The organism is Streptomyces sp. NPDC001406, assembly GCF_042895285.1.
Taxonomy (GTDB): Bacteria; Actinomycetota; Actinomycetes; order Streptomycetales; family Streptomycetaceae; genus Streptomyces.
The window spans coordinates 339,986-451,454 of the sequence record NZ_JBIAWG010000001.1; the positions used below are offsets into that span (position 1 = coordinate 339,986).

The following is a 111,469-nucleotide window of genomic DNA, read 5'->3' on the forward strand; positions in this document are numbered from 1 at the left end:
GGCTCCCTCGACGACGACGGCTACCTCACCATCACCGGCCGCAAGAAGGACATCCTCGTCACCTCCGGCGGTAAGAACGTCTCCCCGGCCGTCCTGGAGGACCGGCTGCGCAGCCGCTCCCCGGTCGGCCAGTGCCTGGTCGTCGGCGACAACCGTCCCTTCGTCGCCGCCCTGATCACCCTCGACCCCGAGGCGGTCGCCCACTGGCTGTCCGTACGGAAGCTGCCCGCGGACACCCCGCTGTCCGAACTGGTCCGGGACCCACGGCTGCGCGCCGATGTGCAAAAGGCCGTCGACCACGCCAACGAGGCCGTCTCGCGCGCCGAGTCCATCCGCGCCTTCGCCCTGGTCGAGGGGGAGTTCAGCGAGGACAACGGGTTGCTGACACCGTCCCTCAAGGTCAAGCGGCACGCGGTGACGGCGGCGTACGCGGAGCAGATCGAGGCGATCTACCGCCCGTGACACGCGAACGGCGGGCCACCGGAAGGGACCGGTGACCCGCCGAGGCGGGGAGCAGGCTCAGCCGTTGCTGGTGCCGTTGCCGGACAGGGCCGAGATGTCGTCCAGGACGTGCGACAGCGGCTCGTCGCCCTTGGCCTGGGTCGAGTTCTCGACGCACTGCTGGTTCTGCGGGGAGGAAAGGACGTTGACGTCCTGAACGGCGACCGGGATGGCGCCGACCAGGGAACCCGCGTTCACCTTGGCGGGCAGACCGACGCAGGGCTTGTTCAGCGATCCCTGGACCAGCGACAGCTGCGGGCTCATGTCGCCGGCGGTGGCCGAGTTGCCGAACATCGACGTGGCGTCGGTGCCGCTGGCGGACGTGGTGCCGTTGTCGTTGCCGATGGCGAGCGCCTGCGGGGCGGCCGCGCCCGCGAGACCGGCGACGGAGGCGGCGACAGCCGCGGTTGCCCACAGCTTCTTCATGTTCGTTCCCTTCGAAAAAGCGGACTCCGGGGAGGAGCTGCATGATCGTCAACTGTTCGGAGCGGTTGAGGTTGCGGGGGCTGCTCCGATCGGCCCAGCTCAGTCCGATCATGGGAAAAGGCGCCCCCGTGTCCCCTGGGCGTAACGCAACGTAAGCCAGCGGGCCGCCGAAGACTCGGCGGCCCGCTGGTGACAACCCGGAAGGGGTCCGGGAAGCGTCCGATCAGCTGTTGCCCGTGCCGTTGGCGGACAGCGCCGAGATGTCGTCCAGGATGTGCGACAGCGGCTCGTCGCCCTTGGCCTGGGTCGAGTTCTCGACACACTGCTGGTTCTGCGGGGACGACAGGACGTTGACGTCCTGAACCGCGACCGGGACGAGGCCGACGAGCGAGCCGACGTTCGCCTTGGCGGGCAGACCGACACAGGGCTTGTTGAGGGAGCCCTGGATGAGCGCCATCTGGGGGCTCATGTTGCCGTACGTGGCCGAGTTGCCGAACGACTGGGCGGCCCCGACGCCGCTGGCGGAGGTGGTGCCCGTGTCGTTGCCGGTCGCGAGCGCGGGTGAGGCGGCGGCGGCCGAGGCACCCACGACGGAAGCGGCGACCGCTGCGGAGGCCAGAACCTTCTTGATCACTTGCAGTTCCCTTCTGGAGAAACCCCGTCCACCGGAGCGCCCTGCTTCAACTGGCACCGGGTCGCATGGTTGCTGCAATTCACTCGGTCGGCCCAAACGAATTCAATGCGCCAAACAGGTCCGTTCGGGTGACGGGCCGCAACCATTCACGGCGCTCCCGGTTGAAGTGGACGCAGGAACGTGCGTCTTGGCGAGGAGCCAGGACAGGAAAGGAAAGCGAAATGCTCAAGAAGGCAATGGCCGCGGCGGCTGTCGCCGCATCCGTCGTCGGTGCGTCGGCGGCAGCGGCTCCCGAGGCGCTTGCCACCGGCAACGACACGGGCACCACCTCCGCCAGCGGCGTCGGCGCCACGCAGTCGTTCGGCAACTCGGCCACCGGCGGCGCCATGAGCCCGCAGCTCTCGGCGGTCCAGGGATCGCTGAACAAGCTCTGTGTCGGCCTGCCGGCCAAGGCCAACGCGGGCTCGCTCGTCGGCCTCGTCCCGGTCGCCGTCCAGGACGTCAACGTCCTGGCGACGCCGCAGAACCAGCAGTGCGCCGAGAACTCGACGCAGGCCAAGGGCGACGAGGCGCTGTCGCACATCGCGGACGACGTCTCGGCCCTGTCCGCCAACGGCACCGGCAACAGCTGAGAATTTCCCGCCGCCCAGGAAGAGCGTTTCACTAACGCTTTGTCAATTCTGTAAGGGCGTTAGGGTGAATTCCTGGGTGCCGCGCGTTCCGCAGTTTCTTCGACCGTCTATCCCTCGTTCTACAGCCTGTCGGTCATGGTGCGAGCCGTACAAGTCGTGCTCGCTCGGTTTCGGCCGTCATAGGCATGACCGCAGAGAAGGGAAAGTTCATGAAGAAGACCACTGTCGTTGCCGCCGGCATCGTCCTGGCTCTCGGTGCGGCCGTCCCGGCGTTCGCCGACTCCGGCGCCTCCGGCTCGGCCACCGGGAGCCCGGGCGTCCTGTCCGGCAACGTCATCCAGGTCCCCGTGCACATCCCGGTCAACGTGTGCGGCAACTCGCTGAACGTCGTCGGTCTGCTGAACCCGGCGTCGGGCAACGCCTGCAGCAACCAGTGACGACGTAACGCAACGCGCCGGCCACCCGGCCGCGTTACGGCCGGCCTTGGACCGTTGATCCCTCGATCCTTGGGTTCACTCGCTCCGAGGCCGGTCTCCCAATTCTTCAAGCAGGAAGATCAACGAGATTGCGACAGACCCTGAGTAAGGGAATGGTCGCGGCTGCCGCCGCGACGAGCATCGTGTCCCTGTGCGGCGGCGTCGCGCTGGCCGACACGGGTGCGAACGGGTCCGCCAAGGACTCGCCCGGAGTCGCGTCCGGCAACACCGTCCAGGTACCGGTGCATGTGCCGGTGAACGCGTGCGGCAACTCCGTTGACGTGGTCGGCGCGTTGAACCCGGCGTTCGGCAACTCGTGCGCGAACACCTCGGGCTCCGGTACCGCCGGCACCACCGGTGCGTCGGCCACCGGCTCCACGGCGAACTCGCCCGGAGTCGCGTCCGGCAACACCGTCCAGGCGCCGGTGCATGTGCCGGTGAACGCGTGCGGCAACTCCGTTGATGTCGCCAGCCTGTTGAACCCGGCGTTCGGCAACTCGTGCGCGAACACCTCGGGCTCCGGCAGTGCCACCACCGGCGCGTCGGCGTCCGGCACCTCGACGGACTCGCCCGGCGTCGGCTCCGGCAACACCGCGCAGGTGCCGGTGGACGTACCGGTGAACGTGTGCGGTAACTCCGCGAACGTGATCGGCGTACTCAACCCCGTCTTCGGAAACGGCTGTGCCAACACCGCCACTCCGCCGGGCAGGACCAATACGCCGGTGACCCCGCCGGGTACGACGAGGCCGCCGGTCACCCCGCCGGGCACGACGACGCCGCCCGTGACCCCGCCGGGCACGACGACGCCGCCGGTCACCCCGCCGGGCACGACGACGCCGCCGGTCACCCCGCCGGGCACGACCACGCCGCCGGTGACTCCGCCCGTGACGCCACCGGTCACGCCTCCCGTGACCCCGCCGGTGACGCCCCCGGGCACGCCGCCCGTGACCCCGCCGCGCACGACGACGCCGGTGACCCCGCCGCGTACCGTCACGCCACCGCGTACCGTCACGCCACCGCGTACCGCCACCCCGGCGGCGACGCCTCTCAACACCCCCGGCAGTGACGACCAGGCAGCGCCGCCCCAGCTGGCGCGCACCGGTACGGAGGCCACGCTTGCGGCCTCCGCCGCCAGCCTGGCGTTGGTCATGGGCGGGACGATCCTGTACCGGCGCGGCCGAGCCACGTCCCGTCGGTAGTTCTCCGGGTGCCGGGCCGCCATAGCCCGGCACCCGTGTTTTTCGGCGCGTGCTTCGGCGCCGCCCCCCCGCGCACGTGCGTGCCGGCTGTGACGGCCGCCGCCGTGCGCGCGGCGTTTGTCCGGCACTTGTCCGGCGTTTGTGCATGCTTGTCATGCGCAGGTGGAGCACAGGTTCGTGTGGCGGGCGTTGCCCCACAACTCCGGCCGCTATCCGTACTAATCCCAAAGAAATCAGGCGTCTGTGTCTGATTCGTGAAGATGGTGACTCACTTCTCGGATCACCCCTTTGGGGGCACAACTCGCGGGAGAGCCACGCGTTGACACAACGCCGGGCATCCCCGTCCGGATGTTTGTCTCGACCCCAAGGAGCACCTCTCCATGTCGCGTATCGCGAAGGGCCTGGTTCTGACCACCGCCGCTGCCGCTGCCGTTGCCGGCGGTGCCGGCATCGCCGCTGCCGACAGTGGCGCGCAAGGCACCGCCAGCAACTCGCCGGGCGTGCTGTCGGGCAACGTCATCCAGGTTCCGGTCCACGTGCCGGTCAACGTCTGCGGCAACACCGTTGACGTGGTCGCCCTGCTGAACCCGTCGTTCGGCAACGCCTGCACCAACGGCTGACGTCGCAGCACACCCCTTCGGCCGGCCGTCCGTCCGCGGTTTCCCCGCGGGAGGGCGGCCGGCTTGCGTCTGCCTGCACGGGGGCGCTGACGGCCGTACTCCGGCGGAGATTTCGTATGTCTTGCGCGCACGGGGTTTCCGCCCCGGCCGGAACTCGTTGCACACGGCGTCGGACTCACCCGAGGTGACGTGAGTCGCCGAGAAAGGAACACGATGAAGTCCCTGAAGGCTGCCGCTGTCGTTGCCGGTTCCCTGGCCCTCGCGGGCGCCGCGGCGCCCGCGTTCGCCCACAGCACCGCCGACCTCACGCCCACCAGCCTCAACGGCGGCGTGAACACGCTCACCAAGGGTCCTCTGGAGCTGAACGACGTGATGCCGCTGCAGCATCAGTCGGACGCCCTCGACAGCGAGAACAAGGGCTCTGTGCTCAACGCGGTGAAGGGCGTGACCGGTGCCGTCAACCAGCACAGCCCGCTGCTGGGCGGTCTGCCGCTGCAGAGCTGACCCGCACGTCGGGCGTTCGAGGGGCGTCGGGGACGGCGGGGAACAGCGGGGGACGTTTTGAGAGACGACGAGGGACGCTTGAGAGACGGCGAGGGACGTCAAGAGGCGTCCCTCGTTCGTGTGGAGGCCCCCAGCGGTATCCGCCGGTCGGGTGATGACGCGTCCGGCCGCCCGCCGGCCCATGGATATGGTCGCGCGGTGACCTCAACCTCAAGCGCAACGCGCCCCTTCCACGTCGCCGACGTCGGCACCCTCGTCGTACTCCCCTGGAGCGGCCCGGGCGCCGACGGCAGCGACATGCCGTACCTGCTGGTCTACTCCCTCGGGGACGCGCAGGGCGGCCCGGCGGCGACCGCGGCGGCGATCGAGCGACTGCTGGCGCTCAACGGCCTGCGGGCCGGCGGGGACCTGGTCGACGCCGCCGACAAGCCAGGCCTGCCGGTGACCCTGCTCGTCGAGGCCGGTCAGGCCGTGCTCACCACGCCGCAGTTCAAGGCCCAGTGCGCCGCGCCGCCGGAGTGGCTCGCGGCGGTCGCCGGACGCGGCCACGCCCACCTGGTGTTCACCACCCGCCCGTGGCCCGGGGCCCGCCCCGGTGAGCCGGTCCCCCCGGAGGCGCTGATCGCGTTCGCCGGCGCCGAGGAGACCCTGAACGCCGCCGCGCACGTCCTCCTGCCGGCCCGCAGCCTGCGCGGCTGATGCGGCGGACGGCGGGCACCGGCCGCGCCTTCGCGCTGATGCTGGTGCTCACGGGGGCGGCCGGGCTGCTGGCCTCCTGGATCATCACCCTCGACAAGTTCAAACTGCTGGAGAACCCGGCCTTCGTCCCGGGGTGCAGCCTGAACCCGGTGGTGTCCTGCGGCAGCGTGATGAAGAGCGCTCAGGCCGCGGTCTTCGGCTTCCCCAACCCGATGCTGGGCCTGGTGGCCTACGGCATCGTGATCTGCGTCGGCATGAGCCTGCTGGCCGGGGCCGCGTTCCCCGGCTGGTACTGGCTGACCTTCGAGGCCGGCTGCCTGTTCGGCATCGGGTTCGTGTCGTGGCTGCAGTTCGAGTCGCTGTACCGGATCAACGCGCTGTGCCTGTGGTGCTGTCTGGCCTGGATCGCGACGATCATCATGTTCTGGTACGTGACGTCCTTCAACGTGCTCAACGGCTTCCTGCCCGCCCCCGATGCGTTGAAGGCCTTCCTCGCCGAGTTCACCTGGGTGCTGCCGGTGCTGCACATCGGCATCGTCGGCATGCTGATCCTCACCCGCTGGTGGGACTTCTGGACGAGCTGAGCCCGGCTCAGGGCAGTCGTCGTACCGGTGAACCCGCCAGGTACGCGCGGATGTTCTCGACCGCCTGGCCGTAGTAGGCGGCGTAGTTGTCCCGCGAGACATAGCCGAGGTGGGGAGTGGCCAGGAGGCGGGGCGCGGTGCGCATCGGGTGGTCGGCGGGCAGCGGCTCGATGTCGAAGACGTCGACGGCGGCGCCGGCGATACGGCCCCCGTGGAGCGCGGCCAGCAGCGCGTCCTGGTCGACGATCGCCGCGCGGGAGGTGTTGACCAGGTAGGCGGTCGGCTTCAGAAGGGCGAGTTCGGCTGGGCCCAGCAGTCCGCGGGTGCGGTCGCCGAGGGCCAGATGGACGGAGACGAAGTCGCTGGTGGCCAGGAGGTCCTCCAGCGAGGGGGCCAGGTCGACGCCCACCTCGTCGGCGCGCTCCTTGGTGAGGTTCCGGCTCCAGGCGCTGACCTGCATGCCGAAGGCGAGCCCGATCTGTGCCACCTTGCTGCCGATCTTGCCGAGCCCGAGCAGACCGAGCCGCCGGCCGTGCAGGTCGGCACCGACGGTGGACTGCCAAGGGCCGCCGGAGCGAAGCGAGTTGCTCTCCTCGACGATGCCGCGGGCGAGCCCGAGCAGCAGCGCCCAGGTCAGTTCGACCGGCGGGGTCGAGGAACTCGTGGTGCCGCACACGGTGATGCCGTGCGCCTCGGCGGCGGCGTAGTCGATGACGCTGTTGCGCATCCCGGAGGCGACGAGCAGCCGCAGCCGGGGCAGCCGGGCGATGAGCGAGCCCGGGAACGGCACGCGCTCGCGCAGGGTGACCACGATGTCGAAGTCGGCGAGCGCCGCCGCGAGGTCGTCCTCATCGGCGATGTGCTCGCGCAGCGCGACGACCTCCACCTCGCCCTCAAGTACCGACCAGTCGGCCGAGCGGGTGGCCACACCCTGGAAGTCGTCCAGCACCGCACAGCGAAGTCGCACGTCGTCTCGCCCTCCTCGTCGGCGACTGTACTCGGCGGGCCCTGGGGGCAGTCAGTGGAGCGAGCCGGGTACGGCGTTGGAGGTGCCGGCGATCGAAGGGACCCCGGCCGCGCTGCCCTCGCCGCGCAGCCGGGCCTCCAGGCCGTCGAGGATGGTGTCGAGGCCGAAGGCGAAGCTCTGGCTGAGCAGTTCGGCGGCGTCGGCCCCGCTCAGCACTGCCGTGCGCTCGCACAGCCGGGGGTACTGGGCGGCGATCTCGTCCGCCCGGTCCGCGGGGTCGGAGGCCTTGGCCTTGGCCGCGGCGGCGTGGGTGGCGTCGAGCAGGGCGGTGCCCGCCACGAAGGTGAAGGCGGTGTTCACGGCCCAGTCGAGGTCGTGTCCCTTGAACCCGGCCGCCTCGTAGACGGCGTACGAGTGGTTCTGGAAGCGGGCCATGCCGGGGCCGTGCACGAAGTACGTGCTGATCGCCGGGACCAGCCAGGGGTGACGCTGGACCATCGCGTACGTGTCCTGGACCAGCGCGCGTGCGGCGGTCCGCCAGCCGGTCCGGACGGGGTTGAGCAGCTCGATCTCGCCCCAGACCCGGTCGGCGGCGAGCACCACCAGGTTCTCCTTGCTGCCGACGTGCCAGTACATGGCCGTCGCGGCCGAATTCAGCCGCTTGCCGAGGCGCCGCATGCTCAGACCCTCGACCCCCTCGTCGTCGAGGAGCTCGATCGCGGCTTCGACGATTTGATCGCGATTCAACGTTTCCCGCGGCATGGAGTCAGCGTAGCCGACGGACTTAAACAGTGTTCGAGTCCGCACCGCACTCCGTGCAAGTCGGCTCGGGTGCTCGTGCGGCTTCGTCGTACCGTGCGAAAACCTGCTCTGAACAGCAAAAACGCCCTCCCGGGGGAGGGCGGAGACTCGGCGCCCCCGGCAGGACTCGAACCTGCGGCCAAGCGCTTAGAAGGCGCCTGCTCTATCCACTGAGCTACGGGGGCCGGTGTGGTGGCCTCGTACGTGCTGCCCGGGTGTGGGCTGATCCGTGACGTTGCCGGGGACAAGGATAGAGCTCCCGGATCCATGTCCCTGTTGCTTCGCCTCCGTGGCTCAATGTGGAGGTTCGGTGAAGCGGTCCTGATAATCGCAGGCAGGTACGAATCGTGCACCGCTTTTGGCGTCTCGCGCACCGGGTGTTGTGCACTCGTTATGCCTCGACTGTGCCCGCGTCCCAGTCATCCCTTCCGTCCGATGTGTCCCGTCGGCGCGCAGACATGTCTATATGCTTCAGAATTCCCCCAAAATTGGGCATTCTTCGCATGTGGTGACCTTGGACGTACGGCCTCAGCTGCTCGACACACTCTCCGCCCTGCGCGACCGTGTCGCCGCCGCACGCTTCCCGCTGCCTCTGGCGGGGGCCCCACGCGCGCGTGCCAACCGCGACGAACTGCTCGCACAGCTCGACGACTATTTGGTGCCCCGATTGAGAGAACCCGAAGCGCCATTGCTGGCCGTTGTCGGGGGATCCACGGGGGCCGGCAAGTCGACCCTCGTCAACTCCCTCGTGGGGCGGCGGGTCAGCGAAGCGGGCGTGCTGCGGCCGACGACCCGGACACCTGTACTGGTGTGCCATCCGGAGGACCATCACTGGTTCAGCGGCATGCGGGTGCTGCCCGACCTCACCCGCGTGTGGGTGCCCCAGCAGGAACCGGGGGACGAGCTGCTCCTCCCGGGTGAGGACCCCGCGCGCGTGCTGCGGATCGAGACCGCGGAGAGCCTCCCGCGCGGGCTCGCCCTGCTCGACGCGCCCGACGTCGACTCCCTCGTCGCCGAGAACCGCGTCCTCGCCGCCGAGCTGATCTGCGCCGCCGACATCTGGGTCATGGTGACCACGGCCGCCCGGTACGCCGACGCCGTGCCCTGGCATCTGCTGCGCACGGCCAAGGAGTACGACGTCACCTTGGTGACCGTCCTCGACCGGGTGCCGCACCAGGTCGTCGCCGAGGTCTCCCGCCAGTACGGCGCCCTGCTCACCAAGGCCGGCCTCGGCCACGTACCCCGGTTCACCGTGCCTGAGCTGCCCGAATCGGCCTGGGGCGGCGGACTGTTGCCGGCCAGCGCCGTGGCCCCGCTGCGGACCTGGCTCGTCCACATGGCACAGGATCCCGGCGCCAGGCAGCACGCCCTGGCGCGTACGGCGTACGGGGTCCTGGAGTCGCTGAAGGCCCGGCTGCCCGAGCTGGCCAGCGCCACCGCCGCCCAGTACGCGGCCGCGCTGCGCCTCACCTCCGCGGTCGAGGCGGCCTACGACAGCGAGCACACGCGCGTGCGGGGGCGGTTGCAGTCCGGCGCCGTACTCGCCGGGGGCGCCCTGAAGCGCTGGCGCGCCTTTCCCCTCGACTGCACCGCGCGCGAACTGCTCGACGCCCTGCTGGAGAGCCTGGCGGCGCTGATGCTGTGTGCCGTCACCGCCGCCGACGAGCGGGTCGACCAGTCCTGGCGGCGGGAGCCGGCCGCGAGTGCGCCCGGACTCGTGGAGCGGGACCCGTCCCTGGAGAGCGCCGAGCACCGCATCGGCCTGACCGTACGGCGCTGGCGGCGCGAACTCGAGGAGTACGCCGAGGACGAAGTACGCAAGATCGAAAGGAGTCTCGCGCCCGACGCCGAGATCGTCGCCGCCCTCGCCGCCACGGCGCTGCTGGGCGCACACCGGGCCCGGACCGCGGGTGAGGGACTCGCCGAGCGGATCGGTGTCCACGGTGCGATGCGGCTGCGCGAACGCGCCGGACGGCTGCTCAACGAACACCTGGACCGGGTCATGTACACCGAACGCGAGCGCCGCCTCGCCCCGCTGGACGCCCTTGACGTCCACGCCGAACACCAGGCCGAACTCATCGCCGCGCTGTCCGTACTGCAGAAGGAGAGGTGACCGGTGACCGCCATCACTGACCAGGACCACACGGACCACCCGGAACACCCTGAACGCAGGGGGCACACGGGGCACACAGAGCACACGGATCGCATCGAGCACGCCCGTCACACCGGTGGCGCGGCATCGAGCACCGAGGACGCCGAAGCCGCCATGGCCACCGACAAATCCACCAACAACACCAACGTCACCAGGAACGCCAAGAACACCACCAACAACAAGACCGAGGAACGCGACAACGCCCTCCGCAAAGTGGGCACCTCCGCGGCAGCGGGCGCCGACACCGCCCCCGACGCCGATCGCGCAACCACGCCGCGGCACGCACGCGTGGGCCACGGCGACAGCGACCCGCCCCCCTTTGACTCCTCCGCCGAGACCCCGGCCTGCACCCCGGAAGTCTGGGACGACGGCCTCATCGCACGGCGGGTCACCGAGGGCGCCACTGAACCGGAGTCCCTCGTCGAGACCCGCCACCCCGGCACACAGCCGGTGACCTCTCTGGCGTACGACGGCCCGCTCCGCTCCCGCCTCGACGCCCTGCGCGAACTGGTCGGCCTCTCCCGCACGCGCCTCGACAGCCGGACCCTCGCCGAGGCCGGCCGGGTCCTCGACGAGGCGACCGCGCGCCGCAAGCTCTCCGGAGAGCACACCGTCGTCGCGATCGCGGGCGCCACCGGAAGCGGCAAGTCGCAGCTGTTCAACGCGCTCGCGGGCGTGGCCATTTCGGAGACGGGAGTACGGCGGCCGACCACCGCCGCTCCCATCACCTGCAGCTGGAGCGACGGCGCGGCGAGCCTCATCGACCGCCTGGGCATCCCCGGACGACTGCGCCGGCGCCCGGTGCAGAGCCCGGAGGCGGAGGCACAGCTGCGCGGGCTCGTCTTGGTCGACCTGCCCGACCACGACTCGGCGGCCGTACAGCACCGCGAGCAGGTGGACCGCATCCTGAAGCTCGTCGACGCCGTCATCTGGGTCGTCGACCCGGAGAAGTACGCCGATGCCATGCTCCACGAGCGCTATCTGCGGCCCATGGCGGGCCACTCCGAGGTCATGATCATCGCCCTCAACCAGATCGACCGGCTGCCCGGCGAGGCCACCGATCAGGTCCTCTGCGACCTGCGGCGGCTGCTCGACGAGGACGGGATCGCCCTGGGGGAGCACGGCGAACCGGGCGCGACCGTGCTCGCGCTGTCCGCGCTCACCGGGGACGGCGTCGGCGAACTGCGAGAGGTGCTGGGCCAGTTCGTGTCGCAGCGTCGGGTCGCGGCCCGTCGCATCGCGGCCGATCTGGACTCGGCCGCGGACCGGCTGCTGCCCGTCTACGCCACCGGGCGTCGCACGGGGCTGAGCGAGGAGGCGCGGGACGAGTTCTCCGCCCGGCTCGCCGATGCGGTCGGCGCCACCGCCGCGGGCGAGGCCGCCGAGCGTGCCTGGCTGCGCAACGCCAACCGGGCCTGCGGCACGCCCTGGCTCCGGTTGTGGCGCTGGTACCAGGGCCGCGGCGAGCTTTCCACCGGGCAGCTGACCCTGCGTACGCAGGCGGACGAGGAGGCGACGGCACGTCAGCGCGTCGAGCAGGCGGTCCGTACGGTCTCCGAACGGGCCTCGGCCGGGCTGCCGGCGCCCTGGGCGCAGGCGGTGCGCGAAGCGGCGGTACGGGGGTCCCAGGGCCTGCCCGAGGCACTGGACGACCTGGCGGCGCGGGCCGGGCTGCCGCCGGGGCGACCGCCGCGACCGGGCTGGTGGCCGGCGGCCGTGCTGGCCCAGGCGTCCATGACGATCCTTCAGGTCGTCGGCGGGCTGTGGCTGGTGGGCCAGATCGCCGGGCTCTTGGCGCCGAACCTCGCGGTGCCGGTGCTGCTGATGCTGGCGGGCATCGTCGGTGGGCCGCTTGTGGAGTGGAGCTGCCGGATGGGGGCGCGAGGGCCGGCACGGCGGTACGGCCAGGAGGCGGAGCGGCGATTGCGGGAGGCGGCCGCGGGCTGCGGCCGGGCCAGGGTGCTCGATCCACTGGCCGCGGAGCTGCTGCGGTACCGGGAGGTACGGGAGCAGTACGTGCGGGTGACCAGGGCCGGAACCGCCGTGGGGTGAGTTCGCGGGATGTGGATCACCCGTCGGGGTGGCGAGGTTTTCCACAGGAGGCCGGTGGTCCACAGCGCTCAGCGGGCCCGGCCCGACGGAGGCAGTCTGGCTCTGCGGCGATCGCGACGGAGGACGAAGGCGGTCGCGGCAGCAGACGCAGCCGTACGGGACGGGCCCGTACGCATGCCGGCCCGGCGTCAAAGACCCGGGCGAGGGAGGGATTCACGATGAACGAGACGGTGCTCTGTGTGGTGGGCAACGTGGCGACGCAGCCGGTGTACCGGGAGTTGGCCTCGGGTCCGTCGGCGCGCTTCCGGATGGCGGTGACGTCGCGTTACTGGGACCGCGAGAAGAGCGTCTGGACGGACGGGCACACCAACTTCTTCACGGTGTGGGCCAACCGGCAGCTCGCGGTCAACGCGGCGGCTTCGCTGAACGTGGGCGAACCCGTCGTCGTCCAGGGCAGGCTGAAGGTGCGCACGGAGACACGCGAGGGGCAGCCGAACTGGGCGTCGGCGGACATCGACGCGGTGGCGATCGGCCATGACCTGGCGCGCGGCACCGCGCTCTTCCGCCGCGCGGCCAAACCCGAGGCAGCGTCGGCGCCGCCGCGACCCGAGCCCAACTGGGAGACGCCGACGGGGGAGTCGGGGGAGTCCCAGGCACAACAGCACGCCGAGACCGCAGCGGTGACGTGATGTCAGCCACATTGGCCGGTTGACCGAACTGCGGCTTATCGGCGAATGCGCTCCGAACGACCCGGTGGATTTATCGATAAGCCCTGCTCACGGACTGTCATCGCGATAACGATTCCGATTCGGATCGGTCATCCGACCATAGGACCGGCAAGGCTGGTGCGCCTGATCCTTAGGATGCCGGGCGTAGCTCTCGGGGCTGCTGATTCTGCTGGTAGGACCCGCACCCCCCACGTCAAAGGGTCCTGCTCGAAGGGGAATTCCGTGCATCTTGCGTTCTCTGGGCTCTCCGGTACGTCCACGCCGTCCGCGCGCGGACGAGGTGCGGCCCGCCTCGCCGCAGCGACGCTGGTGTCCGCGCTCGTGGCCGCCGGTGTGCTGGCAGGGGCCGGCGCGGCCGCCGCGCAGGGGACCCCGCAGAACCAGGGCGGGGCGACCGCCACCATCGAGGGACCGAAGACCTACGGCGAGGCCGTCGTCCACGAGGGCGGCAGCGACCTCAAGGTGGCCGCGGGCCTGTTCGAGATGTCGGTGGAGGGCGGCGGCACCCTGCAGACGTACTGCGTCGACATCCACAACCCCACGCAGAAGGACGCCAAGTACCAGGAGACGCCCTGGAGCAGCACCTCGCTGGGCACCAACAAGGCCGCCGGCAAGATCCGCTGGATCCTGCAGAACTCCTACCCGCAGGTCAACGACCTGGCGGCACTCGCCGGGCGGGCAGGCGTCACCGGCCTCACCGAACAGGACGCCGCGGCCGGCACCCAGGTGGCCATCTGGCGCTACTCGGACGGAGCGCACGTCGACGCCGTCGACCCGCAGGCCGAGAAGCTCGCCGACTACCTCGAGAAGAGCGCACGCGGCCTGGCCGAGCCGAAGGCCTCGCTGACCCTCGACCCGCCCGCCGTCTCCGGCCGCCCCGGTGGCCGGGTCGGACCGGTCACGGTCCACACCAACGCACGCGCGGTGACGGTGACGCCACCGGCGAACGCGGCCACCAGCGGTGTCCGGATCGTCGACGGCACCGGCAAGGTCATCACCTCGGCGCAGGACGGCAGCCGGCTGTTCTTCGACATCCCCGAGGACGCCGCCGACGGCACGGCCGAGCTGACCGTGCAGGCGTCGACCACCGTGCCGGTCGGCCGCGCCTTCGCCTCCGAGAGCCGCAGCCAGACCCAGATCCTGGCCGGCTCCAGCGAGTCGACGGTCTCCGCCACGGCCAGTGCGACCTGGGCGGAGAAGGGCGCGATACCCGCGCTGTCGGCCCGGAAGAACTGCGCCGTGGGCGGAGTGGACATCAGCGCGGCCAACAAGGGCGACAAGCCCTTCACCTTCGAGCTGATGGGCACCGAGTACTCCATCCCGGCGGGCACCTCACGCACCGTGACCATCCCGCTGCAGGAAGACCAGGCCTACGACTTCACGATCACCGGGCCGAACGGCTTCGCGCAGCGCTTCAGCGGCGTCCTCGACTGCAAGACCCAGGGCAGCGCGGGCGGCGAGTCCACCCAGACGCTCAGCGAGCCGAGCCCGGCCTCGGTGGGCGGCACCTCCGGCGGCACCAACCTCGCCGCCACCGGCGGCACCAGCGCCACCCCCGTGATAGCCGGCGTGGCCATCGCCCTCGTCGTGATCGGCGGCGCGGCCCTCGTCCTGCTCCGCAAGCGGGAGACACCGGCGGGGGACTGAGCCGTGCGACACGAGCGATACGGCACCAGCGGCACCGCACGAGCATGACTGCACCTTGAGAACTCAACAGCGAGTGACCGAGTGGTGACTCCCCGAACAAACGACCCCGGCCCGCCCCCACACGGCGCCGGGCCCGCCCCCACCCCGACGACCGACGGTCACCAGCCGGTTTTCACCGGTGCCCGGCCATGCGGCAAGATGGGGTGTATCTGCCCACTGCCAGATTTCAAGCTGCCGGACGGTTTCTCTTGGCTGAGTTCATTTACACCATGCGCAAGGCGCGCAAGGCGCACGGCGACAAGGTGATTCTCGACGATGTCACCCTGAGCTTCCTTCCGGGTGCCAAGATCGGCGTCGTCGGTCCGAACGGTGCCGGTAAGTCGACCGTGCTGAAGATCATGGCGGGGCTGGAGCACCCCTCCAACGGTGACGCGTTCCTCTCGCCTGGCTACAGCGTCGGCATCCTGCTGCAGGAGCCCCCGCTGAACGAGGAGAAGAACGTCCTGGAGAACGTCCAGGAGGGTGTCGCCGAGATCAAGGGCAAGCTCGACCGGTTCAACGAGATCGCCGAGCTCATGGCGACCGACTACTCGGACGCGCTGCTCGACGAGATGGGCAAGCTCCAGGAGGAGCTCGACCACGCCAACGCCTGGGACCTCGACGCCCAGCTGGAGCAGGCCATGGACGCCCTGGGCTGCCCGCCCGGCGACTGGGCCGTCACCAACCTCTCCGGTGGTGAGCGCCGCCGCGTCGCCCTGTGCAAGCTTCTGCTGGAGCAGCCCGACCTGCTGCTCCTCGACGAGCCCACCAACCACCTCGACGCCGAGTCGGTGAACTGGCTGGAGCAGCACCTCGCCAAGTACGCGGGCACCGTCGTGGCGATCACCCACGACCGGTACTTCCTGGACAACGTCGCCGAGTGGATCCTCGAGCTCGACCGCGGCCGCGCCTTCCCGTACGAGGGCAACTACTCCACGTACCTGGAGACCAAGGCGACCCGTCTCAAGGTCGAGGGCCAGAAGGACGCCAAGCGGCAGAAGCGCCTCAAGGAAGAGCTGGAGTGGGTGCGCTCCAACGCCAAGGGCCGCCAGGCCAAGTCCAAGGCCCGTCTCGCGCGGTACGAGGAGATGGCGGCCGAGGCGGACAAGATGCGGAAGCTGGACTTCGAGGAGATCCAGATCCCGCCGGGCCCGCGTCTGGGCAACGTCGTGGTCGAGGTGAACGACCTCCACAAGGGCTTCGGCGAGAAGATCCTCGTCGACGGCCTGTCCTTCACCCTGCCGCGCAACGGCATCGTCGGCGTGATCGGCCCGAACGGCGCCGGCAAGACCACGCTGTTCAAGATGATCCAGGGTCTGGAGACGCCGGACGCCGGCGACATCAAGGTCGGCGAGACCGTCAAGATCTCCTACGTCGACCAGGGCCGCTCCAACATCGACCCCAAGAAGACGCTGTGGGAGGTCGTGTCCGACGGACTCGACTACATCAACGTCGGCCAGGTCGAGATGCCCTCGCGCGCCTATGTCTCCGCCTTCGGCTTCAAGGGCCCGGACCAGCAGAAGCCGGCCGGCATCCTCTCCGGCGGTGAGCGCAACCGTCTCAACCTGGCGCTCACCCTGAAGCAGGGCGGCAACCTGCTGCTCCTCGACGAGCCGACCAATGACCTCGACGTCGAGACCCTGTCGAGCCTCGAGAACGCCCTGCTCGAATTCCCGGGCTGCGCCGTGGTCGTCTCCCACGACCGGTGGTTCCTGGACCGCGTCGCCACGCACATCCTCGCCTACGAGGGCGAGTCCCGGTGGTTCTGGTTCGAGGGCAACTTCGAGTCGTACGAGAAGAACAAGATCGAGCGGCTCGGACCGGACGCCGCACGTCCGCACCGCGCCACCTACAAGAAGCTGACCCGGGGCTGACCTTGCGGCACATCTACCACTGCCCGCTGCGCTGGGCGGACATGGACGCGTACGGCCACGTCAACAACGTGGTGTTCCTCCGCTACCTGGAGGAAGCCCGTATCGACTTCCTGTTCCGCCCGGAGAAGGACTTCAAGCAGGGGTCCGTGGTGGCGCGCCACGAGATCGACTACAAGCGGCAGCTCGTCCACCGGCACGCGCCGGTGGTCATCGAGCTGTGGGTCACGGAGATCAGGGCGGCGTCCTTCACCCTCACCTACGAGGTGAAGGACGACGACCTGGTCTATGTCCGGGCGTCCACGGTGATCGTGCCGTTCGACTTCCAGGCGCAGCGGCCGCGCCGGATCACCGCGGAGGAGCGGGAGTTCCTCCAGGAGTACACGGACGACAAGGCCGCCGACAGCGAGGAGGAGGCCGTCGCCGCATGACGGTGCTCCACCTCGCCGACGAGGGGGAAGCGGCGGACCTCGCGGCTTTCCTCTCCCGGCTGCTCCACTACGACCGTGGAGCGGCGGTACGCCTCCAGGCGGCGGGGAAGACGCTCGCCGTGTTCGGGCGGCCACCGTCCTTCGAGGTGCTGGCGATCCGCGCCGTGCGGCTGGCGAAGCCGTACGAGAACGGGCTCGACGCCACGCTCGACGTGACCGTGTCCGCCGGTGAGTTCCTGGAGTCCGTGGACGAGTCGGCGGCCACGGCCGTCGTCCCGGCCGCGGTGACCGGGCCGCCGTGGGCGGGAGTCCTTCCGCCGCGCGGCGGCTGGCGCGCCGAGCCCGGGCTGCCGGCACCGGATGCCCTGCGTGCCATGGTCGGCGCGGCGGTCGCCGAATTCCGGTCCCGTACGCAGGAGTTGGCGCCGGAGCGGCGTACGCGCGCCGAACTCGACCGGGTCGGGCGGGAGATCTGGTCCCGCACGGTCGGCGAGACCCCTCTGCCGGTACGGGCCGTGCACGCGGCCCAGTCGCTGGGATTCCTGCGGACGCCCACCCCGCCGGGCACCGCGCACCCGACCGGCGAGCCGTCACTGGCGCTCCTGTCCTCCAGCGCGTGGCTGAGGCTGCGCACGCCCTACGGTTCGATCGCCGTGCGCAGGGCGGGACTCGGCGCGCTGGACGTCAGCGTCCGCTGAGCGGCACTCACCGCCCTCGGCTCCGGCCGGTGATCATTCGCTGTCGTCAGGCCACACTCCGATGTGGTCCGGTTCCAGCTCCAGGGCGACGCGGTCGCGCATGCCGAGGGCCCGGGTGTACTCGGCGGGCAGCTGGAGGCGGCCGGCGCGGTCGAGCATGGCGTACTCGCGGGCGACCACCGTCTCGTGGCCGGTCGTCGCGTCGACCTCGCTGCGGTGCAGGACCTCCGTGGAGGTGCGGCCGTCGCGGATGGCGACCGTGCGGCGGACCTCTCCGGCCACCGCCCGGTCATGGGTGACGATCACGACCGTGGTGCCCAGTTGCTCGTTCGCCCTGCGGAAGGCGTCGAAGATCTGCGCGGCCGTGTGGGAGTCCAGCTCACCCGTCGGCTCGTCGGCCAGCAGCACCGCGGGGGAGCCGGAGAGGGCCACGGCGATGGCGACGCGCTGCTGCTGTCCGCCGGACATCTCGCGCGGGCGGCGGTCGCGGCAGTCGGCGACCCCCAGCAGCTCCAGGAGCGCCAGGGCGCGCTCGGACCGGGCACGGCGGGGTGTGCGGGTACCGGACAGCTGGAGCGGGAGGGCGACGTTCTGGGCCGCGGTCAGATAGGGGAGCAGATTGCGGGAGGTCTGCTGCCAGACGAAGCCGACGACCTCGCGGCGGTAGGCCAGCCGGTCCTTGGCGGTCATGGCGAGCAGATCCCTGCCCGCCACCTTGGCCGATCCGGCCGTGGGGGTGTCGAGTCCCGCGAGGATGTTCATGAGCGTGGACTTGCCGCTGCCGGAGGCACCGACCAGGGCCATCAACTCTCCTTCACGGACCAGGAGATCCAGGCCCTGGAGCGCCTGCACCTCCACGCCGGCGGTGGAGAAGATCTGGACGAGACGGTCGCAGGTGATCAGGGCGTCATGGCCGTAGGCCGGGCGGTTGCGGGCCTCGGCGGCCCGGTCGGCGAGATCGGCAAGGGTGGGGTTGGTCGTCATCGGCTCTCCTGGACGGTCGGACTGGCCCCTCGGTTCATCGCGCATCCCCTGCTCTCAGCTCTGTCACCGAGCCCCGCCGTCCGGTCCACCAGGCCTGTACTCCGGAGGCCCCCACCGCCACCACCACGACGGTGATCGCCGGCACCGTCGGCGACAGGGCGTCGGTGTGCAGTTCGGCCTGGCCGACCGGGGTGCGGGCCGAGGCCAGGGCGATGGTGGTCAGGTCGACACCGGGAGCGAGGAGACGGATGGCGGCCCAGCCGGTCAGGGCGCCGCCGGCCGCGGCAAGGAAGGCCTGAGGGAGGGACTCCAGGACGAGAAGGCGGCGGCCCTGGGACCGGGTGAGGCCCATCGTGCGCAGGCGGGCCAGGAGGGCGGCGCGTTCGGGGGCGGTGCGCAGCAGGGCGAGGAGCAGGGCCAGGACGGCGTACCCGGCGCCGGCCACCGCCGCCGTCGTGTACACCCGCTCGGCACCGGACTGGAGCGGCGAGTCGGTGAACCGTGCCCGCTCCTGCGCCCGCACATGGACCGAGCCCGAGGCGCCCGCCGCCCTGCGCAGCGCCCCGGCGACCAGGTGCTCGCCGGTCAGCAGCAGCGCCGTCGGCCGGGCGGCCGTGGAGCTCAGTCCGGCGCGGTCCACGATCAGGAAGTCCGTTCCGGTCAAGGCGGGGGTCCGGGACCGTACGCCCGTGATCCGGACGGCCACCGAGCTGCCGTCCTCCAGCCGCACCGGGAAGGGACGACGGGTGCCGTAGGCCTGTGCCATGGACGGCGAGGCAAGGGCGGGCAGAGGGCCCGCGCTCGGGTCCCCGTTCCCCGGGCGCCTCAACTGCCCTCCCGGAAGGCGCCAAGACCCGTCCGTGCGCGTAAAAGGACGAACCCCGTCACCTGCCCCCGTGTTGTCCGGACTTCCAGACCTTCCGGCGATGCTGACAGAGGGGGCCGCTCGGGGGTAAGCGCTTGAGAACCGGACTTGACCGGATCGTGACCGGATTCCGGCGTCCTACGACCGGAATCCGACGCTCATCCGGGCGGGGAGCACCGCCGTGCTCACTCCGGGGTGTTCACCATCGAGGCCGCCGCGTACGTCAGGTAGTTCCACAGCGTCCGCTCGTGCTCCTCGGACAGGCCGAGCTCCTCGACGGCCACCCTCATGTGCTTCAGCCAGGCGTCGTGCGCGGCCCGGTCGACCGTGAAGGGGGCGTGGCGCATGCGCAGGCGGGGGTGGCCGCGGTTGTCGCTGTAGGTCGTCGGGCCGCCCCAGTACTGCATCAGGAACAGGGTCAGTCGTTCCTCGGCCGGGCCCAGGTCCTCCTCCGGGTACATCGGCCGCAGGAACGGGTCCGCGGCCACCTCCTCGTAGAACCGGTGGACCAGCCGGCGGAAGGTCTCCTCGCCGCCGACCTGCTCGTAGAAGGTCTGCTCCTGAAGTGTGCCGCGCCGAATCTCGTTCACCCGTACATGGTCTCAGACCGGGTGACCCAGGACTCAAGGCGTAGGACCGGCGGACATCCGCCCGTGCTCGCCTCCCGTCGTCCGGCGCCGCACAGTGGACCCATGGGTGCGCACGCTCCCGGCAGGGACCTGGACGACATCGCCGCCTCGGCGCGGGCGGCGCTGGTGCGGGAGATCGACGCGAGCGGCGCCTGGGACGAGGACCCGGTGTGGCGGGAGGCCTTCGAGCAGGTGCCGCGGCACCTCTTCGTGCCGTACTACTACATCGGCGTCCTGGGCGGCTATGAGCGCTGCTGGAGCGAGAGCCCCGATCCGGGGGAGCGCGAGCGCTGGGTGCGCGGTGCCTACGCGGACAGCCCGCTGGCCACGCGGGTGCGCGACGGCGAGCTGGTCACGTCCAGCAGCCAGCCCTCGCTGATGGCGGACATGCTGGTCGCGCTGCGGGTGCGGGACGGCGACCGGGTCCTGGAGATCGGCACGGGCACCGGCTACAACGCGGCCCTGCTCGCCCACCGGCTTGGCGACGACGACCTCGTCACCACCGTCGACCTGGATCCGGAGATCACCGAGTCGGCCCGGCAGCACCTGGCGGCGGCCGGGTACCACCCGGTGGTGGTCACCGGCGACGGAGCGCGCGGAGTCCCCGGGCGCGCCCCCTTCGACCGGATCATCGCGACCTGCACCCTGCCGACGGTCCCGCGCGCCTGGCTCGCGCAGTGCGGCCCCGGCGCCCGGATCCTGGCACCGCTGTCCACCGGTCTGATCGCGCTGACCGTGCGGGACAGCGGACACGCCGAGGGCCGCTTCCTGCACACGCCCGCCTACTTCGTGCCGCTGCGCGGCGAGCACCGGTCCGAGGCGGAGCCGCCGCCCCTGGCCGGAGTGCCGCGCCGGGCCCGGGGACACGAGCTGTTCCGGTTCCTGCTGGACCTGACCCGGGGCGCCCTGGAGCCGCGGGAGGCGTACGTGCTCTGGGACCACGAGGGCATGCCGGAGCGCGAGCGCTACGGCATCACGGTCGGCGCCGAACGCGCGTGGGCATGGCTGGACGACCCGGAGGGGCCGTACGCCTGGCCCCTCCCGGACTGACCGGCGCTCAGCCGCGCCGGATCGTGATCGTCGTCCAGGCGCCCACGTGCACCCGGTCCCCGTCCTGCAGCGGCACCGGCACGAAGGGCTGGATCGGCTCCTCCGAGCCGTTGACCGTCGTACCGTTCGTCGAGTTCTGGTCGACGACCGCCCAGGTGCCGTCCGGCTGCTGGACCAGGACCGCGTGCTGGTGCGAGACGCCCGGGTCCTCCGGCGGCACCGCCAGGTCGATGTCGGGGGTGTCGCCGGTGGAGTGGCGGCGGCGGCCGATGGTGACCTGGTTGCCGGTGAGCGTGCGCTGCTGCTCTGGCGAGTACGCGGGCAGGTTGAGACCCGTGGCCTCCGGCCCCGAGCGCTGCATCATCGCCATGAAGTAGTCGCGGTCCGGGCCGATGGTCGCCGTCCAGGTGACCGGCCCCTGCGGCACCTGCCCGAAGGCGGGGCCGGACGGGGCCTGGGTGGCGCCGGGCTGCGGGTAGCCGTAGCCACCGCCCTGGCCGGACGGGCCGGTGGACGGCGGGGAGATGACCCAGTCGTCGTCACCGCCGCCGAAGGACGGACCGCCGGCCTGCGGACGGCCGGTCTCCTGCGGGAAGGCCGGGGGCGCGGGCGGGCCGGGCTGCTGGAAGGCCTGCGGAGGGCCACCCGCCGTGGCACCGGGACCCGGGGGCGGCGGAACCGGCCGCGAGGGGTCGCCGCCGAAGGCGCCGGGGGCACCGGGCGGCCCGGGAGGACCGGACGGACCGGAGGGCTCACGGCCGAAGGGCGGCGGACCGCCGGGAGCCTGGCCCCCGCCGAAGTCCGGGCGGCCGGAGGGACCCTGCCCGCCGCCGAACGCCGAGGGGCCGGGGCCGCCGGGGCCGCGCTCGCCGAAGGGCGGCGGACCGCCCTGGCCGCGCTCGCCGCCGAACGGCGTCGGCCCGGACGGCTCGCTGCCGAACTGCGGGATCGGCTCCGCGGGACGGTTCATCTGCGAGGGGCGGGAGCCCTGGTACTCGTACGAGTCACCAGCGCCGTAGGACTGGCCGGGCGGCGGCTGGAAACGCGGGGCCCCCTGGCCGGGCCCGGCAGGGCGCGGAGGGGCGGCCGGGGTGTACGAGGTGGCCGTGTTGGTGAGGAAGTTCCACCGGCACTCCTCGCAGAACGGCGCGCCGCCCTCGCGGGGCGTACGGCACTGCGGGCAGAGCTCCGGTTCCAGGTCCGGCACGGCGGACAGGTTCGGTCGGCCGGCGGGGCGTCCGCCGGGGCCGCCCGGAGGCGGTGGCGGGAAGCCGTATCCGCCGCCGGCCGGCGGCGGAGGAGGCGGAGGTACGGCACCGGCCATGCGGTGACCGCAGACCTCGCACCAGTCGTCGGAACCCGACTGGTGTCCGTTCGGGCAGGTCGGCATGTCGGCGCTTCCCCCTCTCTGTCAGGATCTTCCTGAGCTCGCTCTAGGTCACTTCTTTACACGAACAGTCTTTGTGGACCGGGTCTCGAGGGTCATCTCGTCGGCCTCCGCGACCTTCGCCTTCAGTCGCACAGTACCCGTCGCGGCATCCACCACGTCCACCACCTTCGCAAGCAGTTTCGCAGTATCGGCGTTCCCGGAGGCGCTCGCGAGCTGAACGGCCCGGCCCAGTTTGGCCGTTGCTCCGTCCATATCGCCCGCTTTGCGAAGATCCAGCCCCTGCTGGATGGCCTGTGCCAGTTCGGCCTGGCCGGTGTAGTGGGCGACCTGGGGGTTGATCGAGGTGGACGCGACCATGTCGTCGGTCCACACGGCCCTCACCAGGCCCTGGGCGCCGAGGTTCTGCACGGATCCGTCGGGCTGCGGTACGACCAGGGAGACCCGGGCGGCCAGCATCTCCTGGCCGAGACCGGCCGTGGGGACCTCGACGCAGATGTGGTAGTCACGGGACTCGTCTCCCCAGGAGCCGGTCGGGTAGTCCCCGGCGCGCGGGCCCGCCTCCGTGCGACGGTCCGTCAACTCCACCACCGTCGGCGCCACTTGCTTGACGAACTTGATGGCCGTGCCGACCGGCGTCCACACCCGCAGGGCGACGTCCGCGACCTCCTTGCCCATCGCCGTCTCCATCATCTGCGTGAAGTCGGCGGCGAGGCCCGACGGGTCGGCGACGATGTCGGCGGTGCCGAGCAGGGCGGAGGCGATTGCTGTGACTTCTTTCACTTCCCAGTCGGTGCCCACGCCCCGGGCGTCACAGGTGAAGCGTCCGGCGCAGGAGTCGAGCGCGGCGCGCAGGTCCTCGGGTGACTCGTGCTCGTTGCGGCCGTCGGTGAGCAGGATGCCGTGCCGGATGGCCACGTCCGCCGAGGACAGCAGACGGTCGGCGAGCCGCAGCCAGGTGCCGATGGCCGTACCGCCGCCGGCGCTGAGCTTGCGCAGCGCCTGCTTGGCCTGGTCGCGGGTGGTGGCGTCGGCGACGGCGAGCCGTCCGTTGCCGGGGTAGACCTCCTTGGCGACGTGCGTGCCGCCGATCACCGCGAAGTGCACGCCGTCGCGCAGGGTGTCGATCGCGGCGGCCGTGGCGTCGCGGGCGTTGCGCATCTTGGTCGGCGGGTAGTCCATCGAGCCCGAGCAGTCGACCATGATCGCCACGGCCGCGGAAGGGCCCTGCCCGGCCGAGTACAGATGCGGCGCGCCGACCGCGCTCCCGATGGTGCCGCCGCCCGTCGCCGTCACGGTGACGATCGCGTTGACCTCGCGGCCGCTCTCCGGCAGGTACTCGTTCTGGTACACGTCCATCGAGAACTGCGGCACGTTCGATTTCGAGAAATTGGCCATGACTGCTCTGAATCCCCCTCTGACCCCACCAGTTGCGTGGGTGACGACTGTATGCGGACCGGTCCCCTCCGGTCCGCTCAGGGTTCCCCGTATGTGACTGTTGGCTCCGTATGCGGCCTCAGGCCGATCCTGCCCCCTGCGGCGGCGCGGGGAACGGGACGACGGCCACTGTTACGTTGTCGTGGCCCCCACCGTCCAGCGCGTGCCCGACCAGGACCCGGGCGCTGTGCAACGGGCGGGAGGCGGCGTCCGACGGGATGGCCTCGGACATCTCCTCCGCCGCCTCCGCGTAGTTCCACAGGCCGTCGGTGCAGACCACCACCACGCCCGGCCGGTCCGGCTTGAATGCGGCGGTGTGCGGCTCCAGTTCATAGGCGTCCGCGCCGAGCCAGCCGGTGATCGCGTGGGCGCGCTCGTCGGCGTACGCCTCCGCCTCGCTCATCAGGCCCGCGGCGACCATCTGCGCGGCCCAGGAGTCGTCCTCGGTGAGCCGGGCCGGGGGCGAACTGCGGTCCACCGGCACCCAGTAGGCGCGGCTGTCGCCGACCCAGCCGACGATCAGCAGACCGGAGGTGACCACCGCGCCGACGATCGTGCAGGCCGGGGCGTTCTGGTGCGGGGCGTGCTCACGGGCCGTCGCGGGCTCGTCGGCCAGCGCGTTGACCGCGTGCGAGGCCGCGACGATCGCCTCGTGCATCGCCTGCTGCGGATGCGTACCGCGCGGCAGGGCGGCCAGCAGCGACTCGCCGGCCGCCTGCGACGCGGCGAGCGAGGCGTCGTCGGGACGGGTCGCCGAGGACACGCCGTCGCAGACGATCGCCACGGACGCGGGCGTGCCGTCGGGCAGCGCGGTGTGGCCGATGGCGAAGGCGTCCTCGTTGCGGTGGTGGCGCAGCCCGCGGTCGCTGACCGCGGCGACCGGGCCGGACTCCTGTTCCATGTGGTCGCGTTCGCGCGGCTGCGCGTGCCCGCAGTTCTCGCAGTAGCCGTCGCTGTCGACCCGGCCCGCCCGGCAGGCCACGCACACCTTGCTCTCCCCGCCGGCGGCGAGGTCGGCGGCCACCCGCGGGTCCGGTGCCTGCAGCGGGTACTCCTCGGGCTCCGGCAGCCGGTCGAACCGTACGCCCGAGGCCGCAGACACGGGAGAGCCCGACGCGGGCGACAGCGGCGAGCCCCCCGAGTCGGTCCCCGGGAGGTCCGTCGGCAGGTGCACCGCCGCCGGTGTGTCGGAGCCGGACGGCTCGGGCGCGACGGGCCAGGGCATACCGTCCGCGGACGCGCCGGCGCCGTTCATGGCGAGCGTCGGGTGGTCCTGCGGCGGCGTGGGCACCACCGACAGGTCGTACCCGCACGCACCGCAGAAACGGTCACCCGGCTCAAGCGGCTCCGCGCAGTTCGGGCACTTCGACGGTGCGGCCTGCTGGGGCATCTGCGACATCAACTACACCCACGTCCGGGGGCGGTAACGGTTGGCCCGTTCCACCAGGTCGATCCTCTCCTCGCCGCCGGGCGCGAGCCGGGCCAGCGTGCGGTACGAGCGCTCCAGACCGAAGCGGAGGCCCCGCTCGTCCAGGCCGCTGCCGAGCAGCACCCGTCCGCCCGCGGGAGGCTGTGCGCCCTGGCCACCGGAGAGTATCCAGTCGAGCGCGCTGCCGAGCACCTCCGCCGACAACTGCTCGCGCCGTGCCGGGTCCAGACCGTATGCGTCCAGGGCCTCGACCTGTCCGGCGGCGGCCGTCAGGTCCTCCAGGAACGGCGCGTCCCCGGCCGTCGCCGTGCGCTGCCGCAGCCGCGCCCGTACGGCGGCCACCCGCGCGGCCGTGTAGTGGATCGAGGACTCCGGGACCGACTCCAGCGTCCGTACGGCGCTGCGCCGGTCCCCCGCCGCGAGCTGCACGCGGGCCAGGCCGAACGCCGCGCTCACATAGCTCGGGTCGGTCGACCACACCAGCCGGTAGTACTCCGCGGCGTTGTCCAGCTGGCCGAGCACCTCCGCGCACAGGCCGAGCGCCAGCTTGGGCGCGGGCTCGCCGGGGAAGGCGTCGTAGACCGCGTCGAAGGCGAGCGCGGCTGCCTCGAAGTCACCGGTGACCAGCGAGGTCACGCCCCGGTACCACACCACCCGCCAGTCGTCGGGCTGTTCGTCCTCCAGCTTCGCCAGGGACATCAGCGCGGCCTCGGAGTCGTCGTTCTCCAGCCGGGCACGTATCTGCCGCAGCCGCGTCTCGACGGTCTGCTGCGGAGCCGCGGCCAGCGCGCCGAGCAGCTCACCCGACGCGGAGGCCATCAGACCCGCCAGGAAACCGGCGTTGGGGTCCGAGGGGTCCACCAGCGGAACGGGCAGCGCCAGGGCGGCGGCGGGCGTGGCGACCGGCTTGACGAGTCCGGTCGCGCCGTTCGGGGACGCCGGAGCGGGCGCGGCAAAGGCCCCCTGCCGTCCGGAGGCTCTCCGCTTCCCGGACGGCACCTCTCTCGCCCCCAGCCGCGACACGTCCCCGTCCGGCTTCGGGAACAACTCCGTGTCGGTGACCTTGAGCTCGGGCCCGAGCAGCGTCGACAGCGCGGGCCGCGCCCGCCCCGTCTGCAGCGACACGACCTCCCGCAGCACACCCGTCAGCTGCTCGGACATCTCCTGGGCGGAGGCGAACCGGCGCGCCGGGTCGGGGTCGGTGGCGCGGACCAGCAGCCGGTAGAAGGACTCGTACTGGCGGAAGACCTCGATGTTGTCCGGGTCCGGCAGGGAGTCCACGAAGACGTTCGTGTAGCCCTGGAAGTCGAAGGTCAGCACGGCGAGCGTGCGGCCGACGGTGTAGAGGTCGCTCGCCACCGACGGGCCGACCTCCGCTACCTCCGGCGCCTGGTAGCCGACCGTGCCGTAGATGGCCGACTCGTCGTCGTCCATCCTGCGCACCGCGCCCATGTCGATCAGCTTGAGCTGGTCCTCGGTCTGGATCGCGTTGTCGACCTTGAAGTCGCAATAGAGCAGATTGCGGCTGTGCAGATGGCCGAGCGCCTCCAGGGCCTCGATGCCGTACGCGCACGCCTGCTCCACCGGCAGCGGATCCCGTCTGCCGTCCGGCGTGCGGCGCGTGTTGGCGATCTCCTTCAGCGACTTGCCGCCGACGTACTCCATGACGATGTAGCCGTCGAGCGAGCCGGTGCGCTGGTCGAGGTGCTCCACGAAGTTGTAGATCCGCACGATGTTGGCGTGCTCGATCTCCGCGAGGAAGCGCCGCTCGGAGATCGCCGCCGCCATCGCGTCCTGGTCACCGGTGTCCAGCAGGCCCTTGAGCACCACCCAGCGGTCGGAGACCGCCCGGTCCACCGCGAGGTAGATCCAGCCCAGACCGCCGTGCGCCAGACAGCCCACGACCTCGTACTGGCCGTGCACGATGTCGCCGGACTTCAGCTTCGGCACGAACGAGTACGGGTTGCCGCACTTGGTGCAGAAGCCCTCCGTACGGCCCTCGCGCTCACCCCGCGCCCGCCCCACCGGCGCCCCGCAGTCCGAGCGCGAGCAGAACCGCTTGCGCTCGGGCACCTCCGGGTTCTCCAGCACCATCGCGCGCGGGTCGGGCCGCGGCACCTGGGGCACCGTCACCAGCCCGGCGCCCAGCCGGGCACGCCCGGACGAGCCGGAGGCGGAGCCGGAGCTGCGCACCGACACCGAGCGGCCGGTGGACTTGCCCGACACCGAGCGCGACAGCCGCCCCGACACCGAACGCCGCGACTTCGACGACTGCGACGACGTACGCGAACTGCGGGCGCTGGCACGCGAACCGGCGCTGCCCGCCGAGTCCTTGCCGCTGCCGCTGATCCCGGTGGGCGGCGAACCGACCATTCCGTTGGCGGAGACGACGGGAGCCAGACCGCACGTGTCGCAGTACAGCTCACCGCCGCCCACGTCCTCGTACGACCCCTCACAGCCGGGCCGCTGACATGTCTGCCCTGCCTGACTCATGGCTGGCTACTCCCCCCTCCGGTCCTGAGGCCCGCCCTGCCCCGGCACCCGCGGGGCGCCCAGCAGTTCGGCCGCCGCCTGCTGATAACGCAGTACGGCCTGTTCGGCCACGCGCAGGTCGCACGGCGCGCTCCACAGCATGCGGCGCGCCGCGTCGTACCGCTCGACGAGGAACGGATCCTCCGCGAGTCCGTGCCGGGCGATCTTCGCCTTGTACGCGTCGAGACGGCCGCGCAGCTCGGCGCGGACCGCCAGCGGCGCGGTCACCGCGGTCAACGACTCGCGGGCGCGCAGCAGTTCGTCCTCCGCCTTCTGCTCCAGGGACTCCAGGAGCGGGGACAGACGGTGCCACTGGGCCTGTCTGCGGTACTCGGCGGCGGTCGCCAACTGCTCCTGCAGCACGGTCGGCGGCCCGCTGACGACCGGCACCTCCGTGGCGGCGATCTTCGCGAGGACCTCGCCGCGCGCGGTGCGCGCCTCGGCGAGCGTGCGGTCCGCGCGGGAGAGCACGTCCCGCAGCTTGACCAGGCGCTGCTCGGCGTCCTGCCGGACCGTCAGCACGGCGTCGATCTCCCGCCGTACCTCCTCCAGGGCCCGCGCCTCACGGTCGTACACCGTCGTGTCCGGACGGCCGCCGCCCGGAGCCGAACTGCCCGGCGCCGGCACCCAGAAGGCGAGCGGATCGGAGACGACCTCCTCGCGCAGCTTCGTCAGCGTGCGCGTGATCCGCTCCAGGTCGTCGCCGGACGGGTGCTCGCCGGGGCGCACACCGACGGAGTGCGCGAGCTTGCGGGTGCGCTGGAGCTCCGCGGCGAGTAAATCGATGCGGGCGGGCAGCGCCGACCACACCGCGTCGGCGGCCACGACCATGTCCAGCGAGCTCGCGTACAGCTCGTTCATCCGCTCCACGAGCGCCGCCAGCGTGAACTGCTGGCTGAGCCGGCCTGCCGCGGACAGCAGCGTCGGCGCGTTCGCCGTCGCCGTGGCGCTGCCCGCGACCGTGACGGACTCGCCGCGCAGCAGCTCGGTCAGCTCCAGCAGGTCCTCGCGGCTGGACCAGCGGCGCCGGGCGCGGATCTCCCGGGCGCTGCGCAGCGCGGCCGTGTACGCGTCGAAGTACGCCCACAGCAGGGTGATCGACGCCTCCGCGGCCGTCCAGCGCTCCTTGGTCGTGCCGGTGAGCTCGGCGCCTTCGAGGAGTCTGCGGCCCGCGTGGTCCTGAAGGGCGAGCAGCGAGCTCTCGATCGCCTCGTGCTCCGCGCCGAGCCGCGCCAGCGCACGGTCCACCTCGTCCCGGTCCATCACCGGCCCGGCGGGGTCCGTGACGCCCATCGATCACCTCTCGCTGCTGTGTGGGGTCTGTGTCGGCTGTGTGTTCGCGATCCGTTCGACCGGAGGTCTTCCCGAAGGTCTGCCCGGAGATCGCCCGGGTGACGCCCGGTCAGCTCTTGCGCAGATATTCCGGCGCGGGCGGCTTCGACGGCGTCGCGTCCTCCCCCAGTGTCGCCGACAGCCACTTGTCGTACGACGCCTGCCAGCCGTTGGCGCGGTAGCCCACCAGGATCTGATTGACCCGGCGTACCAGATCGTCGGCATCCTTCTTCATCGCCACGCCGTAGTACTCGGTGGTGAAGGCGGGACCCTTCAGGGCGACCGTCGGGTCCTGGGCGGCCTGACTCGCGGCCAGCGCGCCGTCGGTGACCACGGCGTCGACCTCGCCCAGTTGCAGCCGCACCAGGCAGTCGAGCTGGTTGGGCACGCTGTGGTCGATGTCGGCCGAGGAGACCGGCTTGCCGGCCTTGCTGTCCGCGTCCAGCTTGGCGAACGCCGTGGACCCCGACGCCGTGCAGATCTTCTTGCCCGCCAGCGACTTGTCGTAGCCCGTGATGGACGAGGACTTGGGCGCGAGGACCGTCTGGCCCGTCTTGAAGTACGGGGCGGAGAACGCGACCTGGTCCAGCCGGTCGCAGTTGATGGTCATCGTGCGCACGACCATGTCGACCCGGCCGTCCTGGATCGCCGGGATGCGCTGGCTGGTCGGGATCGCCTTGAACTGGACCGCGTTCGGGTCGCCGAGGATGTCCTGGGCGATCCGGCGGACCAGGTCGATGTCGAAGCCCTCCAGCTCCGTGTCCTTGTTGTTCGGGTTGCGGTAGCCCCAGTGGTAGCTGTTCTGGTCGACGCCGACGATCAGCTTCCGCTTCGCGCCCGTGCGGGCCTTGATCGCGTCGATCGTCGTGCCGTCCGCGCCGGACGGGGACAGCGTCTGCTTCTGGGCCTCCGAGTCCTTGCAGCCGTCCGCCCGCGCCTGGCTGCCGTTGGCCACGCCCTGGCCGCCGAGGCCCGCGGCGCCGTCCCCGTCGCCGTGCGTCTGGGTCAGCGGCAGCAGCAGGGCGAACGCCAGCGCCACGGCGCAGACGACCGCCATCGCGCCCACTCCGCCCCAGCCGCGCAGGGAGGCCCGCACACGGCGAAAAAAGCCCTTGCGTGCGCTCATCGTCACGCCCCCTTTCACCGGTACTCCGAAAGCCTGCGCCCGATGCCGAGCAGTGCGCCCGCGGCGCCCAGGACGGCCAGCACGGCCGCACCGATGGGCAGTCCGGTCATCGCGTCCCGGCCGTCACCGGCCGCCTGCCCGAACTCGGCCTGCTCGTGCGCGATCGCGGTCTTCAGGTTGTCGTCGACACTGTCGAAGCATTCGCCGGTGGCGCCCTTGGCGCCGATCACCTTGTCCAGCGCCTGCTGGTAGTTGCCGTTCTCGTCCTCGGTACGGGCCGAGGCGTGGCGCTGCTTCCACACCGTCATATTGCCCTCGGCCGCCTTGACCGGCTTGCTGCCCACCTGATCGTCGGCCAGCCGCTCCGCCTCGGTCAGACCCTTGCCCAGGGCCTTCATGTCCTTGTCGAAGTCGTAGTAGAACGCGTCGTACGTCGTGTCGCCGACCGTGATCGTCTCGGCGCCGCGGGCCACCAGGCTCAGGTTCTCGTTGCCGCGGGCCTTGAGGGAGGCGATCCGGGCGTCGTGCAGCACGTTCAGCGAGCGCACGCCGTGGTCGTAGGAGTCGTTCAGGCCCGCGCGGGCGATGCTGTGGCCGACGACCAGCCACAGCAGGACCACCGTCGCGAAGGCCGTGGCGCCGACCAGGCCGTGGTTCAGCACCCGGTTGGTGCGCCGGTAGTTGCGGTGCTGGGCCCAGGCGAGCGCGGCCAGGACGAGAACGCCGAGGGCGATCGCCGCCCACGGGTAGGGGGTGGCGTTCCCGTAGTCGGACCTGAGCTTGTTGTTCTCCTTCTTGTAGAGGTCCTCCGCCGCCGGGAGCATCTCGCTTTGCATCTTGTCGTTGGCGTAGCGCAGATAGGCGCCGCCGACCGGATAGCCCTGCCGGTTGTAGGTGCGGGCCCGCTCGACCAGCCCCTTGTACTCCGGCAGGAGCTTGTTGAGCTTGGATATCGCGGCCTCGGAGGGCGAGCCCGGGTCGGAGGCCGCGGCCGCCGTGACCAGCTTGGCGGCGGCCGTGCTGATGTCCTTCTCGTACCGGTCGCGGGCGGCGGCCGTCTCCTGGCCGCCCGCCAGGAAGCCGCTGGAGGCGGCCGTGTTGGCGTCCGCCAGGGAGCGGTAGATGTCGGCCGCGTCCGAGCTGAGCGGCTGGCTGCTGTGCAGCACGTCGTCGGCGGCGGCCGCGCGGTCGGTCGTCTGCCAGGCGGTGACCGCGCCGAACGCGACGACCAGGAGGGCCAGTACGGCACCGATGATGCGCAGCCGGCCGGGTTCGGTGGTCGCCGCGGCGCGCAGCCGCTCGGCACCCTCGGCGAACGCCGTACGACGCGGCTGCCCCGGCCGGCCCGCGGGCGCGGGGGGTCGGGGCTGGGGCGGGACGGCCGGCACGGTGGGCATGCCGGACCCCGGTCCTGGTGGTGCCGTGCTGCTTGTCGGCGGGTGTGTCACTGCTGACCTCCCCCATGGTCATCGTTCGCCGCCAGTATCGCTGCCCGGACTGACATTCCGCACCGGCCTTCACTGGATCTTGATCGGATCGCAGTCCGGTCGACTTGCGGCGCGGTGCGCTGTCCGCACCACCCCCTGCCCATGAATACGCTGCGGGAATCTGTTCGGTTCCCTCGTGCGGGCCGCCCCGCTCAGGACTCCCAGTGGGCTCGCGCCCGCTCCTGCGCCTCCGCGTCCGCGCCCACCCGGTCGAGCCCCAGCAGCGCCGCCCCCAGCACCGGGCTCGCCGTCACCACGCGCGCCACCGCCTTCGGCGCCCGCACCGACAGCAGGTCCCGGATGCCGTCGTCGAGTTGGGGATGGCCGGCGGTGAGGACACCCCCGCCCAGCAGCACGGGCGTCTCCTCGTCCAGCAGCTGGAGCCGGGTGAGGGCGACGGTGGCCATGGTCACCACCTCCTCGGCCAGGCGGGCGACGACCGAGCGCGCCACGGCGTCACCGCGCGCGGCCGTCTCGAACAGCACCGGCGTCAACTCGTGGCGCCGGGCGTGCGCGACGTGCTCCAGGTGCAGGGCCTCGATGAGCGCGTACATCGAGTCGAGCCCGAAGTGGGCCGGAAGGGTCCGGGTCAGTTCCGTCGGGCCCCCGCGCCCGTCCTCCGCGCGGGCCGCGTGCCACAGCGCCTCCTCGGCCAGCCCCCAGCCGCCACCCCAGTCGCCGGAGATACGGCCGAGGGCCGGGAAGCGGGCGGTACGCCCGTCGGGGCGCATGCCGACGCAGTTGATGCCCGCGCCGCAGACCACCGCCACACCGCGCGGCTCGGCCACGCCCGCCCGCAGGATCGCGAACGTGTCGTTGCGGACCTCCACCGACGCGCCCCACCCGCGCGCGTGCAGCGCGGTCGCCAGCTGTTCCTCCTCCACGGGCAGATCGGCGTTCGCCAGACAGGCGGAGACATGGGAGACGGCGGTGACCTTGGCGTCGGCGTAGGCCCGCGCGATGGCCGCGGCCAGTTCGTCCACCGCCGTCTCCACCCCCACCGCGGGCGGCCGGAACCCGCCGCCGCGCGCCGTGGCCAGGACCTCCCCGTCCCTCGTCAGCACCGCGACGTCGGTCTTGCTGTTGCCCGCGTCGATGGCGAGGACACTTGCGGTCAGGCCCACGCGAGGTGCTCCCGGTTGTGCGCGACGAGTCGGTCGGTCAGGGCTTCGGCGTACTCGTACTGGCCGATCAGCGGATGGGACAGCAGCGCCTTGAAGACCCGGTCCCGGCCGCCGCGCAGCGCCGCCTCCAGGGCCAGCTCCTCGTACGCCGTCACGTTCGCCACCAGGCCGGCGAACAGCGGGTCCACCGCGGGCACCGGCAGCGGGACGGGCCCCTTCGGGCCGACCGCCGCCTGCACCTCGATCACCGCGTCGTCCGGCAGGAAGGGCAGCGTGCCCCCGTTGTACGCGTTCACCACCTGGTACGTGCTGCCGGCGCCGCCCAGCAGCGACGCGGCCAGGTCCACGGCGGCCTCCGAGTAGTAGGCGCCGCCCCGCTTGGCGAGCAGCTCCGGCTTCTCGTCCAGGGCCGGATCGCCGTACATCCGCAGCAGTTCGCGTTCCATGGCGGCCACTTCCGCCGCCCGGGAGGGCTTGGTGCGCAGCTCCCGCACCACCGCGTCGTGCGCGTAGTAGTAGCGCAGGTAGTACGAGGGGACCACGCCCAGTCGGTCCAGGAGCGGGCGGGGCAGCCGCAGGTCGTCGGCGACGGCGTCGCCGTGTTCGGCGAGCAGCTTCGGCAGGACGTTCTCGCCCTCGGGGCCGCCGAGCCGTACACCTGTCTCCCAGGTGAGGTGGTTGAGGCCGACGTGGTCCAGGTGGACGTCGGCCGCTGCCACACCGAGCAGCGCCGCGAACTTCCGCTGGAAGCCGATCGCCACGTTGCACAGCCCGACCGCCCGGTGCCCGGCCTGGAGCAGCGCACGGGTCACGATGCCCACCGGGTTGGTGAAGTCGATGATCCAGGCGCGCGGGTTGGCGCGCCGGACCCGCTCGGCGATGTCGAGGACGACGGGCACCGTCCGCAGCGCCTTGGCGAGGCCGCCCGCGCCGGTGGTCTCCTGGCCGATGCAGCCGCACTCCAGGGGCCAGGTCTCGTCCTGTTCCCGGGCCGCCTGCCCGCCGACGCGGAGCTGGAGCAGCACGGCGTCGGCGCCGTCGACGCCCGCGTCCAGGTCGGAGGTGGTGACGATACGTCCGCTGTGGCCCTGCTTGGCGAAGATGCGCCGGGCGAGCCCGCCGACCAGCTCCAGGCGCTCGGCGGCGGGGTCGACGAGGACCAGCTCCTCGATGGGCAGGGTGTCCCTGAGCCGGGCGAAGCCGTCGATGAGTTCGGGGGTGTAGGTCGAGCCTCCGCCGACCACGGTGAGTTTCACTGAGGGTTCCCTCGCTTCTTGAGGTGGGGGACGACGGTCATCGGCCGGGGGCCGGGGGGTTGCCCCCGGGCAGGCGCGGCATACGGGGTCAACCCTTCACTCCGGTGAGCGTGACGCCCTCGACGAACGCCTTCTGGGCGAAGAAGAACACGAGGATCACGGGGGCCATGACCAGCACGGTGGCGGCCATGGTGAGGTTCCAGTCGGTGTGGTGGGCGCCCTTGAAGGACTCCAGGCCGTAGCTCAGCGTCCAGGCGCCCGGGTTCTCGGACGCGTAGATCTGCGGGCCGAAGTAGTCGTTCCAGGCGTAGAAGAACTGGAACAGCGCGACGGCCGCGATGCCCGGCTTCGCCATGGGCAGGACAACCCGCAGCAGGGTGCGTAGTTCGCCGCAGCCGTCGACCTTTGCCGCGTCCAGATACTCGTTGGGGATGGTCATCAGGAACTGGCGCAGCAGGAAGATGGAGAACGCGTCACCGAACGCCATCGGGATCATCAGCGGCCACAGCGTGCCGGACAGATCGAGCTGCTTCGCCCAGAACAGATACATCGGGATGATGATCACCTGCGGTGGCAGCATCATCATCGAGATCACCAGCATGAGTGACAGGTTCCGGCCCCGGAAGCGGAACTTGGCGAGCGCGTACGCCACCGGGACCGACGACAGGACCGTCAGGACGGTGCCCAGGCCGGCGTAGATCAGGGTGTTCTTCCACCAGGTCAGAAAGCCCGGGGTGTCGAACACCTTTTTGTAGTTGCCCCACTCCCAGGTGTGCGGGATCAGATCCCGGCTCAGCGCCTGGCTGTCGCTCATCAGCGAGGTCAGGAACACGAAGACGAAGGGCAGGGTGAAGAAGAGGGCGGTGGCGAGCCCGAGGGAGTGCACCGCGATCCACTCCAGGAGCGCCTTGCGGCGGGCGGTGCGCTCGGCGGGCGTCACGGCCGGCCGCAGCTCCACCGGCTTGTCCAGTACCTGGGCCATGGTCAGTCACCTGCCTGGATGAGACCGCCCCGGCGCCGCATCAGGAACGCGGTGAACACCATCGACAGGGCGAAGAGGACGAGGGCGACGACACACGCGGAGCCGTAGTCGAAGCGCTGGAAGCCGAGGTTGTAGACGAGCTGGGGGAGGGTCAGCGTGGACTTCTCCGGATAGCCGGGCTCGAACTGCGTGCCCGCGCCCTGGATCACACCGGAGGCGACCTTCCCCGCGATCAGTGGCTGGGTGTAGTACTGCATCGTCTGGATCACTCCGGTGACGACCGCGAACATCACGATGGGGGAGATGTTCGGCAGCGTGACGTACCGGAAGCGCTGCCAGGCCGACGCGCCGTCCAGCTCGGCCGCCTCGTACTGCTCCGTCGGCACGTCGAGCAGCGCGGCCATGAAGATGACCATGAGGTCGCCGACGCCCCACAGGGCCAGCAGCGTGAGGGCCGGCTTGGACCAGGTCGGGTCGTTGAACCAGCCCGGCGCCGGGATGCCGATCTTCTCCAGGATGGAGTTGACCGGGCCCGTACCGGGGTTGAGCAGGAAGGCGAAGGCCATCGTGGCCGCGACCGGCGGGGCGAGGTAGGGCAGGTAGAAGAGGGTGCGGAAGACACCCGTACCCGTCTTGATCTTCGTGATGAGCATGCCGACGCCGAGTCCGAAGACGACCCGGAGGGTGACCATCACGAGGACCAGCCACAGTGTGTTGCGCAGGGCGGGCCAGAAGAGCGGGTAATGCTCGAAGACGTACGTCCAGTTCTTCGTTCCGCTCCACGTCGGCGGTTTGAAACCGTCGTAGTGCATGAACGAGAAATACACCGTCGAGATCAGCGGATACGCGAAGAACACCGCGAAGCCGATCAGCCAGGGCGACATGAAGGCGGCCGTGCGAAGCGCCGCCCGGCGGCGCTTCGACGCGAGAGTGATGGCGCTCATTACTTCGCCTGGGCGATGTCCGTGTCGATCTGCGCGGCCGTCTTCTTCAGCCCCGCCTTCAGATCGGTGACCTTTCCGTTCTCGTAGTCGTATCCGAACTGCTGGATCGTCACCAGGTACACACCGCCGTTGATCGAGGCGGGAGTCGTCGTCGAATTCGGGTTCGCGGCGATGTCCAGGAACGTCTTGAACCGCGGGTCGTACTTCAGCTTCGGCGACTTCAGCGCGGCCAGCGTGGACGGCACGTTGTGGATGGCGTTGGAGAAGCCCACCACCGCGTCCGTGTCGGTGGTCATGTACTTCACCAGCTCCCAGGCCGCGTTCTGCTTCTTGCTGGTGGCGGCGATGCCCGCGATGGTGCCGGTGATGTAGCCCTTGCCGTACTGGGACGCCTGGTCATCGGGGACGGGCAGCGGCGCGACGCCGATCTCGAACTTCGGCTTGGCCTCCTCGGCCATGCCCAGACGCCACTCGCCGTCGAGCTGCATGGCGACCTGGCCGGTGTGGAAGGGGTGCTTGGCGCCCCATTCGTCGCCGAGGGTGGAGCGGAACTTCTCCAGCTTCTGGAAGCCGCCGAGTTCGTCGACGAGCTTCTTCTGGAGCTTGAAACCGGCCTCGAACGCCGGGTCCTTGGCGAGGTCCGACTTTCCGCTGCTGTCGAAGTACGTCGGGGAGAACTGGGCGAAGTAGTGCTCCGTGGTGGATTCCCAGCCGTGGTAGTTCGGCATGAATCCGAGCTGCTTGTAGCTGTTTCCCTGGGGGATCGTCAGCTTCTTGGCGTCGGCCTCGAATTCGGACCAGGTCTTCGGCGGGGTGGTGATGCCCGCCTTCTCGAACGCCGTCTTGTTGTAGTAGAGCCCGTACGCGTCACCCAGCAGCGGCACCGAGCAGCGATTGCCGTCGAACTGGGTGTACTCGTTCATCGCCTTCGGGAAGGTCGTCTCCGGGTCGATGCCCGACTTCTTGAAGAAGGGGTTCAGATCGACCAGGGCGCCCGACGAGCAGAACTTGCCGACGTTGTTGGTGGTGAAGGAGGAGATGACGTCGGGCGCCCGGTCGCCGCCGGTGCGCAGCGCCTGGTTGATCTTGTCGTCGGTCATGTTGCCGACGACGTTCACATGGATGTTGGGGTGGGCCTTCTCGAAGCCGGTGATCAGCGCCTTGATCCCGGCGACCTCGTTCGGCGCGCTCCAGGCGTGCCAGAAGTTGATGGTGGTGTCCTTGGAGGCGTCGTCGTCGGCGCCCGAACTCGACTGGCCGGTACAGGCGGTGGTGAGCAGGACGGCGGAGGCGGTGAGGGCAAAAGCCGCCTTTCGGGCGACTTTGGGTATGGCTGTGGGCATGGCGAGGTCTCCCAGGGACGGGGCGTGGGCGAGAGAGAGGAGGTGGAAGGAGAGGGGAAGGAGAGGGGAAGGCGAGAGGTACGGGGGCTCAGCGCGAGGTGTCGAAGACCTCGTCGCGGGTGGTCGCCAGCGCGGTCTCCAGAGCGCCGCGCAGCACGGGGTGTTCACGGACGTCGCCGACGACGAGCCGCGGACGCGCTGCCGCCAGCTCCTCCAGTTCGGCCTGGACGAGAGCGCGCAGCACCTCGCCGCCGGCGGTGAGGGCGGCGCCGCTGAGGACGACGAGTTCGGGGTCGAGGACGGAGACGAGCGAGGCGAGACCGGTGGCGAGCCGGGTCGCGTACGTCCGCAGCAGCTCGCGGTGGGGTCCGGTGGTGTGATCGGCGGCCCGGGCCACGAGTTCGGCGGCGATCTCCGCGTACGGGCCCGTCGGCAGGTCCTCGATGCCGAGTTCCCGGGCCAGCCGGGGTACGGCCTGCGAACCGGCCAGCTCCTGGTAACCGCCGCTGTTGGCCTTGGTCACCTGGCGCACCAGGGGAGTGCCCGGCACCGGCAGGAAGCCGACCTCGCCCGCGCCGCCGGTCCAGCCGCGGTGCAGCCGGCCGCCGAGGACCAGGGCGGCGCCTAGGCCCTCCTGGTTCCACAGGAGCACGAAGTCCGCGTGGTCCCGGGCCGCGCCCAGCCGCTGCTCGGCTATCGCGACGAGGTTCACGTCGTTCTCGTACTCCACCGGCATCGGCAGCGCGGCGGCGAGCTCGTCGAGCAGCGTGGGGGAGTGCCAGCCGGGCAGATGGGAGGCGTAGCGCAGCCGGCCGGTGTTGGGGTCGAAGGCGCCGGGTGTGCCGATGACCAGCCGGTGGACGTCGCCCCGGGCCAGCCCCGCCGCCTTCACCGCGCCGTCCAGGGCGTCGGTGACCTGCTGGACGACCGGATGGGCGGGGCGCCGTCCCGGGGTCGGGAGTTCGTACTCGCCCACCGTGCGGCCGGTGATGTCGGCGACGGCGGCGCGGATGCGGCCGGGGGTGACGTCGAGCCCGGCGGCGTACGCGGCGGCCGGGTCGACCGAGTACAGCTGCGCGCTGGGCCCCGGCCGGCCCTCGCTGGTGCCGGTGGCCCGGACCAGTCCCGCCGACTCCAGACGGGCCAGCAGCTGGGAGGCGGTCGGCTTGGAGAGGCCGGTGAGCTTTCCGATCCGGGTGCGCGACAGCGGGCCGTGCTCCAGCAGCAGGTCCAGTGCGGCGCGGTCGTTCATGGCGCGCAGGACGCGCGGGGTGCCCGGCGTACCGGCGGTTCCTGCCATGGGGGTCGACACCTGCCTTTCCGACTGCTCAGCTTCCCAGTGACCTGGGCGGGAAGTCCACCCGGGTGATCGTCGGGCGGGGTACGCCGTCGATCACCGATGATCACTGTTAGGAAAGTTTCCTATTGGGTGGGAGGAACGTAAGCCCAGGACGAAGGGGGCGTCAATAGACACCGCCCCCGAGGCAACAGACTCGTTACCTCGGGGGCGGTGGGGTGACCGTTGGCGGTCGGCTTTGCCGCGCGCTGCACCCTGGCGGTGGTCGCGTCGGTCCCTCTACTTCGTCGGCGGTACCGCCCGCTGTGGAGCGATCGGTGTCGCCGCCATCGACTGCGGGGAGTCCGCGTTGGAGAACGCCGACGGGGCCGCGACCGCCGCCGTCAGGTCGAGGGCCTCGTCCGCCACCACGGCCGTCTCGCCGCCCACGATGCGGATCTGCGCCGCGTCGAAGGCACGCTTGATGCGCCAGCGGAGCTCACGCTCGACGGTCACCGACTTGCCGGGCATGGTCTTGGCCGAGACACGGACCACCATCGAGTCGATCAGCACGGAGTCCAGACCCAGGACCTCGATCGGGCCCCACAGGAGCTCGTTCCAGGGCTCCTCCTTGCTCATCTGCTCGGCGACCTCGTCGAGGGTGGCCTTCACCCGGTCCAGGTCCTCGGAGGACCTCACCGTCACATCCACGCCGGCCGTCGCCCAGCCCTGGGACAGGTTGCCGATGCGCTTGACCTCGCCGTTGCGGACGTACCAGATCTCGCCGTTGGCGCCGCGCAGCTTGGTCACCCGCAGGCCGACCTCGACGACCTCGCCCGAGGCGACGCCCGCGTCGATCTGGTCGCCGACGCCGTACTGGTCCTCAAGGATCATGAACACGCCGGAGAGGAAGTCGGTGACCAGATTGCGGGCACCGAAACCGATCGCCACACCCGCCACACCGGCGGACGCCAGCAGCGGGGCCAGGTTGATCTGGAACGTGGACAGGATCATCAGCGCGGCCGTGCCGAGGATCACGAACGAGGCCACCGACCTGAGCACCGAGCCGATCGCCTGCGAGCGCTGGCGACGCCGCTCCACATTGACCAGCAGACCGCCGAGGGCCGTGCCGTCCATGGTCTGGACGGTCCGGTTCATCCGGTCGATCAGCTTGGTGATGGCCCGCAGCACGACCTTTCTCAGGATCGCCGCGATCACCAGGATCAGCAGGACCCTGAGTCCGATGGCGAGCCACGTCGACCAGTTCTGCTCGACCCAGCCGGCGGCGTTGGTCGCGCTCTCCTGGGCGTCCTGGAGCGTGGGGACCGCCGGGGTCGTCGACTCTCCGGGAGTCGGCGACGGCGACGAACCGGCGGCCAGTAGGACGGCGGGCAAGGACACGGCAGGTACCTCCAGGTGCTGCACTGTCCCGGCCGGCGCGGCGGTCAAGGTCGTCAAGGTCACGGAAAGGTCACCGGACGGGCAGAGTCACCACACTAACGGGGCATTGTGTGTGCGAGTGCCGCTTACGAAAAGGAGAGACCGTGCTCACCTGCGCTTGAACAGGTCTTGATCCTGGGGATGAAGCAGGTGTGGTCGAAAACACTCCCAGCCCGTTACCGGGACATGGTGGCGCTTCCACCAGGCATGAGGGGAGACTGGCTGCAGATCGTCCCGGCGCGAGCCACGCGCCGCCGACGCCCAAGGAGGCACCCGTGCCGCATGTCCTGGTTCTCAACGCGTCGTACGAGCCCCTTGGCGTCGTACCGCTCCGCCGCGCGCTCGTCCTCGTCCTCGAGAACAAGGCAGTCTGTCTCGAGGAGTCCGGCGCCTTCATGCACAGCGCAACCGTCACCGTCCCCGCACCCAGCGTGGTCCGGCTCAAGCGATTCGTACGGGTTCCCTACCGGGGGCCCGTTCCTCTCACCCGGCGGGCGCTGTTCGCCCGGGACGGGGGCCGGTGCATGTACTGCGGTGGCGTCGCAACCAGCGTCGACCACGTCATCCCGCGCAGTCGCGGGGGCAAACACGTCTGGGACAACGTGGTGGCGTCCTGCCGCCGCTGCAACCACGTGAAGGCCGACCGACATCTCTTCGAGATCGGCTGGCGGCTGCGCCACAAGCCGGCTCCACCCACCGGCCTGGCCTGGCGCATCATCGGCACCGGCCATAGGGACCCGCGCTGGCTGCCGTACTTGCAGCCGTACGGCGCGGACGACGCCATGGCCCGGATCGACGGCATTTCCGCCTGACGACCCGGGCCTTCGCGTACCCGGGGCACGCGTGTGCTCCGGTCCCGGGGGTCCCCTGTGCCCCCGGGGCCGGACACCCATCCGGCGATCACGCGTAGCGCAGCTGCGCGGGGTGCGCCGAGCGGCGCAGCAGCGGGAGCGAGGTGGCCGCCGCCAGCAGACAGCACGCGTACACGCTCACCGGGACCAGCAGCGCCTCGTACGGCACGATCTGGGTGACGTACTCGTCGGCCAGTGCGCCGTACCAGATGCCGATGGCCATGCCGCCCGCGCCGGCCAGCGCGACCGCGGGGGCCAGCGTCAGCGCGGTCTCCAGGAGCAGCGCCCGGCCGAGCACCGCCCGCGGCACCCCGGCGGCGACCTGTGCGGCCAGGCCGCGGCGGCGGTCGGCCAGGGACTCGGCGGTACCGACGGCGAGGCCGGACAGGGTGATCACGAGAGCGACGAGGATCGCCGCGCCCGCCAGGTCCACGCCCGTCGTGTAGAAGGACATGCGCATACCGAGGTGGCCCTCGCGTGCCATACCGTGCAGATCGGCGAGGAACGCCCGGCGGAAGCCGACGAAGCCCGTGCCGACGATCGTGACCAGCAGCACCGCCGCATGCGTACGGGCCGCCGCCCACGGGTCGTCACGCAGCCGTTCCGCCGCGATCAGCGTGGCCGCGGAACGGGCCCGGCCCGCCAGCAGCCGTCCGACCAGTCCGGCCGTGCCCCCGGCCAGCCACACCGTGCCCGCGCCGACCACGAGGACCAGCCCGAACACCGTCAGCGGGACCTGCCCGCGATCACTGCTGGATGTGTTCATGACGGCCCACAGCGCCAGCAGCAGCACGACCAGTACTCCGCCCACGAACAGGAGCCCCGGCCCCCGCCCGCTGCTCGGCCGCACCCGCCGTACCCACCCGAGGGGCGAGGCCACCACCCGGCGCAGCGCCAGCGCGCCGGCCGCCGCGCCCAGCACCGGCACACCGAGGGCGACCAGCGCCAACCCGGCCCAGGTGAAGGCGCTCGGGCCGGCCCACAGGCCCAGCAGCACCGGGACCGCGACAGCGGTGGACAGGGCCGAGCCCAGCAGACAGGCCGGGCCCGTCTCCAGCGCGGCGATCCGGCGCACCTGGGCCGGAGTGGCCCCGGCCAGCCGCAGACCGGCCAGCCGCCGGTCCCGGTGCACGGCGCCGATCCGCGCGCACTGACCGAGGAAGCCCAGCACCGGCACCAGCAGGAGCAGCAGACTGACGATCACGCCCGAGCGCTCACCGGGGTTGTCCAGCAGACCGCCGGCGAAGGAGAAGTGGTGGTACCCGCGCACCGAGGCCAGCGCCACCGCCGCGAGGGCGAACCCCGTGGCGAGCGCCGCCCCCACCGCGGTGAGCGCGAGCCGCCACCACTCGCGCCGGTCGGACCCCCGGGTCAGCTGCCAGGCGAGACGGACGTCCGCGGCGATCACGCGGCCACCTCCAGCGGCGCCAGGGTGCCGTCGCTCAGCCGCACCTCGCGGTCCGCGTACGCCGCCACCTGCGCGTCGTGCGTGATCAGCAGCACCGCAGTGCCCGACTCGCGGGCCGTGTGCACCAGGGCCGTCATCACCTGCTCGCTCGCCAGCGAGTCCAGCGCACCCGTCGGCTCGTCCGCGAAGACCACCTTCGGGTCCGTCACCAGCGCCCGGGCCAGCGCGACCCGCTGCGCCTGGCCGCCGCTCATCTCACCAGGCCGCAGTTCCTCCTGCCCGCGCACCCCGAAACGCTCCAGCCACTCGCCCGCCCGCGCCCGCGCCTCGGTGCGCGCCGCTCCGGCCAGCATCAGCGGCAGCGCCACGTTGTCGGCGGCGGTCAGCTCCGGGATCAGCTGCCCGAACTGGAAGACCACGCCGAAGTCGGAGCGCCGCAGCTCGCTCAGCCGCTTCTCCGGCAGCTGGTCGAGACACAGCCCCGCGTAGGCCACCGACCCCTGGTCCGGGCGCACGAGGCCCGCCAGGCAGTGCAGCAGCGTGGACTTGCCACTGCCGCTGGCCCCGGTCACGGCGAGGATCTCGCCTGCGTGCAGTTCGACCGAGGCGCCGCGCAGTGCCTGCGTCCTGCCGTGCGCCTTGACGAGGTTCCGGGCCGCCAGAAGCGGCGTGGAGGCCTCCCCCTTGTTGCTCATGCTGCGTCGACCTCCGCGGTCAGAGTGGTCAGCCGGGCCGCCGTGGTGTTCATCCAGCGGAGGTCGGCGTCGAGGTGGTTGAGGGCGTAGTCCGCCGAGAGAACGGTCGCCAGATCGGCGGTGCCCGCGGTCTTGAGGGTCGTCAGTTCCCGCATCCGCTCCATGTGCGCGGCGCGCTGGGCGCGGAGGTAGGCGGCCGGGTCGCCGCCCGCGAGGATCGACACGACGACCTTGGCGAAGATCTCGTTGGCCACGAAGGGCGCCGGCGGGGCGATCTCCCGTGCCCACTGGGCCAGTTCGTGCGAACCGGAGCCCGTCGAGCGGTACAGCGTCCGCTCCGGCCCGCCGTCGGCGTCGGTGCCGTCGACCTCCGCGAGACCGTCGCGTACCAGGCGTTGCAGGGTCGTGTAGACCTGCCCGTAGGCCAGCGGACGGGCCTGCGGGAAGCGTTCGTCGTGGCGTCGCTTGAGGTCGTAGCCATGGCTCGGCCCCGCCTCCAGCAGCCCCAGAAGGATGTGCCGGGTACTCATGGAGATCAGTATGCACTGGATACATGTACTGAGTGAATAGTGAGCCCGCTCGTCCGGCGCCCATCCGCACTCCACGGCCGAGTCCACGGCCGACTCCACCGGCTGTCGAGAGTGCGTTCCCGCCTGCTGGGTAGGCAATGCCCATATCCGGCAGACGCCGCAGTGCCCGACGTACCGACAAGGAGGCCCCCGTGGCCGCACCGGCTCACATCCCGCTCCCGGCCCAGTTCAAACCCGTGGCGGAGCCGTCCGCCGAACCCGAGGACCCCCACTTCTGTGTCTTCAGCGCGGAGGGTGCCTTCGCCGAGGTCCCGCTGACCAGCGAGCCTCCGCTGCCCGACGCCGAACCCCTGACCAGCGAGCCGCCCCTCGCCGACGCCGCCCCGCTGACCAGCGAGTCCGACGCGACCGCGGACTGCTACGCCCCGGGGCTGTAGATGACCGCGCCCGGGCCCCTCGACGAGGAGCTGTCCCGGCTCGCCGGCCTGCACGGCGTCGCCACCTCCTACAGCCCGTCCCCGGACCGTACGGTCGCCGCATCCGCCACAGCCGTCGTCGCCGCCCTCGCCGCGCTAGGCGTCGACGCGAGCACCCCGGAGGCCGCCCGCTCCGCACTCGCCGCCCGCGAGAGCGAACTGCGTGAGCGACTGCTGCCGCCCACGGTGGTCCACTGGACCGGCACCCCGGGCGAAGGTCCCGGCACCCTGGGCGAAGGTCCCGGCACCCTGGGCGAAGGCCTCGGCACCCCCGGCGAAGGCCCCGCCGCCCTCGCCGCGCTCCCGCCAGGCACCCGGCTGCGCATCGAGACCGAACAGGGCGTGACCCTCACCTCCGCCGGGCCGCTCCCGGCCGGCGTCCACCGCGTGACGGCCACCGCCCCCGACGGACGCAGCGCCGAGACCCATCTGATCGTCGCCCCGGCCCGGCTGCCCACGCCCCCCGGACGCTCGTACGGACTCCTCGTCCAGCTCTACTCCCTGCTGTCCCGGCGCTCCTGGGGCATGGGCGACCTCGGCGACCTGGCAGAACTGGCCGCCTGGGCCGGGCGCACCGCCGGCGCCGGATTCGTGCAGGTCAACCCGTTGCACGCGGCCGTACTCGGCACCCCCACCGATCCCTCGCCCTACCGGCCCTCCTCGCGCCGCTTCCCCGACCCGGTGCACCTGCGGGTGGAGAACGTCCCCGAATTCGCGTACGTCGCCGACCACGAGCGGGTCCACGCCCTGCTGGAGCGGGCGGAACGGCTGCGCGCCGCGGTGCTGGACAAGGGCGCGCTGATCGACCGGGACGCGGTGTGGGAGCTCAAGCGGGAGGCGCTGGAGCTGGTGCGGGACGTGCCGCTGGGGCCCGGGCGGCAGGCCGCCTACGCCGACTTCCTCGCCGGGGAGGGACAGGCGCTGGAGGACCACGCCACCTGGTGCGCACTCGCCGAGGCGCACGGCTCCGACTGGCACCGCTGGCCGGCCGAGCTGCGCGACCCCCGCTCGCCCGCGGTCGCCCGTGCCCGCACCGAGCTGATGGACCGCGTCGACTTCCACTCTTGGCTCGCCTGGCTCACCGACGCCCAGCTCACCGCCGCGCAGCGCGCCGCGCACGAGGCGGGCATGCCCGTCGGGATCGTGCACGACCTCGCGGTCGGCGTGCACCCCACGGGCGCCGACGCCTGGGCACAGCAGGAGTACTTCGCCGCCGGGATGTCGGCGGGCGCCCCGCCCGACGCCTTCAACGCCCGCGGCCAGGACTGGGGCCTGCCGCCCTGGCGGCCGGACCGCCTGGCCGCCTCCGGCCACGCCCCCTACCGCCGCCTCCTGCGCGCCCTGTTCCGCTACGCCGGCGCCCTGCGCATCGACCACGTCATGGGTCTGTTCCGGCTGTGGTGGGTGCCCCAGGGACAGCCGCCGACCGAGGGCACCTACGTCCGTTACGACGCCGAGGCCATGCTCGCCCTCCTCGCCCTGGAGGCCTCCCGGGCCGGGGCCGTGGTGATCGGTGAGGACCTGGGCACCGTGGAGCCCGGAGTGCGCGAGACGCTCCAGCGGCGCGGGGTGCTCGGCACGTCCGTGCTCTGGTTCGAACGGGACTGGGAGGGCGACGGGCACCCCCTGCCGCCCGCCCGCTGGCGTGCCGACTGCCTGGCCACCGCCACCACCCACGACCTGCCGTCCACCGCCGCCCGCCTCACCGGAGAACACGTCGAACTGCGCGACCGCCTGGGCCTGTTGACCCTGCCGCTGGAGGAGGAACGTGCGGCGGACGCGGCCGACACCGCTCAGTGGCTGGGCCTGCTCACCCGGCTCGGCCTGCTCCAGGGCACGGCCGGAGGCCACTCGCCCGCCACCGAGGAGGCGGAGATCCAGGCCGTCCACCGCTTTCTGCTGCGCACCCCCGCTCGCATGATCGGCGTCTGGCTCCCGGACGGTGTCGGCGACCGCCGCCCGCAGAACCTCCCCGGCACCTGGGACCAGTACCCGAACTGGCGCCTGCCCGTCGCCGACGCCGACGGCCACCCGGTGACCCTGGAGGAGCTGACCGCCTCGCCACGGCTGCACGCGCTCCTTGAGGTGCTGCGGGACGGGCGGTGAAGGCCGGCGAGGGGCCCGCGCGCTCGCGTAGGGCACCCCGGGCGCGCGCCCTGTTCGGGCGTTCGCTACTTTGGCACTGTGGACAAGAAGAACGCCCTGCGCGCCGGCGCCCTGGCTGCCGGTACGACGCTGATGATGCTGCTCATGTCGTCCCCCGCGCTCGCGCTCACGCGCGACGACGGTGACGACCCCGGTCAGGGCCTGAGCGTCATCGAGACGCTGGGCCTCTATGTCGTGACCCCGCTCGTCCTGTTCGTCGTCATCACCGGTCTGGTGATGATCCTGGACAAGTCCAAGTACCACGTGAGCAAGCCCAAGGCGAAGGCCTGAGCCAAAGCCGACCTGCACGCCGAGGGCGCCGTCCTCCCGCCACGTTCGCGGTGAGGCCGGCGCCCTCGGCACGTTCGTGCCCGTGTTCGTGTTCGGGCCCGTCCCTCAGGGGCTGGGCGCCGTGAGATACCGCTGCACCGTGGGCGCGAGCCACGCCACGATCTCCTCCCGGACCAGCGCCACGGCCGGCGGGAGACGCAGCACATAGCGGGTGAGCGCCAGCCCGAGCAGCTGCGCGGCGCACAGCGCGGCCCGCGTCGGGACCTGCTCGGGGTCGGGGCACGCCTGCCGGGCCACCGGCAGCAGCTGGTCGCGGAAGATGCCCTGCATACGCTCGGCCCCGGCCTGATTGGTGGCGCCCACCCGCAGCATCGCCGTGAGCTCCTCGTTCTCCTCCCACATCGCGAGGAAGTGGCCCACGAGTGCCCGGCCGACCTCGTCGCGCGGCACCGGCGCCAGGTCCGGGAGCCGCAGATCGAGTGCGACGGCCGCCGCGAAGAGGCCGTCCTTGTTGCCGAAGTACCGCATCACCATCGACGGGTCGATGTGCGCGTCCTTGGCGATCGCGCGGATGGTGGCGCGCTCATAGCCGTCGGCGGCGAAGCGCTCGCGGGCGGCGGCGAGGATCGCGTTGCGGGTGGCCTCGGAGCGGCGCGCTCCGCTGGGGGAGCCGGAGCCGGCGGGGCCGGTGTTGCTCGCAGTCATGTCAACGATCGTAGGCCAACACGCGTAGGCCAACAAGTGTTGACGCCCCCATGCTTCAGTCGTAATGTTGCCAACAAGCGTTGACCAACAAGCGTTGGCCAGCGAACGTTGGCCAACAGGCGTTGGCATCCCAGGAGGCCCTCATGAACGGCACGACTGGCACCACCCGCAACCCGCACCCGCGGCCGCGCCCCGTCATCGTCGTGGGCTCCGGCCCCACCGGCCTCCTCCTGGCCGGTGACCTCGCCGTCGCGGGCGTTCCCGTCACGCTCCTCGAAAGGCGCCCGCACAAGATCAGCAACCTCTCCCGGGCCTTCGTCCTGCACGCCCGCACCCTGGAGCAGCTCGACGCCCGCGGCCTCGCCGACGACCTGGAGGCCGTCGGGCAGCCCCTCGACCGCCTCCGCCTCTTCGGCCGCCTCACCATCGACCTCGACTCGCTTCCCTCCCGCTTCAACCACCTCCTCGTCCTCCCGCAGTACGAGGTGGAGAAGGCGCTGGAGCGGCGCGCGGTGGAGGCGGGGGTGGACTTCCGTTACGAGACCGAGCTGACCGGGCTGGTCCAGGACGCGGACGGCGTCACCGTCGAGGTCCGCGGTCCCGGTGGTGAGGCCGAGAGCCTGCGGGCCGCCTATGTCGTCGGCACCGACGGCATGCGCAGCGCCGTGCGCGACGCGATCGGGCTGCCCTTCCCCGGCAGGTCGGTGATCCGTTCCGTCGTCCTCGCCGACGTCCTGCTCGCCGAGAAGCCGGACTCCCTGCTCACCGTGAACGCCGTCGGCGACGCCTTCGCCTTCATCGCCCCCTTCGGCGACGGCTACTACCGTGTCATCGGCTGGCACCGCCGCCGCAACGTCGCCGACAGCGCGCCCCTCGACCTCGACGAGGTCAAGGAGATCACCCGGCTCGCCCTCGGCCGTGACTTCGGGATGCACGACGCCCGCTGGATGTCCCGCTTCCACAGCGACGAGCGCCAGGCCCCCACCTACCGGGTCGGCCGTGTCTTCCTGGCCGGCGACGCCGCGCATGTGCACACCCCGGCCGGCGGCCAGGGTATGAACACCGGTCTGCAGGACGCGGCCAACCTGGGCTGGAAGCTGGCCGCGGTCGCCAATCACCACGCGGACCCGGCGCTGCTCGACACCTACCAGGCCGAGCGCCACCCCGTCGGCAGGTCCGTGCTCCGCAGCAGCGGCGGCATCGTCCGCCTCGCCATGGCCAAGCGCCCCTGGACCCTGGCCCTGCGCGCCGCCCTCACCGCGTTCCTCGACGCGGTCGGACCCGCCCGTCGCAAGGCGGTCGGCCAGATCACCGGCATCGGCTACCGCTACCCGGCCCCCCGCGGCTCCCACCGTCTCACCGGCACGCGCGTCCCCGACGTCGCCCTCGCCGACGGCGGCCGCCTCTACGAGGCACTGCGTGGCGGGCGGTTCGTGCTGATCACTCCGGAGGTGTACGAGGGCGGACAGGGTGGTCCGGACCGCGCGGAGCGGCTGACGGTGGCGCGCTGGGCGAGCGACCGTCGTACGGCCCTGCTGGTGCGCCCCGACGGATACGTGGCCTGGGCGGCCGACGCACCCGACCCGGCGGCCGTGGAGGCCGCGTTGGCCGCCCACGTGGGGTGACCCGGGCCCTGTCGTACCTAGGGCTGCGTCTTCTCGGTCCCCGCGAGCAACTCCCGCAGCAGGTCGGCCAGTTGGTCGGCCTGTTCGCCGTTCAGGGCGGACAGCGCGTCCGACTGTTCCGCGAGGCCCGCGCCGACCGCCTCGTCGATGAGCCGCAGGCCCTCCTCGGTCAGCGTGACCTGGAGACCGCGCCGGTCGTGCGGGTCGGGGGAGCGGCGCAGCAGCCCGGCCCGCTCCAGCTTGTCGAGGCGTCCGGTCATCCCGCCCGTGGTGAGCATCAGCGTGGCCGAGAGCCGGCGCGGGGGGAGGGTGTAGGGCTCGCCGGAGCGGCGCAGGGTGGCCAGGACGTCGCGCTCGCCGAGATCACCGCCACCGCCGTCCTCCTCGCCTCCGACCACGCGGCCGGCCTCACCGGTCGACGTCACCGGCGGGATGGTCCCGCGCTGAGCACGAGTGAGGGGCGCCCGGTGGCTCACCGGGCGCCCCTCGTCACCGTACGGACTAGGCGGCCGCCGCGTCCGCCGCCTGTGCCTTCAGGGCTCGCTCCACGCCCGAGCGGGACTCCGAGACGAGGCGGCGCAGGGCCGCGTTGGGCTCGGCCGAGGCGAGCCAGGCGTCCGTCTTGGCGAGGGTCTCCTCGGACACCTGGATCGAGGGGTACAGGCCGATCACGATCTGCTGCGCGATCTCGTGCGAACGGGAGTCCCAGATGTCCTTCAGGACCTCGAAGAACTTCTCCGTGTACGGCGCCAGCAGCTCGCGCTGGTCGGTCTGGACGAAGCCGCCGATCACGGCCTCCTGCACCGCGTTCGGGAGCTTGTCGGACTCGATGACCGACGCCCACGCCTCCGCCTTGGCCTCGGGCGTCGGGCGGGCCGCGCGCGAGGTGGCCGCGTGCCGCTCACCGGCCGCGGTCCTGTCCCGCTCGTACTCGCCCGCGATCTCCGTCTCGTCGAAGCGGCCCACCGCGGCCAGGCGCTCCACGAACGCCCAGCGCAGCTCCGTGTCGACGACCAGGCCCTCGATCGTCTGGGTGCCGTCCAGCAGACCTTCGAGAAGGTCCAGCTGCTCCGGCGTACGGGCGGTCGCGGCGAACGCCCGGGCCCAGGCCAGCTGGTGGTCGCTGCCCGGCGCGGCGGCCCGCAGATGGGCCAGCGTGGCATCCGTCCAGCGGGTCAGCAGGGCCTCGCGGGCGGCCGGGTCGGCGTACAGCTCGATGGCCAGCTTCACCTGGCGCTGCAGCGACTGCACCACGCCGATGTCGGACTCCTTGCCGATCCCCGACAGGACCAGGCTGAGGTAGTCGCGGGTGGCGAGCTCGGCGTCGCGGGTCATGTCCCAGGCCGACGCCCAGCACAGGGCGCGGGGCAGGGAGGACTCGAAGTCGCCGAGGTGCTCGGTCACGAAGGCCAGGGACCGCTCGTCCAGGCGGACCTTGGCGTACGACAGGTCGTCGTCGTTGAGCAGGACGACGTCCGGGCGGCGCCGGCCGGCCAACTGCGGTACGGCGGTCAGCTCGCCGTCCACGTCCAGCTCGATGCGGTCCGCGCGGACCAGCTTGCCGCTGTCGCCGTCGAGCTCGTACAGACCGACCGCGATCCGGTGCGGGCGCAGCGTCGGCTCGCCCTTGGCGCCGGCGGGCAGGGCCGGGGCCTCCTGGCGGATGGCGAAGGAGGTGATGACACCCTCGGCGTCCGTCTCGATCTCCGGGCGCAGGATGTTGATGCCGGCCGTCTCCAGCCATTTCTTCGACCAGGTCTTCAGATCGCGCCCGGAGGTCTCCTCCAGCGCGCCCAGCAGGTCGGACAGGCGCGTGTTGCCGTACGCGTGGGCCTTGAAATAGGCCTGCACGCCCTTGAAGAACTCGTCCATGCCGACGTACGCGACGAGCTGCTTGAGGACGGAGGCGCCCTTGGCGTAAGTGATGCCGTCGAAGTTGACGAGCACGTCGTCGAGGTCGTTGATCTCGGCCATGATCGGGTGGGTGGACGGCAGCTGGTCCTGCCGGTAGGCCCACGTCTTCATGGAGTTGGCGAACGTCGTCCACGCGTGCGGCCAGCGCGACCCGGGGGCGTACGACTGGCAGGCGATGGAGGTGTACGTGGCGAACGACTCGTTCAGCCACAGGTCGTTCCACCACTCCATGGTGACCAGGTCGCCGAACCACATGTGGGCCAGCTCGTGCAGGATCGTCTCCGCGCGGACCTCGTACGCCGCGTCGGTCACCTTGGACCGGAAGACGTACTGGTCGCGGATGGTCACCGCGCCCGCGTTCTCCATCGCGCCCGCGTTGAACTCCGGCACGAAGAGCTGGTCGTACTTCTTGAACGGGTACGCGTAGTCGAACTTCTCCTGGAACCAGTCGAAGCCCTGCCGGGTCACCTCGAAGATCGCGTCCGAGTCGAGGAACTCGGCGAGCGAGGGACGGCAGTAGATGCCGAGCGGGACCGACTGACCGTCCTTCTCGTACACGCTGTGCACCGACTGGTACGGCCCGACGATCAGCGCGGTGATGTACGACGAGATGCGCGGCGTCGGCTCGAAGGCCCATACGTTGGGCAGCGAGTCCTTGGGTTCGGGCGTCGGCGAGTTGGAAATGACCGTCCAGCCAGTCGGTGCCTTCACCGTGAACTGGAAGGTGGCCTTGAGGTCCGGCTGCTCGAAGGAGGCGAAGACCCGGCGGGCGTCGGGCACCTCGAACTGGGTGTAGAGGTAGGCCTGTTCGTCGACCGGGTCGACGAAGCGATGCAGGCCCTCGCCGGTGTTGGTGTACGCGCAGTCGGCGACGACACGGAGGACGTTGCGGCCCTCCAGGAGGCCCGGCAGGGCGATCCGCGAGTCCTTGAAGACCTGGTCGGGGTCGAGCGGGTCGCCGTTGAGGGTCACCTCGTGGACCGTCGGGGCCACCAGGTCGATGAAGGACTCGGCACCGGTTTCGGTGACGTCGAAGCGCACCGTGGTCACGGACCTGTAGGTGCCGCCCTCCTGCGCGCCGGAGAGGTCGAGATCGATCTCGTACGAGTCAACGGTCAGCAGCTTCGCCCGCTGCTGCGCCTCATCGCGAGTCAGGTTTGTGCCAGGCACGCGGTCATCTCCTCGTTATGTGTGGGTTGCGCCATCCTTCCATGGGACCCGCGCGGAACGCGATGTCCGGATCCCGCCGGTCGGCGGGGCCCGATCGCGCCAGCCTGGGCACATGACGACGTACACCGCACGACCCATCGACCCGCCGGTCCTGAAGGAGCTGCGTTCCACTGACGACGCAGGACGCGAGACGGTTCCCGTGACGGACGAGGAGGGTGGCGCGCCGCTGCGCTGCTGTCTGCGCCGGAGCGTCCCCGGCGAGCGGATCGCCCTCGTCTCCTACGCGCCCCTGCGCCGCTGGGCCGCCCGGACCGGCGCCGAGCCGGGCGCCTACGACGAGCAGGGTCCCGTGTTCATCCATGCGCAGGAGTGCCCGGGGCCGGACGGCGGCGGCCTGCCCTTCGCCGAGGCGCACCGCACCGTCCGCCGTTACTCCGCCGACGGGCACATCCTGGGCGGCCGGCTGGTCGAGCACCGCGGCGACTTCGAGCAGGCCTTCACGGAGGCCTTCGCCGACCCCGAGGTGGCGCTCGTGCACGTACGGGCCGTGGAGTACGGGTGCTTCCTGTACGAGGTGCGGCGGCCGTAGGGCCGGCCCCGGGTATGCGGAAGGGGCGGCCACGCGATCGTGGCCGCCCCTTCCGTGCTGGTCGCTGTGCGCTACTTCGCGGTGAGTTCCGCCGCCACCAGTTCCGCGATCTGGACGGCGTTCAGGGCCGCGCCCTTGCGGAGGTTGTCGTTGGAGATGAACAGGGCCAGGCCGTGCTCGACGGTCTCGTCGCGGCGGATGCGGCCGACGTACGAGGGGTCCTTGCCGGCCGCCTGGAGGGGGGTGGGGATGTCGGTGAGGACGACACCCGGCGCGTCGGCGAGCAGCTCGGCCGCCCGCTCCGGGGGGATCGGACGCGCGAAACGGGCGTTGACCTGCAGCGAGTGGCCGGAGAAGACCGGGACGCGCACACAAGTGCCGGAGACCTTGAGGGCCGGGATCTCCAGGATCTTGCGGGACTCGTTGCGGAGCTTCTGCTCCTCGTCGGTCTCGTTCAGGCCGTCGTCGACGAGGTTGCCCGCGAAGGGGAGCACGTTGAAGGCGATGGGACGCTTGTAGACGCCCGGCTCCGGGAAGTCCACCGCCTCGCCGTCGTGGGTCAGCTTGTCCGCGTCGGCGATCACCTTCTGCGCCTGCCCGTGCAGCTCCGCCACACCCGCGAGCCCGGACCCGGACACCGCCTGGTAGGTGGCGACGACCAGCGCCTCCAGGCCGGCCTCGGCGTGCAGCGGCTTCAGCACCGGCATCGCGGCCATCGTGGTGCAGTTCGGGTTGGCGATGATGCCCTTGGGCCGGTCGGCGATCGCGTGCGGGTTCACCTCGGAGACCACCAGCGGCACCTGAGGGTCCTTGCGCCACGCGGAGGAGTTGTCGATCACCACGGCACCCTGGGCGGCGACCTTCTCGGCCAGCGCCTTGGAGGTCGCGCCGCCCGCCGAGAAGAGGACGATGTCCAGGCCGGTGTAGTCGGCGGTCGCCGCGTCCTCCACCGTCACACCGTCGAGGACCGTGCCGGCCGAGCGGGCCGAGGCGAACAGCCGCAGCTCGTCCAGCGGGAAGTCGCGCTCCGTGAGGATCCTGCGCATGACCGTGCCGACCTGACCGGTGGCTCCGACGATTCCGACCCTCACTGCGACTCCTTCACATGGCTTGCTGGTGCCCCCTGCGTGGCCGGGGCCTTTCCATCATGCGTCTCACCCCGGCCCACGTGTCCAATCCTTTGCCCGAGGAATGGGACGGGTCTCACGTCAGCCGCGCAGTTCGATGCTCCACTTGCCGGACGTCCTGATCTGGAGGAATCCTCCCGGAACGCGCTGCAGACCGGAAGCCGTGCTGATCCGGCGCACCGGTTCCAGGCGTTCGTCCAGTTCCCACAGCACCACCAGGTCCAGCATCCCGCGCGGCTCGTGCTTGACCATCACCTCGGCCTCGGGCCCGGTGTGACGTACGACTCCATAGCCCTGGCCCTCCACGAGCTTGCCGAGCACCGGTACGGAGGCCGTGTCCGCGGTCTCGATCCGCCAGGCGGTGTCGACGCTCGCGGCGAAGACGTGCACATAGCAGTACCCGGCGGCCGAGACCCACACCGGTCCGACGGTCGGGCGGCGCCGCCCCACGCTGTCGGCCGAGATCCGCAACTGCCCGTCGGCCTGCAGGGTACGGGTCTCCAGCGGCTCCGTGTCGGAGGTGGTGCGGCGCAGACCGAGCAGCGCGGGCGGGCCGTCGTAGCGGAACACCGCGCTGCCGCGGCCCTCCGCGGCACCGGTGAGCTGCGGCACCTGCTCGATCGGCAGCAGACGCAGGCTCCAGTCGCCGCCGTCCTCCACCTTCAGCCGCACCTCCGGCTCGCCCTTGCGGAAGAGCACGGTGCGGCCGTGCCTGCCGTGCCTGGAGCCTTCGAGGAACGTCTCCTCGTCGTCGTACTCGTCCAGCAGCTTGACCCGGTACGACGCGAAGGTGCCGGCGTCGGTGAAGGAGTACTCCAGCAGCGCGGGGTGTCCGGGGGCGGGGTTGGCGAGGGTGACCGTGCGGTCGCCGCGGCCCGTCCAGGCACCGGCGGCCTGCGCGGCGGCCCCGTCGAACACGGGCAGGGGCCGGGCGGTGAGCTGCCAGGGGCCGTCGGCCTCCAGGAGCAGCAGCAGGGGGCCGTCGGGCAGGGGCACGGTCTGGCGGAACGGGTCGGTGTCGTTGACCAGCAGGTCGTACTCGTCGGGCCTGGTGAGATACCGGGCCTCCAGGCACTTCAGCCCGAAGTAGCCGCCGCCGTCCTCGTCGCCCGCGAAGTCGACGTCGAGATCGGCCGCCGTGCCGGTGTAGGCGATGACCTCCGGGCCGTATCCGCTCAGCGGGCCCTGGCCGATCCGGCGGGCCACCGACAGCGGCTGTACGGACACCGTCCAGTCGTGGTCGGCCTCCACCCGCAGCCGCAGCGGGCGGTCCGCCGGGGGCAGCACGAAGGCGCGGCCGCGGAAGTCGCGCAGGGTGCTGTTGTAGAGGAGCTCGTCGTCCTTGTTGCGGCGGGTCAGGGTGTGCATCCCGAAGTAGCCGTCGCCCTCGTGCCGGGCCTCCACGATCACCGGGCCCGGCGGCAGGGGCGCGTCCACGGAGACGACGCCGTTGCCGCGGCCGCGCTGGAGGTACGGCGGGAACTCGGGGCCGAAGGAGTAGGGCACGGCGTCCTGCGGGGCGGCGGGGGAGGGGTGGGCCGCGGCGGGCGGCGCCGTAGGGACCGTGGGCGGCGGGGGCACGGGTGCCGGGGCCGGTGCCGGCTCCTCCACCGCGATGCCGAAGTCCGTCGCCAGCCCCGCGAGCCCGGAGGCGTACCCCTGCCCCACCGCCCGGAACTTCCACCCCCCGTTGCGCCGGTAGAACTCCCCGAGCACGAACGCGGTCTCGCTCGACGCGTCGGTCACCGCGTAGTGCACCGCCGGCGCGCCGTCCGCCGTCACCGCCTGCACATACAGCCCGGGCACCTGCCCGAACACCCCGCCGTCGCAGGAGCCCGCGATCAGCACCCGCTGTATCTCCGGCTCGACGCGCGGCAGGTCCACCTCCAGCCACTCGGCGAGCATCCCGTCGCCCTCGCCCGCCCCCGTGTGCCGTACCGCCCCGGAGGGGTGTGCGGGCTGGTTGTAGAACACGAGGTCGGCATCGCCGCGGACCTTGCCCGCCGCGTCGAGCAGCAGGGCCGACGCGTCCACGACCGGCGTCCCGGGCACGTTCCGTCGGCAGACCGCGACCCGTAACGGGCCTGCGGGGACAGGGGTGTTCGCGCCTTTGGTGATGTGCGTCATGGGGTTCATGGTGACAGCGGAGGCGGCGTGAAGTCGATGCGTCGGAGACGAGTGGATCAAGTGGAGGAGCGGGGTCCGGAAGATCGCGGAAAATCACCGCGAACGTTTCGGCCCGCGCCTGCGTCATAGGGGAAACGCGGCGAGGGGAGGGGTGGCTGTGCTGCGCAGAAAGGCCCGCCGCGGCCAGGGTGCGGATCACAAAGGGGACGATCCGCTGGACGCGGCCCAGGAACGCCGGGTGCGGGCGGTGCTCGCGCTGGGCGGGGTGCCTCAGGCGGACCTGCTGGACGGGGTGCAGCAGGTCCGCCTTCGGCTGCTGGAGCGGGCCGCGAAGGGCGAGGAGGCGCCGCGGGACGTCTCGGCCTGGGCGGCTGTCGTCGCCTCCAACCTCGCCATGGACTGGCACCGCGCCAAGCGCCGCCAGGAACGGCTCGGCGAGCGGCTGGCCTCGCTCCGGCAGGGCGACCACCCCTCCGGCGAGGACACCAGCGTGCTCTCGCTCGCCGTGGCCCAGGGCCTGGACGACCTGCCCGACAGCCAGCGCCAGGTCGTCGTCCTGCGCTTCTACGCCGACCTGCCGGTGCGCGGGATAGCCGAGGAGCTCGGCATTCCCGAGGGCACGGTCAAGAGCAGGCTGCACACGGCGGTACGGGCCCTGCGCGCCCGCCTGCACGAGGACGAGGTGGTGTGACGTGACCGCCGAACACGATGGATACGACGGACACGACGGATACAGCGGACACGACGGACACGACGGATACGGCGGACACGACGACGGCGACTCCGGCCTGGATGCGCTGATGGCCGTCCTCATGGACCGGCCGCTGCCGGACGAGGTCCGCGCCGATGCCGCGTTCATGGCCGAACACGGCGCCGCGGCGGCCGATGTGGCGCTGCTCCGGGAACAACTGGGCTTCCTCGCCGAGGCGTTGGTCGAGCCCGCGACGGCACCGAAGCCGGTACCGGTGAGCGCGGTACGACCCGTGCGCCCCCGTCGGCCCCGTGCGCGGAACCTCGCCTTCGGGGCCCTCGCCGTGGTCGCCGTGGCGGCCGTGCTGTCCGGGATGGCCTGGCTGCTGACCCAGACGGGGAGCACCATGGCGGGCGGGGCGAGCGACAGCGCGGCCAAGGCCGCCGACGGAAAGTCGGGCCGTGGGCCGATGTACACGGCCTGCGCCCGGCTCGTGGTCGAGGGCCGTGTGACCGCCGTAGAGCGGGTCCCGGGCACCGGACAGCGGCGGGTCACCCTGCGCGTGACCCACTACTACAAGCCGGCCGAGGGCAAGGACGAACTCACCTTCCTCACGGACGAGTCGGTCGACCCGGCCCCCCGCGAGGGCGAACAGGTGCTGGTCGGCTTCGCGGACCGGGCCGCCGTCCCGGACCTGTGGGTGACCGGCAAGCAGGAGATCGCCGACGAGCGGGCCGCCCTCGTCGCCGACGCGTCGCCGTCCGCGACCGGCACTCCAGGCTGCGAATGACCCGCGCACACGAAGGGGCGGGCGCCCACCAGGACGCCCGCCCCCATGTTCCGAAACGGTGTTACGGAGTGACCTTCCCGATCTTCACGCTGCCCACGCCCGCGACCGTGCCGCGCGCGTTGACCAGCTGGACCCGGCCGAAGAACTCGCGTCCCTCGGGAGCCACCGCGGCCGCCGTGACCTGACCGGTCACCGTGGCCGAGTCACCCGTGCCGAGCTTCACCGGCGCCGAGCCGTCGACGGTGACGGAACCGAGCGTGGAGGAGAAGAACACGTCCCTGTAGTCGTAGTCGGTCGAGCCCGACGGAACCGAGTAGCCCACGACCTCGACGGTGTAGGTGCCGGCGGCCGGCGAGGCGATGGAGACCGCCTCCTCGGAGTCGCCGTCCGCGGACTGCGCGACCTTCTTGCCGCTCGCGTCGTACACCGTCAGGTCGAGGTCGGCCGCCGTGTCGGAGACACCGCCGATGGCCACGTCCAGCGACTTGGCACCCTCGGGCACGGTCACCGTGGTGGTCCGGGTCTCGCCCTCCTTGATCGACGGCCGGGCCGTCTTCGAGGAGCCGAGCGGGCCGCCGACGAGCTTGCCGTCCAGGGCCGCGTACTTGTTGGTCACCTTCCAGGAGACGGCGGCCGGGCTGCCGACCTTGGCCTCGGGAACGGTCACGGTCTCCGGGTCGAAGGCCGCGCCGAGGACGGTGACGTCCAGCTTGTACGGGTTGTCGAGCAGCGGCGACGTACGGCGCGACTCGACCTCGATCTCCCAGACGCCGGCCTGTGGGTCCGCGTACGAGCGCACGTCGGGCTTGCAGCCGTTGCCGTCCAGGTAGTTGTTGTAGCAGAACGGCGTCGAGGTGTTGTCGACCGGAACGCCGTACGGGTGGATCGCGATGAACCGCGTCTGGCTCTTGTCCTTCAGGCCGCTCATCGCGACCTCCAGGGACTTGGCGCCCGCCGGGACGTTCAGGAAGTACGACCGGGTGCTGTTGCGCTGCACCGAACCCGACGCGGAGACGGCGTAGCCGACCGGGGTCGACACGACGACCGTGGTGAGGATCTGCTTGTCGACGCCCTCGGTCCTCGGGTCGTCGACCTCCAGGATCGCGCTCTTGATGCCCGCGGACCGCGGGGCCGCCTGGACCTTGACGGTCACCGGCTGGTTCAGCGGCAGCTTCACCATGTCGTCGCCGACGATCCGGAAGGTGTCACCGGCGTTGTTCACGAAGTTCAGCTCGTGCCACAGCGCCCGGTCCGGGCCGGAGGTACGGGTGATGGTGACGTCGTACGTCTTCTTCTGACCCGCCTTCAGGCCGCCCTCGCGGTCGTACAGGCCGGTGCCGAAGCCCGGTGTCTTCAGGGCGAAGTCGATCGCGGTGTCGACGGGCGCCTTGACCGTGTAGTCGTGCGCGGTCGCCTCGTCGCGGATCGCGTCCCAGGCGTCGACGATGTCGATGCGGCCCGCACCCTCCTCGTACGCCTGCGCACCCTGGATGTGGTGGGCGGTCGAGGTGAGAGCCGTGCGCAGGTCGGCCGGGCTGAGGGCGATGCCCTTCTGCTTGGCGGCGCTCAGCAGCAGCGCGCTCGCGCCCGCCGCCTGCGGGGACGCCATCGAGGTGCCCTGGAGCATCGAGTAGCCGGCCGGCAGCGAGTAGCCCGACTCGGCGACCGGGGAGCCCGGCAGCCAGGTCTGGGTGGAGTTGATCGAGGCGCCGGGCGCGACGAGCGTCGGCGTGAAGCCGCCGTCCTCGCGCGGGCCGCGGGAGGAGAAGGGCAGCAGGGCGTACTTCTTCTCCACGGCGGAGCCGTAGTTGGCGGCCCAGGTCTCCCTGGAGATGCCCGCGCCGACCGAGATGACCTTGTCGGCCAGGCCGGGGTCGCCGATGGTGTTGGCGCCGGGGCCGGAGTTGCCCGCGGAGATGACCAGCTGGACGCCGTAGGTGTCGATGAGGCGCGTGTACAGCTCGGCGCGCGCGTTGTTGCCGTCGTTGAGCGCCGGGAGACCGCCGATGGACATGTTGACGATGTCGACGCCGCGGCCCGCGACGAGGTCGATCATGCCCTCGGTGAGCGCGACGTTGGTGCAGCCGCCGGTCCAGGTGCAGGCGCGGGAGGAGACGATCTTCGCGCCGGGGGCGGCGCCGTTCATCTTCCCGCCGAACAGACCGTTGGCGGAGGTGATGCCGGCGACGTGGGTGCCGTGCTCGGACTCGATGACACCGATGTTGACGAAGTCGGCCTTCTTGCCGACCCAGGACCCGCCGTACGGGTCCATCGGGACGTCCTTGCGGATCTGCACGACGAACGGCTGCCGCTCGACCACGTCGGTGGCCGGGTTGTCGGTGCCGAAGTAGCCGATCTGGTAGCCGTCCTTGTACGGCTTCATCGGCGTGTCGTCGGAGAAGTCGTAGTTGTTGTTCAGGTCGACGGTGACCGTGCCGGCCGCCGCGTCGTACAGGACGCCCCAGGAGTCGGTGGTGTCGCCGTCCCGGTTGGCGTCGCCCGCCGCGTCTCCGCCGGTGGTGTACGACTCCTTGAACGTGCTGATCTGGTACGACCCCGCGGGCGCCGTCCAGGTCCTGCCGCCGTAGCTGAAGCTCGGTCCGGACACGGCCGTCACCATCGGACGCCAGGTCTGGTCGCTGTCGACGATCGGGTCGGTCGCCGTCACCCAGTCGACGATCTTCCGCTCGCCGGTGGTGGTCTTCTGCAGCGCCGGGTGTCCGAGGTCGACGCCGGAGTCCAGGATGCCGATGGTGATGCCGCGGCCGTCCGCCTTCGGGTGCTCCTTGACGAAGTCGACCGCGCCGGTCTCGAAGGACGGGTTGTACGGGTTCGTGGCCGGGGTGTTCTTGCCCGGTGCCGGGTAGGCGGCCGCGGTCCCCGCGCTCCCCGCGCCCTTGGCGGTGTCCGCGCTCGGTGCCGGGTCGTCGAGCTGGATCTCCTGGCGCAGGTCGATGGCGTGCACCGAGGACAGCTTCGCGGCGGCGGCGATGGCCGCGTCGGCCCTGCCGGTCGGGACGGTGGCGCGGACATAGCCGAGCTTGTCGTACGTACGGCCCACCGAGCCGCCCTTGACCGCGTCCAGCTCCTGGGCGACCTGCTCGGTCCTGCCCGGGGCGGTCGCGATCATCATCGTGACGTTCTTGTCCCCGGCGGCCTTGGCCTCGGCGAGCAGGTCGGCGTCGTCCGAACCGAGCTTGTCGTGGGCGGACTTGACGCCGGGGTCGGCGGCCGCGGGCGGTGCGTCGGCGGAGAAGGCCATGGGTATCGGCCCTGCCGCGGAGAGAGCGGCCACCACGCCGACGGCCACGGCAATGCGGGCCAGGCGTCTCGGGCCGGGTATGGGTTCGCGCTCGGGGGTGTGGGTCATCGGCATCCCTTGTAGGTGGAGACTTCCGTGCCGGACGAGCGCACAGCTTTACCCAAGAGACGGAACTTTGGGGAGTGTTGACCGAATCGAAATTGATGTATGGGGAAAACCCGCTATCGGATGTGGGGGTTTAAATCCCGAATCGATCAGGTTTCTTCCTTGGAGCGGGCGTAATGCCGGGACGCCTTCGCGCGGTTGCCGCACGCGGCCATGGAGCACCAGCGGCGGGTGCCGTTCCTCGACGTGTCGAAGAAGTGCAGGACGCACGACTCATGGGCGCAGCCGCGGATCCGGTCGGGGGCGGCGCTGAGCAGTTCCAGATAGTCGCGGGCGGCGAGCCAGGCAGGCCCCCAGGCGGGATCGCTGAACTCGGCCCGCTCGCCCGGCCCGTCGGCGGTGAGCGTGGGCCGGATCCGGCCGTGCGCGAGGACCGCGTCGACGAGCGGCGCGCCTTCCTCGGGCGACCCGTCCACCACGGCCTGCAGCGCGTCCCGCGCCTGAAGAAGGTGACGCAGCACCTCCGCGTCGGCGGCGTACTCGCCCGCCAGCCCATTGCTCACCAGCCACACCGCCAGCCCCTCGGTGCCGGTGAGCAGGTCCTGGGCGACGCCGTCCCGGCTCCACCGCGTGTTGAGCAGATCGAGCGAGAGCGGCTCACCGGTGAGCGGACGGGGGTCGGGGCTGACGGACATCGGGCACTCACTCCTTCTCCACTAACCGCTCAAGGGTACGTGACCGGTTGGCGCCCTCGTCCCGCGCTCGCCCTCCGGCCGCAGGCCCGGGGGCGTGGCTGCTGAGCGCGGGTGCGGCGGACTCCGCGACCAACAGGGTCTGGAGCCTCGCCCCTGACCGGCACCCCGGGGTTCGCCCGGGGCACGGGCCCCGGCGGTTCTCCGCCGCGGGCGGGCGGCCCCGGCGCCTCGCGCGCGACGGCCCTCGCCGCGCCGGGTGCCCCCGTCGGCACCATCGCGCTCGACCCGCACACCCGCCGCCGAGCATGCGCCTGAGCCGCCGGCTCCGGCCCGCCCCCGGATACTCGCCTGCCAATCCCGAGCGGGCGCGTTAACGTCCCTCCGTGCGCGAGAAGTTGAGGGTGGCGGCCTACGCCGTGTGCGTTCGTGACGGACAGATCCTGCTTGCCCGCTCCCCGGCTCCCGACGGCACCCCCGAGTGGGTGCTGCCCGGTGGTGGCATGGAGCACGGTGAGGATCCCTACGACACCGTTCGCCGGGAGGTGACCGAGGAGACCGGCTATCGCATCGAGGTGACCGGTCTTCTCGGCGTGGATTCGTTCCGCCACCTGCGCGGGCGCCGGGGGCCGCGCTTCGCCACGGACCACCACGGCGTACGGATCATCTACGAGGGCGAGGTCGTCGGCGGTGAACTCCGCAACGAGATCGACGGCTCCACCGACCTGGCCGCCTGGCAGGACCTGTCCGCGGTGCCCGGACTCACCCGGGTGCGCCTGGTCGACATCGCCCTGCGGCTGTGGCGCGAGCGACCGGCGCAGGGGCGGGTGGAATCCGTCTGACGGGGGGTGGGAAGAGGCTTCGCCCGCCGTGGGTCCGGGGTCCGTCCCCTACCCCGTGAGATGAACACTGAGTGACCGCCCCCGGGCCACCCGAAATCCACTCCATGACCGCCCCCGTACGGCGTGATCCACGTACGGTGATCGGCGCTGCCCGTTGCCGCCGCGTTCACGCGCAGGTCATCCCCGCTGCCAACGATCCAAAGTGAGCGGGATGTTCGCGACAGCGATCGCCCGCGACCACAGCCGACGCGTTCGTACTCGGGGAGATCGCGCCATGTCGCGCATACGCTCTGTCGCCACCTCCGCGCTGGGGGTCAACCGCCGTACCGTCCTCGCCGCCGCCGGAGCGGTGTCCGTCTCCGCGGGCATCGGCTACGCCCTGCGCCCCACCGACAGCCAGGCCGCCACCACGACCCAGACGCCGGTCGCCTCCTCCCGCAGGGCCCCGGCGGCCCCCCTCGCCCCCTACACCAAGGGCACCACCCTCGCCACGGTCGCCGCACCCCGCACCAGCTCCGGATACCGTCGCCTGGGCGACGGCGCCGGCTGGAAGCGCGTCGTGCGCAGCGAGCTCGCCGCCCCCAAGTCCGGCCGCGCGGGCCGCCGTACGCCCCTCGCCGCCTTCGTGCAGTTCACCGATCTGCACCTGATGGACGTCCAGCACCCGCTGCGCCTGGAGTTCCTGCGCTCCACGGACCCGCACGCCTGGCGCCCGCAGGAGGCGCTGACCGTGCAGGGCGCCATCTCGCTCGTCGAGCGGGTCAACGCGCTGCGGGGCGCCCCGGTCACCGGCTCCCCGCTGCACTTCGTCATGACCACCGGCGACAACACCGACAACAACGCCCACTCCGAACTGGAGTGGTTCATGAAGGTCATGAGCGGCGGTCGGATCACCCCCGACTCCGGTGACGCGCGGCACTACGAGGGCGTGCAGAACAGCGGTCTCAAGCTGTACTGGCAGCCGGACTCCACGCTCCGCGACGGCGACAAGGCCCTTGGATTCCCGCACCTCAAGGGCTTCTTGGCGGCCGCCGTCCGGGAGGTCCGCAGCCCCGGTCTCAACCTGCCCTGGTACTCCACCGTCGGCAACCACGACGCGCTGCCCCTCGGCTGCTACGGCTCCCACGGCGACCCCTACCTCGCCGAGGCGGCCATCGGCGGCAAGAAGCTGATGAACGTGTCCGCCGCCGAGGCCAAGAAGCTCCAGGACGCCATCAAGAACGCCAAGGACCCCAAGGGCGTCGGCTACCGGGACTTCCTCAAGGCCCACGCGCGGTCCATGCGCTCGGTCACCCCGGACGAAAAGCGTGCCCCGTACACCTCCGCCGACTATCTGAAGGCCCATCTGGACCCGGCCCACCAGGGCATCGGACCGGTCGGCCACGGCTACTCCTCCGCCAACCTGGCTGCGGGCACCCAGTACTACACCTTCCGCATCGCCGACGACGTGATCGGCATCAGCCTCGACACCACCGACGCCGGCGGCCACTACGAGGGCTCCATCGGCACCGCCCAGCTGAAGTGGCTGGACAGGACGCTGCGGGACAACAAGGACTCGTACGCCGTCGTCTTCAGCCACCACACCAGCAAGACGATGACCAACACCCGCCCGGACCCGGCCCACCCCGGTGAGCGCCGGCACAACGGTGCCGAGGTCGTGTCCCTCCTCAGCAGCCACGCCAATGTGCTGGCCTGGGTGAACGGCCACATCCACAAGAACGTGGTCACCCCGCACGCCGCGTCCGGCGGCCGCTCCTTCTGGGAGATCTCCACCGCCTCGCACGTCGACCATCCGCAGCTCGCCCGGGTGATCGAGCTGGTCGACAACAAGGACGGCACGCTGTCGATCTTCACCACGCTCATCGAGTCGGCCGCCCCCCACCGGACGAACTTCGCCGACCTCAGCCAGACGGGCCTGGCCGCCCTCTACCGCGAGCTCTCCTTCAACGCCCCCGGCGCCGGCAAGACCCTCGCGGGCGACGCGAACGACCGGAACACGGAACTGGTGCTGAAGAAGGGCTGAAAGTCACTCAACCGGTTCCCCGGCAGGCAACCCGCGCCGATCTTTGCGGGTCCCTCCCCCCGACCGAGCTCGACGGCGAAGTTGGGGGAAGACATGTCCGTACGTACGACACTGGTGGGCGCCACGACCCTGGTCCTGTCGGCCGCGCTGGCGGGACCGGCCCTGGCCGCGGGCCCGGCCGGAGCCGGCGCCGAGCACTCCGCCACCCGCCGGGCCGTCGAGGCGGCGGTCCAGGCGGGCGTGCCCGGCGTCACCGCGACCGCCAAGGACGCCCACGGCACCTGGTCGGCCACGGCCGGCGTCGGCAACCTCCGCACGGGCGCCGCGCGTTCGGCGGACGACCGCTACCGCGTCGGCAGCATCACCAAGACGTTCGTGGCGACGGTCCTCCTCCAACTGGAGGCGGAGGGACGGCTGTCCCTGGACGACACGGTGGAGAAGTGGCTGCCGGGCGTGGTGCACGGCCACGGCCACGACGGCCGCGGGATCACGATCCGCCAACTCCTCAACCACACCAGCGGCATCTACAACTACACGGCGGACGAAGACTTCGGCCGCACGTACTTCCTGGCGGAAGGCTTCCTCCAGCACCGCTACGACACGCTGACCCCGGCCCAGCTCGTCGCGGTCGCGATGAAGCACAAGCCGGACTTCGCGCCGGGCACGTCCTGGAACTACTCCAACACCAACTACATACTCGCCGGAATGGTGATCAAGAGCGTCACGGGCCACTCGTACGCCCAGGAGATCACCCACCGCATCATCGGCCCGCTGCACCTGAGGGCGACCTCCCTGCCCGGCACCCGGGCCACGGTCCCCTACCCCAGCAGCCGCGCCTACTCCAAGCTCGCGCAGACGGCCACGGGCCCGACGTACGACGTCACGAAGCTGAACCCCTCCCTGGCGTCGTCCGCGGGCGAGATGATCTCTGACTCCGCCGACCTCGACCGCTTCTACCGTGCCCTCCTGCGCGGCGACCTCCTCCCGCCGGAGCAGCTGAAGGAGATGAAGACCACGGTGAAGATCGAGGGCGCCCCGAACACCGGCTACGGCCTCGGCCTCATGGACCGCACCCTCTCCTGCGGAGTCCACGTCTGGGGCCACGACGGCGGAATCCACGGCTCCACATCCTCCGCGACAACCACGGCCGACGGCCGCCACGCGCTGGCGTTCAACTTCAACGGCGACTGGACGGGGGACAGCGACGCGGTGGTGGAGGGCGAGTTCTGCGGCAGGTGATCCGCGCCCGGCGAGGCCGCGTCACGATCGATGAACTTCAGTCGGTGCTCAGGGGTGCCCGCGTGATGATCAACCGCAGGTCGGATTCTTCATGGCCGGGCCGATCGGGATGCGGGCCGTCACTCAGGCGGCTGGTGCGGGTATCGGGTACGGGCGGTTCGGGGGTGTGAAGCCCACGCGGGTGATCGCACGGCTGCCTCAGGGGACGAGGATCGGGCCGCTTTCCGGTACGTGGGCGAAGACGGAGCCGGCCGGGGAGCGGCTCTGGGTGCACAAGGAGCGGCACGGTGACGCGGCCGCGTTCGAGGCGGCGCGGCTCCGCTGGGGGGCGTCCCGGTCTCCGCCGTCGAGCCCCGGAATCAGTCACTCAAGGTCACCCGATCGGACTTCGACGTGAGACCTTGTGTTCATCTGTGCGAAATGTCCGTGCCGCCTTATATCGGCTAACCCGCTGTTGACGGGGATGGCTCGATTTTGTGCAAGGCGGGTGGTCGTGTGCGCGCGAGGCACGGACTGCGTGTGCTCTCGGTCTACGAGGGATTCTTCTCCGGCGGAGCCCGGATCGTTCACAGTGATGTGGTGCTGGGGCTGGCCGAGGGCGGCCAGCAACGTCATCGGGTGCTGAGCATCCATGGCGAGGTGCACCGCGAGGCCACCCGGCAGCGGATGGAGGACGACACCTGTTACCGCTCGCTCACGGCGGGTGGCGTCGACGTCACCTCCCTGGGGCGCAGCGCGGGGCTGGTCGACGGCTCCGTCGCGGCGTCCGTTTTCAGCGGACCCGAGCTGGCCGAGACAGCCCGTGCCATGGCCGGGGCCGACGTCATCCTCTCCCTCAAGGAGCAGCCGCTCGCCCTGCTGAACCAGGCCGGGCTGCCGCGGCGGCCAGTGGTCGTCTCTCTGCACCGGTCCGACCCCGAGAACCAGGGCCCGGCCCTGGACGAGCTCAAGGCCGCCATCGCCGACGGCACGGTCGTCGCCTGCGTGTGCTGCGCCGAGTCCACCCGGGACGCCTACCAGGCCGCCGGGATTCCGGCCGACCTGCTGCACGTGATTCCGAATGGGGTCGATCTGCTGCGGTTCCGGCCCGATCCCGCGGTGCGGGTCGCGTTCCGCGCCTCACTCGGGATCCCGGCCTCCTCACCCGTGGTCGTCTTCGCCGCCCGGTACGCCGCCATGAAGAACGTCCCCCTCTTCCTGCGCGCCGCGCGCGAGTGGCTGGCCCGCGAGGGCGGCGGACACGTGGTGATGTGCGGCGCAGGGATGACCGAGGACAACCCCGCCCTGTGGGCGGACATCGCCGTCGCCTTCGGGCCCGACGAGCAGGCGTTCCGCGAGCGCGTGCACCTGCTCGGGGTACGGCGCGACATGGAGGCCGTCTACGCCGGCGCCGATGTCGTCGCCCTCACCTCGATCTCCGGGGAGGCGGCCCCGCTCTGCCTCATCGAGGGCATGATGTGCGGCGCGGTGCCGGTCACGACGGATGTCGGCGACAGCGCGTCCATAGTCGCCGGGCACGGCTTCGTCACGCCTCCGGACCCGGGCGCCATCGCTCTGGCCTGGACCGGCGCGATCGCCGGGCGTGCCGCCTTCGCGCCGATCCTGGCCCGCAGCCGTGAGCGGTTCAGCCGTACGCGGATGATCGCGGCGTACGCTGCGCTGCTCGACCGCGTTCACGCCTCATATGTCGGTGACGTGCGTGAGGACTGCCTGCCACACCTTGCCGGGGAGCCGGAGGGCGGGGCCGTTGGGCTTCTTGGAGTCGCGGATGGCGATGTCGGGGTTTAGAGGGGACGGTTCAGGCGAGGCCGACGTCGTCGCGCAGCACGCTGTAGGAGACGCCGTCGCGCCACTGTCCGTCGCGGAAGACGATGCTGCGGAGCACACCCTCCCGGGTGAAGCCGGCCTTCTCCAGCGCGCGCTGCTCCGCGATGTTCTCCGCCTCGGTGTCCGCCTCGATCCTGACCACGGGAGTGTGCGCGAACAGATAGCGGACCAGGAGCCGTTGGGCCCGGGTGCCGACTCCGCGGCCGCAGGCGTGCGGCGCCAGCTGGATCCCCATGTTCCAGCAGTACGAGGCGGGCCCGGTGACGACCTTCCGCCAGGCCACGAATCCGAGCCGGTCGCTGTCGGTCGCCACCATCAACTGGCCGCCGTCGTCCCCCAGCAGGCCGTTCTCGTCCCAGCGGCGCCTGAAGCGCCCCGGGTCCGCCCAGCCGTACCACTGGAAGGGGCCGGTGGCCTCGGGGTCCGTCAGGAACCGCTCCAGCATCGGCAGGTCGTCCTCGCGGACGGGGCGCAGTGTCACGGGTTCGTCGGTCATCACACTCAGACTACGGGCAGGGGCCGCCACCGGTTCCGCGTACGACGAGGAGGGGCCCCGGCAGTTGCCCGTGGCCCCTCCTCTCCCCTCCTGTTGCCCCTGGTCCGTCCCTATCGGGGCAGTACCAGGACATACGCGGCCGGCTCGCGGTCGGTCGAGGCCATCAGGGCCGTGCGCACCACCGCCGCCTGCTGTTCCAGGGAGTGCCTGAGCTTCCTGGGGGTGATGTGGACGACCGTGATGCCCAGGCGCTCCAGGTGCTCGCGCTTGCGGGCGTACTCCGACCACAGGGCGTCGTCGTCCTGGCGCGGGGCCCGGGTGTCCAGTTCCACCGCGACCGCCTGCTCCGGCCAGTAGGCGTCCAGGCCGCCGAGGTGGGGGCCGCCCGGGAGCCTCAGGTCCACGTTCCAGACCGGGTCGGGCAGGCCGTGCTCGCGCACCATCCGGTACAGGCGCTCCTCCGCCATCGCCCTGCCCTCGGCCACGAGCGAGTCCACCGCGTCCACCACGTGCGGCCGGCTCAGCAGCTTCGCCTGGGTCAACTCCCGTACGACCGCTGCCGGTTCGCAGTGACCGGCGCGTACCGCCTCGGTCAGCAGCCGGCGTACGGCGCCTCCCTCGGTCAGTTCCGCCACCGCGTCGGCCAGGGCGCGCGCCACCGGGGCGACCGGGAGCCCGGTGACCTGGCGGGGGGTGGGCAGGGCCGGGGTGCGCAGGATGCGGACGTAGCCCGTCGTGCGCAGCCGGCGCAGCCGCGGGACCAGTACGTCGATGCGGTCCAGCGAGGTGAGCGGGGGAGCGGAGGCGAAGCCGTAGAGGGCCAGGGCCGCCAGGCCCGTGATCATCGCCTCCTTGTACACCGGGCGGTGCGGTTCGTCCGCGCTCGGCTGGGACGGCACCCCCGGCATCCCCGCCGCCGACTCGCGCGCCGCGTACAGCAGCGCCGCGTGCAGACGCTCCTCGCTCGTGGGCGGACCGGGGTGGAGCAGGACGATGCCGGGGAGGACCTGCCGCCAGGGGCCGCCGGGGCGGCACTGCTCGTTGAGTTCGGCCGTCGAGATGCCGTGGGCGCGCAGACGGGCCGTCGACATCACCCGGCGGCCCACCTCGGAGAGGCGGCGTACGGGGCGGGGGGAGAGCGGGGTGTTGTGCGTCATGCCGTCGAGATTCCCGCGCCCCGTCCGCCCCTTAACCGCTGTTACACGCCCGTTGATGAATACGGACAAGGTGGTACTAAAGGACGCGTGTTCGGGTGCCGAATAGGCACGGAAAACCCCTGGTCCGTTCGGGTGTGGACCAGGGGTTACGGCTGTTATTGCCTGAATTCCGTAACGGTCACGGACGGGCCGGGCTTTGGCCAGAGGTCGCCGCGTCGCACGCCTGTCCATGCAGCGCCCGAGCGAGGTCGTCCCTCGCCTCGACCACCAGCCGGCGCAGCGCCGGAGCCGCGTCCTGGTGGGACTCCAGCCACGCGTCCGTCGTGTCCAGCGTCTCCGGCGAGTCCTGGAAGGACGGGAACAGGCCCCGGACCACATCCATGCCGATCTGGATCGACCGCTCCGTCCACACCCGCTCGATCGCGGCGAAGTACTTCTGTGTGTACGGCGCCGTCAGCTCCCGTTGCGACGGCTGCACGAAGCCCGCGATCGTCGCCTCGACCAGCGCGTTGGACAGCGCGTCCGACTCCACCACCTGCGCCCACGCCTGCGCCTTCACCGCGGCCGAGGGGCGGGCGGCGAGGCAGCGGACCTGGTGACGCTTGCCGGAGGCGGTGTCGTCCCGGGCCAACTCGGCCGCCAGGACCGACTCGTCCGCGACCCCATGGGCCGCGAGCGGCTCCAGGAACGACCAGCGCAGCTCCTGGTCCACCTCCAGCCCGTCGATCTTGTCGGTGCCCTCCAGCAGGCCCCGGAGCAGCTGGAGATCGGCCTCGCCCGACGCCACCGTCGCGAAGAACCGCGCCCACGCCAGCTGATGCTCACTGCCCGGCTCGGCCTCCCGCAGCTCCGCGAGCGCCCCGTCCGCCAGCAGGCGCTCGCCCGTGGCCCGCCACTCGGGCGCCGCGTAGTGCACCAGCGCCGAGTTCGCCCAGGCGTGCAGCATCTGCAGGACGCCGATGTCCGACTCGCGGGCCGCGTGCCGGAGCACCAGGTCCACGAACTCCCGGGCCGGCAGCAGCGCGTCCCGCGTCATGTTCCACAGCGCCGACCAGCACAGCGCCCGGGCCAGCGGATCGGTCACCGCTCCCAGGTGGTCGCGCAGGGCCGAGAGCGAGGTCTCGTCCAGCCGGATCTTGCAGTACGTCAGGTCGTCGTCGTTGACCAGGACCAGTTCCGGTGCCTCGGCGCCCGCAAGGCCCGGCACGACCGTGCGCGCACCCTCGACGTCCGCCTCGACGCGCGCATACCGCTCCAGCGCCCCCTCGGGCGTACGGCGGTACAGGCCCACCGCGACCCGGTGCGGACGCAGCTCGGGATGCGACTCCGGTGCCTCCTGGAGCACCGCCAGCTCGGTCACTCGGCCCTCCGTGTCCAGCAGCACCTGCGGGGTCAGCGAGTTGACCCCGGCCGTCTGGAGCCAGGAGCGGGCCCAGGCCGCCATGTCCCGGCCGCTCGTCTCCTCCAGCGCCGACAGCAGGTCGCCCAGGCGCGTGTTGCCGTACGCGTTCCGCTTGAAGTAGCGCCGCGCGCCCTCCAGGAACGCGTCCTGGCCGACGTACGCCACCAGCTGCTTCAGCACACTCGCGCCCTTGGCGTAGGTGATGCCGTCGAAGTTCAGCTTGGCGTCCTGCAGGTCGCGGATGTCCGCCGTGATCGGGTGCGTGGAGGGCAGCTGGTCCGCGCGGTACGCCCAGGCCTTGCGGCGGTTCGCGAAGGTGACCCAGGCGTTGGTGAACCGGGTCGCGCCGACGTTCGCGAAGGTGCCCATGAAGTCCGCGAAGGACTCCTTGAGCCACAGGTCGTCCCACCACTCCATGGTGACCAGGTCGCCGAACCACATGTGCGCCATCTCGTGCAGGATGACGTTGGCCCGCGCCTCGTACGAGGCCTGGGTCACCTTCCCGCGGAAGATGTACTCCTCGCGGAAGGTCACCAGACCCGGGTTCTCCATCGCGCCCAGGTTGTACTCGGGCACGAAGGCCTGGTCGTACTTCCCGAACGGGTACGGGTAGTCGAAGTGGTCGTGGAAGAAGTCCAGGCCCTGCTTGGTGATCAGGAAGACGTCGTCGGCCTCGAAGTAGGGCGCGAGGCCCTTGCGGCACATGGCGCCGAGGGGGATCTCCAGACGTGTGCCGTCCTCGAAGACCCGCTCGTAGGAGTCGGTCACATAGTGGTACGGGCCCGCCACCACGCAGGTGATGTACGTCGAGATCGGCTTCGTCTTTGCGAACCGCCAGACCCCGTCGGCGAGTTCGCCCGCGCCGTTGGACCACACCCTCCAGCCCTGAGGCGCCCGCACCTCGAAGTGGAACGGGGCCTTGAGATCCGGCTGCTCGAAGTTCGCGAAGACACGGCGGGCGTCGGCCGGCTCGTACTGGGTGTAGAGGTAGACCTCGCCGTCCTCGGGGTCGACGAAGCGGTGCATGCCCTCGCCGGTGCGGGAGTAGGCGCAGCGGGCGTCGACGATCAGCTCGTTCTCGGCGGCCAGGTCCTCCAGGGCGACCCGGGAGCCGTCGAAGACCTCGCTCGGGTCGAGGTCCTTGCCGTTCAGCGAGACGGCGGTCACGCTCGGCGCGATCAGGTCCGCGAAGCTCGACGCGCCAGGCTCGTTGCAGCGGAAGCGGATCGTGGTGACCGAGCGGAACGTGCGCGGGTCGCCGTCCCCTTCGCCGACGGCGGAGCGCAGGTCGAGGGACACCTCGTACCCCTCGACCGACAGCAGGGCGGCCCGCTCCCGGGCCTCGTCGCGGGACAGGTTCTCACCGGGCACAGGCGGCACTCCCTCTGGGGATTTGGACTTTTCGGACAAGTCTCGGGCGGGTCTCGGGCAGGCGGGACAGGACCGATCCTGCCATGCGCCCCTGACCCGGGGCACCAGGGAATGGGGCGCGGAAGGCGAATGTTGCCTGTTCAAGAGTCCGCATTCCGAGGAGAAGCATGTCCGCAACCGTGACGACCGCCGGTAAGACCCCCGTCGACTTCTGGTTCGACCCGCTCTGCCCGTGGGCGTGGATGACCTCCCGCTGGGTGCTGGAAGTGGAGAAGGTCCGGGACATCGAGGTCCGCTGGCACATCATGAGCCTGGGCGTACTCAACGAGAACAGGCTGGACGAGCTGCCCGAGTCGTACCGCGAGATGCTCGCCGTACAGGCCTGGAAGCCGGTGCGCGTGGTGACCGCGGCCTGGCAGAAGCACGGCGCCGACATTCTCGGCCCCCTCTACACCGCGCTCGGCACCCGTATCCACAACAAGGGTGAGGGCGCGACGATCGAGGCCATCGCCGGCGCGCTCGCGGACGTCGGTCTGCCCGCCGACCTGATCGACTACGCCGAGCAGGAGGACTTCGAGTTCGACGCCGAGCTGCGCGCCTCCCACAAGGAGGGCATCGACAAGGTCGGCCAGGAGGTCGGCACCCCGGTCATCTCCGTTCCCGGCCCCGCCGGGGAGGAGATCGCCTTCTTCGGCCCGGTCGTCACGCCCGCCCCCAAGGGCGAGGAGGCGGCCCGCCTCTGGGACGGCACCCTCGCGGTCGCCTCCGTCCCCGGCTTCTACGAGATCAAGCGGACCCGCACCAAGGGCCCCGACTTCAGCAACCTCTGATCCTCAGGCCGGCTCGGGAGGGGGAAGTATCCGCCGTCGTTCCACTTCAGCTTGCGCTGGTAACGACGGCACCCCTCCCGGGTGCAGCGGATGTACGCCTCCGGCGCGAAGTCCGGCTTCTCCTTGCGCACGTACTCCTTCTCCTCGTCGGGCACCGCTTGAACTCCATGTGCGCTCCCTACTTCCGTGCTCCCCGCACCCGGGCCAGCCGTGCCAGGTGCTCCTCGTATCCCTTCGCGTAGTAGGCGGTCCGCCCCGGGTCCGGTGCGACGACCGCCGTCGGGCCGGTCCAGGCGGCGGTGTCGAGGGTGATCCCGTACCGCTGAGCCGCCGCGAGGACCGCGCCCCGGGCGCCCACCTCGCCCTCCACCACCCGCAGCGGGCGGCCCAGCACATCCGCGAGCAGCCGCATCCAGGCGGGACTGCGGGTGCCCCCGCCGCACACCGCGAGCGTGCCCGTCAGACCCGCCGCCTCCAGACAGTGCCGGGCCGCGTAGCCGATGCCCTCGCAGGTCGCGCGGATCAGATCGGCGGGCGTCGACTCCAGGGAGACCCCGGTGAGTTCGGCGCGCAGAGCGGGGTCGACGAAGGGGGCGCGCTCGCCGGACGGCGCGAAGTACGGGAGCACGCGGACGCCGTGGGCGCCGGGCGGGGTGTCGGCCAGCAGGGCGTCGACCTCGTCGTGCCGGACGCGCGTCGTGGACAGCATCCAGTCCAGCGCCGCCGTGCCGACCATCGCGGGCATGGCACGCAGCCAGTGCCCGGGGCGGTCGGTGGAGATGTACAGACCGGCCGGCTCACCGGACAGATCCAGCTCGGTGGTGGCCACCAGGGCGGCCAGACAGGTGCCGACGATCAGCAGGCCGTCGCCGGGAGCGGTGACTGCGGCACCCAGCGCGCAGGCGGGCAGATCGTACGGGCCGTTCGCCAGCCGGGTGCCGGCGGGCAGGCCCGTGCCGCGTGCCTTGGCCGTCGCCACCGGATCGCTGATCGCGGGCAGCAGGCCCCGGCGGTGGGGCAGGCCCAGGAGCTCGACGACCCGGTTGTCGTACGACCGGGTGCGCGGGTCCAGGAACGGCATCGAGGCGTCCGACACATCCGTCGTGGCCCGTGCCCCTCCCGTCAGCCGCTGGAAGACCATGTCCTTGCAGTAGACGGCCGCGGCCGCCGCGTCCAGGGACTTCGGCTCGTAGCGGTCGAACCAGGCCAGCAGCGGGCCGGGGCAGCCCGGGAACATGGCACTGCCGGTCCGCCGGAACACCGTCTCGAACGTGCCGTCCGCCAGCCACTGGTCCAGCAGTTCGTGCGCCCGGCCGTCCATCCAGGACGCCGCCGCCCGCACCGGGCGCCCCTCGCCGTCGACCAGCCACACCCCGTCGCCCTGCCCGGTGAGCCCCGCCAGCTCCACCGGCTCCGGCACCCGCGCCGTCAGACCGTCCAGCACGGCGACGACCGCCGCGTACACCTCCTCCATGTCCTGCTCGACCGAGCCCTCGTGCAGATCGAGCCCCACCGGCCGTGCCTCGACGGCCAGTTCACGTCCGGAGCCGTCGAACGCGGCGGCCTTCACCATGGACGTGCCCACATCGATTCCCACGTACATGCGTCAATCTCCTCAGCTGCGAGGTGCTCAGGTCAGACAGTGCGCCAACGGCTCGCCGCGCACCCAGCGCCCCACCTCCGCGGCCGCGATCCGCGCGGCCTTCTCCGCCACCGCGCGGCTGGCCCCGCCCAGGTGCGGGGTGAGGACCACCCGTTCGGCGAGAGCGATCAGCCGTGAGCCGGACGGCAGCGGCTCATGGGCGTAGGTGTCCAGGGCCGCCGCCGACAGCCGGCCCGCCTCCAGCGCGTCGCACAGCGCGTCCTCGTCCAGCAGCGGACCGCGGGCCGCGTTCACCAGCACCGCGCCCGGCGGCAACAGCGCCAGTTCGCGGGCGCCGATCAGACCGCGTGTCTCGGGCGTGAGGCGGGCGTGCAGGGTGAGCACCCGGGAACGGCGCAGGAGTTCGTCGAGGGAGGCGACGCGCAGGCCGTGGATCTCACCGCGCACATACGGGTCGTACACCATCACCCGCGCCCCGAACGCGCACAGCGCCCGGGCGACGCGACTGCCCACCGCGCCGTACCCGACCAGGCCGACCGGCAGGTCCTCCAGCTCCAGGCCGCTGTGCTCATAGGTGTAGTAGGCGGCCCCGGCCCAGCTGCCCTTCTGGGCGAGGAGCCCGTGCGCCTGCGGGATGCGGCGCAGGGCCGCCAGCAGCAGGCCGACGGTGAACTCGGCGGTGGCGGCGGCATTGCGGCCGGGCGCGAAGCACACCCGTACGTCGTGCCGCTTCGCCGCGTCCAGGTTGACGTTGACCGGGCCGCCCCGGCACACGACGACCAGCCGCAGCTCCGGGCAGGCGCCCAGGACGCGCTCCGTCACCGGGCCCATCTGGGTGACCAGCACCCGAGCGCCCATGAGCGCGTCGATCAGCTCGTCCTCGGCGTCGCTCGCCTCCGTCACCTCGGCCACCGGGCCGAAGGGTTCGAGCGGCCAGCCGAGGGTCAGTTCCCGTACCTCACAAGGGTGTTCGCGAAGAACCGCCTCCCTGATCAGCGAGGGCAGGACGAAGTGGTCGCCGGCGGCCACGACACGCACGCTGGTCCCGAAGGTCATCGCAGGAAGTCTCCCGTCTCGGCGTCGAGGACAAGCGCGGGCCCGGCCGCCAGGTTCTCCGCCCGGCAGGTCTTGCACAGTTCACGTAACTCCGGCGCCGTCATCGCCCTCCTTCGGGTTCGTCTCGCACACCTCGTAACGCACCTTGTGCTCGTCCAGGTCACGCAGCGCCTCCGGTGATGCCTCGTCGTCGACCAGGAGCAGGTCGAAGCGGGAGAGGGGAGCCACCCGGTGCAGGGCGACCCGGCCCAGCTTGGTGTGATCGACCAGCAGGACGTTGCGGGCGGCCGAGTCGAGCATCGCCCGCTTCACCGAGACGATGTGCTGCTCCTGGTGGTAGGCGTAGCCGCCGTGCACGGCCGACGTCGAGGCGAAGCACACGTCCACCCGCAGTTGCTGCACCGCCTCCACGCAGGACACCCCGAGGAAGGAGGAGTGCAGTGGGTCGTAGTCGCCGCCCAGGGCCATCAGCTGGATGCCCCGCTGATCGGAGAGCAGGTTGATCGCCTCCAGGAAGTTGGTGACGACCGTGAGCGGGGTGATCTCGCCGAGCCGGAGCCTGCGCGCCAGCTCCAGGGCGGAGGTGGAGTCGTCGAGGAGGATCGCCATGCCGGGCTCTATCGACCGCAGCGCGTGCTCGGCGACGGCGGCCTTCTGCGCCCGCATCGTCTTCAGCCGGTACTGCACGTTCGACTCGAACACCCCGGACGGCTGGGCGGTCACCCCGCCCCGGAACTTCCGTACGATCCCCTGCCGTTCGAGTTCGTCGAGATCGCGGTGGACGGTCATCAGGCTCACCCCGAAACGCCCGGCGAGCTCGGCCGCGGTCGCCGAGCCGTCGGCCAGTACGAGTTCGGCCATGGCGGCCTGCCGGGCCGCGCGCCCCTGACGCTGTGCACTGCTGCTGCTCATCGCGCGCTCTTCCCGATCCGTCGTCCAGGGCCCGTGGGCCCGCCGGGTTAACACATCGAGTCGACTCGCTGACAGAGCGTGTAACGGCCGCGGAGGGGTGTCAATCCCTCGTTCAGGACGAAATATCGGTGCAGAGTGGGAAGTTCACAGCTCGCATCGCGATATGTGGGAGGTCCGGATGGGGTCCGAGGGCGCGGCATGGCTGGGGATCGACCTGGGGACACAGGGCGTCCGCGCGCTGCTCGTCACCACCGACGGCAGGGTCCTGGGCAGCGGCTCGGCCGTGCTGCGCGGGCGGCGTGAGGGGGTGCGGCACGAGCAGGATCCCGGGGAGTGGTGGGCCGGGGTGTGCCTCGCCGCCCGGGGCGCGTTGCGGGGCGGGCACCGGGTGGGCGGGGTCGCGGTGTGCGGGACCTCGGGGACCGTACTGCTGACGGATGCGAAGGGACGGCCGCTCGGCGCCGGGCTGATGTACGACGACGGGCGGGCCGGGGCGGAGGCGGCGCGGCTGCGGGAGGCGGGGCTCGCGGTGCAGGACACCTGGGCGCTGCCGAAGGCGCTGTGGCTGCTCGCCGCCCAGGGCTTCGGGCGGGTCACCCATCAGCCGGACGTGATCAACGCACGGCTGGTCGGGCATACGGTCCCCACCGATTCCAGCCATGCGCTCAAGACGGCGTACGACGTCGAGCGCGACGTCTGGCCGGACGGCACCGGTGTGCCGGCGGACGCGCTCCCCGAGGTCGTCCGGCCCGGCACCCGTCTCGGCGAGGTCTGTCCCTCCGCCGCCGAGGCCACCGGCATCCCGGCCGGCACGCCCGTCATCGCCGGTATGACCGACGGCTGCGCGGCACAGATCGCGTCGGGCGCGCTGAGCGAGGGTGCCTGGAACTCGGTGCTCGGCACGACGCTCGTCCTGAAGGGCGCCTCCTCGGTGCCCGTCCGCGACGAGGCGGGCGTGGTCTACAACCACCGTGCACCGGACGGGAGCTGGCTGCCGGGGGGCGCGTCCAGCGTCGGCGCCGGCGCCCTGACCGCCCGCTTCCCGGACGCCGACCCGGCCGCGCTGGATGCCGCGGCCGCCGCCTTCGAGCCGTCGGGCGCGCTCGCGTACCCCCTGGTGTCGCGGGGCGAACGCTTCCCCTTCCGGGCCCCCGACGCCACCGCGCTCCTGCTGGGCGAACCCGTGTCGGACGCCGACCACTGGGCCGCCCTCCTCCAGGGTGTGGCCCTGACCGAACGCCTCTGCCTGGACTATTTGCACCACCTCGGCGCCCCGCTCGACGGCCCCCTCGCCTTCACCGGCGGAGCCGCCCGCAGCGCCTACTGGAACCAGTTGCGCGCCGACGTCCTGGCCCGCCCGGCCCGCGTGCCCGAACAGACCGAACCGGCCCTGGGCATGGCCGCGTTGGCCGCCCACGGCACGGGCGCGGCCCGCACCCTCGCGGACGCCACGGACCGCATGGTCCGCATCCGTACCGTCGTCGAACCCCGCCCCGACCGCACGGCCCGCTTCACCGAGCCCTACGCCCGCTTCCTGGACGCACTGGAGTCGAGGGGCTGGCTGCCCGCACCGGTCGCGGCGCATGCGCGGAGCCGCATCGAAGCGGATACTGCACAGTCATGAGCGCCACCCTCCTCCTTGCCCGCCACGGCCAGACCGTCTGGCACGCCGAGAACCGCTACGCCGGGGTGAGCGACGTCGCCCTCACCGACACCGGGCGGGAACAGGCCGAGCGGCTGGGCCGGTGGGCGGCCGCGCACCCGGTCGACGCGATCTGGACCTCGACCGTCTCCCGGGCGATCGTCACCGCCGAGCCCGCCTGCCGTGCCCTGGGACTCACCGCGCGGCGCGAACCGGACCTGCGGGAGTGCGACTTCGGGGTGCTGGAGGGCCGTACCCTGGCCGAGTTCGCCGCCGATGACCCGGACGCCGCGGAGGCCTTCCGCACCGATCCGGTGACCCACCCCTTCCCCGGCGCCGAGGACCCCCGCTCCGCCGCGGCCCGGGGCACCGCGGCCCTGCGCCGTATCGCCGCCGCCCACCTCGGCGGGCGTGTCCTGGTCGTCGCCCACAACACCCTGCTGCGGCTGGTGCTGTGCTCGCTGCTGGGCATTCCCCTGGCCGGATACCGCCGGGTCTTCCCGCAGCTGCGCAACGCGGCGGTCAGCGAGATCCGCGTCGACGGGCAGTCCACTGCCCTGCTGTCGCTCAACGTCCCCTGCCCCTGACCAGGACCGGCCCCCTGACCAGGACCGGCCCCGCGAGCCACGTCCTCGCGGGGCCGGTCCCTTCGTCCGCCTGCCGTGCGTGAAGGGTGAGAAGACGATCACGAGGCAGGGCGTCTCAGGGTGCCAGGAGCAGGACGTCGGCGCGAGACCGCGCGGCCGCGTACCGCCGGGCCACGTCCTGCCGGTTCACCACCTGCCACATCGCCTCGACGAAGTCCGCCTTCTGGTTGCGGTACTGGAGGTGGAAGGCGTGCTCCCAGGCGTCGAACACCGGGATCGGGGTCGAGCCCTGGCCGTGTAGACGGGCATGGCCGGTGGTCCCCCCCGAACCTCTTGTTGCAAAGAACTTGCAACTACACGCTAGCAACAAAAAGGCCCCCACGGGTGCACCGCGGGGGTCTTTCGGGTGAGTGGCGAACGGACGCGAACGTCAGGCTCTGGCGCGCACCTTCTGCCACACGTAGCCCACGACCGCCAGAACCAGCGTCATCCCGCCGGTCGAGTACAGCTGCACGCGGGTGTCGGGCTCACGGGCCGTCAGGACGAAGATCGCCACCATGCCCGCCAGCGCCACCCAGGTCAGCACCGGGAACGCCCACATCCGCACGACCAGCTTCTCCGGAGCCTCGCGCTCCACGCGGCGGCGCAGCAGCAGCTGGGAGACCGCGATGAACATCCAGACGACGAGGATGACCGCGCCGATCATGTTCAGCAGCCAGGGGAAGACGTCGTTCGGCCGCCAGTAGCTGAGCAGCACGCACACGAAACCGAACACGCACGAGGTGAGCACCGCGATGCGCGGCACGCCGCCGGACACCCTGGCCAGTACCTTCGGGCCCTGGCCGCGCGCCACCAGCGAGTAGGCGATGCGCGAGGAGCCGTAGACGTTGGCGTTCATGGCGGACAGGAGGGCAACGAGGACGACCACGTTCATCAGCTGGCCGGCGCCGGGGATGCCGAGGTGGTCCAGGGCGGCGACGTACGGGCCCTTCTCGACGACCTCCTTGGAGTCCCACGGGACCAGGGTGACGATGACCGCCATGGAGCCGATGTAGAACAGCGCGATGCGCCACATCGCCGTGCGCACGGCGCTCGCCACGCCCCGCACCGGGTTCTCCGACTCGGCGGCCGCGATGGTGACCGTCTCCAGGCCGCCGTAGGCGAAGACCGAGGCCAGCAGGCCGATGACCAGGCCCTCGCTGCCGTGCGGGAGGAAGTCCGTCAGGTTCGAGGTGCCGGGCGAGTCCGTGCCCGGCAGCACCCCGGCGATGGCCAGCCCGCCGAGGATCAGGAACAGGCTGATCGCGCCGACCTTCAGTGCGGCGAACCAGAACTCGAACTCGCCGAAGTTCTTCACCGCGGTCAGGTTCGCGCCGCAGAAGACCACCATGAACAGCGCCACCCACGCCCACTCGGGCGTGCCGGGCAGCCAGCCCGTGACGATGTGCGCGGCGCCGATGCCCTCCAGCCCGACCGCGGTGCACAGCAGCACCCAGAACGACCAGCCCGCGGCGAAGCCCGCCCACGGGCCGATCGCCCGCTCGGCGTGCGCGGAGAAGGAGCCCGACGACGGGTAGGCGGCGGACATCTCGCCGAGCATCCGCATCACCAGCATCACCAGGAGGCCGGAGACGGCATAGGCGACGACGATCGACGGTCCGGCGGCGGTGATACCCGCGCCGGAGCCGACGAACAGACCGGCGCCGATCACCCCGCCGAGGGCGATCATCGACAGATGGCGCTGCTTGAGGCCGTGGGAGAGGGCGGCGCCGTCGCGCTGTTCCTGCGGCGGCGTCTCGACAGTGGTGCTGCTGGGCATGGGTGCGGCTCGTTCAGTGCAATAGGCGGGCAAAAACGCCCACAGTCTGGGCGGCCTCTCCGAGAGGCCGGAGAGACCGCCCAGTATCCGGACGCGCGCACTACGGTACGTGGCGTTCCGCTTACGCGGCGACGCTCGTGTAGTGCGAGGCGTCACCCTCGATCGAGTAGCTCTCCTTGCCCTCGATGCCGACCGGGACGTCACCGGCGACGGTCACCCGGTGCAGGCGGCGCGGCTGCCCGTCGTAGTTGTCGATGGCGTAGTGCTGGGTGATGCGGTTGTCGAACAGCACCAGCTGGTGCTCCGACCAGCGCCAGCGCAGGACGTTCTCCGGGCGGGTGACGTACGGCTGGAGCAGATCGAGGATCTTGCGGGACTCGCCCGTCGACAGGCCGACGATGCGCTGCGCGAACCCGCCGATGAACAGCCCGCGCTCGCCGGTCAGCGGGTGGACGCGGACCACCGGGTGGGCGGTGCGGTACGTGATCGACGTGAACTCGGCGCGCTGGGCGGCCTTCTCCTCGTCGACCTCCTCGTGCGGCACCGCGTAGTCGTAGTCGTTGGTGTGCTCGGCCCACAGGGTGTCGGCGAGCCGGCGCAGCGGCTCGGGCAGGTCGCGGTAGGCGGCGGCCGAACTGGCGATCAGGGTCTCGCCGCCGTACGGCGGGACCGTGATGCTGCGCAGGGTGCTGGCCTGCGGCGGGTTGAGGACGAAGGTGACGTCGGTGTGCCAGTGGTTGGCCCGGCCCCGCTCGCTGTCCACCGGCAGCACGTTCGGGGCGCCGTCCACGGCCCCCACCGTCGGGTGTGCGGTGGTCAGGTCGCCGAAGTGGCGGGCGAAGGCCTGCTGGCCCTCGTCGTCGAGGTGCACGTCGTCGAAGACCAGGGCCTTGTGGACGTTGAGCGCTTCGCGCAGGGCGGCGACGGTCTGCTGGCCGAGCGGCGCGGAGAGGTCCACGCCCGAGACCTGGGCGCCGATCTTCGCGGTGATCCTGCGGATCTCGATGGACATGTCTGGGGGTCCTTTCAGACGAGGAGGGCGGAGGAGGTGTGCTGGTTGGCGGGGCGAGGGAGGCCGTATCTCTCCCGGAGGGTGTGGCGGGGGCCGTAGTGCGTGCGCAGCAGCCCGCGGGTGCGCAGGATCGGGACGACGTGGTCGACGAAGGTCTCCAGGCCGGAGGGCAGGACGGCGGGCATGATGTTGAAGCCGTCGGCGGCGCCCTGGGTGAACCAGGTCTCGATGGCGTCGGCGACCTGCTCGGGCGTCCCGGCGAAGGTCAGATGCCCGCGCCCGCCGCCCAGCCGCCCGATCAGCCGGCGGACCGTGAGCCGCTCGCGCCGGGCCAGCTCGACCACGAGCGTGTAGCGGCTCTTGGCGCCCTCGACGGCGTCCTCGGACGGGAGATCGGCGGGCAGTTGGGCGTCCAGCTCCAGTGTTCCGGGGCTCAGCTGCAGCAGCCGCTCCAGATTGGCCACGCCGTGCCCGTGCACGATGTGGTCCTCCAGGAGCTGTTCGCCCGCCCGTGCCTCGGCCTCCGTCGAGCCGACCACCGGGACGATGCCGGGCAGCACCTTGATGTGCTCGGGGTCCCGCCCTGCCGCCGCCGTACGGGCCTTGAGGTCGGCGTAGAAGGCCCGCGCGTCCTCGATGGTCTGCTGGGCGGTGAACACCGCCTCCGCGTACCGGGCCGCGAACGCCCTGCCGTCCTCGCTCGACCCCGCCTGCACGAGAAGCGGGTAACCCTGCGGGCTGCGTGGCACGTTGAGGGCGCCCTCGACGCTGAAGTACGTCCCCCGGTGCCGGGGCGGATGGATCTTCGTGTCGTCGCCCCAGACGCCGGACGTCTTGTCGGCGACGATCGCGTCGTCCTCCCAGCTGTCCCACAGCTTCAGGGCCACGTCGAGGAATTCGGCGGCGCGGGCGTACCGCTCGGCGTGCGCGGGCTCGGCGTCCAGGCCGAAGTTGCGGGCGGCCTCGGCACCGGCGGTGGTGACGATGTTCCAGCCCGCCCGGCCACCGCTGACGATGTCCAGCGAGGCGAACCTGCGGGCCAGGTTGTAGGGGGAGTTGTAGGAGGTGGAGGCGGTGGCGATCAGACCGATGTGCTCGGTGGCCGTCGCCAGCGCGGTGAGCAGGGTGAGCGGTTCCAGGGCGCCGGCCGGGCGATGGGCCACCCTGCCCCACAGGTGCGGTCCGTCGGCCAGGAACAGCGAGTCGAAGGTGCCGCGTTCCGCGGTCCGGGCCAGGCCGACGTAGTGGGCGAGGTCGACGTGGGCGTACGGGTCGCTCTCCGGGAGCCGCCAGGAGGCTTCGTGGTGCCCGGTGTTCATCAGGAACGCGTTGAGGTGGAGCTTGCGGGTCATGCGTGGTCCTCCGTGACACCGAGCGCGGCCAGGAGCCGCTCGCGGTATTCGCCCAGTACCGGTTCGCGGTAGGAGCGGGGGTGGGGTCGGTCGATGGTCAGGTCGAGGCCGATACGGCCCCGGTCGAGGACGAGGACCCGGTCGGCGAGCACGATCGCCTCGTCCACGTCGTGGGTGACGAGCAGCACCGAGGGGCGGTGGCGCACCCACAGCGCGCGCAGCAGGTTGTGCATCTTGATGCGGGTGAGCGCGTCCAGGGCGCCGAACGGCTCGTCGGCGAGCAGGAGTTCGGGCTCCCGGACCAGCGAGCGGGCCAGTGCGGCGCGCTGTGCCTCGCCGCCGGACAGCTCGCCCGGCCAGGCCCGTTCGCGGCCCTTGAGGCCGACCTCCGCCAGGGCGGCCCGGCCGCGCTCCTCGGCGTCCTTGCCGTCCAGGCCGAGCAGGACGTTGTCCAGGACCCGGCGCCAGGGCAGCAGCCGGGAGTCCTGGAAGACCACCGACACCCGCTCCGCCGCGCTGAGCCGGCCGCCGCCCGCCACCCCGTGGTCGAGGCCGGCGACGGCCCGCAGCAGGGTGGACTTGCCCGAGCCGCTGTGCCCGAGCAGGGCCGTGAACTGCCCGGCGGGCAGGTCGAGATCGATGCCGTCGAGGACCGTACGCCCCTCGAACGAGCGGGTCAGACCGCGCAGTCGTACCGCCGGCCGGGTCAGCTGCTCAGTGTGCGGCGCCATGCCAGCACCCTCCGTTCGATCAGCCGGACCACGCTGTCGGAGATGAGGCCGAAGACGCCGTAGATCAGCAGGCCGACGAGGATGACATCGCTCTGGCCGTAGTTCTGGGCCTGGAACATCAAGTAGCCGAGGCCGCTGGTGGCGTTGATCTGCTCCAGGACCACCAGACCCAGCCAGGAGCCGGTCACACCGAGCCGGAGTCCCACGAAGAACCCGGGCAGCGCGCCGGGGACGACGATCTGCCGGACGAACCGGAACTTCGACAGCCCCTGCACCTCCGCCAGTTCCACGTACCGGCTGTCGATGCCGGACAGTGCGGCGTGCGTGTTCAGATAGATGGGGATGTAGACGACGATCGCGATGATGGCGATCTTGAAGGTCTCGCCGATGCCCAGCCACAGGATGAACAGCGGGATCAGACCCAGGGTCGGGATCGCCCGGTTGAGCTGCACGGTCCCGTCGATCAGCGCCTCCCCGACCCGGCTGAGCCCAGACGCCAGCGCGAGGACGACCCCGGCGGTGAGGCCGATCAGGAAGCCGTACGCGGCGCGCTCCAGCGAGGTGAGGACATCGGTGGGCAGTGTGCCGTCGGCCCACAGCCGCCCGGCGGTCCGCACGACCGTCCAGGGCGCCGGGATCGCCCCGGGGTCGAGCTGTCCGGCGGCGGAGGCGACGGCCCACAGGACGACGACCAGGACGGGACCGGCGAGTCGGGCCGCCGGCAGACGCCTGCCGGGGGAGAGCCGACGGCGCCTGCGGACCCGGTGGGTCTCGTCCTCGTCGGCGGCGACGGCGGCCGGGGTGGTCACGGTGGTGGTCATGGCGGTCACCTCCGGTACTCCGCCGGTACGGCCTTGGCCGCGATGTCCTCGAAGCGGTGGTCGAAGAGCGAGGAGACATCGAACTTCTTCACGAAGCCGCCCTCCGCGAGCAGATCCGCGGTCTCCTGCTCCCACTTGATCGCCTCGTCCCAACTCGGCGGGAAGAGCGGCTTGTTGGCGAGCACGCTGATCGACTTCGCCTGGCCGAGGGTCAGGTTCTGCGTCTTGACGTAGAACTCCTCGTTCCACACGTCCGGGTTCTCGTACTGCCACACCTGGCCCTTGGCCCACTGCGGTATGTACGCGGCGATCGCGGCCGCCTTCGCGGGGTCGTTCAGCACCGACTGCGGCGCCCACAGCAGATTGAGCAGGTCGACCACGTCGGTGGTGATGGTCCGGGCGCCCTTCGGCCCGTACTGCTTCAGATACGCCGGGGCCTGGCTGTTGGCGAGCGGGGCGATGTCGACCTGTCCGGACTGCAGGGCGGTGAGGAACTGGTTGCTGGTCAGCGGGACCAGCCGCACGTCGTCGTCCTTCAGTCCCGCCTGCTTCAGCGCCCGCAGCAGCACCACCCCCTGGGCCTGCCCCTGCGAGAAGGCCAGCTTCTTGCCCCTGAAGTCCGCCACCGTGCGGATGTCGCTGCCGGGCCGGGTGGCGAAGAGGTAGTTGGGCTTGCGGGTGATGCCGATCGCGACGATCTTCGCGTCGTAGCCCTGGAAATGCGCCTGGATCGGCGGGATGCCTGCGTTGTTGGCGAGGTCCAGGGACTTGGCGCGGAAGGCGATGATGACATCCGGACCAGCCCCGATGTTCACCCAGCTCGACACCGTGAACGGCAGCGCGGGCAGCCTCGCCAGCTTGAACTGCAGCTGCTGGGTGCCCAGATAGGAGGCGATCTTCAGGCTGGTGCCCGCCGGGACCCGGTCGGCGAGCGGGGCGGAGGAGGCGCCCTCGGAGTCGGCCGCGGCACTGCTGCCCGCGCAACCGCTCAGGCCGGCGGCAGCGGCGGTGACGCCGAGCAAAGAGGTGAGAAAGAGACGGCGGTCGAAGCCGGAGGCGGGCACGGAAGACATGGGAGAACCCCTTGAGTTCATAGGGCAGGAAGGCATGCGGAATTCCGGGCAGCGGAAGGCCGGGGAAGGGGAATTCACGCAGGGAGGACGCAGGGAGAACGCGGGAAAGACATGGGGAAGACGCGTTCACGACGCGTCGGTGAGAGATACGCGCTCCGGGCGCGTCAACGCGTCAGCAACAAAGGGTGCGACAGCTCATGAGCAGGATGTTCCCGGTCATCGGCGATCCCTGTCAACATTCGGAGTTTCTGAATTAAATAGCCTGAGGTGAAGCGTTCAGCGGATCCCGGTACAGCACGTCCAGAACCACCGAACCACCCGCCACGGCAAGCACGGAATCCGGAAAACCGGTCGGCACGACGGTGCCGGCGCGTTCGCCGCCCACCGCTTCCCGCAATGCCGTCAGGCAGTCCTCACGGTGAATGACGCCGGCCTCGGTCACCACGACCGTCTCCGGATTCAGCACGTCCAGCAGCAGTCCCACCGCCCGCCCGGTCCTCCGCGCCCGCTCCACCAGCAGCCGTACGGCCGTCTCGTCACCGGCCGCCGCCGCGGCGACCACGCGCATCGCGTCGGCGGAGTCGACGACCCCGGCCTCCCGGGCCCGCCGGCACAACGTCCGCTCGCCCAGCTCCGCCTGGAGGCAGCCGGTCCGCCCGCAGTCGCACGGCTCGGTGCCGCCCGGCACGGGGAGATGGGCGATCGCGCCCGCCTGGGAGCGGGGCCCGTGATGCACCTCGTCGTTGGTGGCGAACGCCGCGTCGACCACGTTGCCGACGAACAGGTGCAGCACGCTCCCGCTGCCCCTCGCCCGCCCGAACAGCCGCTCGCCGTTGACCAGCGCCCGCGCGTGTCCGTCGACATGGACGGGCAGCCCGGTGCGCGCGCCGAGCACCTCCCGCACCGGCACGTCACGCCAGCCCAGCAGCGCGTGTTCGACGATCGTCCCGCCGTCGCGGTCCACCCAGCCCCCGGCGGCCACCCCGACCCCCAGCGGCCGGCTGCCCGGCGTGTCGGCGAGCAGCGCCGCGAGCCCGTCCGCGGCCCTGGCCAGCACCCACCCGGGATCGGTGCGCTCATGCTTCAACTCCCGTTGCGCGAGCACCCGTCCGCGCAGATCGAGCAGCGCGACCGTGGTGTACGGCACAGCCACATGCACCGCGCCGACCACGAACCGCGAGTCGTCCAGGTCGACGGGGACATGCGGGCGGCCCACCCCGCCCGACCGCCGGGGCACCGCCGCCTCACGGATGAAGCCGAGTTCGGCGAACCGGGCGCAGTAGTCCGTCACGGACGCGGGGGACAGCCCGGTCAGCCGGGCGATGGTGCTGCGGGCCACCGGTCCGTGCTCCAGCACAGACCGCAGTACGACGCTGGCGCTGGTGCGCCGCCGGTCGCTGTCGGCGGCTCGGGGTATGGGGGAGCGGAGAAGGAGTGCCGTGGCACGGGGCATGGTTGACCGTCCTCGGGAACGGGGCCGACACGTCTCGGAAGTCGAGGCGCGTCGCAACCGCGCCTCAGACCGGACGGCGACAGGTGGCCGTGCCCTGGCGTCGCAGGTCGACATAGCGACGCGACGTGAAGTTCCGGGCCTGGGCAACCATGGCTGGAAGAGTAGGGCAGGAAAGGTGAATCCGACCAGAGCAGTAGGATTCCTTTGGCGGGAGCCCACAATCGGGCCCACGGCCTGCGAAGTGAGCCAGCAGTCCCCACCTCAGTGATCGGTATCACGCCGAACCCGGTGTGTCCGGCCCCCTTTGTGTGAAGCCCACCAAGCCCCCGTTCCCCCCTTTGTCGAGCGCTGACGGTGATCGACTCCGTCGCGGCGGGATAGCGTCACCGTGTCCCAACGTGCCAACACCCGCGGAGTCCCCATGAGCACCGCCACCGTCGCCGCCCGACCCGGCGCAGTCCTCGCCGACCTCCTGCCCGCGTCCCGCGTGCGCGATGTCGCCCTCGTGGTCGGCGGCGCCGCGCTCACCGGCCTCGCGGCCCAGATCTCCGTCCCGGTGCCCGGCTCCCCGGTGCCGGTGACCGGCCAGACCTTCGCCGCCCTGCTCGTCGGTACGTCCCTCGGCGCCGGACGCGGCTTCCTCTCCCTCGCGCTGTACGCGCTCGCGGGTGTCGTCGGCGTGCCGTGGTTCGCGAGCGGCACCTCCGGTGCGGGCGCCGTCTCCTTCGGCTACATCCTCGGCATGATCCTCGCCTCCACCGTCGTCGGAGCCCTGGCCCGCCGCGGCGCCGACCGCTCCGTACTGCGCATGGCGGGCACGATGCTGCTCGGTGAGGCCGTCATCTACGCCGTCGGCGTCCCCTACCTGGCCTACGCCGCCGACATGTCCGCCTCCACCGCGATCGCGAACGGCCTGACCCCGTTCCTCATCGGCGACGCCCTGAAGGCCGCCCTGGCGATGGGCCTGCTGCCCACGGCCTGGAAGTTCGCCAACAAGCGGTGAGTTGGTAGGACGAAGTTCCTCCTACTTGCGTGGCACGGCCGCATTGCCCGACAGACTCCGTCGGGCAATGCGGCCGTTCGCGTCAGCCCCGCTGCCGAGCGGCCCGCGGCAGCCGCTGCGACCACCACAGCCCTGCGGTGCCCGCCGCGATCAGCGCCGCGCCGGCCGCGCCGAGCGGCAGGACGTCACGGCCCACGCCGGTCTTGGGCAGCTGGTCGCCGCCCGGTGCCACCGGCTTGTTGTCGGTGCCGAGCAGCAGCGGGGTGGCCGGGGCGTTCGGCGACGGGTTCGTCGTACCGAAGGGCACCGGGCCCTGCTGCCAGAAGGTCTTCTTCCCGTCGGTGGTCTGGACGGGCAGACAGATCTTGCCCGTCTTGCCCAGGTCGTAAGTCGCCTCCACGTCATACGACTTGGACTTGCCCGCCGCGAGATTGCCGACCGGACAACTGAAACCGCTGTTCGAACCCGCGGGCAGATCCTTTTTGGCGATGGCGTCACAGCCCTGAACATCTGTCACCTTCAGGCCGTCGAAACCGACCACCAAAAGCCTGATGTCACCGCTGTCCTTGCTTCCGTCGTTCTTGACGGTGGCGGTAATCGCCGTCTTTTGCGAACTGTTGTCGACCGAGATCTTCTCGGGCAGCAGCGTGCTCAGCTTCACGCCCGCCGGTGCCTCGTCAACCGCCTTTCCCCCCTTGCTGCTTCCCGATCCCTGGTCATCGGCGGCGGCCGTGAACGGAAGGATCATCACGGCCGAGAAAGATGCCGTGACCAGCGATCCCACGACGACCGTCAAACGACGAGAACTCATGTTCGTCCCCCTTGCAACCCCCTGGACTGCGCCTGAATTCGCAGTACTTGAAGAGGTACCACAAGATTTCTCCGCACTATGCTGGTACGCCATGAAGTGTGACCATTGTGTTTCGGTTGGTACGGTCGGTCAGGGGGGTGGGTGGATTGCCGGGGAATGCGCGAAGCGTTGGTGTTCCAGGGTTACTGGTGACGGGGCGGTACCGGCTGGTCGAAAGCATCGGCCAGGGGGGAATGGGGCGTGTGTGGCGGGCCGCCGACGAAATGCTCGACCGGCAGGTCGCGGTCAAGGAAATGCGCATAGACGGGCTGGACGCGGAGGACACACGCACCCGCCGTGAGCGCACGCTGCGCGAGGCCAGGGCGACGGCCCGGATCGACCACCCCAACGTCGTGCGCGTGTACGACGTCGTCGACGAGGGCGAACGCCTGTGGATCGTCATGGAACTGGTCGCCGGGCGCTCGCTGGAACAGATCCTGGCGCAGGAGGGCCCGCTGGCTCCGCCCGAGACGGCGCGGATCGGGCTGGGGCTGGTGGCGGCGCTGCGGCAGGTGCACGCCGGGGGAGTGCTGCACCGGGACATCAAGCCCGGGAACGTTCTCGTCGAGCGCAGCGGCGGGCGTGTGGTGCTCACGGACTTCGGTATCGCTGCCATCCAGGACGCCAAGGCGCTCACCATGGTCGGCATGCTCGTCGGCTCCCCCGACTACATGGCCCCCGAGCGGGTGTCGGGAGACCCGCAGGGACCGCCGTCCGACATCTGGTCCCTGGGCGCCACCCTGTGCGCGGCGCTGGGCGGCCGCTCCCCGTTCTCGCGCGACACGACCCTCGCGACGCTGCACGCGGTGCTGTACGAGGAGCCTGTACTCCCTGCCGCGGCGGGCCCGTTGCGGGACATCCTGGCGGCACTCCTGGAGAAGGAGCCGACGGTCAGGGCGGGCCTCCCCGAGGTGGAGGACGCCCTGTGGCCGGTCGCGTATCCACCCCCGACGCCGACTCAAGGGGAAGAAGAGGAGTCGGAGGGGGCGGGGGGCGGCATCGACGCGTCGGGCGGGGGCGCCGGCGCGCGTGCGGCGGTTTCCACGGGTTCTGCGAGTGAGGCAGAACAGACGGGGCCGGCAGGGCCGGTGAGTGGGGCAGGGGACACTCCGGTGTTCCCCCGGGCGTCCAGGGAGTGGCCCACACCGGCGTTCGTGGAGCCGCCTCGTGGGCGTGCCGGGCGTGCCGGGCGTGACGCCGAGGAGGCCGAGCACGTACGCGGGCCGGAGTACCCGCCGCTCCCCGACCCCCGCGCGGAGCCCGAGCCGGTGCGCGACGCGGTGCCGCAGGCCGCCGCCTCGCCCCCCGCCGCACCGCTCGAAACACCTCCCGCACCCTTTGAAACCCCACCCGCACCCCCTGAAACCCCTCCCGCACCCCGCGAAACCCCACCCGCACCCCGCGAAGCCGCCTCCGAACTGCGCTCCGAAGCCCGTTCCGAGACGCCCTCCAGCAACTCCGCGGGACCGGCACCCGGCGCTCACCCCCGGCAGGGCGTCTCCCTCACCCGCGCCCAGGCGGAGACCCAGCTCAGCCCCGGCCACGGGCCGCCGGGCCCGCGCGGCCCCGGCACCGTCGGCATGCCGCGGGGCGAACCCCCGGACGCCGTCACCCCGTCACCCCGGCACCGCACCGGCATCCTCGCCGCCGTCGGCCTGGTCGCCGTCGCCGCCGTGGTCGCGGTCCTGCTCGCCACGTCGTCCGGCGGGCGGCGGGACGACACGCACGCCGGCTCCTCTCCGGCCTCTTCCGTCAGCAGCGACAGCAGCGGCAGTAACGGCACCACGAGTACGAGCACCCCGTCACCCACCGTCGAGGGCACCGCCCGGCCCCAGAGCCTGCCGCCGGGCGCGCACCGGGAGGCCGGGGGGTTCGCCTGGGCGACGCCCGAGGGCTGGCGGCGGGATGTGAAGACCGGTTCCGAGGTCCACTACACCTCCCCGGACGGCCGCCAGGAGCTCGTCGGCAAGTCGTCGCTCGCCCGCGGGGATCTGATGGACACCTGGCGCACCTCGGAACAGAACGCCCGCCAGGGCCAGGACTACGTCAAGATCCGGCTGGAGGAGACCACCTTCCAGGGCCACCCGGCGGTCGTCTGGGAGTACACCTTCACGCTCAAGGGCGACCACTGGCACGCCCAGCTGCTCGGCTTCGACGTGGAGGGGAAGTCGTACCAGATCAACACCTGGTACCAGCCGGAGATCGAGCCCCAGGCGCTGAAGACGTACGACAAGGTCAAGGAGAGCTTCACGGTGCTGTGAACGCGGGCGGGACCGCCCGAGGGGAGGGAACGCCCGAGGGGAGGGAACGCCCGAGGGGAGGGAACCCGGCGGGCTCCCTCCCCTCGTCAACGGCGACGGGGTCGCCCGCGTCAGCCGACAGGCACCTTGTCGGTCTTGTCGTCGGACTCCAGGGCCACCGTCGACCGGTCCCCGACGACCTTCTGCTTCACCACGGCGATCACGATCACGACCGCCGCGACCGTCAGCGACAGCAGCACGGTCGTACGTCCGCTGCTCTCACCCTCGGTGTCGGTCAGCATGTAGGCGAGCACGAACACGATCAGCGCGGCCGTCGCCCAGGTCAGGTACGGGTACAGCCACATCTTCACGACGAGCTTCTCCGGCGCCTCGCGCTGGATGATCTTCCGCATCCGCAGCTGCGAGAAGCAGATGACCAGCCACACGAACAGGGCCACCGCGCCACTGGAGTTGACCAGGAAGAGGAAGACCGAGTCCGGGAACTTGTAGTTGAAGAACACGGCCACGAAGCCGAAGACCACGGAGGCGATGATCGCCGCCATCGGCACACCACGGGAGGTGGTCTTCGCGAACGCCTTCGGCGCGTCACCGCGCTGGCCCAGAGAGAACGCCATGCGGGAGGCCGTGTACAGGCCGGAGTTGAGGCAGGACAGCACCGAGGTCAGCACGATGAAGTTCATGATCTCGCCGGCGTGCGCGATGCCGAGGGAGTCGAGGGCGGCGACGTACGAGCCCTTCTCCTTGATGGCCGGGTCGTTCCACGGCAGCAGGGAGACGACCACGAGGATCGAGCCGAGGTAGAAGACGCCGATACGCCAGATGATGCTGTTCGTCGACTTGGTGACGGCGCGCTGCGGGTTCTCCGACTCGCCGGCGGCCAGGGTGGCGATCTCGCTGCCCATGAAGGAGAAGACGACGAGCAGGACACCGGTGAGGATCGTGCCGGGACCGTTCGGCAGGAAGCCGCCGTGGTCGGTGAGGTTGCCGAGGCCTGCCTTGTCGCTGTGCACGCCGGGCAGCACGCCGAAGACGGCCAGCCCGCCGATCACGATGAAGGCGCCGATCGCCACGACCTTGATCCCGGCGAACCAGAACTCGAACTCACCGTAGGAGCCGACGGAGACGAGGTTGGTCGCGGTGAGCACGACCATCACGATGAGGGCCCAGCCCCACTGCGGGACGGCGGGGACCCACCCTTCGAGGATCTTGGCGCCTGCGGTGGCCTCCACGGCCAGCACCACCACCCAGAAGAACCAGTAGAGCCAGCCGATGGAGAACCCGGCCCAGCGGCCGAGGGCACGGTCGGCGTGCGCGGAGAACGAGCCGGAGGTCGGATTTGCGGCGGACATCTCGCCGAGCATGCGCATCACGAGGACGACGAGCGTGCCGACGAGGGCGTACGACAGGAGGATGCCGGGGCCTGCGGTGGCAATTCCCGAGCTGGAGCCGACGAAGAGACCGGCGCCGATCACACCGCCGATGGCGATCATCGACAGATGCCGGTTCTTGAGTCCTGCCTGAAGTCCGGAACCAGGGGTCATGGGCGGAATTCCTTTGCGCCTGTTGGGCTTACCCGTACGAGCGGTGTACGAGCCGGTCCAGTGAATCCGAGGCGAACGAATTCGGGAACCTTCGAATCCGGATTGTTACTTGAGGTTTCCTTGAGGTTCTATGGCGAGACTCACATTTCTCCTGGTCGGCACCCGGAGCTGCCGGCCCGCAACCGCCGTGTCACACTCGTCCCATGCGCGTGTATCTCGGCTCGGACCATGCGGGCTTCGAACTCAAGAACCACCTCGTCGAGTGGCTCAAGGCGGCGGGTCACGACCCCGTCGACTGCGGCCCCCACATCTACGACGCCCAGGACGACTACCCGCCCTTCTGTCTGCGCGCCGCGGAGAGGACGGCCGCGGACGCCGACGCCCTCGGCATCGTGATCGGCGGTTCGGGCAACGGCGAGCAGATCGCCGCGAACAAGGTCAAGGGCGTGCGGGCCGCGCTCGCCTGGAGCGAGGAGACGGCCTCCCTCGGCCGGCAGCACAACAACGCCAACGTCGTGGCCGTGGGTGCGCGCATGCACACGCAGGAGGAGGCGACGAAGTTCGTCGAGACCTTCCTCAACACGCCGTTCTCCGGTGACGAGCGCCACATCCGCCGCATCGACATGCTGTCGGAGTACGAGACCACAGGTGACCTGCCGCCGATCCCGGCGCACCACCCGCAGCAGGACTGACGCCGGACGGGGGGCTCAGCCCCCCGTTCGCGGGTGACTTCTCACGCGACCGAGAAGGGGTCCGGGGCGGAGCCCCGGGCGGCAGGAAAGGACACGGCACCCGTGCCAGAAGGGCACACGATCCACCGGCTGGCGCAGGACTACGCCGAGCGCTTCTCCGGCACCGCCCCGCGAGTCACCAGCCCCCAGGGCAAGTTCTCCGACGCCGCCGAACTGCTGACCGGAGCGGAGCTCACCCGGACGGAGGCCCACGGCAAGCACCTCTTCCTCGGCTTCCGTGACACCGACTGGGTCCATATCCACCTCGGCCTCTTCGGCAAGGTCGGCTTCGGTGACGCCCCGGCGCCCCCGCCCACCGACACGGTCCGCCTGCGCCTCGCGAACGACACCGCGTACGTCGACCTCCGCGGCCCCACCACCTGCGCCCTGATCACGGATCCCGAGAAGCGGGCGATACACGACCGCCTCGGCCCCGACCCCCTGCGCACCGACGCCGACCCGACGGCCGCCTACACCCGGGTGCGTCGCAGCCGTACGACGATCGCCGCCCTCCTCATGGACCAGAAGGTCATCGCGGGCGTCGGCAACGTCTACCGCGCCGAGGTCCTCTTCCGGCACGGCATCGACCCGTACCGCGCGGGCCGGGACATCACCCCCGCCGAGTGGGACACGATGTGGCGCGACCTCGTGGACCTCATGCGCGAGGGCGTCCGCAACAACCGCATCGACACCGTCCGGCCCGAACACGCCCCGGAAGCCATGGGCCGCCCGCCGCGCGTCGACGACCACGGCGGCGAGGTGTACGTCTACCGCCGGGCGAACCTGCCCTGCCACATCTGCGGCGGCGAGATCCGCACGGCGGGCCTCGCCGCCCGCAACCTCTTCTGGTGCCCGGCCTGCCAGAAACGCTGACCGGCCGCCGGGAGACCCGGACCGGCCGCCGGGAGACCCGGACCGGCCGCCGGGAGACCCGGACCGGCCGCCGGGAGACGGCGACCGGGCGTCAGAACCCGTGCGGCAGCCAGGGCGCCACCGCCGAGCCGAAGGCCGTCGACGCCTCCGCCAGCGCGCCCGGCCGCAGCTCCCGCACCCGTCCGGCCCCGGCCAGCGACAGCAGCGAGACGCCGCCGAGGTACGCGGCCCCCAACTCCCGTACGGACAGGGCGAGGTCGGCCGCCTCCTCGGTGCGTTCGCAGGACGCGCCCTTCATGTCCCCACAGAGCCGCCAACGCCCGCTGTTCCAGGGGCAGAAGGCGTCCTCGACCTCGAACACCACATCGACCGGGGCCTGGTAGGTCCGTGCCTCCAGCGCCGCGCCGACGTCCACGAGCCGTACGTACAGCGAGTCGCGCACCAGCACCCGGCACCGGCGGATGTCGGACACCAGGTACTGCCACGGCTCGTCCACCGGCCGCCGCCGCGCGTCGATCGTCGAGGTCAGGTCGATGCCGAACAGGAACTGCCACAGCGCGGCGTGCGCGGCCGCGTCTAGCGCCTCCAGGTCCTCCAGCACCACCGTGCCCTTGGGGCCGGCCGGTTCCCAGTCGGGCTTGATCCGGAAGCGCGCGAAGCCCACGCTCTCCCCGTCCCGCTCCGCCAGTACGCACAGCAGCGGCGACGCCCCGTGCCGCTCGCTCTCCGGGTCGAGCAGTCCGACCCGGTCCCAGCCGGGCAGCCGCTCCACCATGGCCGGCCGCAGCGGCACGTGCCGGGCGTAGAGCGCCTCGCACACGTCGAGCACATCGGCCGGTGCGGCGTACCGCAGTCGTACGGCGTCGGTACCGGCCGGCACCGACAGCCGTACGCGGTCCGTGTCGATCTCGGCGTTCACGTGATACGTCGCGGCGCCGTACCCGAATCGTCCGTAGATGACCGGCTCGGACGCCGTCAGGACCGCGAGCGGCCAGCCCCATGCCCGCACATCGTCCAGCTGCCGTCGCATCATCGAGGTCAGCACACCGCGCCGCCGGTGCGTGGCGGCCACGCTCACCATCGTGACGCCCGCGGCCGGCACCGGGGCGCCGCCCGGCACGGTGAGCCGGAAGGCGAAGGCCCCCGCCGTGCCGACCAGCTCGTCCCCGTCCCAGGCGCCGATGTACCGGTCCGGCTCGATGAGCGAGATCCACAGCTCCCTCTCCTCGGCCGACTCGGGGACCGCACCGAAGGCGCGGATCAAGTGGTCGTACCAGAGGCCGAGGTCTTCCCGGCGCAGTACGCGCAGTTCGGTGGTGCGGTCGCTCGCGAGGTCAGTGCCCATGAACCATGCGTACCAGGGCATTGCGGGACGAGCGAGTGAATTTCTCCCGGGCGGCCGTGTGACGGGCTTCTGTGAAGTTGAGCCTCGGACGAGGGATAAGTCGGACCTCGCGTGCCAAGCGGCTGGTCCGCTGGATAGGGTCCCGGACTAATGGCAGCAGGAGGAGAACGGCGCGCGAAGGCCGAGACGCTGACGGCCCGGTGGAGGATGCAGTGGCACCGGGTCCGGGTCGGTGTGCGCAGAAGTGCCGTGGACTACTTCCGCGGTGACGGCTCGGACTGGATCGCGCTCTTCGGACTGCTGCTGACGATCCCGGTCCTCGCGTCCATGACGCTCGCCAACTCGGTGTGGTGTTCACCGGCCACGCTGGTGCTGCCGATCGTCGCGGGCGGGCTGCTGCTGCGTCCGGCGAGTCTGCTCGGGCTGTACGCGGCGGCGGCGACGGCGCTGATCGTGGAGTCGGTGCGGCTGGGGCCGTACACGGAGGGGCCGTCCCGGGTCACCCCCGGCGTGGTCCTGGTGGTCGCCGCCTGTGGCTTCTTCGGGCTGCTCACGGCCCAGTTCCGCAGCCGGGTGGGGGTGCCCTGGCGGCGCGGCGGCACGATGCTGTTCGACCTGCGCGAGCGGATCCGGGTGCAGAGCAAGCTGCCGAAGCTGCCGCACGGCTGGCACCGGGAGATGGCGCTGCGGCCGGCGGGCGGCCAGTCCTTCTCGGGCGACTTCGTGGTCGCGGCCCGTACGAACAACGGCCGCACGATGGAGGTCGTCCTCACGGACGTGTCCGGCAAGGGCATGGACGCCGCGTCGCGGGCGCTGCTGCTGTCGGGGGCGTTCGGGGGCCTGCTGGGTTCGCTGCCGCCGCACGCGTTCCTTCCCGCGGCCAACGGCTATCTCCTGCGCCAGGACTGGGACGAGGGGTTCGCCACCTCGATCCATCTGGTCCTGGACCTCGACTCCGGGGACTACGAGCTGTTCTCGGCGGGACATCCGCCGGGACTGCAGCTGAGCGCCGGCAGCGGTCGCTGGGAGGAGAAGACTGCCGAAGGGCCGCTGCTCGGTGTGTACGGCGGCGCCCAATTCGACCCCGTGAAGGGGTCGCTCCGTCCCGGGGACGTGTTGATGCTGTTCACGGACGGTCTGGTGGAAACCTCCGACCGGGACATCGTCGAGGGCATAGACCGGCTGACGGGGGAGGCCGACCGGTATGTCGCCGGAGGCTTCCACGGTGCCGCCTGGCACCTCATCGAGGCGGTGGCCAAGGATGTCAACGACGACCGGGCACTGCTCCTGATCTGCCGGGACGCCGCGGCCGCGGCGGTCCGCTGACCCGCGCGCGGCCGGGAGAGGGCCGTACAACGGCCGTCGGCGCGGGGGACACTGGGGAAGTGACCGAAACGCATCGCATGCTCACCCTGGCCGAGGTCGAGGCCGTCGCCCGCGCCGCCCACGAGGGGCAGACGGACAAGGCCGGGCGGCCGTACGCGGAACACCTGAAGGCCGTCGCGGAGGGCGTGCACGCCCGGGGCGGGGACGACGAGCAGATCGCGGCGGGCTGGCTGCACGACTCCGTCGAGGACGACGCGCTGTCGCGCGAGTGGCTGAGCGGGGCCGCGCTGAGCCGGCGCACCAAGGACATCGTGCTCGCCGTCACCAAGCGGGCGGGGGAGGAGCCGGAGGTGTACGCCGAGCGCATTCTTCGGACGCCCGGCGCGCTGCTGGTGAAGGAGGCGGATCTGGCCCACAACGCGGACCCGGAGCGGCTCGCGGTCCTCGACGAACCCGTCCGGAAACGACTGACCGAGAAGTACGCGCGGATGCGGGCACTTCTCGGTCTGACGGACGACGGGCGAGACGGCTCGGCTACGCGCTGACCTTCTCGCGGGCGCCTTCCGCCTTCTGCCGTTCACGGGCCAGTTCGGCCGCGTCCCGCTTGAACGCCCACTCCATCTTCGGCTCCATGGCGAACCGGAAGACGCGCTGCACGGGCTTGGTGCACAGCACGGTGACGACGGCCGCCGCCAGGACGCTGACCAGGATCTCGCCGAGCGGGTGGTGCAGCGAGGGGTGGTCGAACCAGCCCCGGTAGTCGGCGAACTTGATCACGAAGCCGTGCAGCAGATAGCCGTACAGGGTGCCGGCGCCCAGCGCGGTGAACCACATCTTCCGGCGCGGCACCCAGGCGAAGAAGCAGGCGGTCAGCACCAGCGAGCAGCCGAACAGCGCCAGGACCATGAGCGGGCCGCACCACCAGGGCGCGCCGAACTCCTGGGCGGACTGGCGGTGGTAGAGCCACGCGGTGTTCATCCGCGGCACGCTCCACCAGCCGACCGCCAGCGCGGCCGCGAAGACCGGCACCGACGCGATGCGCACCCAGCGGCGGCGCACCAGCTGGAAGTGGTGCGGCTTCATGCACAGGCCCAGCACGAAGTACGGCAGGAACTGCAGGACGCGCTGGAGGTCGAGATCGTCACCGATGCTCGGGGTGACCGAGGCCAGCATGGCGAGGCCGATCGCCAGCGGGAGCGGCCATCGGACCAGCTTCCAGATGGGCGTGGTCAGCCGCCAGATGAACAGGGCGCACAGGAACCAGGTCAGATACCAGGGATCGAGGAGGCTGATCTCCTGGTCGGGGGCGTGGTCGACGAACCGCTTGAAGAGCGGATAGGCGGTCTCGAAGACGATGTACGGCACGGCGACGCCGGTGATGAGCCGTTTCAGCCGGTCCGGGCGCATGTCGAAACTGCGCGAGAAGAAGCCGGAGATGATGATGAACGCCGGCATGTGGAAGGCGTACACGACGGTGTACACGCCCTCCAGGATGCGGCTGTCGCCCTTCAGCGGTTCCCAGGAGTGACCGATCGCGACGAGCACGATCGCCAGGTATTTGGCGTTGTCGAAGAACGCGTCGCGCTGTTTGCCCGGTCTGTCCTGCTTCTGCGTACTCATCGGGGTACGCGGACTCGGCACTCCGTTCACCGGCGACTGTGCCGATGGGAGCGGCCTTCGGTGCTGGCCGGGGGACGAGGCGGCGTCAAACATCTGAGGCACCCTAGCGTCGTCTGTGGGATTTCGTAAAACCCCCAGTGTGTTTCCTTGTTATGGGGCTTCGGATGCCCCGGATTCACAGAAGTTGACGCCTCTGTCCACGTGACGGTCAGCACATTGCAGGCCGCTGTTCACCCTTGATGTCCCGATTCATACTGACTAATTGGGGCATAACGCAGTCCTTCGGCCAACAATTCGAATTAGCTGCGAACGGGATGTGTGGACAGCGAAACGAAGCCCTCAATTCCCTGTGTTCCGGGCGTGGGCGGGTTCCCGAATTGCTGTGCGCCGAGTCGCCCCGTTGCGGGCGGCCGTCCGACGATGCCTCACGCGCCGCATACGGTGGCCGGGTTGGTGGCACGATGGTTCTGGCGGGGGTGCGGGGATGTACCTCCGGGCCGGGAGAGCGGACCGACCGAGGGTGTGATCAGTGTGGCCATTTCACTGTCCGTGGTGCTGCTGTTGGCGATCATCCTTGTGGTGCTGATCCGAGGGGGGAGCATCAAGGCCGGCCCCGCCATCGTCGCGATCCTGTTCGGCTTCTTCCTCGCCTCGACCGGCATGGCCCCGTCGATCCAGCGGTTCCTCAACTCGATAGCCGAGACGATCAACTCGATCAGCTTCTGATGAGGCTTCCGGGCGAGGACGGTTCTGTACGTTACGTACAGATGTTGCGCTACGTACGCAGCCCCCGGAAATGATCAGGGCCAGGCGGAGGAATCGTCCTCCGGCCTGGCCCCGAGCCGTACAGAGCGGGCGACGGGAATCGAACCCGCGTAGCTAGTTTGGAAGACTAGGGCTCTACCATTGAGCTACGCCCGCACGGGACGCGCCGCAGGTCGTCGACCGCGGCACAGGAGGCATCGTAGCGGGTCGTATGCGCTCGCCGCACACCCATTGCGCGCCGCGCCACCGTGCGCCCGCGCGCTCTGCAAATGCGGCGGCCGTACTGCCTGCGGGCATGTACCCTACGTGTCGCACCAGACGGGGTGTGGCGCAGCTTGGTAGCGCGTCCGCTTTGGGAGCGGAAGGCCGTGGGTTCAAATCCCGCCACCCCGACCACCGGCCGAGATCATTCGTCGGCCACGCCCGATGATCGCCTTTTGGGGTGTTCAGCCGCTGCGGTTACTATGCAAGCTGCGCGCCCGTGTGTCCCGGCCCACTCGGCCTACGAACTCCTCCGGGCGGCTAAATCCGCCGGACCTGTCTGGCTCCGGCGAACCCCAAGAAGTCAGCCACAAGGAGACCGAACCGTGAAGAGCGCCGTGGAGACCCTGAACCCGACCCGGGTTCGGCTCACTGTCGAGGTGCCCTTCGAGGAGCTCAAGGACAGCCTCGACGCGGCGTACAAGAAGATCAACCAGCAGGTCACGGTGAAGGGCTTCCGCAAGGGCAAGATCCCGGCCCGCGTCATCGACCAGCGGTTCGGCCGTGGCGCCGTGCTGGAGGAGGCCGTCAACGACGCGCTGCCGAAGTTCTACACCGAGGCGGTCAACGAGGCCGAGCTCAGCCCGCTGGGCCAGCCCGAGGTCGACATCACCGAGCTGAAGGACGGCGAGACGCTGAACTTCACCGCCGAGGTCGACATCCGCCCGGCCCTGGAGATCCCGGACTACTCCGGCATCGAGGTCGAGGTCGACGCCGTCGAGGTGACCGACGAGGACATCGAGAAGTCGGTCGAGCAGCTCCGTGAGCGCTTCGCCTCCACCTCCCCGGTCGAGCGTGCCGCCGAGGACGGCGACGTCGTCACGATCGACCTGCAGGCCAAGGTCGAGGGCGAGGTCCTCGAGGACGGCGTGGCCGAGGGCGTCTCCTACACCATCGGCTCCGGCGAGCTGCTCGACGGCATCGACGACGCCGTGAAGGGCCTGGAGGCCGGTGGCGAGGCCACCTTCACCTCCGAGCTCAAGGGCGGCTCGGCGGCCGGCAAGGAGGCCGAGGTCACCGTCAAGGTCACCCAGGTCGCCGCCCGCGAACTGCCCGAGCTGGACGACGAGTTCGCTCAGCTCGCCTCCGAGTTCGACACCCTCGACGAGCTGAAGGCCGACAGCCGCAAGCGCCTCGAGAACATGAAGCAGTACGACCAGGCCACGCAGGCCCAGGAGCGCGTCCTGGAGAAGCTGCTCGAACTGGTCGAGGTCCCCGTCCCCGAGAAGCTGCTCGAGGAAGAGATCAACACCCGTAAGCACAACCTGGAGCACCACCAGCTCGGGCAGATGGGCCTCACCCTCGACAAGTACCTGGAGATCCAGGGCAAGACCGCCGAGGAGTTCGAGACCGAGACCCGCGAGGCCGCGGTCAAGGGCATCAAGACCCAGTTCGTCCTCGACGAGCTGGTCAAGTCGGAGAAGCTCAACGTCAACCAGGAGGAGCTCACCGAGCACCTCATGCGGCGTGCGGCCTCCTCCGGCATGTCCCCCGACCAGTTCGCCCAGGCCGTCGTCGAGGGCGGCCAGGTGCCCCTCCTCGTCGGCGAGGTCGCCCGCGGCAAGGCCCTGGCCGTCGTGGTCGAGGCCGCCACGGTGAAGGACACCAACGGCGAGATCGTCGACCTGGACGACGAGGACGAGGTCGAGGCGGCCACGGAGACGGTCGAGGCCGTCGAGGGCGCCACCGAGACCACGGACGAGGAGAAGGCCGAGGGCTGAGCCCTGCGGAGCTTCTGAAGGCCGTACGACGAAGGGCCCCGGGATGCACAGCGCCCCGGGGCCCTTCGTCATACGGTGGAACAGTGGCCCGTCTGCCGGAGGCGCCCGGCGCTACGCCCCCGGCGAACACCCCCTTCCACGGGATTCCCCGAAGGGACCAGCGCGTTAGGGTCCATGAATACGGGGGCAGGGGACTCACCTGAAACCCCCGGCAGGATTTCGCAGTACACGTGAGACGGCCCGGCGCCGTCGTAAGACGAGCAGGTGGATACGTGACGAATCTGATGCCCTCCGCCGCCGGCGAGCCTTCCATCGGTGGTGGCCTCGGCGACCAGGTCTACAACCGGCTGCTCGGCGAGCGGATCATCTTCCTCGGCCAGCAGGTCGACGATGACATCGCCAACAAGATCACCGCGCAGCTGCTGCTCCTCGCCGCGGACCCGAGCAAGGACGTCTACCTCTACATCAACAGCCCCGGTGGCTCGGTGACGGCCGGCATGGCGATCTACGACACCATGCAGTACATCCCGAACGACGTGGTCACGATCGCCATGGGCATGGCGGCCTCGATGGGCCAGTTCCTGCTCACCGGCGGTGCCGCGGGCAAGCGCTTCGCGCTGCCGCACGCGGACATCATGATGCACCAGGGCTCCGCGGGCCTCGGCGGCACGGTCTCGGACATCAAGATCCAGGCCGAGTACCTGATGCGCACCAAGAAGCGCATGTCCGAGCTGACCGCGCAGCACTCCGGCCAGACCGTCGAGACGATCATCCGCGACGGCGACCGCGACCGCTGGTTCACCCCGGAAGAGGCCAAGGAGTACGGTCTCATTGACGAGATCATCACGCATGCCTCCGGTGTTCCGGGAGGCGGCGGCACCGGTGCCTGACCGGCCCGGCCCCGCACGCTCCGCCGAGTACTCCAGCCCCCAGAACGCCACCAGGACGGTGAACACGCACATGAGCAACTTCCCCGGCGCCGCCAGCGGCCGCTACGACGGGCCGCGGCCCGAGAGCCGCTATGTCATTCCGCGCTTCGTCGAGCGCACCTCCCAGGGCATCCGCGAGTACGACCCGTACGCGAAGCTCTTCGAGGAGCGCGTCATCTTCCTCGGCGTCCAGATCGACGACGCCTCCGCCAACGACGTCATGGCGCAGCTGCTGTGCCTGGAGTCGATGGACCCCGACCGGGACATCTCGATCTACATCAACAGCCCGGGTGGCGACATGACCGCCCTCACGGCGATCTACGACACGATGCAGTTCGTGAAGCCCGACATCCAGACGGTGTGCATGGGCCAGGCGGCGTCCGCCGCGGCCATCCTGCTCGCCGCCGGTACGCCCGGCAAGCGCATGGCGCTGCCGAACTCCCGCGTCCTCATCCACCAGCCGGCCGGCTCCACCGGCCGCGGGCAGCTCTCCGACCTGGAGATCATCGCCAACGAGTTCACCCGGATGCGTACGCAGCTGGAGGAGATGCTCGCCAAGCACACCAACCGGCCGATCGAGAAGGTCCGCGAGGACATCGAGCGCGACAAGATCCTCACCGCCGAGGAAGCGCTCGAGTACGGCATCGTCGACCAGATCATCTCCACCCGGAAGATGAACAGCGCCGAGGTCCGCTGACGCGCAGGACCCGCCCTCTGTGGTCCTTGGCACGGTGCACGTCAAAGTGAACCGTGCCAAGGGGGGCCCGAACGGGGGGCCCGGCAAGGTACCGTCGGACATAAGGCAGCACCAGGAGCCGCTGGATTCGAAAGCGTCCAGGCGTCTCCCAGGCGAAGGGGAAGCACACCGTGGCACGCATCGGTGACGGCGGCGATCTGCTCAAGTGCTCGTTCTGCGGCAAGAGCCAGAAGCAGGTCAAGAAGCTCATCGCAGGGCCCGGTGTGTACATCTGCGACGAGTGCATCGATCTCTGCAACGAGATCATCGAGGAGGAGCTCGCCGAGACGAGCGAGGTGCGGTGGGAGGAACTCCCCAAGCCCCGCGAGATCTACGAGTTCCTGGAGGGCTATGTAGTCGGCCAAGAGGCCGCCAAGAAGGCTCTCTCAGTCGCGGTGTACAACCACTACAAGCGGGTTCAGGCGGGGGAGAACGGCGGCGCCCAAGGCCGCGACGACGCCATCGAGTTGGCGAAGTCCAACATTCTCCTGCTGGGCCCCACGGGCTCCGGCAAGACGCTCCTCGCGCAGACCCTGGCGCGCATGCTGAACGTCCCGTTCGCGATCGCGGACGCGACGGCGCTGACGGAGGCGGGTTATGTCGGCGAGGACGTCGAGAACATCCTCCTGAAGTTGATCCAGGCCGCGGACTACGACGTCAAGAAGGCCGAGACGGGGATCATCTACATCGACGAGATCGACAAGGTCGCGAGGAAGAGTGAAAACCCTTCCATCACCCGCGACGTGTCGGGCGAGGGTGTGCAGCAGGCCCTCCTCAAGATCCTCGAAGGCACCACGGCCTCGGTCCCGCCGCAGGGCGGCCGTAAGCACCCGCACCAGGAGTTCATCCAGATCGACACGACGAACGTGCTGTTCATCGTGGGCGGCGCGTTCTCCGGACTGGAAAAGATCATCGAGGCACGGGCCGGCGCGAAGGGCATCGGCTTCGGCGCGACGATCCGCTCCAAGCGTGAGCTGCAATCGAAGGACGTCTTCGAGGACGTCATGCCGGAGGACCTGGTCAAGTTCGGCATGATCCCCGAGTTCATCGGCCGTCTGCCGGTGATCACCTCGGTCCACAACCTCGACCGCGAGGCCCTGCTCAAGATCCTGGTGGAGCCCCGCAACGCCCTGGTGAAGCAGTACCAGCGCCTCTTCGAACTCGACGGCGTGGAACTGGACTTCGAGCGCGAGGCCCTGGAGGCCATCGCCGACCAGGCCATCCTCCGCCAGACCGGCGCGCGCGGTCTGCGCGCCATCATGGAGGAGGTCCTGATGTCGGTGATGTACGAGGTCCCGTCCCGAAAGGACGTGGCCCGAGTCGTCATCACGGCAGACGTCGTCCACTCGAACGTGAACCCGACCCTGATCCCACGCGACGCCCGCGGCCGCGGCCAGGGCGAACAGAAGACGGCGTAGCGACAGCCCCAAGCTCCAACGGATGCCCGGCACTTGCAAGGTGCCGGGCATCACTCATGTTCACGCCACGCGGCGGTGTCATCACGCCAGGTTCACCTCGCGCGTGCGGCGCGTGACCTGTTCTGTGATCGAGTGGACCCGACCAAATCGATTGCCAGTTCGTGTGATCGATGCTGGAAAACGGGAGGGATCCACATGAAACGGCTGAAGTCGAAGCGGCTCCTGGCTGCGGCGAGCGTGGTCGTCGCGGCGGGAGTCGTACCGCTGGTGACGGCGACACCGGCGAGCGCCGACCAGATCGACTGTATGAACTATGTGCGAAACCACGGCTACCGGGTCGGCCCGAAGGTACGGGAGGCGTGCAGCTACCGACATGTCGGTCCCGCTGCGCATCCGCTCTGTCAGGGGGCCTTCTCGTCCTTCACGTGGATGCCGACACCGCATGGGCCGCCTGCCTTCGTGCGTAAGGGCCAAGGGCGTTGAATGACTGACGGGGTGCCTCATCGACCTGATGAGGCACCCCGTCGGCGGATCCGGTGAGGATCAGGCCTTGACGCGTACTTCCTTACGGAGTTTGGCCGTCATCTCGGCCGCCTCCGCCGGGTCGGTGGACTTTCCGGCGACGATGTCCGAGTACTCCATGGGCATCACCATGCCGAGCGTGCTGTGGTCACCCCAGACGCAGAACGTGAACTTAATGGTCTTCGCCATGTCCGACGAGCCGCTCTCGGTGTTCTTGGCGCTGGCGGTCTGGCACTTGAGGATCGCGCCGTCCAGAGAGCTGGGCTTGTACTCCTTCGGGCTGCCCTCGAAGGTGACGTCGTCCTTCTTGGCGTCCTTCTTCGAGTAGGCAAAGAAACCGTCGACGGCCTTCTCCGGGTCGGCGATGGTGCCGTAGACGCCGCCAAAGGTGATCATCTTCCCGCCGAGCGGGTTGTCGTTGTCCTTCACCTCGTAGCCGGCGCTGACGTCCTTGGCGTCCTTCACCCCCCATGACTCGGCGTCCTTCAGGTCGTCGTTGGACATCGGACCACCGGCGTCGTTGCTCTTCTTGTACTCGCCGAGCACCACCGCCGGGGTGGTCAGCTTGTGCGGGCCGTCGTCCGCGACGTCGGAGCCGCCCGAGCTTCCCTTGCCCACCACGAAGAACACACCCACCGCAACGGCCGCCACCACGGCCACCGCCCCGATGATCAGGCCCGTCTTCTTCTTGCCGCCGCCCGGGGCCGGGGGCTGGGGGACGGCGTAGCCGGGCTGGCCGTAGGGGGGCGTCGGCTGGCCGTACGGGTTCGGCTGCTGGGGTGCGCCCTGCTGGGGGTAGCCGTAACCGGGCTGGGGCGGAGGGGCCTGCTGAGGGTAGCCGTAGCCGGGCTGGGGAGCCTGCGGCTGCTGGCCGTAGGGGCCCGGCTGGCCGTACGGTCCGGGCTGCTGGGGCTGCCCGCCGTACGGGCCCGGCTGGTTGTGACTCATTTCTGGGTTCCCCTCCAGATGCTTATGTGTTCCTGACATCCTGGCGCAGGCCCAGGAAGCCCACCGCAGCGGGGGTCGCACCGTTACAGAACAAACGCGTTTCGGGACTGGGTCGTGACACCTCTAAACTGACCCCCGTGACCGAGAACGCTCAGCAGCAGCCACCAGCGCCCGACACCGAACTGCCGACCCAGTACGCGCCGGCCGATGTAGAGGGGCCGCTGTACGAGCGCTGGGTAGAGCGGGGTTACTTCGAGGCGGACGCGAAGAGCGACAAGCCCGCGTACACCATCGTCATCCCCCCGCCGAACGTCACCGGCAGCCTGCACCTCGGGCACGCCTTCGAGCACACGCTCATCGACGCCCTGACGCGGCGCAAGCGCATGCAGGGTTACGAGACGCTGTGGCAGCCCGGCATGGACCACGCCGGCATCGCCACGCAGAACGTCGTCGAGCGCGAACTCGGCAAGGAAGGAAAGTCCCGGCACGACCTCGGCCGGGACGCCTTCGTCGAGCGCGTCTGGCAGTGGAAGGCCGAGTCCGGCGGGCAGATCAGCGGACAGATGCGCCGCCTCGGCGACGGCGTCGCCTGGTCGCGCGAGCGCTTCACCATGGACGAAGGACTGTCCCAGGCCGTCCAGACCATCTTCAAGCGGCTCTACGACGACGAACTGATCTACCGCGCCGAGCGCATCATCAACTGGTGCCCCCGCTGTCTGACGGCCATCTCGGACATCGAGGTCGAGTACCAGGACGACGACGGCGAACTCGTCTCCATGAAGTACGGCGACGGGGACGACACCATCGTCGTCGCCACCACCCGCGCCGAGACCATGCTCGGTGACACCGCCGTCGCCGTTCACCCCGACGACGAGCGCTACAGGCATCTCGTCGGCACGCTCATCAAGCTCCCGCTGACCGACCGCTCCATTCCGGTCGTCGCCGACACGCACGTCGACCCCGAGTTCGGCACCGGCGCCGTCAAGGTCACCCCGGCCCATGACCCGAACGACTTCGAGATCGGCCAGCGGCACGATCTGCCGTCCATCACGATCATGGACGAGCATGCCGTCATCACCGCCCACGGCCCCTTCCAGGGCCTGGACCGCCTGGAGGCCCGCTCGGCGATCGTCGCCGCGCTGCGCGCCGAGGGCCGGATCGTCGCCGAGAAGCGGCCGTACGTCCACTCCGTGGGCCACTGCTCGCGCTGCAAGACCACCATCGAGCCCAGGCTCTCCATGCAGTGGTGGGTCAAGGTCGGCCCGCTCGCCAAGGCCGCCGGCGACGCGGTCCGCGACGGCAAGGTCAAGATCCACCCCCAGGAGATGGAGAAGCGCTACTTCGACTGGGTCGACAACCTCCACGACTGGTGCATCTCACGGCAGTTGTGGTGGGGGCATCGGATTCCCGTCTGGTACGGCCCGGACGGGGAAGTCGTCTGCGTCGGCCCCGACGAGGAGCCGCCGAGCGGCGAGGGCTGGCGTCAGGACACCGACGTCCTCGACACCTGGTTCTCCTCCGGCCTGTGGCCCTTCTCCACCCTCGGCTGGCCCGAGCAAACCGAGTCGCTCGCGAAGTTCTACCCGAACTCCGTCCTGGTCACCGGCTACGACATCCTCTTCTTCTGGGTCGCCCGGATGATGATGTTCGGCCTGTACGCGATGGACGGCACCCCGCCGTTCCACACCATCGCCCTGCACGGCATGGTCCGCGACCAGTTCGGCAAGAAGATGTCGAAGTCCTTCGGCAACGCGGTCAACCCGCTGGACTGGATGGACAAGTACGGCTCCGACGCGCTCCGCTTCACCCTCGCGCGCGGCGCCAACCCGGGCGTCGACGTCCCGATCGGCGAGGACTGGGTCCAGGGCTCCCGCAACTTCGCCAACAAGATCTGGAACGCCACCCGCTTCGCGCTGATGAACGGCGCGACGGTGGACGGGCCGCTGCCGGACCCGGCGAAGATGTCCGCCACCGACCGCTGGATCCTCTCCCGCCTCAACTCCGTCGTCGCCGAAGTCGACGCGTTCTACGAGGACTTCCAGTTCGCGAAGCTCTCCGACGCCCTCTTCCACTTCGCGTGGGACGAGGTCTTCGACTGGTACGTCGAGCTGTCCAAGACGACGTTCCAGGCGGGCGGCGAGGCCGCCGAGGTCTCCAAGCGCGTCCTGGGCGAGGTCCTCGACGTCACCCTCCGGCTGCTCCACCCGGTCGTCCCGTTCGTCACGGAGACCCTGTGGACCACCCTCACGGGCGGCGAGTCGGTCGTCATCGCCGAATGGCCGGCCGACAGTGGCTTCCGTGACGCCGACGCCGAGCGGGAGATCGAGACCCTCCAGTCCGTCATCACCGAGGTCCGCCGCTTCCGCGCCGACCAGGGCCTGCAGCCCGGCCAGCGCGTCCCGGCCCGCCTCACCCTGGACGGCACGGCCCTCGCCCCGCACGAGGCGGCCATCCGCCAGCTGCTGCGGCTCCAGCCGGAGGGCGAGTCCTTCACGGCCACGGCCACCCTGCCGGTCGCCGACGCGGAGGTCGCCCTCGACCTCTCCGGCACGATCGACGTGGCCGCGGAGCGCAAGCGCCTCGCCAAGGACCTGGCCGCCGCCGAGAAGGAGAAGGCCCAGGCCACGGCCAAGCTCGGCAACGAGGCGTTCCTCGCGAAGGCCCCGGACCAGGTCGTGGACAAGATCCGCACGCGGCTCGCCAAGGCCGACGAGGACATCGCGCGGATCCAGGCCCAGCTGGACAAGCTGCCCCCGGCGTAACCGCCCGTACGGCACTGAAGGCCCCCGGAGCCACACGGCACCGGGGGCCTTCGCCCATGTCTGTCCGTGCCGCTCCGTAGACTGGTGTCGTGAGCGAAGCGCCCGGCACCAACGACCAGCCCGACCCCCTCGACTCCTTCGACGAGATGATCGCGGCGGAGACCGACCGCGACCCCGACCTCGCGGTGATCGAGGCCGGCAGCCGCACCCTGCGCACGCAGGGCGGGCCGGCGCAGGCGGACGTACCCGCGAGGCCCGAGGACCCCGAGGTCGACAAGGCCCTGCGCGAGGTCGAGGCCGAGCTGGCCACCCGCTGGGGCGAGACCAAGCTGGAGCCGTCCGTCAGCCGCATCGCCGCGCTCATGGACGTGCTGGGGGATCCGCAGCGGTCGTACCCCTCGATCCACATCACCGGGACGAACGGCAAGACGTCCACGGCCCGCATGATCGAGGCCCTGCTCGGCGCCTTCGAGCTGCGCACCGGCCGCTACACGTCCCCGCACGTGCAGTCGGTCACCGAGCGCATCAGCCTGGACGGCGCGCCGATCTCCGCCGAGCGGTTCATCGAGACGTACCAGGACATCAAGCCGTACATCGAGATGGTCGACGCCCTGCAGGAGTTCCGGCTGTCGTTCTTCGAGGTGCTCACCGGCATGGCGTACGCCGCCTTCGCGGACGCGCCGATCGACGTGGCCGTGGTCGAGGTCGGGATGGGCGGCAGCTGGGACGCGACGAACGTGATCGACGGCGACGTCGCCGTGGTCACCCCCATCGACCTGGACCACACGGACCGGCTCGGCGAGACCCCCGCCGAGATCGCCGCGGAGAAGGCCGGGATCGTCAAGCAGGACGCGACGGTCATCCTGGCCCAGCAGCCGGTGGACGCGGCGCAGGTGCTGCTGAAGAAGGCGGTCGAGGTCGACGCGACGGTGGCCCGGGAGGGCCTGGAGTTCGGCGTGGTGGACCGCCGGATCGCCGTGGGCGGCCAGCTCCTCACCCTGCGTGGCCTGGGCGGCGAGTACCCCGAGGTGTATCTCCCGCTGCACGGCGCCCACCAGGCGCACAACGCGGCCGTGGCGCTCGCCGCGGTGGAGGCGTTCTTCGGCGTCGGCGCGCAGCGCGCCCAGACGCTGGACATCGACACCGTCCGCAAGGCCTTCGCCGCGGTCTCCTCGCCCGGCCGCCTGGAGGTCGTACGGCACTCGCCGACGATCGTCCTGGACGCCGCGCACAACCCTGCGGGCGCGCGGGCGACGGCCGAGGCGATCGGCGAGGCCTTCGACTTCAGCCGGCTGATCGGGGTCGTGGGCGCGAGCGGCGACAAGAACGTGCGCGGGCTCCTGGAGGCCTTCGAGCCGATCTTCGCGGAGATCGTCGTCACGCAGAACTCCAGTCACCGTGCCATGGACGCGGACGAGCTGGCCGCGGTCGCCGTCGAGGTGTTCGGCGAGGAGCGGGTGCAGGTCGAGCCGCGGCTGCCCGACGCCCTGGAGGCCGCGATCACGCTGGCCGAGGAGGAGGGCGAGTTCGCGGGCGGCGGTGTGCTGGTCACCGGCTCGGTCATCACGGTGGGCGAGGCCCGTCTGCTGCTGGGCAAGGGCTGAGGAGGAATTTCATGCGTACGCTCTGCTCCTCGACCCTGATCGGCGAGTTCTTCGTCATCGGCTTCGCCGGGCTGGTGGCGATGAAGGACCCGGACCTGTCGACGACCACGGTGTGGACGGTCAGCGGGATCGCGATGTTCCTGTGTGTGGTGCTGTGCGGTGTGGTGACACGCCCCGGCGGAGTGGTCCTCGGCTGGGCCCTCCAGCTCGCGCTGATCGCCTCCGGGGTGTTCGTGCCCACGATGTACTTCATGGGGGTGCTGTTCGCGGCGCTGTGGTGGGCTTCCGTGCACTACGGAAGAAAGATCGACGAGGCGAAGGCCCGCTTCGCCGCGCAGGCCGGGTCGCCCACTACACCTGACGCTGCGTAACAGGTGCCCGGACACGCCCTGTAACCTCGTCCCACCGCACACGTCAGTCAGAAGGAGCCTTCCCGTGACCCAGCGCACCCTCGTCCTCCTCAAGCCCGACGCCGTTCGTCGCGGCCTGACCGGCGAGATCATCAGCCGTATCGAGCGCAAGGCCGGCTGGCAGATCACCGCGCTGGAGCTGCGTACGCTGGACCAGGAAACGCTGGAGCAGCACTACGGCGAGCACAAGGGCAAGCCCTTCTACGAGCCCCTGGTCGAGTTCATGGCCTCCGGCCCGGTCGTCGCCCTGATCGTCGAGGGCGAGCGCGTCATCGAGGGCCTGCGCGCCCTGGCCGGCCCCACCGACCCGATCGCCGCGGCGCCCGGCTCCATCCGCGGCGACTACGGCGTCATCGTCCGCGAGAACCTGATCCACGCCTCCGACTCGGAGGAGTCGGCGGAACGAGAGGTCAAGATCTTCTTCCCCGGCCACGCGTAACCCTCCGGGGGTTCGCGGCCCGGACACCGCCCGCCGTGACACCGTGTCGCCCCGGGGCTGCGGATCCCGGGTGACTCGGAGGTACGCGGGTTTGTGACTCGGGTGACCACCGGTCCGGCGAGCCGCATGCCCGGGCGTCCTGGCTGTTCGGGGCCTACTGGGTCGCGCACCGGGTGGTGCGCGGGTCTGAGACTCGGGTGGCCGTGCGGTCTGGTGAGCTGCCGGATCGGGTGGCTTGCCGGGTCCGGGGCCTGTCGGGCCGCGCTCGGGTGGTGCGCGGGTCTGGGGCTTGGCGGCCGCCCGGTTCGGTGAAGTGCCGGTTCGGGTGGTTGCCGGTCGGGTGGCTTCCCGGTCCGGCGGGCTGTTGGTCTCGATGTCTGTCGTCTCGCGGTTGTGGGTGCGCGTTGTCCGTCGTTCCGGCCGGCTTGGCGAGCCGGGGGCTCGGTGTCTTCTTCCCCGGCCACGCGTAACTCTCCGGGGGCGCGCGGCAGGAACACCCCCGACCGTCGGCCGACCCGTGGCCTGTCGGCCTGGGTGACTCGACGGTTCGGGGATCTATTGGGTCGCGCTCCGGGTGGTGCGTGGGTCTGGGGCTTGGCGGCCGCCCGGTTCGGTGAAGTGCCGGTTCGGGTGGTTGCCGGTCGGGTGGCTTCCCGGTCCGGCGGGCTGTTGGTCTCGA

At 70.9% G+C, this 111,469-nt stretch carries 95 protein-coding genes, 3 tRNA genes and 3 pseudogenes (1 of these 101 only partly in view); 48 read left to right on the forward strand and 53 right to left on the reverse strand.

The window, feature by feature from the left end; all coding sequences use genetic code 11:
- A protein-coding gene (locus ACFY1J_RS01520; protein WP_390706689.1) for an AMP-dependent synthetase/ligase crosses the window boundary here: on the forward strand, nucleotides 1-462 show its 3' end. 1,458 nt of this gene lie to the left of the window's left edge; 462 of the gene's 1,920 nt are visible here — the last part of the coding sequence; its start codon lies off the left edge, out of view; its stop codon occupies nucleotides 460-462.
- Between the two features lie 57 nt (nucleotides 463-519).
- Here the strand turns inward: ACFY1J_RS01520 and ACFY1J_RS01525 are convergent, their stop codons facing one another.
- Nucleotides 520-927, reverse strand: coding sequence for a rodlin (locus ACFY1J_RS01525; RefSeq protein ID WP_316754233.1), 408 nt, complete (start codon nucleotides 925-927; stop codon nucleotides 520-522).
- Nucleotides 928-1,150: 223 nt separating this feature from the next.
- Complete coding sequence (locus ACFY1J_RS01530) at nucleotides 1,151-1,561, reverse strand: rodlin (RefSeq protein WP_363295253.1); 411 nt, start codon at nucleotides 1,559-1,561, stop codon at nucleotides 1,151-1,153.
- A 221-nt stretch (nucleotides 1,562-1,782) separates the two neighbouring features.
- Here ACFY1J_RS01530 and ACFY1J_RS01535 point away from each other — a divergent pair, with 221 nt between their 5' ends.
- From ACFY1J_RS01535 to ACFY1J_RS01565, 7 genes are all read left to right on the forward strand, one after another.
- A complete protein-coding gene (locus tag ACFY1J_RS01535) occupies nucleotides 1,783-2,193 on the forward strand; it encodes a rodlin (protein ID WP_390706688.1) in 411 nt (136 codons plus the stop codon).
- A 209-nt stretch (nucleotides 2,194-2,402) separates the two neighbouring features.
- A complete protein-coding gene (locus ACFY1J_RS01540) occupies nucleotides 2,403-2,630 on the forward strand; it encodes a chaplin (RefSeq protein ID WP_390706687.1) in 228 nt (75 codons plus the stop codon).
- 152 nt (nucleotides 2,631-2,782) lie between these two features.
- Nucleotides 2,783-3,868, forward strand: a complete 1,086-nt coding sequence (locus ACFY1J_RS01545; protein ID WP_390730379.1) for a chaplin — start codon at nucleotides 2,783-2,785, stop codon at nucleotides 3,866-3,868.
- Nucleotides 3,869-4,248: 380 nt separating this feature from the next.
- Nucleotides 4,249-4,488 (forward strand): chaplin, encoded by a 240-nt coding sequence (locus tag ACFY1J_RS01550; protein WP_316754238.1) that lies wholly within the window; start codon nucleotides 4,249-4,251, stop codon nucleotides 4,486-4,488.
- A gap of 213 nt (nucleotides 4,489-4,701) precedes the next feature.
- Nucleotides 4,702-4,992: a hypothetical protein gene (locus tag ACFY1J_RS01555; protein WP_390706685.1), complete on the forward strand. Its 291-nt coding sequence runs from the start codon at nucleotides 4,702-4,704 to the stop codon at nucleotides 4,990-4,992.
- 198 nt (nucleotides 4,993-5,190) lie between these two features.
- Nucleotides 5,191-5,691, forward strand: a complete 501-nt coding sequence (locus ACFY1J_RS01560) for a DUF5949 family protein (protein WP_390706684.1) — start codon at nucleotides 5,191-5,193, stop codon at nucleotides 5,689-5,691.
- Nucleotides 5,691-6,275 carry a vitamin K epoxide reductase family protein gene (locus ACFY1J_RS01565; RefSeq protein ID WP_390706683.1) on the forward strand — a complete coding sequence of 195 codons (585 nt, stop codon included), beginning with the start codon at nucleotides 5,691-5,693 and terminating at the stop codon, nucleotides 6,273-6,275. Before ACFY1J_RS01560 ends, ACFY1J_RS01565 begins: the two co-directional genes overlap by 1 nt.
- 7 nt (nucleotides 6,276-6,282) lie before the next feature.
- Here the strand turns inward: ACFY1J_RS01565 and ACFY1J_RS01570 are convergent, their stop codons facing one another.
- The 3 genes from ACFY1J_RS01570 to ACFY1J_RS01580 all read right to left on the reverse strand — a co-directional run bounded on the left by ACFY1J_RS01570 (nucleotide 6,283) and on the right by ACFY1J_RS01580 (nucleotide 8,228).
- Nucleotides 6,283-7,242, reverse strand: coding sequence for a D-2-hydroxyacid dehydrogenase family protein (locus ACFY1J_RS01570; RefSeq protein ID WP_390706682.1), 960 nt, complete (start codon nucleotides 7,240-7,242; stop codon nucleotides 6,283-6,285).
- Between the two features lie 51 nt (nucleotides 7,243-7,293).
- A complete protein-coding gene (locus ACFY1J_RS01575) occupies nucleotides 7,294-8,004 on the reverse strand; it encodes a TetR/AcrR family transcriptional regulator (protein WP_390730380.1) in 711 nt (236 codons plus the stop codon).
- A 151-nt stretch (nucleotides 8,005-8,155) separates the two neighbouring features.
- Nucleotides 8,156-8,228 (reverse strand) — tRNA-Arg (locus ACFY1J_RS01580).
- Nucleotides 8,229-8,548: 320 nt separating this feature from the next.
- Here ACFY1J_RS01580 and ACFY1J_RS01585 point away from each other — a divergent pair.
- The 7 genes from ACFY1J_RS01585 to ACFY1J_RS01615 all read left to right on the forward strand — a co-directional run bounded on the left by ACFY1J_RS01585 (nucleotide 8,549) and on the right by ACFY1J_RS01615 (nucleotide 17,661).
- Nucleotides 8,549-10,156 (forward strand): dynamin family protein, encoded by a 1,608-nt coding sequence (locus tag ACFY1J_RS01585; RefSeq protein ID WP_390730381.1) that lies wholly within the window; start codon nucleotides 8,549-8,551, stop codon nucleotides 10,154-10,156.
- A 153-nt stretch (nucleotides 10,157-10,309) separates the two neighbouring features.
- Nucleotides 10,310-12,247: a GTPase gene (locus ACFY1J_RS01590; RefSeq protein WP_390730555.1), complete on the forward strand. Its 1,938-nt coding sequence runs from the start codon at nucleotides 10,310-10,312 to the stop codon at nucleotides 12,245-12,247.
- Nucleotides 12,248-12,465: 218 nt separating this feature from the next.
- Nucleotides 12,466-12,936 carry a single-stranded DNA-binding protein gene (locus tag ACFY1J_RS01595; protein WP_390730382.1) on the forward strand — a complete coding sequence of 157 codons (471 nt, stop codon included), beginning with the start codon at nucleotides 12,466-12,468 and terminating at the stop codon, nucleotides 12,934-12,936.
- A 261-nt stretch (nucleotides 12,937-13,197) separates the two neighbouring features.
- Nucleotides 13,198-14,622 (forward strand): Cys-Gln thioester bond-forming surface protein, encoded by a 1,425-nt coding sequence (locus tag ACFY1J_RS01600; RefSeq protein ID WP_390706677.1) that lies wholly within the window; start codon nucleotides 13,198-13,200, stop codon nucleotides 14,620-14,622.
- A 248-nt stretch (nucleotides 14,623-14,870) separates the two neighbouring features.
- Nucleotides 14,871-16,535 carry an energy-dependent translational throttle protein EttA gene (ettA, locus tag ACFY1J_RS01605; protein ID WP_390706676.1) on the forward strand — a complete coding sequence of 555 codons (1,665 nt, stop codon included), beginning with the start codon at nucleotides 14,871-14,873 and terminating at the stop codon, nucleotides 16,533-16,535.
- A gap of 2 nt (nucleotides 16,536-16,537) precedes the next feature.
- Entirely contained in the window at nucleotides 16,538-16,963 is a 426-nt protein-coding gene (locus ACFY1J_RS01610) for an acyl-CoA thioesterase (RefSeq protein WP_390706675.1), read from the forward strand.
- Nucleotides 16,960-17,661 (forward strand): hypothetical protein, encoded by a 702-nt coding sequence (locus tag ACFY1J_RS01615; RefSeq protein WP_390706674.1) that lies wholly within the window; start codon nucleotides 16,960-16,962, stop codon nucleotides 17,659-17,661. Before ACFY1J_RS01610 ends, ACFY1J_RS01615 begins: the two co-directional genes overlap by 4 nt.
- A gap of 33 nt (nucleotides 17,662-17,694) precedes the next feature.
- On the opposite strand, the gene ACFY1J_RS01620 is transcribed toward ACFY1J_RS01615, so the two are convergent.
- From ACFY1J_RS01620 to ACFY1J_RS01630, 3 genes are all read right to left on the reverse strand, one after another.
- Nucleotides 17,695-18,645, reverse strand: coding sequence for an ABC transporter ATP-binding protein (locus ACFY1J_RS01620; protein ID WP_390706673.1), 951 nt, complete (start codon nucleotides 18,643-18,645; stop codon nucleotides 17,695-17,697).
- 34 nt (nucleotides 18,646-18,679) lie between these two features.
- Nucleotides 18,680-19,411 carry an FtsX-like permease family protein gene (locus ACFY1J_RS01625; RefSeq protein ID WP_390706672.1) on the reverse strand — a complete coding sequence of 244 codons (732 nt, stop codon included), beginning with the start codon at nucleotides 19,409-19,411 and terminating at the stop codon, nucleotides 18,680-18,682.
- Nucleotides 19,412-19,695: 284 nt separating this feature from the next.
- Entirely contained in the window at nucleotides 19,696-20,100 is a 405-nt protein-coding gene (locus tag ACFY1J_RS01630) for a globin (protein WP_390706671.1), read from the reverse strand.
- A gap of 102 nt (nucleotides 20,101-20,202) precedes the next feature.
- Between ACFY1J_RS01630 and ACFY1J_RS01635 the strand changes: the two genes are divergently transcribed.
- A complete protein-coding gene (locus ACFY1J_RS01635; RefSeq protein ID WP_390730383.1) occupies nucleotides 20,203-21,189 on the forward strand; it encodes a methyltransferase domain-containing protein in 987 nt (328 codons plus the stop codon).
- A gap of 7 nt (nucleotides 21,190-21,196) precedes the next feature.
- Here ACFY1J_RS01635 and ACFY1J_RS01640 read toward each other — a convergent pair whose 3' ends face one another.
- From ACFY1J_RS01640 to ACFY1J_RS01705, 14 genes are all read right to left on the reverse strand, one after another.
- Nucleotides 21,197-22,579 (reverse strand): FHA domain-containing protein, encoded by a 1,383-nt coding sequence (locus tag ACFY1J_RS01640; protein ID WP_390706669.1) that lies wholly within the window; start codon nucleotides 22,577-22,579, stop codon nucleotides 21,197-21,199.
- 48 nt (nucleotides 22,580-22,627) lie between these two features.
- A complete protein-coding gene (locus ACFY1J_RS01645) occupies nucleotides 22,628-23,974 on the reverse strand; it encodes a VWA domain-containing protein (RefSeq protein WP_390706668.1) in 1,347 nt (448 codons plus the stop codon).
- Nucleotides 23,975-24,092: 118 nt separating this feature from the next.
- Nucleotides 24,093-25,412: a PP2C family serine/threonine-protein phosphatase gene (locus ACFY1J_RS01650; protein WP_390706667.1), complete on the reverse strand. Its 1,320-nt coding sequence runs from the start codon at nucleotides 25,410-25,412 to the stop codon at nucleotides 24,093-24,095.
- Between the two features lie 3 nt (nucleotides 25,413-25,415).
- Complete coding sequence (locus ACFY1J_RS01655; protein WP_390730384.1) at nucleotides 25,416-27,935, reverse strand: tetratricopeptide repeat protein; 2,520 nt, start codon at nucleotides 27,933-27,935, stop codon at nucleotides 25,416-25,418.
- 6 nt (nucleotides 27,936-27,941) lie between these two features.
- The gene (locus ACFY1J_RS01660; RefSeq protein WP_390730385.1) at nucleotides 27,942-29,267 is read right to left on the reverse strand and encodes a hypothetical protein; all 1,326 of its coding nucleotides are present in this window, start codon (nucleotides 29,265-29,267) and stop codon (nucleotides 27,942-27,944) included.
- Between the two features lie 109 nt (nucleotides 29,268-29,376).
- The gene (locus tag ACFY1J_RS01665; RefSeq protein WP_390706664.1) at nucleotides 29,377-30,432 is read right to left on the reverse strand and encodes a glutamate ABC transporter substrate-binding protein; all 1,056 of its coding nucleotides are present in this window, start codon (nucleotides 30,430-30,432) and stop codon (nucleotides 29,377-29,379) included.
- A 14-nt stretch (nucleotides 30,433-30,446) separates the two neighbouring features.
- On the reverse strand, nucleotides 30,447-31,829 hold the full coding sequence (locus tag ACFY1J_RS01670) for a hypothetical protein (RefSeq protein WP_390730386.1): 1,383 nt from the start codon (nucleotides 31,827-31,829) through the stop codon (nucleotides 30,447-30,449).
- A 242-nt stretch (nucleotides 31,830-32,071) separates the two neighbouring features.
- A complete protein-coding gene (locus ACFY1J_RS01675; protein ID WP_390730387.1) occupies nucleotides 32,072-33,043 on the reverse strand; it encodes an N-acetylglucosamine kinase in 972 nt (323 codons plus the stop codon).
- The gene (locus tag ACFY1J_RS01680; protein WP_390706661.1) at nucleotides 33,034-34,299 is read right to left on the reverse strand and encodes a 6-phospho-beta-glucosidase; all 1,266 of its coding nucleotides are present in this window, start codon (nucleotides 34,297-34,299) and stop codon (nucleotides 33,034-33,036) included. Before ACFY1J_RS01680 ends, ACFY1J_RS01675 begins: the two co-directional genes overlap by 10 nt.
- A gap of 88 nt (nucleotides 34,300-34,387) precedes the next feature.
- On the reverse strand, nucleotides 34,388-35,281 hold the full coding sequence (locus ACFY1J_RS01685) for a carbohydrate ABC transporter permease (RefSeq protein ID WP_390730388.1): 894 nt from the start codon (nucleotides 35,279-35,281) through the stop codon (nucleotides 34,388-34,390).
- Between the two features lie 2 nt (nucleotides 35,282-35,283).
- The gene (locus ACFY1J_RS01690) at nucleotides 35,284-36,225 is read right to left on the reverse strand and encodes a carbohydrate ABC transporter permease (protein WP_390730389.1); all 942 of its coding nucleotides are present in this window, start codon (nucleotides 36,223-36,225) and stop codon (nucleotides 35,284-35,286) included.
- Nucleotides 36,225-37,568, reverse strand: a complete 1,344-nt coding sequence (locus ACFY1J_RS01695; protein ID WP_390706658.1) for an ABC transporter substrate-binding protein — start codon at nucleotides 37,566-37,568, stop codon at nucleotides 36,225-36,227. Before ACFY1J_RS01695 ends, ACFY1J_RS01690 begins: the two co-directional genes overlap by 1 nt.
- An 88-nt stretch (nucleotides 37,569-37,656) precedes the next feature.
- On the reverse strand, nucleotides 37,657-38,868 hold the full coding sequence (locus ACFY1J_RS01700) for an ROK family protein (protein ID WP_390706657.1): 1,212 nt from the start codon (nucleotides 38,866-38,868) through the stop codon (nucleotides 37,657-37,659).
- Nucleotides 38,869-39,144: 276 nt separating this feature from the next.
- A complete protein-coding gene (locus ACFY1J_RS01705; protein ID WP_390706656.1) occupies nucleotides 39,145-40,245 on the reverse strand; it encodes a mechanosensitive ion channel family protein in 1,101 nt (366 codons plus the stop codon).
- A 314-nt stretch (nucleotides 40,246-40,559) separates the two neighbouring features.
- On the opposite strand from ACFY1J_RS01705, the gene ACFY1J_RS01710 reads away from it, so the two are divergent.
- Nucleotides 40,560-41,096, forward strand: a complete 537-nt coding sequence (locus ACFY1J_RS01710; RefSeq protein WP_186280906.1) for an HNH endonuclease — start codon at nucleotides 40,560-40,562, stop codon at nucleotides 41,094-41,096.
- Nucleotides 41,097-41,184: 88 nt separating this feature from the next.
- On the opposite strand, the gene ACFY1J_RS01715 is transcribed toward ACFY1J_RS01710, so the two are convergent.
- The 3 genes from ACFY1J_RS01715 to ACFY1J_RS01725 are packed head-to-tail and all read right to left on the reverse strand — an operon-like array spanning nucleotide 41,185 to nucleotide 43,768.
- Complete coding sequence (locus ACFY1J_RS01715) at nucleotides 41,185-42,540, reverse strand: ABC transporter permease (RefSeq protein WP_390730556.1); 1,356 nt, start codon at nucleotides 42,538-42,540, stop codon at nucleotides 41,185-41,187.
- Entirely contained in the window at nucleotides 42,540-43,238 is a 699-nt protein-coding gene (locus tag ACFY1J_RS01720; RefSeq protein WP_390730390.1) for an ABC transporter ATP-binding protein, read from the reverse strand. The genes ACFY1J_RS01715 and ACFY1J_RS01720 overlap by 1 nt, the downstream gene beginning before the upstream one ends.
- A complete protein-coding gene (locus ACFY1J_RS01725) occupies nucleotides 43,235-43,768 on the reverse strand; it encodes a helix-turn-helix transcriptional regulator (RefSeq protein ID WP_390706654.1) in 534 nt (177 codons plus the stop codon). Before ACFY1J_RS01725 ends, ACFY1J_RS01720 begins: the two co-directional genes overlap by 4 nt.
- A 191-nt stretch (nucleotides 43,769-43,959) precedes the next feature.
- Between ACFY1J_RS01725 and ACFY1J_RS01730 the strand changes: the two genes are divergently transcribed.
- From ACFY1J_RS01730 to ACFY1J_RS01740, 3 genes are all read left to right on the forward strand, one after another.
- Nucleotides 43,960-44,205: a hypothetical protein gene (locus tag ACFY1J_RS01730; RefSeq protein ID WP_390706653.1), complete on the forward strand. Its 246-nt coding sequence runs from the start codon at nucleotides 43,960-43,962 to the stop codon at nucleotides 44,203-44,205.
- Nucleotides 44,206-46,350 (forward strand): 4-alpha-glucanotransferase, encoded by a 2,145-nt coding sequence (gene malQ / locus ACFY1J_RS01735; RefSeq protein WP_390730391.1) that lies wholly within the window; start codon nucleotides 44,206-44,208, stop codon nucleotides 46,348-46,350.
- Between the two features lie 78 nt (nucleotides 46,351-46,428).
- Nucleotides 46,429-46,680, forward strand: coding sequence for a hypothetical protein (locus tag ACFY1J_RS01740; RefSeq protein ID WP_390706651.1), 252 nt, complete (start codon nucleotides 46,429-46,431; stop codon nucleotides 46,678-46,680).
- A gap of 105 nt (nucleotides 46,681-46,785) precedes the next feature.
- On the opposite strand, the gene ACFY1J_RS01745 is transcribed toward ACFY1J_RS01740, so the two are convergent.
- Nucleotides 46,786-47,385, reverse strand: a complete 600-nt coding sequence (locus ACFY1J_RS01745; protein ID WP_390706650.1) for a TetR family transcriptional regulator — start codon at nucleotides 47,383-47,385, stop codon at nucleotides 46,786-46,788.
- Nucleotides 47,386-47,528: 143 nt separating this feature from the next.
- Between ACFY1J_RS01745 and ACFY1J_RS01750 the strand changes: the two genes are divergently transcribed.
- The gene (locus tag ACFY1J_RS01750) at nucleotides 47,529-49,010 is read left to right on the forward strand and encodes an FAD-dependent monooxygenase (RefSeq protein ID WP_390730392.1); all 1,482 of its coding nucleotides are present in this window, start codon (nucleotides 47,529-47,531) and stop codon (nucleotides 49,008-49,010) included.
- Between the two features lie 17 nt (nucleotides 49,011-49,027).
- On the opposite strand, the gene ACFY1J_RS01755 is transcribed toward ACFY1J_RS01750, so the two are convergent.
- Entirely contained in the window at nucleotides 49,028-49,408 is a 381-nt protein-coding gene (locus ACFY1J_RS01755) for a MarR family winged helix-turn-helix transcriptional regulator (RefSeq protein WP_390730557.1), read from the reverse strand.
- A gap of 103 nt (nucleotides 49,409-49,511) precedes the next feature.
- A complete protein-coding gene (gene pepN, locus ACFY1J_RS01760; protein ID WP_390730393.1) occupies nucleotides 49,512-52,094 on the reverse strand; it encodes an aminopeptidase N in 2,583 nt (860 codons plus the stop codon).
- A gap of 112 nt (nucleotides 52,095-52,206) precedes the next feature.
- Between pepN (ACFY1J_RS01760) and ACFY1J_RS01765 the strand changes: the two genes are divergently transcribed.
- Entirely contained in the window at nucleotides 52,207-52,683 is a 477-nt protein-coding gene (locus ACFY1J_RS01765) for a DUF1203 domain-containing protein (RefSeq protein WP_390730394.1), read from the forward strand.
- 71 nt (nucleotides 52,684-52,754) lie between these two features.
- On the opposite strand, the gene ACFY1J_RS01770 is transcribed toward ACFY1J_RS01765, so the two are convergent.
- Nucleotides 52,755-53,774 (reverse strand): aspartate-semialdehyde dehydrogenase, encoded by a 1,020-nt coding sequence (locus ACFY1J_RS01770; protein ID WP_390706646.1) that lies wholly within the window; start codon nucleotides 53,772-53,774, stop codon nucleotides 52,755-52,757.
- A 117-nt stretch (nucleotides 53,775-53,891) separates the two neighbouring features.
- Complete coding sequence (locus ACFY1J_RS01775; RefSeq protein WP_390730395.1) at nucleotides 53,892-55,937, reverse strand: TerD family protein; 2,046 nt, start codon at nucleotides 55,935-55,937, stop codon at nucleotides 53,892-53,894.
- A 151-nt stretch (nucleotides 55,938-56,088) separates the two neighbouring features.
- Here ACFY1J_RS01775 and ACFY1J_RS01780 point away from each other — a divergent pair, with 151 nt between their 5' ends.
- The gene (locus ACFY1J_RS01780) at nucleotides 56,089-56,628 is read left to right on the forward strand and encodes a sigma-70 family RNA polymerase sigma factor (RefSeq protein ID WP_390706644.1); all 540 of its coding nucleotides are present in this window, start codon (nucleotides 56,089-56,091) and stop codon (nucleotides 56,626-56,628) included.
- A 1-nt stretch (nucleotide 56,629) separates the two neighbouring features.
- Nucleotides 56,630-57,418: a hypothetical protein gene (locus ACFY1J_RS01785; protein ID WP_390730396.1), complete on the forward strand. Its 789-nt coding sequence runs from the start codon at nucleotides 56,630-56,632 to the stop codon at nucleotides 57,416-57,418.
- 61 nt (nucleotides 57,419-57,479) lie between these two features.
- Here the strand turns inward: ACFY1J_RS01785 and ACFY1J_RS01790 are convergent, their stop codons facing one another.
- Nucleotides 57,480-60,788, reverse strand: coding sequence for a S8 family serine peptidase (locus ACFY1J_RS01790; RefSeq protein WP_390730397.1), 3,309 nt, complete (start codon nucleotides 60,786-60,788; stop codon nucleotides 57,480-57,482).
- 146 nt (nucleotides 60,789-60,934) lie between these two features.
- A complete protein-coding gene (locus ACFY1J_RS01795) occupies nucleotides 60,935-61,480 on the reverse strand; it encodes a CGNR zinc finger domain-containing protein (protein WP_390706641.1) in 546 nt (181 codons plus the stop codon).
- A gap of 383 nt (nucleotides 61,481-61,863) precedes the next feature.
- Here ACFY1J_RS01795 and ACFY1J_RS01800 point away from each other — a divergent pair, with 383 nt between their 5' ends.
- The 4 genes from ACFY1J_RS01800 (at nucleotide 61,864) to ACFY1J_RS01815 (ending at nucleotide 67,369) form a co-directional block, all read left to right on the forward strand.
- Nucleotides 61,864-62,319 (forward strand): NUDIX hydrolase, encoded by a 456-nt coding sequence (locus tag ACFY1J_RS01800; protein WP_390730398.1) that lies wholly within the window; start codon nucleotides 61,864-61,866, stop codon nucleotides 62,317-62,319.
- A gap of 274 nt (nucleotides 62,320-62,593) precedes the next feature.
- The gene (locus ACFY1J_RS01805) at nucleotides 62,594-64,342 is read left to right on the forward strand and encodes a TIGR03767 family metallophosphoesterase (protein WP_390730399.1); all 1,749 of its coding nucleotides are present in this window, start codon (nucleotides 62,594-62,596) and stop codon (nucleotides 64,340-64,342) included.
- A 93-nt stretch (nucleotides 64,343-64,435) separates the two neighbouring features.
- On the forward strand, nucleotides 64,436-65,581 hold the full coding sequence (locus tag ACFY1J_RS01810) for a serine hydrolase domain-containing protein (RefSeq protein WP_390730400.1): 1,146 nt from the start codon (nucleotides 64,436-64,438) through the stop codon (nucleotides 65,579-65,581).
- 519 nt (nucleotides 65,582-66,100) lie between these two features.
- The gene (locus tag ACFY1J_RS01815; protein ID WP_390730558.1) at nucleotides 66,101-67,369 is read left to right on the forward strand and encodes a glycosyltransferase; all 1,269 of its coding nucleotides are present in this window, start codon (nucleotides 66,101-66,103) and stop codon (nucleotides 67,367-67,369) included.
- Here the strand turns inward: ACFY1J_RS01815 and ACFY1J_RS01820 are convergent.
- The 4 genes and pseudogenes from ACFY1J_RS01820 to pepN (ACFY1J_RS01835) form a co-directional block, all read right to left on the reverse strand.
- Nucleotides 67,313-67,468 (reverse strand): annotated as a pseudogene (locus tag ACFY1J_RS01820) (hypothetical protein); the annotation flags it as partial. The gene ACFY1J_RS01815 and the pseudogene ACFY1J_RS01820 overlap by 57 nt on opposite strands.
- 19 nt (nucleotides 67,469-67,487) lie before the next feature.
- Nucleotides 67,488-67,904, reverse strand: a pseudogene (locus ACFY1J_RS01825) (GNAT family N-acetyltransferase); the annotation flags it as partial.
- A gap of 110 nt (nucleotides 67,905-68,014) precedes the next feature.
- The gene (locus tag ACFY1J_RS01830; protein ID WP_390706636.1) at nucleotides 68,015-69,061 is read right to left on the reverse strand and encodes a hypothetical protein; all 1,047 of its coding nucleotides are present in this window, start codon (nucleotides 69,059-69,061) and stop codon (nucleotides 68,015-68,017) included.
- Between the two features lie 178 nt (nucleotides 69,062-69,239).
- Nucleotides 69,240-71,834 carry an aminopeptidase N gene (gene pepN / locus ACFY1J_RS01835; RefSeq protein WP_390730401.1) on the reverse strand — a complete coding sequence of 865 codons (2,595 nt, stop codon included), beginning with the start codon at nucleotides 71,832-71,834 and terminating at the stop codon, nucleotides 69,240-69,242.
- 167 nt (nucleotides 71,835-72,001) lie between these two features.
- Here pepN (ACFY1J_RS01835) and ACFY1J_RS01840 point away from each other — a divergent pair, with 167 nt between their 5' ends.
- The gene (locus ACFY1J_RS01840) at nucleotides 72,002-72,664 is read left to right on the forward strand and encodes a disulfide bond formation protein DsbA (RefSeq protein WP_390706634.1); all 663 of its coding nucleotides are present in this window, start codon (nucleotides 72,002-72,004) and stop codon (nucleotides 72,662-72,664) included.
- Nucleotides 72,665-72,842: 178 nt separating this feature from the next.
- On the opposite strand, the gene ACFY1J_RS01845 is transcribed toward ACFY1J_RS01840, so the two are convergent.
- The 3 genes from ACFY1J_RS01845 to ACFY1J_RS01855 form a co-directional block, all read right to left on the reverse strand.
- Nucleotides 72,843-74,267: an FGGY family carbohydrate kinase gene (locus ACFY1J_RS01845; protein ID WP_390730402.1), complete on the reverse strand. Its 1,425-nt coding sequence runs from the start codon at nucleotides 74,265-74,267 to the stop codon at nucleotides 72,843-72,845.
- A gap of 27 nt (nucleotides 74,268-74,294) precedes the next feature.
- Nucleotides 74,295-75,323, reverse strand: coding sequence for a 2-hydroxyacid dehydrogenase (locus ACFY1J_RS01850; RefSeq protein WP_390730403.1), 1,029 nt, complete (start codon nucleotides 75,321-75,323; stop codon nucleotides 74,295-74,297).
- A gap of 81 nt (nucleotides 75,324-75,404) precedes the next feature.
- Entirely contained in the window at nucleotides 75,405-76,235 is an 831-nt protein-coding gene (locus ACFY1J_RS01855; RefSeq protein WP_390706631.1) for a DeoR/GlpR family DNA-binding transcription regulator, read from the reverse strand.
- 178 nt (nucleotides 76,236-76,413) lie between these two features.
- Here ACFY1J_RS01855 and ACFY1J_RS01860 point away from each other — a divergent pair, with 178 nt between their 5' ends.
- Both ACFY1J_RS01860 and ACFY1J_RS01865 read left to right on the forward strand, forming a co-directional pair.
- A complete protein-coding gene (locus ACFY1J_RS01860) occupies nucleotides 76,414-77,859 on the forward strand; it encodes an FGGY-family carbohydrate kinase (RefSeq protein WP_390730404.1) in 1,446 nt (481 codons plus the stop codon).
- A complete protein-coding gene (locus ACFY1J_RS01865) occupies nucleotides 77,856-78,464 on the forward strand; it encodes a histidine phosphatase family protein (protein ID WP_390706629.1) in 609 nt (202 codons plus the stop codon). The genes ACFY1J_RS01860 and ACFY1J_RS01865 overlap by 4 nt, the downstream gene beginning before the upstream one ends.
- Nucleotides 78,465-78,579: 115 nt before the next feature.
- Here the strand turns inward: ACFY1J_RS01865 and ACFY1J_RS01870 are convergent.
- The 8 genes and pseudogenes from ACFY1J_RS01870 to ACFY1J_RS01905 form a co-directional block, all read right to left on the reverse strand.
- Nucleotides 78,580-78,759, reverse strand: a pseudogene (locus ACFY1J_RS01870) (Fe-Mn family superoxide dismutase); the annotation flags it as partial.
- A 135-nt stretch (nucleotides 78,760-78,894) separates the two neighbouring features.
- Nucleotides 78,895-80,283 (reverse strand): amino acid permease, encoded by a 1,389-nt coding sequence (locus tag ACFY1J_RS01875; RefSeq protein WP_390730405.1) that lies wholly within the window; start codon nucleotides 80,281-80,283, stop codon nucleotides 78,895-78,897.
- Nucleotides 80,284-80,404: 121 nt separating this feature from the next.
- Complete coding sequence (locus tag ACFY1J_RS01880) at nucleotides 80,405-81,295, reverse strand: TauD/TfdA dioxygenase family protein (protein ID WP_390706627.1); 891 nt, start codon at nucleotides 81,293-81,295, stop codon at nucleotides 80,405-80,407.
- Between the two features lie 14 nt (nucleotides 81,296-81,309).
- Nucleotides 81,310-82,647 (reverse strand): LLM class flavin-dependent oxidoreductase, encoded by a 1,338-nt coding sequence (locus ACFY1J_RS01885; protein WP_390706626.1) that lies wholly within the window; start codon nucleotides 82,645-82,647, stop codon nucleotides 81,310-81,312.
- A complete protein-coding gene (locus ACFY1J_RS01890) occupies nucleotides 82,644-83,378 on the reverse strand; it encodes an ABC transporter ATP-binding protein (protein ID WP_390706625.1) in 735 nt (244 codons plus the stop codon). Before ACFY1J_RS01890 ends, ACFY1J_RS01885 begins: the two co-directional genes overlap by 4 nt.
- Nucleotides 83,354-84,199, reverse strand: a complete 846-nt coding sequence (locus ACFY1J_RS01895; RefSeq protein WP_390706624.1) for an ABC transporter permease — start codon at nucleotides 84,197-84,199, stop codon at nucleotides 83,354-83,356. Before ACFY1J_RS01895 ends, ACFY1J_RS01890 begins: the two co-directional genes overlap by 25 nt.
- A gap of 5 nt (nucleotides 84,200-84,204) precedes the next feature.
- Complete coding sequence (locus tag ACFY1J_RS01900; protein WP_390730406.1) at nucleotides 84,205-85,272, reverse strand: ABC transporter substrate-binding protein; 1,068 nt, start codon at nucleotides 85,270-85,272, stop codon at nucleotides 84,205-84,207.
- 253 nt (nucleotides 85,273-85,525) lie between these two features.
- Nucleotides 85,526-86,725 (reverse strand): ROK family protein, encoded by a 1,200-nt coding sequence (locus ACFY1J_RS01905; RefSeq protein ID WP_390706622.1) that lies wholly within the window; start codon nucleotides 86,723-86,725, stop codon nucleotides 85,526-85,528.
- Nucleotides 86,726-87,146: 421 nt separating this feature from the next.
- Between ACFY1J_RS01905 and ACFY1J_RS01910 the strand changes: the two genes are divergently transcribed.
- Nucleotides 87,147-87,728, forward strand: a complete 582-nt coding sequence (locus ACFY1J_RS01910) for a biotin transporter BioY (RefSeq protein WP_390706621.1) — start codon at nucleotides 87,147-87,149, stop codon at nucleotides 87,726-87,728.
- A gap of 82 nt (nucleotides 87,729-87,810) precedes the next feature.
- Here ACFY1J_RS01910 and ACFY1J_RS01915 read toward each other — a convergent pair whose 3' ends face one another.
- Nucleotides 87,811-88,539, reverse strand: coding sequence for a hypothetical protein (locus tag ACFY1J_RS01915; protein WP_390730407.1), 729 nt, complete (start codon nucleotides 88,537-88,539; stop codon nucleotides 87,811-87,813).
- Between the two features lie 233 nt (nucleotides 88,540-88,772).
- Here ACFY1J_RS01915 and ACFY1J_RS01920 point away from each other — a divergent pair, with 233 nt between their 5' ends.
- Nucleotides 88,773-90,839, forward strand: coding sequence for a protein kinase (locus tag ACFY1J_RS01920; RefSeq protein ID WP_390730408.1), 2,067 nt, complete (start codon nucleotides 88,773-88,775; stop codon nucleotides 90,837-90,839).
- Between the two features lie 110 nt (nucleotides 90,840-90,949).
- Here the strand turns inward: ACFY1J_RS01920 and ACFY1J_RS01925 are convergent, their stop codons facing one another.
- Complete coding sequence (locus ACFY1J_RS01925) at nucleotides 90,950-92,380, reverse strand: amino acid permease (RefSeq protein WP_390706618.1); 1,431 nt, start codon at nucleotides 92,378-92,380, stop codon at nucleotides 90,950-90,952.
- Nucleotides 92,381-92,583: 203 nt separating this feature from the next.
- Between ACFY1J_RS01925 and ACFY1J_RS01930 the strand changes: the two genes are divergently transcribed.
- Together ACFY1J_RS01930 and ACFY1J_RS01935 are read left to right on the forward strand one after the other, a co-directional pair.
- The gene (locus ACFY1J_RS01930) at nucleotides 92,584-93,072 is read left to right on the forward strand and encodes a ribose-5-phosphate isomerase (protein ID WP_390706617.1); all 489 of its coding nucleotides are present in this window, start codon (nucleotides 92,584-92,586) and stop codon (nucleotides 93,070-93,072) included.
- 102 nt (nucleotides 93,073-93,174) lie between these two features.
- Nucleotides 93,175-93,984 (forward strand): Fpg/Nei family DNA glycosylase, encoded by an 810-nt coding sequence (locus ACFY1J_RS01935; RefSeq protein ID WP_390706616.1) that lies wholly within the window; start codon nucleotides 93,175-93,177, stop codon nucleotides 93,982-93,984.
- 91 nt (nucleotides 93,985-94,075) lie between these two features.
- Here the strand turns inward: ACFY1J_RS01935 and ACFY1J_RS01940 are convergent, their stop codons facing one another.
- On the reverse strand, nucleotides 94,076-95,329 hold the full coding sequence (locus ACFY1J_RS01940) for a GNAT family N-acetyltransferase (RefSeq protein ID WP_390706615.1): 1,254 nt from the start codon (nucleotides 95,327-95,329) through the stop codon (nucleotides 94,076-94,078).
- A 150-nt stretch (nucleotides 95,330-95,479) separates the two neighbouring features.
- On the opposite strand from ACFY1J_RS01940, the gene ACFY1J_RS01945 reads away from it, so the two are divergent.
- Nucleotides 95,480-96,655, forward strand: a complete 1,176-nt coding sequence (locus ACFY1J_RS01945) for a PP2C family protein-serine/threonine phosphatase (RefSeq protein WP_390706614.1) — start codon at nucleotides 95,480-95,482, stop codon at nucleotides 96,653-96,655.
- A gap of 77 nt (nucleotides 96,656-96,732) precedes the next feature.
- Nucleotides 96,733-97,200 carry an HD domain-containing protein gene (locus tag ACFY1J_RS01950; protein ID WP_390730559.1) on the forward strand — a complete coding sequence of 156 codons (468 nt, stop codon included), beginning with the start codon at nucleotides 96,733-96,735 and terminating at the stop codon, nucleotides 97,198-97,200.
- Here ACFY1J_RS01950 and ACFY1J_RS01955 read toward each other — a convergent pair.
- Nucleotides 97,190-98,275: an acyltransferase family protein gene (locus ACFY1J_RS01955; protein WP_390706613.1), complete on the reverse strand. Its 1,086-nt coding sequence runs from the start codon at nucleotides 98,273-98,275 to the stop codon at nucleotides 97,190-97,192. The two genes, ACFY1J_RS01950 and ACFY1J_RS01955, sit on opposite strands and share 11 nt — an antisense overlap.
- 531 nt (nucleotides 98,276-98,806) lie before the next feature.
- Between ACFY1J_RS01955 and ACFY1J_RS01960 the strand changes: the two genes are divergently transcribed.
- A complete protein-coding gene (locus ACFY1J_RS01960; RefSeq protein ID WP_363295173.1) occupies nucleotides 98,807-99,001 on the forward strand; it encodes a hypothetical protein in 195 nt (64 codons plus the stop codon).
- A 124-nt stretch (nucleotides 99,002-99,125) separates the two neighbouring features.
- Here ACFY1J_RS01960 and ACFY1J_RS01965 read toward each other — a convergent pair.
- A tRNA-Gly gene (locus tag ACFY1J_RS01965) sits at nucleotides 99,126-99,196 on the reverse strand.
- A 163-nt stretch (nucleotides 99,197-99,359) separates the two neighbouring features.
- On the opposite strand from ACFY1J_RS01965, the gene ACFY1J_RS01970 reads away from it, so the two are divergent.
- The 6 genes from ACFY1J_RS01970 to ACFY1J_RS01995 all read left to right on the forward strand — a co-directional run bounded on the left by ACFY1J_RS01970 (nucleotide 99,360) and on the right by ACFY1J_RS01995 (nucleotide 104,588).
- Nucleotides 99,360-99,436 (forward strand) — tRNA-Pro (locus tag ACFY1J_RS01970).
- Between the two features lie 191 nt (nucleotides 99,437-99,627).
- Nucleotides 99,628-101,022: a trigger factor gene (tig, locus tag ACFY1J_RS01975; protein ID WP_390706612.1), complete on the forward strand. Its 1,395-nt coding sequence runs from the start codon at nucleotides 99,628-99,630 to the stop codon at nucleotides 101,020-101,022.
- Between the two features lie 284 nt (nucleotides 101,023-101,306).
- A complete protein-coding gene (locus ACFY1J_RS01980) occupies nucleotides 101,307-101,912 on the forward strand; it encodes an ATP-dependent Clp protease proteolytic subunit (RefSeq protein ID WP_263216457.1) in 606 nt (201 codons plus the stop codon).
- A gap of 70 nt (nucleotides 101,913-101,982) precedes the next feature.
- Entirely contained in the window at nucleotides 101,983-102,648 is a 666-nt protein-coding gene (locus ACFY1J_RS01985; RefSeq protein WP_390706611.1) for an ATP-dependent Clp protease proteolytic subunit, read from the forward strand.
- Nucleotides 102,649-102,818: 170 nt separating this feature from the next.
- A complete protein-coding gene (gene clpX / locus ACFY1J_RS01990; protein ID WP_390706610.1) occupies nucleotides 102,819-104,105 on the forward strand; it encodes an ATP-dependent Clp protease ATP-binding subunit ClpX in 1,287 nt (428 codons plus the stop codon).
- A 195-nt stretch (nucleotides 104,106-104,300) separates the two neighbouring features.
- A complete protein-coding gene (locus tag ACFY1J_RS01995; protein ID WP_390706609.1) occupies nucleotides 104,301-104,588 on the forward strand; it encodes a hypothetical protein in 288 nt (95 codons plus the stop codon).
- Between the two features lie 60 nt (nucleotides 104,589-104,648).
- Here the strand turns inward: ACFY1J_RS01995 and ACFY1J_RS02000 are convergent, their stop codons facing one another.
- Entirely contained in the window at nucleotides 104,649-105,575 is a 927-nt protein-coding gene (locus ACFY1J_RS02000) for a hypothetical protein (RefSeq protein ID WP_390706608.1), read from the reverse strand.
- Between the two features lie 137 nt (nucleotides 105,576-105,712).
- Here ACFY1J_RS02000 and ACFY1J_RS02005 point away from each other — a divergent pair, with 137 nt between their 5' ends.
- The 4 genes from ACFY1J_RS02005 to ndk all read left to right on the forward strand — a co-directional run bounded on the left by ACFY1J_RS02005 (nucleotide 105,713) and on the right by ndk (nucleotide 110,790).
- Nucleotides 105,713-108,337, forward strand: a complete 2,625-nt coding sequence (locus tag ACFY1J_RS02005; protein WP_390730409.1) for a valine--tRNA ligase — start codon at nucleotides 105,713-105,715, stop codon at nucleotides 108,335-108,337.
- 146 nt (nucleotides 108,338-108,483) lie between these two features.
- The gene (locus ACFY1J_RS02010) at nucleotides 108,484-109,941 is read left to right on the forward strand and encodes a bifunctional folylpolyglutamate synthase/dihydrofolate synthase (protein ID WP_390730560.1); all 1,458 of its coding nucleotides are present in this window, start codon (nucleotides 108,484-108,486) and stop codon (nucleotides 109,939-109,941) included.
- Nucleotides 109,942-109,952: 11 nt separating this feature from the next.
- Nucleotides 109,953-110,312: a DUF4233 domain-containing protein gene (locus ACFY1J_RS02015; RefSeq protein ID WP_390706606.1), complete on the forward strand. Its 360-nt coding sequence runs from the start codon at nucleotides 109,953-109,955 to the stop codon at nucleotides 110,310-110,312.
- A 64-nt stretch (nucleotides 110,313-110,376) separates the two neighbouring features.
- Nucleotides 110,377-110,790, forward strand: a complete 414-nt coding sequence (ndk, locus tag ACFY1J_RS02020; protein ID WP_263208781.1) for a nucleoside-diphosphate kinase — start codon at nucleotides 110,377-110,379, stop codon at nucleotides 110,788-110,790.
- The last annotated feature ends 679 nt before the right edge of the window (nucleotides 110,791-111,469 follow it).

Coding starts and splice junctions, on each gene's coding strand:
- ACFY1J_RS01905 (WP_390706622.1), bottom strand. CDS start 86,725: ATGCCCCGTGCCACGGCACTCCTTCTCCGCTCCCCCATACCCCGAGCC.
- ACFY1J_RS01915 (WP_390730407.1), bottom strand. CDS start 88,539: ATGAGTTCTCGTCGTTTGACGGTCGTCGTGGGATCGCTGGTCACGGCA.
- ACFY1J_RS02015 (WP_390706606.1), top strand. CDS start 109,953: ATGCGTACGCTCTGCTCCTCGACCCTGATCGGCGAGTTCTTCGTCATC.
- ACFY1J_RS01725 (WP_390706654.1), bottom strand. CDS start 43,768: ATGAGTACCCGGCACATCCTTCTGGGGCTGCTGGAGGCGGGGCCGAGC.
- ACFY1J_RS01720 (WP_390730390.1), bottom strand. CDS start 43,238: ATGAGCAACAAGGGGGAGGCCTCCACGCCGCTTCTGGCGGCCCGGAAC.
- ACFY1J_RS01985 (WP_390706611.1), top strand. CDS start 101,983: ATGAGCAACTTCCCCGGCGCCGCCAGCGGCCGCTACGACGGGCCGCGG.
- ACFY1J_RS01620 (WP_390706673.1), bottom strand. CDS start 18,645: ATGACGACCAACCCCACCCTTGCCGATCTCGCCGACCGGGCCGCCGAG.
- ACFY1J_RS01690 (WP_390730389.1), bottom strand. CDS start 36,225: ATGAGCGCCATCACTCTCGCGTCGAAGCGCCGCCGGGCGGCGCTTCGC.
- ACFY1J_RS01590 (WP_390730555.1), top strand. CDS start 10,310: ATGGCCACCGACAAATCCACCAACAACACCAACGTCACCAGGAACGCC.
- ACFY1J_RS01840 (WP_390706634.1), top strand. CDS start 72,002: ATGTCCGCAACCGTGACGACCGCCGGTAAGACCCCCGTCGACTTCTGG.
- ACFY1J_RS01920 (WP_390730408.1), top strand. CDS start 88,773: ATGGGGCGTGTGTGGCGGGCCGCCGACGAAATGCTCGACCGGCAGGTC.
- ACFY1J_RS01810 (WP_390730400.1), top strand. CDS start 64,436: ATGTCCGTACGTACGACACTGGTGGGCGCCACGACCCTGGTCCTGTCG.
- ACFY1J_RS01525 (WP_316754233.1), bottom strand. CDS start 927: ATGAAGAAGCTGTGGGCAACCGCGGCTGTCGCCGCCTCCGTCGCCGGT.
- ACFY1J_RS01950 (WP_390730559.1), top strand. CDS start 96,733: ATGCTCACCCTGGCCGAGGTCGAGGCCGTCGCCCGCGCCGCCCACGAG.
- ACFY1J_RS01875 (WP_390730405.1), bottom strand. CDS start 80,283: ATGCCCAGCAGCACCACTGTCGAGACGCCGCCGCAGGAACAGCGCGAC.
- ACFY1J_RS02010 (WP_390730560.1), top strand. CDS start 108,484: ATGATCGCGGCGGAGACCGACCGCGACCCCGACCTCGCGGTGATCGAG.
- ACFY1J_RS01855 (WP_390706631.1), bottom strand. CDS start 76,235: ATGAGCAGCAGCAGTGCACAGCGTCAGGGGCGCGCGGCCCGGCAGGCC.
- ACFY1J_RS01545 (WP_390730379.1), top strand. CDS start 2,783: ATGGTCGCGGCTGCCGCCGCGACGAGCATCGTGTCCCTGTGCGGCGGC.
- ACFY1J_RS01595 (WP_390730382.1), top strand. CDS start 12,466: ATGAACGAGACGGTGCTCTGTGTGGTGGGCAACGTGGCGACGCAGCCG.
- malQ (WP_390730391.1), top strand. CDS start 44,206: ATGACCGCGCCCGGGCCCCTCGACGAGGAGCTGTCCCGGCTCGCCGGC.
- ACFY1J_RS01615 (WP_390706674.1), top strand. CDS start 16,960: ATGACGGTGCTCCACCTCGCCGACGAGGGGGAAGCGGCGGACCTCGCG.
- ACFY1J_RS01685 (WP_390730388.1), bottom strand. CDS start 35,281: ATGGCCCAGGTACTGGACAAGCCGGTGGAGCTGCGGCCGGCCGTGACG.
- ACFY1J_RS01895 (WP_390706624.1), bottom strand. CDS start 84,199: ATGACCACCACCGTGACCACCCCGGCCGCCGTCGCCGCCGACGAGGAC.
- ACFY1J_RS01880 (WP_390706627.1), bottom strand. CDS start 81,295: ATGTCCATCGAGATCCGCAGGATCACCGCGAAGATCGGCGCCCAGGTC.
- ACFY1J_RS01945 (WP_390706614.1), top strand. CDS start 95,480: ATGGCAGCAGGAGGAGAACGGCGCGCGAAGGCCGAGACGCTGACGGCC.
- ACFY1J_RS01940 (WP_390706615.1), bottom strand. CDS start 95,329: ATGGGCACTGACCTCGCGAGCGACCGCACCACCGAACTGCGCGTACTG.
- ACFY1J_RS01805 (WP_390730399.1), top strand. CDS start 62,594: ATGTCGCGCATACGCTCTGTCGCCACCTCCGCGCTGGGGGTCAACCGC.
- ACFY1J_RS01750 (WP_390730392.1), top strand. CDS start 47,529: ATGAACGGCACGACTGGCACCACCCGCAACCCGCACCCGCGGCCGCGC.
- ACFY1J_RS01625 (WP_390706672.1), bottom strand. CDS start 19,411: ATGGCACAGGCCTACGGCACCCGTCGTCCCTTCCCGGTGCGGCTGGAG.
- ACFY1J_RS01700 (WP_390706657.1), bottom strand. CDS start 38,868: ATGGCAGGAACCGCCGGTACGCCGGGCACCCCGCGCGTCCTGCGCGCC.
- ACFY1J_RS01555 (WP_390706685.1), top strand. CDS start 4,702: ATGAAGTCCCTGAAGGCTGCCGCTGTCGTTGCCGGTTCCCTGGCCCTC.
- ACFY1J_RS02000 (WP_390706608.1), bottom strand. CDS start 105,575: ATGAGTCACAACCAGCCGGGCCCGTACGGCGGGCAGCCCCAGCAGCCC.
- ACFY1J_RS01670 (WP_390730386.1), bottom strand. CDS start 31,829: ATGCCCACCGTGCCGGCCGTCCCGCCCCAGCCCCGACCCCCCGCGCCC.
- ACFY1J_RS01745 (WP_390706650.1), bottom strand. CDS start 47,385: ATGACTGCGAGCAACACCGGCCCCGCCGGCTCCGGCTCCCCCAGCGGA.
- ACFY1J_RS01665 (WP_390706664.1), bottom strand. CDS start 30,432: ATGAGCGCACGCAAGGGCTTTTTTCGCCGTGTGCGGGCCTCCCTGCGC.
- ACFY1J_RS01890 (WP_390706625.1), bottom strand. CDS start 83,378: ATGGCGCCGCACACTGAGCAGCTGACCCGGCCGGCGGTACGACTGCGC.
- ACFY1J_RS01565 (WP_390706683.1), top strand. CDS start 5,691: ATGCGGCGGACGGCGGGCACCGGCCGCGCCTTCGCGCTGATGCTGGTG.
- ACFY1J_RS01775 (WP_390730395.1), bottom strand. CDS start 55,937: ATGACGCACATCACCAAAGGCGCGAACACCCCTGTCCCCGCAGGCCCG.
- ACFY1J_RS01550 (WP_316754238.1), top strand. CDS start 4,249: ATGTCGCGTATCGCGAAGGGCCTGGTTCTGACCACCGCCGCTGCCGCT.
- ACFY1J_RS01650 (WP_390706667.1), bottom strand. CDS start 25,412: ATGTCGCAGATGCCCCAGCAGGCCGCACCGTCGAAGTGCCCGAACTGC.
- ACFY1J_RS01860 (WP_390730404.1), top strand. CDS start 76,414: ATGGGGTCCGAGGGCGCGGCATGGCTGGGGATCGACCTGGGGACACAG.
- ACFY1J_RS01845 (WP_390730402.1), bottom strand. CDS start 74,267: ATGTACGTGGGAATCGATGTGGGCACGTCCATGGTGAAGGCCGCCGCG.
- ACFY1J_RS01900 (WP_390730406.1), bottom strand. CDS start 85,272: ATGTCTTCCGTGCCCGCCTCCGGCTTCGACCGCCGTCTCTTTCTCACC.
- ACFY1J_RS01645 (WP_390706668.1), bottom strand. CDS start 23,974: ATGGCCAATTTCTCGAAATCGAACGTGCCGCAGTTCTCGATGGACGTG.
- ACFY1J_RS01925 (WP_390706618.1), bottom strand. CDS start 92,380: ATGACCCCTGGTTCCGGACTTCAGGCAGGACTCAAGAACCGGCATCTG.
- ACFY1J_RS01540 (WP_390706687.1), top strand. CDS start 2,403: ATGAAGAAGACCACTGTCGTTGCCGCCGGCATCGTCCTGGCTCTCGGT.
- ACFY1J_RS01575 (WP_390730380.1), bottom strand. CDS start 8,004: ATGCCGCGGGAAACGTTGAATCGCGATCAAATCGTCGAAGCCGCGATC.
- ACFY1J_RS01955 (WP_390706613.1), bottom strand. CDS start 98,275: ATGAGTACGCAGAAGCAGGACAGACCGGGCAAACAGCGCGACGCGTTC.
- ACFY1J_RS01830 (WP_390706636.1), bottom strand. CDS start 69,061: ATGACGCACAACACCCCGCTCTCCCCCCGCCCCGTACGCCGCCTCTCC.
- ACFY1J_RS01795 (WP_390706641.1), bottom strand. CDS start 61,480: ATGTCCGTCAGCCCCGACCCCCGTCCGCTCACCGGTGAGCCGCTCTCG.
- ACFY1J_RS01765 (WP_390730394.1), top strand. CDS start 52,207: ATGACGACGTACACCGCACGACCCATCGACCCGCCGGTCCTGAAGGAG.
- ACFY1J_RS01535 (WP_390706688.1), top strand. CDS start 1,783: ATGCTCAAGAAGGCAATGGCCGCGGCGGCTGTCGCCGCATCCGTCGTC.
- ACFY1J_RS01885 (WP_390706626.1), bottom strand. CDS start 82,647: ATGACCCGCAAGCTCCACCTCAACGCGTTCCTGATGAACACCGGGCAC.
- ACFY1J_RS01640 (WP_390706669.1), bottom strand. CDS start 22,579: ATGCCGACCTGCCCGAACGGACACCAGTCGGGTTCCGACGACTGGTGC.
- ACFY1J_RS01850 (WP_390730403.1), bottom strand. CDS start 75,323: ATGACCTTCGGGACCAGCGTGCGTGTCGTGGCCGCCGGCGACCACTTC.
- ACFY1J_RS01930 (WP_390706617.1), top strand. CDS start 92,584: ATGCGCGTGTATCTCGGCTCGGACCATGCGGGCTTCGAACTCAAGAAC.
- ACFY1J_RS01695 (WP_390706658.1), bottom strand. CDS start 37,568: ATGCCCACAGCCATACCCAAAGTCGCCCGAAAGGCGGCTTTTGCCCTC.
- ACFY1J_RS01865 (WP_390706629.1), top strand. CDS start 77,856: ATGAGCGCCACCCTCCTCCTTGCCCGCCACGGCCAGACCGTCTGGCAC.
- ACFY1J_RS01995 (WP_390706609.1), top strand. CDS start 104,301: ATGAAACGGCTGAAGTCGAAGCGGCTCCTGGCTGCGGCGAGCGTGGTC.
- ACFY1J_RS01655 (WP_390730384.1), bottom strand. CDS start 27,935: ATGAGTCAGGCAGGGCAGACATGTCAGCGGCCCGGCTGTGAGGGGTCG.
- ACFY1J_RS01790 (WP_390730397.1), bottom strand. CDS start 60,788: ATGACCCACACCCCCGAGCGCGAACCCATACCCGGCCCGAGACGCCTG.
- ACFY1J_RS01910 (WP_390706621.1), top strand. CDS start 87,147: ATGAGCACCGCCACCGTCGCCGCCCGACCCGGCGCAGTCCTCGCCGAC.
- ACFY1J_RS01660 (WP_390730385.1), bottom strand. CDS start 29,267: ATGGGCGTCACGGACCCCGCCGGGCCGGTGATGGACCGGGACGAGGTG.
- ACFY1J_RS01635 (WP_390730383.1), top strand. CDS start 20,203: ATGGGTGCGCACGCTCCCGGCAGGGACCTGGACGACATCGCCGCCTCG.
- ACFY1J_RS01980 (WP_263216457.1), top strand. CDS start 101,307: ATGCCCTCCGCCGCCGGCGAGCCTTCCATCGGTGGTGGCCTCGGCGAC.